At 58.7% G+C, this 103,827-nt stretch carries 102 protein-coding genes and 3 pseudogenes (1 of these 105 only partly in view); 42 read left to right on the plus strand and 63 right to left on the minus strand.

Annotation, left to right across the window (positions count from 1 at the left end; genetic code table 11):
- Positions 1-1,128: the 5' portion of an aldehyde dehydrogenase gene (locus AC3IX4_RS28240; protein WP_489258579.1), read on the minus strand. 366 nt of this gene lie to the left of the window's left edge; only the first 1,128 of its 1,494 coding nucleotides appear in the window; it begins with the start codon at positions 1,126-1,128; its stop codon lies off the left edge, out of view.
- Positions 1,129-1,326: 198 nt separating this feature from the next.
- Between AC3IX4_RS28240 and AC3IX4_RS28245 the strand changes: the two genes are divergently transcribed.
- Positions 1,327-1,686: a cupin domain-containing protein gene (locus AC3IX4_RS28245; RefSeq protein WP_489258580.1), complete on the plus strand. Its 360-nt coding sequence runs from the start codon at positions 1,327-1,329 to the stop codon at positions 1,684-1,686.
- Between the two features lie 83 nt (positions 1,687-1,769).
- On the plus strand, positions 1,770-1,973 hold the full coding sequence (locus AC3IX4_RS28250; RefSeq protein ID WP_489258581.1) for a hypothetical protein: 204 nt from the start codon (positions 1,770-1,772) through the stop codon (positions 1,971-1,973).
- 71 nt (positions 1,974-2,044) lie between these two features.
- On the opposite strand, the gene rpmG is transcribed toward AC3IX4_RS28250, so the two are convergent.
- Together rpmG and rpmB are read right to left on the minus strand one after the other, a co-directional pair.
- On the minus strand, positions 2,045-2,200 hold the full coding sequence (gene rpmG / locus AC3IX4_RS28255) for a 50S ribosomal protein L33 (RefSeq protein ID WP_010225867.1): 156 nt from the start codon (positions 2,198-2,200) through the stop codon (positions 2,045-2,047).
- Positions 2,201-2,211: 11 nt separating this feature from the next.
- A complete protein-coding gene (rpmB, locus tag AC3IX4_RS28260) occupies positions 2,212-2,448 on the minus strand; it encodes a 50S ribosomal protein L28 (protein WP_489258582.1) in 237 nt (78 codons plus the stop codon).
- A gap of 378 nt (positions 2,449-2,826) precedes the next feature.
- Here rpmB and AC3IX4_RS28265 point away from each other — a divergent pair, with 378 nt between their 5' ends.
- Positions 2,827-4,416: an ABC transporter substrate-binding protein gene (locus AC3IX4_RS28265; RefSeq protein ID WP_489258583.1), complete on the plus strand. Its 1,590-nt coding sequence runs from the start codon at positions 2,827-2,829 to the stop codon at positions 4,414-4,416.
- Here the strand turns inward: AC3IX4_RS28265 and radC are convergent.
- Positions 4,413-5,087 (minus strand): RadC family protein, encoded by a 675-nt coding sequence (radC, locus tag AC3IX4_RS28270; protein WP_489258584.1) that lies wholly within the window; start codon positions 5,085-5,087, stop codon positions 4,413-4,415. The two genes, AC3IX4_RS28265 and radC, sit on opposite strands and share 4 nt — an antisense overlap.
- Positions 5,088-5,222: 135 nt before the next feature.
- On the opposite strand from radC, the gene coaBC reads away from it, so the two are divergent.
- From coaBC to argB, 4 genes and pseudogenes are all read left to right on the plus strand, one after another.
- Positions 5,223-6,431 (plus strand): bifunctional phosphopantothenoylcysteine decarboxylase/phosphopantothenate--cysteine ligase CoaBC, encoded by a 1,209-nt coding sequence (coaBC, locus tag AC3IX4_RS28275; protein ID WP_489258585.1) that lies wholly within the window; start codon positions 5,223-5,225, stop codon positions 6,429-6,431.
- A gap of 6 nt (positions 6,432-6,437) precedes the next feature.
- Positions 6,438-6,893, plus strand: a complete 456-nt coding sequence (gene dut / locus AC3IX4_RS28280; protein WP_489258586.1) for a dUTP diphosphatase — start codon at positions 6,438-6,440, stop codon at positions 6,891-6,893.
- A 177-nt stretch (positions 6,894-7,070) separates the two neighbouring features.
- A pseudogene (locus tag AC3IX4_RS28285) lies at positions 7,071-8,518 on the plus strand (phosphomannomutase/phosphoglucomutase); the annotation flags it as partial.
- A gap of 25 nt (positions 8,519-8,543) precedes the next feature.
- Positions 8,544-9,449 (plus strand): acetylglutamate kinase, encoded by a 906-nt coding sequence (gene argB / locus AC3IX4_RS28290; RefSeq protein WP_489258587.1) that lies wholly within the window; start codon positions 8,544-8,546, stop codon positions 9,447-9,449.
- A gap of 182 nt (positions 9,450-9,631) precedes the next feature.
- On the opposite strand, the gene pyrE is transcribed toward argB, so the two are convergent.
- On the minus strand, positions 9,632-10,273 hold the full coding sequence (pyrE, locus tag AC3IX4_RS28295; RefSeq protein WP_489258588.1) for an orotate phosphoribosyltransferase: 642 nt from the start codon (positions 10,271-10,273) through the stop codon (positions 9,632-9,634).
- Between the two features lie 81 nt (positions 10,274-10,354).
- On the opposite strand from pyrE, the gene crc reads away from it, so the two are divergent.
- Positions 10,355-11,134: a catabolite repression control protein Crc gene (gene crc / locus AC3IX4_RS28300; protein WP_489258589.1), complete on the plus strand. Its 780-nt coding sequence runs from the start codon at positions 10,355-10,357 to the stop codon at positions 11,132-11,134.
- 56 nt (positions 11,135-11,190) lie between these two features.
- On the opposite strand, the gene AC3IX4_RS28305 is transcribed toward crc, so the two are convergent.
- Together AC3IX4_RS28305 and rph are read right to left on the minus strand one after the other, a co-directional pair.
- A complete protein-coding gene (locus AC3IX4_RS28305) occupies positions 11,191-11,559 on the minus strand; it encodes a DUF4870 domain-containing protein (RefSeq protein ID WP_489258590.1) in 369 nt (122 codons plus the stop codon).
- A gap of 22 nt (positions 11,560-11,581) precedes the next feature.
- Positions 11,582-12,304 carry a ribonuclease PH gene (gene rph / locus AC3IX4_RS28310; RefSeq protein WP_489258591.1) on the minus strand — a complete coding sequence of 241 codons (723 nt, stop codon included), beginning with the start codon at positions 12,302-12,304 and terminating at the stop codon, positions 11,582-11,584.
- Positions 12,305-12,572: 268 nt separating this feature from the next.
- Between rph and AC3IX4_RS28315 the strand changes: the two genes are divergently transcribed.
- The 6 genes from AC3IX4_RS28315 (at position 12,573) to AC3IX4_RS28340 (ending at position 17,865) form a co-directional block, all read left to right on the plus strand.
- Entirely contained in the window at positions 12,573-13,436 is an 864-nt protein-coding gene (locus AC3IX4_RS28315) for a YicC/YloC family endoribonuclease (protein WP_489258592.1), read from the plus strand.
- A gap of 13 nt (positions 13,437-13,449) precedes the next feature.
- Complete coding sequence (gene gmk / locus AC3IX4_RS28320; RefSeq protein ID WP_489258593.1) at positions 13,450-14,070, plus strand: guanylate kinase; 621 nt, start codon at positions 13,450-13,452, stop codon at positions 14,068-14,070.
- Between the two features lie 162 nt (positions 14,071-14,232).
- Positions 14,233-14,496, plus strand: coding sequence for a DNA-directed RNA polymerase subunit omega (gene rpoZ / locus AC3IX4_RS28325; RefSeq protein WP_489258594.1), 264 nt, complete (start codon positions 14,233-14,235; stop codon positions 14,494-14,496).
- A gap of 60 nt (positions 14,497-14,556) precedes the next feature.
- Positions 14,557-16,665, plus strand: coding sequence for a bifunctional GTP diphosphokinase/guanosine-3',5'-bis pyrophosphate 3'-pyrophosphohydrolase (gene spoT / locus AC3IX4_RS28330; RefSeq protein ID WP_489258595.1), 2,109 nt, complete (start codon positions 14,557-14,559; stop codon positions 16,663-16,665).
- Positions 16,666-16,689: 24 nt separating this feature from the next.
- A complete protein-coding gene (locus AC3IX4_RS28335) occupies positions 16,690-17,070 on the plus strand; it encodes a RidA family protein (protein WP_043861567.1) in 381 nt (126 codons plus the stop codon).
- A 60-nt stretch (positions 17,071-17,130) separates the two neighbouring features.
- The gene (locus AC3IX4_RS28340; protein ID WP_489258596.1) at positions 17,131-17,865 is read left to right on the plus strand and encodes a hypothetical protein; all 735 of its coding nucleotides are present in this window, start codon (positions 17,131-17,133) and stop codon (positions 17,863-17,865) included.
- 106 nt (positions 17,866-17,971) lie between these two features.
- Here the strand turns inward: AC3IX4_RS28340 and AC3IX4_RS28345 are convergent, their stop codons facing one another.
- A complete protein-coding gene (locus tag AC3IX4_RS28345) occupies positions 17,972-18,823 on the minus strand; it encodes an NAD-dependent epimerase/dehydratase family protein (protein WP_489258597.1) in 852 nt (283 codons plus the stop codon).
- 192 nt (positions 18,824-19,015) lie between these two features.
- Here AC3IX4_RS28345 and exbB point away from each other — a divergent pair, with 192 nt between their 5' ends.
- The 6 genes from exbB to AC3IX4_RS28375 all read left to right on the plus strand — a co-directional run bounded on the left by exbB (position 19,016) and on the right by AC3IX4_RS28375 (position 25,693).
- Positions 19,016-19,975, plus strand: coding sequence for a tonB-system energizer ExbB (gene exbB / locus AC3IX4_RS28350; protein ID WP_489258598.1), 960 nt, complete (start codon positions 19,016-19,018; stop codon positions 19,973-19,975).
- 3 nt (positions 19,976-19,978) lie between these two features.
- Positions 19,979-20,404, plus strand: coding sequence for a TonB system transport protein ExbD (exbD, locus tag AC3IX4_RS28355; RefSeq protein ID WP_489258599.1), 426 nt, complete (start codon positions 19,979-19,981; stop codon positions 20,402-20,404).
- A complete protein-coding gene (locus tag AC3IX4_RS28360) occupies positions 20,401-21,138 on the plus strand; it encodes an energy transducer TonB (protein ID WP_489258600.1) in 738 nt (245 codons plus the stop codon). Before exbD ends, AC3IX4_RS28360 begins: the two co-directional genes overlap by 4 nt.
- 93 nt (positions 21,139-21,231) lie before the next feature.
- Positions 21,232-22,164, plus strand: coding sequence for a hydrogen peroxide-inducible genes activator (locus AC3IX4_RS28365; RefSeq protein ID WP_489258601.1), 933 nt, complete (start codon positions 21,232-21,234; stop codon positions 22,162-22,164).
- Positions 22,161-24,236, plus strand: a complete 2,076-nt coding sequence (gene recG, locus AC3IX4_RS28370) for an ATP-dependent DNA helicase RecG (protein ID WP_489258602.1) — start codon at positions 22,161-22,163, stop codon at positions 24,234-24,236. Before AC3IX4_RS28365 ends, recG begins: the two co-directional genes overlap by 4 nt.
- 62 nt (positions 24,237-24,298) lie before the next feature.
- Positions 24,299-25,693 (plus strand): aminoacyl-tRNA deacylase and HDOD domain-containing protein, encoded by a 1,395-nt coding sequence (locus AC3IX4_RS28375; protein WP_489258603.1) that lies wholly within the window; start codon positions 24,299-24,301, stop codon positions 25,691-25,693.
- Between the two features lie 380 nt (positions 25,694-26,073).
- On the opposite strand, the gene AC3IX4_RS28380 is transcribed toward AC3IX4_RS28375, so the two are convergent.
- The 5 genes from AC3IX4_RS28380 to AC3IX4_RS28400 form a co-directional block, all read right to left on the minus strand.
- Positions 26,074-27,177: an IS110 family RNA-guided transposase gene (locus tag AC3IX4_RS28380; protein WP_489261185.1), complete on the minus strand. Its 1,104-nt coding sequence runs from the start codon at positions 27,175-27,177 to the stop codon at positions 26,074-26,076.
- 119 nt (positions 27,178-27,296) lie between these two features.
- Positions 27,297-27,668 (minus strand): helicase, encoded by a 372-nt coding sequence (locus tag AC3IX4_RS28385; protein ID WP_489258604.1) that lies wholly within the window; start codon positions 27,666-27,668, stop codon positions 27,297-27,299.
- 188 nt (positions 27,669-27,856) lie between these two features.
- The gene (locus tag AC3IX4_RS28390) at positions 27,857-28,132 is read right to left on the minus strand and encodes an HU family DNA-binding protein (protein WP_166567940.1); all 276 of its coding nucleotides are present in this window, start codon (positions 28,130-28,132) and stop codon (positions 27,857-27,859) included.
- A gap of 187 nt (positions 28,133-28,319) precedes the next feature.
- Complete coding sequence (locus tag AC3IX4_RS28395; protein WP_489258605.1) at positions 28,320-29,468, minus strand: NAD(P)/FAD-dependent oxidoreductase; 1,149 nt, start codon at positions 29,466-29,468, stop codon at positions 28,320-28,322.
- Between the two features lie 25 nt (positions 29,469-29,493).
- Entirely contained in the window at positions 29,494-29,661 is a 168-nt protein-coding gene (locus AC3IX4_RS28400) for a rubredoxin (protein ID WP_027616797.1), read from the minus strand.
- Between the two features lie 162 nt (positions 29,662-29,823).
- Here AC3IX4_RS28400 and AC3IX4_RS28405 point away from each other — a divergent pair, with 162 nt between their 5' ends.
- Together AC3IX4_RS28405 and ubiA are read left to right on the plus strand one after the other, a co-directional pair.
- Positions 29,824-30,396, plus strand: a complete 573-nt coding sequence (locus tag AC3IX4_RS28405; RefSeq protein ID WP_489258606.1) for a chorismate--pyruvate lyase family protein — start codon at positions 29,824-29,826, stop codon at positions 30,394-30,396.
- Positions 30,396-31,286 (plus strand): 4-hydroxybenzoate octaprenyltransferase, encoded by an 891-nt coding sequence (gene ubiA, locus AC3IX4_RS28410; protein ID WP_489258607.1) that lies wholly within the window; start codon positions 30,396-30,398, stop codon positions 31,284-31,286. Before AC3IX4_RS28405 ends, ubiA begins: the two co-directional genes overlap by 1 nt.
- 36 nt (positions 31,287-31,322) lie before the next feature.
- Here ubiA and AC3IX4_RS28415 read toward each other — a convergent pair whose 3' ends face one another.
- On the minus strand, positions 31,323-31,703 hold the full coding sequence (locus AC3IX4_RS28415; RefSeq protein ID WP_489258608.1) for a COG4315 family predicted lipoprotein: 381 nt from the start codon (positions 31,701-31,703) through the stop codon (positions 31,323-31,325).
- Positions 31,704-31,849: 146 nt separating this feature from the next.
- On the opposite strand from AC3IX4_RS28415, the gene phoB reads away from it, so the two are divergent.
- The 3 genes from phoB (at position 31,850) to AC3IX4_RS28430 (ending at position 35,350) form a co-directional block, all read left to right on the plus strand.
- Positions 31,850-32,539, plus strand: a complete 690-nt coding sequence (phoB, locus tag AC3IX4_RS28420; RefSeq protein ID WP_028942483.1) for a phosphate regulon transcriptional regulator PhoB — start codon at positions 31,850-31,852, stop codon at positions 32,537-32,539.
- 37 nt (positions 32,540-32,576) lie between these two features.
- Positions 32,577-33,911 carry a phosphate regulon sensor histidine kinase PhoR gene (gene phoR, locus AC3IX4_RS28425; RefSeq protein WP_489258609.1) on the plus strand — a complete coding sequence of 445 codons (1,335 nt, stop codon included), beginning with the start codon at positions 32,577-32,579 and terminating at the stop codon, positions 33,909-33,911.
- Between the two features lie 98 nt (positions 33,912-34,009).
- Positions 34,010-35,350: a hemolysin family protein gene (locus AC3IX4_RS28430; RefSeq protein WP_489258610.1), complete on the plus strand. Its 1,341-nt coding sequence runs from the start codon at positions 34,010-34,012 to the stop codon at positions 35,348-35,350.
- Positions 35,351-35,359: 9 nt separating this feature from the next.
- On the opposite strand, the gene AC3IX4_RS28435 is transcribed toward AC3IX4_RS28430, so the two are convergent.
- From AC3IX4_RS28435 to AC3IX4_RS28470, 8 genes are all read right to left on the minus strand, one after another.
- Positions 35,360-36,256, minus strand: coding sequence for a peptidoglycan DD-metalloendopeptidase family protein (locus AC3IX4_RS28435; RefSeq protein WP_489258611.1), 897 nt, complete (start codon positions 36,254-36,256; stop codon positions 35,360-35,362).
- 816 nt (positions 36,257-37,072) lie between these two features.
- Positions 37,073-37,966, minus strand: coding sequence for a response regulator (locus AC3IX4_RS28440; RefSeq protein WP_489258612.1), 894 nt, complete (start codon positions 37,964-37,966; stop codon positions 37,073-37,075).
- A gap of 158 nt (positions 37,967-38,124) precedes the next feature.
- Positions 38,125-38,886, minus strand: coding sequence for a phosphate signaling complex protein PhoU (gene phoU / locus AC3IX4_RS28445; protein ID WP_489258613.1), 762 nt, complete (start codon positions 38,884-38,886; stop codon positions 38,125-38,127).
- A 69-nt stretch (positions 38,887-38,955) separates the two neighbouring features.
- Positions 38,956-39,789 (minus strand): phosphate ABC transporter ATP-binding protein PstB, encoded by an 834-nt coding sequence (gene pstB, locus AC3IX4_RS28450; protein ID WP_489258614.1) that lies wholly within the window; start codon positions 39,787-39,789, stop codon positions 38,956-38,958.
- An 83-nt stretch (positions 39,790-39,872) separates the two neighbouring features.
- Complete coding sequence (gene pstA, locus AC3IX4_RS28455) at positions 39,873-41,489, minus strand: phosphate ABC transporter permease PstA (protein WP_489261386.1); 1,617 nt, start codon at positions 41,487-41,489, stop codon at positions 39,873-39,875.
- Between the two features lie 71 nt (positions 41,490-41,560).
- Complete coding sequence (locus tag AC3IX4_RS28460) at positions 41,561-43,594, minus strand: ABC transporter permease subunit (protein WP_489261387.1); 2,034 nt, start codon at positions 43,592-43,594, stop codon at positions 41,561-41,563.
- Between the two features lie 390 nt (positions 43,595-43,984).
- Positions 43,985-44,989, minus strand: a complete 1,005-nt coding sequence (locus tag AC3IX4_RS28465) for a phosphate ABC transporter substrate-binding protein PstS (protein WP_489258615.1) — start codon at positions 44,987-44,989, stop codon at positions 43,985-43,987.
- 160 nt (positions 44,990-45,149) lie between these two features.
- Positions 45,150-46,439, minus strand: coding sequence for an MFS transporter (locus AC3IX4_RS28470; RefSeq protein ID WP_489258616.1), 1,290 nt, complete (start codon positions 46,437-46,439; stop codon positions 45,150-45,152).
- A 367-nt stretch (positions 46,440-46,806) separates the two neighbouring features.
- On the opposite strand from AC3IX4_RS28470, the gene AC3IX4_RS28475 reads away from it, so the two are divergent.
- Together AC3IX4_RS28475 and AC3IX4_RS28480 are read left to right on the plus strand one after the other, a co-directional pair.
- The gene (locus AC3IX4_RS28475; protein ID WP_150640794.1) at positions 46,807-47,208 is read left to right on the plus strand and encodes an acyl-CoA thioesterase; all 402 of its coding nucleotides are present in this window, start codon (positions 46,807-46,809) and stop codon (positions 47,206-47,208) included.
- Between the two features lie 71 nt (positions 47,209-47,279).
- Complete coding sequence (locus tag AC3IX4_RS28480; protein ID WP_489258617.1) at positions 47,280-48,176, plus strand: D-hexose-6-phosphate mutarotase; 897 nt, start codon at positions 47,280-47,282, stop codon at positions 48,174-48,176.
- Positions 48,177-48,493: 317 nt separating this feature from the next.
- Here AC3IX4_RS28480 and AC3IX4_RS28485 read toward each other — a convergent pair whose 3' ends face one another.
- From AC3IX4_RS28485 to AC3IX4_RS28505, 5 genes are all read right to left on the minus strand, one after another.
- A complete protein-coding gene (locus AC3IX4_RS28485; protein ID WP_489258618.1) occupies positions 48,494-49,030 on the minus strand; it encodes a DUF3299 domain-containing protein in 537 nt (178 codons plus the stop codon).
- A gap of 83 nt (positions 49,031-49,113) precedes the next feature.
- Positions 49,114-49,359, minus strand: a complete 246-nt coding sequence (locus AC3IX4_RS28490) for a GlsB/YeaQ/YmgE family stress response membrane protein (RefSeq protein WP_489258619.1) — start codon at positions 49,357-49,359, stop codon at positions 49,114-49,116.
- Between the two features lie 112 nt (positions 49,360-49,471).
- Positions 49,472-50,554 carry a 5-(carboxyamino)imidazole ribonucleotide synthase gene (locus AC3IX4_RS28495; RefSeq protein WP_489258620.1) on the minus strand — a complete coding sequence of 361 codons (1,083 nt, stop codon included), beginning with the start codon at positions 50,552-50,554 and terminating at the stop codon, positions 49,472-49,474.
- A gap of 10 nt (positions 50,555-50,564) precedes the next feature.
- Positions 50,565-51,056, minus strand: a complete 492-nt coding sequence (purE, locus tag AC3IX4_RS28500; protein ID WP_489258621.1) for a 5-(carboxyamino)imidazole ribonucleotide mutase — start codon at positions 51,054-51,056, stop codon at positions 50,565-50,567.
- A 201-nt stretch (positions 51,057-51,257) separates the two neighbouring features.
- Positions 51,258-52,169 (minus strand): LysR substrate-binding domain-containing protein, encoded by a 912-nt coding sequence (locus AC3IX4_RS28505; RefSeq protein ID WP_489258622.1) that lies wholly within the window; start codon positions 52,167-52,169, stop codon positions 51,258-51,260.
- A 181-nt stretch (positions 52,170-52,350) separates the two neighbouring features.
- On the opposite strand from AC3IX4_RS28505, the gene aspA reads away from it, so the two are divergent.
- Both aspA and AC3IX4_RS28515 read left to right on the plus strand, forming a co-directional pair.
- Positions 52,351-53,775 carry an aspartate ammonia-lyase gene (aspA, locus tag AC3IX4_RS28510; protein WP_489258623.1) on the plus strand — a complete coding sequence of 475 codons (1,425 nt, stop codon included), beginning with the start codon at positions 52,351-52,353 and terminating at the stop codon, positions 53,773-53,775.
- A gap of 649 nt (positions 53,776-54,424) precedes the next feature.
- Positions 54,425-55,414: an asparaginase gene (locus AC3IX4_RS28515; protein WP_489258624.1), complete on the plus strand. Its 990-nt coding sequence runs from the start codon at positions 54,425-54,427 to the stop codon at positions 55,412-55,414.
- An 11-nt stretch (positions 55,415-55,425) separates the two neighbouring features.
- On the opposite strand, the pseudogene AC3IX4_RS28520 reads toward AC3IX4_RS28515, so the two are convergent.
- Positions 55,426-56,581 (minus strand): annotated as a pseudogene (locus AC3IX4_RS28520) (aminotransferase-like domain-containing protein); the annotation flags it as partial.
- An 82-nt stretch (positions 56,582-56,663) separates the two neighbouring features.
- Here AC3IX4_RS28520 and AC3IX4_RS28525 point away from each other — a divergent pair.
- Both AC3IX4_RS28525 and AC3IX4_RS28530 read left to right on the plus strand, forming a co-directional pair.
- The gene (locus AC3IX4_RS28525) at positions 56,664-57,110 is read left to right on the plus strand and encodes a GNAT family N-acetyltransferase (RefSeq protein WP_489258625.1); all 447 of its coding nucleotides are present in this window, start codon (positions 56,664-56,666) and stop codon (positions 57,108-57,110) included.
- Positions 57,111-57,126: 16 nt separating this feature from the next.
- Positions 57,127-57,804 (plus strand): GNAT family N-acetyltransferase, encoded by a 678-nt coding sequence (locus AC3IX4_RS28530; RefSeq protein ID WP_489258626.1) that lies wholly within the window; start codon positions 57,127-57,129, stop codon positions 57,802-57,804.
- A gap of 216 nt (positions 57,805-58,020) precedes the next feature.
- Here the strand turns inward: AC3IX4_RS28530 and oadA are convergent, their stop codons facing one another.
- Positions 58,021-59,829: a sodium-extruding oxaloacetate decarboxylase subunit alpha gene (gene oadA / locus AC3IX4_RS28535; protein ID WP_489258627.1), complete on the minus strand. Its 1,809-nt coding sequence runs from the start codon at positions 59,827-59,829 to the stop codon at positions 58,021-58,023.
- Between the two features lie 11 nt (positions 59,830-59,840).
- Entirely contained in the window at positions 59,841-61,256 is a 1,416-nt protein-coding gene (locus tag AC3IX4_RS28540) for an acetyl-CoA carboxylase biotin carboxylase subunit (RefSeq protein ID WP_489258628.1), read from the minus strand.
- Between the two features lie 187 nt (positions 61,257-61,443).
- On the opposite strand from AC3IX4_RS28540, the gene AC3IX4_RS28545 reads away from it, so the two are divergent.
- Positions 61,444-62,406, plus strand: coding sequence for a LysR family transcriptional regulator (locus tag AC3IX4_RS28545; RefSeq protein WP_489258629.1), 963 nt, complete (start codon positions 61,444-61,446; stop codon positions 62,404-62,406).
- On the opposite strand, the gene AC3IX4_RS28550 is transcribed toward AC3IX4_RS28545, so the two are convergent.
- Together AC3IX4_RS28550 and hexR are read right to left on the minus strand one after the other, a co-directional pair.
- Positions 62,348-62,563 carry a PA3496 family putative envelope integrity protein gene (locus AC3IX4_RS28550; RefSeq protein WP_489258630.1) on the minus strand — a complete coding sequence of 72 codons (216 nt, stop codon included), beginning with the start codon at positions 62,561-62,563 and terminating at the stop codon, positions 62,348-62,350. The genes AC3IX4_RS28545 and AC3IX4_RS28550 overlap by 59 nt on opposite strands.
- Positions 62,564-62,688: 125 nt before the next feature.
- Entirely contained in the window at positions 62,689-63,555 is an 867-nt protein-coding gene (gene hexR / locus AC3IX4_RS28555; RefSeq protein ID WP_489258631.1) for a transcriptional regulator HexR, read from the minus strand.
- Between the two features lie 114 nt (positions 63,556-63,669).
- On the opposite strand from hexR, the gene zwf reads away from it, so the two are divergent.
- The 4 genes from zwf to AC3IX4_RS28575 all read left to right on the plus strand — a co-directional run bounded on the left by zwf (position 63,670) and on the right by AC3IX4_RS28575 (position 69,039).
- Positions 63,670-65,118 carry a glucose-6-phosphate dehydrogenase gene (gene zwf / locus AC3IX4_RS28560; protein ID WP_489258632.1) on the plus strand — a complete coding sequence of 483 codons (1,449 nt, stop codon included), beginning with the start codon at positions 63,670-63,672 and terminating at the stop codon, positions 65,116-65,118.
- Between the two features lie 69 nt (positions 65,119-65,187).
- Positions 65,188-67,371 (plus strand): DNA helicase II, encoded by a 2,184-nt coding sequence (uvrD, locus tag AC3IX4_RS28565; RefSeq protein WP_489258633.1) that lies wholly within the window; start codon positions 65,188-65,190, stop codon positions 67,369-67,371.
- A 278-nt stretch (positions 67,372-67,649) separates the two neighbouring features.
- Positions 67,650-68,513 carry a Tim44 domain-containing protein gene (locus tag AC3IX4_RS28570; protein WP_489258634.1) on the plus strand — a complete coding sequence of 288 codons (864 nt, stop codon included), beginning with the start codon at positions 67,650-67,652 and terminating at the stop codon, positions 68,511-68,513.
- A gap of 118 nt (positions 68,514-68,631) precedes the next feature.
- A complete protein-coding gene (locus AC3IX4_RS28575; RefSeq protein ID WP_489258635.1) occupies positions 68,632-69,039 on the plus strand; it encodes an SMI1/KNR4 family protein in 408 nt (135 codons plus the stop codon).
- Between the two features lie 7 nt (positions 69,040-69,046).
- Here AC3IX4_RS28575 and AC3IX4_RS28580 read toward each other — a convergent pair whose 3' ends face one another.
- Positions 69,047-70,810, minus strand: a complete 1,764-nt coding sequence (locus AC3IX4_RS28580; protein ID WP_489258636.1) for a cation:proton antiporter — start codon at positions 70,808-70,810, stop codon at positions 69,047-69,049.
- 263 nt (positions 70,811-71,073) lie between these two features.
- Between AC3IX4_RS28580 and AC3IX4_RS28585 the strand changes: the two genes are divergently transcribed.
- Complete coding sequence (locus AC3IX4_RS28585) at positions 71,074-71,559, plus strand: acyl-CoA thioesterase (protein ID WP_489258637.1); 486 nt, start codon at positions 71,074-71,076, stop codon at positions 71,557-71,559.
- Here the strand turns inward: AC3IX4_RS28585 and pdxY are convergent.
- Entirely contained in the window at positions 71,532-72,428 is an 897-nt protein-coding gene (gene pdxY / locus AC3IX4_RS28590) for a pyridoxal kinase PdxY (protein WP_489258638.1), read from the minus strand. The genes AC3IX4_RS28585 and pdxY overlap by 28 nt on opposite strands.
- A 117-nt stretch (positions 72,429-72,545) precedes the next feature.
- Between pdxY and AC3IX4_RS28595 the strand changes: the two genes are divergently transcribed.
- Positions 72,546-72,938: a DUF3301 domain-containing protein gene (locus tag AC3IX4_RS28595; protein WP_489258639.1), complete on the plus strand. Its 393-nt coding sequence runs from the start codon at positions 72,546-72,548 to the stop codon at positions 72,936-72,938.
- Positions 72,939-72,950: 12 nt separating this feature from the next.
- Here the strand turns inward: AC3IX4_RS28595 and AC3IX4_RS28600 are convergent, their stop codons facing one another.
- Entirely contained in the window at positions 72,951-73,922 is a 972-nt protein-coding gene (locus AC3IX4_RS28600; protein WP_489258640.1) for a CobW family GTP-binding protein, read from the minus strand.
- Between the two features lie 12 nt (positions 73,923-73,934).
- Here AC3IX4_RS28600 and AC3IX4_RS28605 point away from each other — a divergent pair, with 12 nt between their 5' ends.
- Positions 73,935-74,300 (plus strand): NADH:ubiquinone oxidoreductase, encoded by a 366-nt coding sequence (locus AC3IX4_RS28605; RefSeq protein ID WP_489258641.1) that lies wholly within the window; start codon positions 73,935-73,937, stop codon positions 74,298-74,300.
- Between the two features lies 1 nt (position 74,301).
- On the opposite strand, the gene AC3IX4_RS28610 is transcribed toward AC3IX4_RS28605, so the two are convergent.
- The gene (locus AC3IX4_RS28610) at positions 74,302-74,871 is read right to left on the minus strand and encodes a DUF1826 domain-containing protein (protein WP_489258642.1); all 570 of its coding nucleotides are present in this window, start codon (positions 74,869-74,871) and stop codon (positions 74,302-74,304) included.
- A complete protein-coding gene (gene zigA, locus AC3IX4_RS28615) occupies positions 74,871-76,079 on the minus strand; it encodes a zinc metallochaperone GTPase ZigA (protein WP_489258643.1) in 1,209 nt (402 codons plus the stop codon). Before zigA ends, AC3IX4_RS28610 begins: the two co-directional genes overlap by 1 nt.
- A gap of 126 nt (positions 76,080-76,205) precedes the next feature.
- Between zigA and folE2 the strand changes: the two genes are divergently transcribed.
- Both folE2 and AC3IX4_RS28625 read left to right on the plus strand, forming a co-directional pair.
- Positions 76,206-77,102, plus strand: a complete 897-nt coding sequence (gene folE2 / locus AC3IX4_RS28620) for a GTP cyclohydrolase FolE2 (RefSeq protein WP_489258644.1) — start codon at positions 76,206-76,208, stop codon at positions 77,100-77,102.
- 19 nt (positions 77,103-77,121) lie between these two features.
- Positions 77,122-77,207: pseudogene (locus AC3IX4_RS28625) on the plus strand (carbonate dehydratase); the annotation flags it as partial.
- Positions 77,208-77,213: 6 nt separating this feature from the next.
- Here the strand turns inward: AC3IX4_RS28625 and AC3IX4_RS28630 are convergent.
- Positions 77,214-77,735: a DUF3617 domain-containing protein gene (locus tag AC3IX4_RS28630; protein WP_489258645.1), complete on the minus strand. Its 522-nt coding sequence runs from the start codon at positions 77,733-77,735 to the stop codon at positions 77,214-77,216.
- A gap of 145 nt (positions 77,736-77,880) precedes the next feature.
- Between AC3IX4_RS28630 and cls the strand changes: the two genes are divergently transcribed.
- Positions 77,881-79,320 carry a cardiolipin synthase gene (cls, locus tag AC3IX4_RS28635; protein ID WP_489261388.1) on the plus strand — a complete coding sequence of 480 codons (1,440 nt, stop codon included), beginning with the start codon at positions 77,881-77,883 and terminating at the stop codon, positions 79,318-79,320.
- A gap of 40 nt (positions 79,321-79,360) precedes the next feature.
- On the opposite strand, the gene cfaB is transcribed toward cls, so the two are convergent.
- The 25 genes from cfaB to rpmH all read right to left on the minus strand — a co-directional run bounded on the left by cfaB (position 79,361) and on the right by rpmH (position 103,266).
- The gene (gene cfaB, locus AC3IX4_RS28640; RefSeq protein ID WP_489258646.1) at positions 79,361-80,545 is read right to left on the minus strand and encodes a C17 cyclopropane fatty acid synthase CfaB; all 1,185 of its coding nucleotides are present in this window, start codon (positions 80,543-80,545) and stop codon (positions 79,361-79,363) included.
- An 89-nt stretch (positions 80,546-80,634) separates the two neighbouring features.
- Positions 80,635-81,420, minus strand: coding sequence for an HvfC/BufC N-terminal domain-containing protein (locus AC3IX4_RS28645; protein ID WP_489258647.1), 786 nt, complete (start codon positions 81,418-81,420; stop codon positions 80,635-80,637).
- Positions 81,411-82,259 (minus strand): MNIO family bufferin maturase, encoded by an 849-nt coding sequence (gene bufB, locus AC3IX4_RS28650; protein ID WP_489258648.1) that lies wholly within the window; start codon positions 82,257-82,259, stop codon positions 81,411-81,413. Before bufB ends, AC3IX4_RS28645 begins: the two co-directional genes overlap by 10 nt.
- 68 nt (positions 82,260-82,327) lie before the next feature.
- Positions 82,328-82,588, minus strand: coding sequence for a BufA2 family periplasmic bufferin-type metallophore (bufA2, locus tag AC3IX4_RS28655; RefSeq protein WP_489258649.1), 261 nt, complete (start codon positions 82,586-82,588; stop codon positions 82,328-82,330).
- A gap of 193 nt (positions 82,589-82,781) precedes the next feature.
- On the minus strand, positions 82,782-84,617 hold the full coding sequence (glmS, locus tag AC3IX4_RS28660; RefSeq protein ID WP_489258650.1) for a glutamine--fructose-6-phosphate transaminase (isomerizing): 1,836 nt from the start codon (positions 84,615-84,617) through the stop codon (positions 82,782-82,784).
- A 9-nt stretch (positions 84,618-84,626) separates the two neighbouring features.
- Positions 84,627-85,394 carry a DeoR/GlpR family DNA-binding transcription regulator gene (locus AC3IX4_RS28665; protein WP_489258651.1) on the minus strand — a complete coding sequence of 256 codons (768 nt, stop codon included), beginning with the start codon at positions 85,392-85,394 and terminating at the stop codon, positions 84,627-84,629.
- A 200-nt stretch (positions 85,395-85,594) separates the two neighbouring features.
- Positions 85,595-86,962, minus strand: coding sequence for a bifunctional UDP-N-acetylglucosamine diphosphorylase/glucosamine-1-phosphate N-acetyltransferase GlmU (glmU, locus tag AC3IX4_RS28670; RefSeq protein ID WP_489258652.1), 1,368 nt, complete (start codon positions 86,960-86,962; stop codon positions 85,595-85,597).
- A gap of 124 nt (positions 86,963-87,086) precedes the next feature.
- Positions 87,087-87,506, minus strand: coding sequence for a F0F1 ATP synthase subunit epsilon (locus AC3IX4_RS28675; RefSeq protein ID WP_489258653.1), 420 nt, complete (start codon positions 87,504-87,506; stop codon positions 87,087-87,089).
- A 44-nt stretch (positions 87,507-87,550) separates the two neighbouring features.
- The gene (gene atpD / locus AC3IX4_RS28680; protein WP_489258654.1) at positions 87,551-88,927 is read right to left on the minus strand and encodes a F0F1 ATP synthase subunit beta; all 1,377 of its coding nucleotides are present in this window, start codon (positions 88,925-88,927) and stop codon (positions 87,551-87,553) included.
- 27 nt (positions 88,928-88,954) lie between these two features.
- Positions 88,955-89,815, minus strand: coding sequence for a F0F1 ATP synthase subunit gamma (gene atpG / locus AC3IX4_RS28685; RefSeq protein WP_489258655.1), 861 nt, complete (start codon positions 89,813-89,815; stop codon positions 88,955-88,957).
- 50 nt (positions 89,816-89,865) lie between these two features.
- The gene (atpA, locus tag AC3IX4_RS28690) at positions 89,866-91,410 is read right to left on the minus strand and encodes a F0F1 ATP synthase subunit alpha (protein WP_489258656.1); all 1,545 of its coding nucleotides are present in this window, start codon (positions 91,408-91,410) and stop codon (positions 89,866-89,868) included.
- Positions 91,411-91,431: 21 nt separating this feature from the next.
- Positions 91,432-91,968, minus strand: coding sequence for a F0F1 ATP synthase subunit delta (locus AC3IX4_RS28695; RefSeq protein ID WP_489258657.1), 537 nt, complete (start codon positions 91,966-91,968; stop codon positions 91,432-91,434).
- Between the two features lie 12 nt (positions 91,969-91,980).
- Positions 91,981-92,451 (minus strand): F0F1 ATP synthase subunit B, encoded by a 471-nt coding sequence (locus tag AC3IX4_RS28700; protein ID WP_489258658.1) that lies wholly within the window; start codon positions 92,449-92,451, stop codon positions 91,981-91,983.
- Positions 92,452-92,508: 57 nt separating this feature from the next.
- The gene (atpE, locus tag AC3IX4_RS28705) at positions 92,509-92,766 is read right to left on the minus strand and encodes a F0F1 ATP synthase subunit C (protein ID WP_003097235.1); all 258 of its coding nucleotides are present in this window, start codon (positions 92,764-92,766) and stop codon (positions 92,509-92,511) included.
- Between the two features lie 145 nt (positions 92,767-92,911).
- Positions 92,912-93,781, minus strand: coding sequence for a F0F1 ATP synthase subunit A (atpB, locus tag AC3IX4_RS28710; RefSeq protein ID WP_489258659.1), 870 nt, complete (start codon positions 93,779-93,781; stop codon positions 92,912-92,914).
- Between the two features lie 16 nt (positions 93,782-93,797).
- Positions 93,798-94,205: a F0F1 ATP synthase subunit I gene (locus AC3IX4_RS28715; RefSeq protein WP_489258660.1), complete on the minus strand. Its 408-nt coding sequence runs from the start codon at positions 94,203-94,205 to the stop codon at positions 93,798-93,800.
- Between the two features lie 147 nt (positions 94,206-94,352).
- Complete coding sequence (locus AC3IX4_RS28720; RefSeq protein WP_489258661.1) at positions 94,353-95,225, minus strand: ParB/RepB/Spo0J family partition protein; 873 nt, start codon at positions 95,223-95,225, stop codon at positions 94,353-94,355.
- 9 nt (positions 95,226-95,234) lie between these two features.
- Positions 95,235-96,026, minus strand: coding sequence for a ParA family protein (locus AC3IX4_RS28725; protein ID WP_489258662.1), 792 nt, complete (start codon positions 96,024-96,026; stop codon positions 95,235-95,237).
- Between the two features lie 18 nt (positions 96,027-96,044).
- On the minus strand, positions 96,045-96,683 hold the full coding sequence (gene rsmG / locus AC3IX4_RS28730; RefSeq protein ID WP_489261389.1) for a 16S rRNA (guanine(527)-N(7))-methyltransferase RsmG: 639 nt from the start codon (positions 96,681-96,683) through the stop codon (positions 96,045-96,047).
- A 5-nt stretch (positions 96,684-96,688) separates the two neighbouring features.
- A complete protein-coding gene (gene mnmG, locus AC3IX4_RS28735) occupies positions 96,689-98,581 on the minus strand; it encodes a tRNA uridine-5-carboxymethylaminomethyl(34) synthesis enzyme MnmG (RefSeq protein ID WP_489258663.1) in 1,893 nt (630 codons plus the stop codon).
- Positions 98,582-99,339: 758 nt separating this feature from the next.
- On the minus strand, positions 99,340-100,710 hold the full coding sequence (mnmE, locus tag AC3IX4_RS28740; RefSeq protein WP_489258664.1) for a tRNA uridine-5-carboxymethylaminomethyl(34) synthesis GTPase MnmE: 1,371 nt from the start codon (positions 100,708-100,710) through the stop codon (positions 99,340-99,342).
- Positions 100,711-100,793: 83 nt separating this feature from the next.
- Complete coding sequence (yidC, locus tag AC3IX4_RS28745; RefSeq protein ID WP_489258665.1) at positions 100,794-102,473, minus strand: membrane protein insertase YidC; 1,680 nt, start codon at positions 102,471-102,473, stop codon at positions 100,794-100,796.
- A 2-nt stretch (positions 102,474-102,475) separates the two neighbouring features.
- On the minus strand, positions 102,476-102,721 hold the full coding sequence (gene yidD / locus AC3IX4_RS28750) for a membrane protein insertion efficiency factor YidD (RefSeq protein ID WP_489258666.1): 246 nt from the start codon (positions 102,719-102,721) through the stop codon (positions 102,476-102,478).
- Positions 102,714-103,118 carry a ribonuclease P protein component gene (gene rnpA, locus AC3IX4_RS28755; protein WP_489261390.1) on the minus strand — a complete coding sequence of 135 codons (405 nt, stop codon included), beginning with the start codon at positions 103,116-103,118 and terminating at the stop codon, positions 102,714-102,716. Before rnpA ends, yidD begins: the two co-directional genes overlap by 8 nt.
- A gap of 13 nt (positions 103,119-103,131) precedes the next feature.
- The gene (gene rpmH, locus AC3IX4_RS28760) at positions 103,132-103,266 is read right to left on the minus strand and encodes a 50S ribosomal protein L34 (RefSeq protein WP_003213577.1); all 135 of its coding nucleotides are present in this window, start codon (positions 103,264-103,266) and stop codon (positions 103,132-103,134) included.
- Between the last annotated feature and the right edge of the window lie 561 nt (positions 103,267-103,827).

The following is a 103,827-nucleotide window of genomic DNA, read 5'->3' on the forward strand; positions in this document are numbered from 1 at the left end:
CTGCAAGGTGCGCTTGCCACCCACCAACAACGTGGCGCCATCGTTGTGACCGGCCTCGATGTAAGACAGCACGTTGTTCATCTGCTGGGTGTCCACCAGGGCACCCACAGTGGTCGCCGGATCCAGCGGGTTACCCGGCGTCCAGGCCTTGAGTGCCTCGACCACCATGGGCAGGAATTTATCCTTGATCGAGCGCTCCACCAGCAGGCGCGAGCCTGCGGTGCAGACTTCACCCTGGTTGAACGCGATGGCGCTGGCCGCCGCCTCGGCAGCGGCCTGAAGATCCGGCGCATCAGCGAAGACGATGTTCGGGCTCTTGCCGCCCGCTTCCAGCCAGACGCGTTTCATGTTCGACTCACCGGCGTAGATCATCAGTTGCTTGGCGATCTTGGTGGAGCCTGTGAACACCAGGGTATCGACGTCCATGTGCAGGGCCAACGCCTTGCCAACGGTGTGACCATAGCCCGGCAGCACGTTCAGCACGCCCACCGGAATACCGGCTTCTACCGCCAACTGGGCGATACGAATGGCGGTCAGCGGGGATTTTTCCGAAGGCTTGAGGATCACCGAGTTACCGGTGGACAGTGCGGGCCCCAGCTTCCAGCAGGCCATCAGCAGTGGGAAGTTCCACGGCACGATGGCCGCGACAACGCCCACCGCTTCACGAGTCACCAGGCCCAGCTGATTGTGCGGGGTGGCCGCCACTTCATCGTAGATCTTGTCGATCGCTTCGCCACACCAGCTCAGGGCCTGGGCAGCGCCAGGCACATCGATGTTCAGCGAATCGTTGATCGGCTTGCCCATGTCCAGGGTTTCAAGCAGCGCCAATTCCTGTGCGTGCTGACGCAAGAGACCGGCAAAACGGATCATGGTGGCTTTGCGCTTGGTTGGCGCCAGGCGCGACCAGACGCCGGAATTGAAGGTAGCGCGAGCGTTCTCGACGGCGCGCTGGGCATCGGCCCCATCGCAACTGGCGATGTGTGCCAGAAAGCGGCCGTCGACCGGGCTGATGCACTCGAATGTCTGGTTCGACACTGCGGCGGTGTATTCACCGTTGATGAAAGCACGGCCTTCGATCTTCATCTCCCGGGCACGTTGTTCCCAGTCCGCGCGAGTCAGGGTGGTCATACGAATCTCCTCCTCTTATTGATGGCAACGCCGTGAGAAGCGCTCGACGGCGATGAACGAAAACTCTGCCCACCAAGCATCCGCCCAGGGCAACCGTCACCCTAAACCACCGACCGTGGGATTATCAATATATTTGACATAGACTGAGCAAACGCCTACTGATGTGCGTTTTATTGAACAAACCCGGGGGACCAGCGTATGAATATCAATCAAATCATCGATTTCAGCCAAGCCGCCACTGCGGCTGAACGCTATCGGCCGGCGGCAGAGAAAGTGCTCGCCGGCGACCCGCAGCAGACGGTCTTCCATCACTACAGTAGCCCCTGCGGCCAATTCGGTGCAGGTGTCTGGGAAGGCGAAGTGGGCCACTGGACGGTCAACTACACCGAGCACGAGTACTGCGAAATCGTCCATGGTGTCTCGGTGCTGCGTGATCACGAAGGCAACGCCAAGACCCTGCGCGCTGGCGACCGTTTTGTGATTCCAGCGGGCTTTCGGGGCACTTGGGAGGTGCTGGAAACGTGCCGCAAAATCTATGTGATGTTCGAACCCAAATAGATAGATACCGCTTCAGCACAGCTTGCAGCCATGAACATTGAATGGCCCAAACGGGCATTCAATGACTCAAAGGAAGCAATGCAATGACTAACGAAGAAGCCCTTCAGCAGATCGACCACCTCGTCGGCACCCGTTACGTACCCAGCGTCAAGACTTACATCAGCGAACTGACCGGGCGTACCCGCGTCATCGGCGTAAATGAAGGCTCGACCCGTGAGTACGACCCGGAACGTATTCACATCAACGCAGAGAGCGACGGCATCATCACCTCGTTCCGTTTCTGCTGATTGAATAAACGGCGGTAAAAAAAAGGGCCCGTATCCTGAGATACGGGCCCTTTTTCAGTCAGCCGGATCAATTACTTGATCTTGGCTTCCTTGTAGATCACGTGCTTGCGAACAACCGGATCGAATTTTTTGATTTCGATTTTGTCCGGAGTGGTGCGCTTGTTCTTGTCGGTGGTGTAGAAGTGGCCAGTATTGGCAGTCGACACCAGACGGATCAATTCACGCATGATTCTCTCCCTTAAACCTTGGCGCCGTTAAGGCGAATTTCGGCCAGCACGACATCAATGCCGCGCTTGTCGATGATACGCATACCTTTGGCAGATACGCGCAGACGCACAAAACGCTTCTCGGATTCGACCCAGAAGCGGTGATGCTGCAGGTTCGGCAGGAAACGACGACGGGTTTTGTTATTTGCGTGGGAAATGTTATTCCCGGTTACCGGACCCTTACCGGTAACTTGACAGACTCTCGACATGCCTCAGCCCTCTAAAACCACATGCCCAACCCGGCATGGGTTGGCCGCTTAATCTCTCAGTCAATTTGGCGCCAGGCGCCGCGTTTCTTCAGGGTCTTACCGGATGCACCTTTTGGTACACGAACCGGGCCCCTAGAAAAGAGCGCTGCTTTATACCAGAAAGACCTGCGCGCAACAACACTCGCCGCATTTTGTGTTTTCCCAATAGCGCTGATTCACGGCGCAGGTCCCGCTGCAATGGGGCTGCAAGGGGCCGTGACCGCTCGTCGTTGCGTAGGGCAAAATGGGGATGGTCATTTCTGTAACAGAACACTAGGGTAGGGACTTTACCAGACTGCACCGGCAGATGGGCCTTCGACCCGCAAAGGAATTTCAACCATGCGTCTTGCGATGTTGCCATTGTTACTCGCCCCTCTGCTCGCCCCGGCGCTCGCCAGCGCTGCCGCCCTGAGCGTCTGTACCGAAGCCAGCCCCGAAGGCTTCGATGTGGTCCAGTACAATTCGCTGACCACCACCAACGCGTCGGCCGACGTCTTGATGAACCGCCTGGTGGACTTCGACGCCAAGCAGGGCACGCTCAAGCCGAGCCTGGCCGACAGCTGGGAAGTGTCCACCGACGGCCTGGTTTACCTGTTCAAGCTGCATCCGGACGTCAAATTCCACAGCACCGCTTACTTCAAGCCCAAGCGCACCCTGGACGCCCGCGATGTGGTGTTCAGCTTCCAGCGCATGCTCGATCCGGCCAACCCGTGGCATAAAGTCGCCCAAAGCGGCTTTCCACATGCCCAGTCGATGCAACTGGGCACCCTGATAAAACAAGTGGACGCCACCGACCCACTGACCGTGCGTTTTACCCTCAACCGTCCAGACTCGACCTTCCTGGCGACCCTCAGCATGGGCTTTGCCTCTATCTACTCGGCCGAATATGCCGAGCAGCTGCTCGATGCCGGAAAACCGGAAAAGCTCAACAACCAGCCGATCGGCACCGGCCCGTTCATTTTCAATCGCTTCCAGAAAGATGCCGTGGTGCGCTACAAGGCCAACCCTGACTACTTTGCCGGCAAGCCTGCAGTCGACCCGCTGATCTTCGCCATCACCCCGGACGCGAACGTGCGCCTGCAGAAATTGCGCAGCAACGAATGCCAGATCGCCCTGTCTCCCAAGCCGCTGGATATTGCAGCGGCAGGCCAGGACTCGGCCTTGAAGGTCGAAAGAACCGAGGCCTTCATGACCGCCTTCCTGGGGATCAACTCCCAGCATGCGCCACTGGATAAACCGGAGGTTCGCCAGGCGATCAACCTCGCCTTCGACAAGCCCAGCTACCTGAAGGCAGTATTCGAAGGCACCGCGCAAGCGGCCAACGGCCCCTACCCGCCGAACACCTGGAGCTATGCCAGCGAGCTACCCGGCTACAGCTACGACCCTGACAAGGCCCACGCCCTGCTCGCCAAGGCCGGGTTGAAGGAAGGCTTCAGCACCACGATCTGGACACGCCCGTCGAGTAGCCTGCTCAACCCCAACCCGAGCCTGGGCGCCCAACTGTTGCAAGCAGACCTGGCCAAGGTCGGCATCAAGGCTGAGATCAAAGTGATCGAATGGGGTGAACTGATCCGCCGCGCCAAGGCCGGTGAGCATGACCTGCTGTTCATGGGTTGGGCCGGTGACAACGGCGACCCGGACAACTTCCTGACCCCGCAGTTTTCCTGCGCGGCCGTGGAATCGGGGACCAACTTCGCCCGCTACTGCGAGCAAGGCCTGGACAAGCTGATCAGTGCCGCCAAGACCACCAACGAGCAAGGTGTGCGCACCAAGCTCTATCAGCAGGCGCAGACTCAGATCCAGCAACAGGCCCTGTGGCTGCCGCTTGCGCACCCCACCGCAGCGGTGCTGATGCGCAAGAACGTGCAAGGCTATGAAGTCAGCCCGTTTGGCCGCCAGGACTTCTCAAAGGTCACGGTCACGCCCTAAAGCCAACCGAATTCGGCCATCGACAGCGGCTCACCCTCGCCGACAATGAAATGGTCGAGCACCCGGACGTCGATAAGCTCCAGCGATTTCTGCAGCTGCCGGGTCAACACCCGGTCAGCCTGGCTGGGCTGACTGACCCCGGAAGGATGGTTATGGCAGAGAATGAGCGCTGCGGCATTGTGCGCCAAGGCGCGCTTGACCACTTGGCGTGGGTGCACGCTGGCGCCGGCGATGGTGCCGCGAAAAAGAATCTCGAAAGCCAGGACGCGATGCTTGGAGTCCAGGTACAGACAGCCGAACACCTCATGGGGCTCGTGCCGCAGCTGAGCCTTGAGATAGTCCCGAACGGCCTGGGGGCTTTCCAGCGCCGATTCGCGCCGCAAGCGCTCGGCCAGATGACGCCTGGCCATTTCCAGCACGGCCTGCAGTTGGGCAAACTTGGCCGGCCCCAGCCCCAGGTGCGCGCTGAACGCGGGAAGATCCGCCTCCAACAATGCTCGCAAGCTGCCGAATTGCTCCAGCAGATACCGCGCCAGGTCCACGGCACTACGGCCGCTGACGCCTGTGCGCAAAAAAATGGCCAGTAGTTCGGCATCCGACAGGCTCGCCGCACCGTTTTCCAACAGCCTCTCGCGCGGCCGCTCCGCCGCAGGCCACTCACGAATACTCATGACACCTCCATGTACAGGTTGAGCGCCGCTGTTCCGTAGCAAGCGCTGTGCTATCTTAGCCCATCTTTTTTTCGCGATATCGGGCCTGGGAAGGCATCGCTGTCGTCGTGTCAACACTGATCAAAAGGCAGGCCTATGCAGCGGCTGTATCGTAAGCGCATCGTTCTCGGCGTCGGCGGCGGCATTGCCGCCTACAAGAGCGCAGAACTGGTTCGCCGACTCCTTGAGCACGGCGCTGAAGTGCGTGTGGTAATGACCCGTGGCGGCAGTGAGTTCATCACCCCGCTGACCATGCAGGCCCTATCCGGCCACCCGGTCCACATGGACCTGCTTGACCCCGCCGCGGAAGCTGCGATGGGTCATATCGAGCTGGCCAAATGGGCAGACCTGGTCCTGATCGCCCCCGCCACTGCCGACGTGATCGCGCGGTTGGCCCAAGGCATGGCCAATGACCTGCTGACCACCCTGGTGCTGGCCACCGACGCCACCGTCGCGTTGGCGCCTGCCATGAACCAGGCCATGTGGCGTGACCAGGCCACCCAAGCCAACCTGGAGCTGCTGCAAAGCCGCAACCTCAAGGTATTCGGCCCGGCCTCCGGCAGCCAGGCCTGCGGAGACATCGGCCTTGGGCGCATGCTTGAAGCCACGGACCTGGCCGAATGCGCCGCCAGTTGCTTCCAGCGCCAACTGCTGACCGGCAAACATGTGCTGATTACCGCAGGCCCCACCCAGGAAAACATCGACCCGGTGCGCTACATCACCAACCACAGCTCCGGCAAAATGGGCTTTGCCCTGGCAGAAGCTGCAGTCGAAGCCGGTGCGCGCGTCACGTTGATCACAGGGCCCGTGCACCTGCCGACGCCAGACCGGGTCACGCGCATCGACGTAGTCAGTGCGCGCGACATGCTGGCCGCCTGCGAAGCAGCGATCCCCTGTGACCTGTTCATCGCCTCTGCAGCCGTGGCGGATTACCGTCCAGAAGTCGTTGCCCCGCAAAAACTCAAGAAAGACCCTACAACCGGCGACGGCCTGTTGCTGCAGATGGTGCGCAATCCCGATATTCTCGCCACCATCGCAACCCGTCCGGATCGCCCGTTCAGCGTCGGCTTCGCCGCCGAAACCGAACACTTGCTCGATTACGCCGCACGCAAGCTCAAAGACAAAAACCTCGACCTGATTGTCGCCAACGATGTGGCCAACCCCAGCATCGGCTTCAACAGTGAGGAAAACGCCTGCAGCGTGATCGATCGAAAGCTTCAAGAAACACTCTTCGCCCAGACCAGCAAAGGCAAGATTGCCCGCCAGCTGATCGCGTTTATTGCCGACCGTCTCAATCAGGTTTAACCACACATGCACGCCTTACAAGCCAAGATCCTCGACCCACGCATCGGCAGTGAATTCCCGCTGCCACAGTACGCAACCCCCGGCTCCGCCGGCCTGGACCTGCGTGCCATGCTCAAAGAGGAAACGGTGCTCGAACCCGGCCAGACGCTGCTGATTCCGACCGGCTTGTCGATCTATGTCGGCGACCCAGGCCTTGCAGCCCTGATCCTGCCGCGCTCGGGCCTGGGCCATAAGCACGGCATCGTGCTGGGCAACCTGGTCGGCCTGATCGACTCCGACTACCAGGGCGAGCTGATGGTGTCGTGCTGGAACCGTGGCCAGACCCCCTTCACCATCGCTGTTGGCGAACGCATCGCTCAACTGGTGCTGGTACCTGTGGTTCAGGCGCATTTCGACATCGTCGAGCAGTTCGATGAAAGCCAGCGTGGCGCCGGTGGTTTCGGCCATTCTGGCAGCCATTGATGATGTAACTCGCGAGCACTGAAGTACCGGACCACCGGACTTGCCTGCGAAGCTTTTTGTGGCTCTACCGACCATCGGGACAGCGCTCAAACGAACTCCAGGGCATAAATTCCGTCCAAGGGATCAGTTTGAGCCTACCCTCATCCGATGTAATCGCCTGCCAGACAGGCGATCGGTGACATTCAAGATGAAGATCAGCCCACTACGAATTCGGAGAATTCCCGCCTATGAATAGCATCGCCACAGCCGTTCCAACCATCCTGCAAAGCATTTTTCGTGCTTATGACATCCGTGGCATCGTCGGCGAAACGCTGCACGCTGACGACGCTTACTGGATCGGCCGCGCCATCGGCGCGCAAAGCCTGGCACAAGGTGAGCCGAACGTTTCGGTGGGCCGTGACGGTCGCCTGAGCGGCCCAGAGCTCGTCCAGCGCCTGATCGAAGGCATTCGCGATGCCGGTTGCCAGGTCAGCAACGTCGGCCTGGTGCCGACCCCGGCGCTGTACTACGCCGCCAATGTGCTGGCCGGCAAATCTGGCGTGATGCTGACCGGCAGCCACAACCCGTCCAATTACAACGGGTTCAAGATCGTCATTGCCGGCGACACCCTGGCCAACGAGCAGATCCAGGCACTGTACGAGCGCATCGCGCAGAACAACCTGCCCGCGGCGCAAGGCAGTGTCGAGAATGTCGAAATCCTGGAGCGCTATGCCCAGCACATTCGCGACGACATCAAGCTTGCGCGCAAACTCAAGGTGGTGGTCGATTGCGGCAACGGCGCGGCTGGCGTCATCGCACCGCAGTTGATCGAGGCGCTGGGCTGTGAGGTGATTCCGCTGTTCTGCGACGTCGACGGTAACTTCCCCAACCATCACCCGGACCCGGGCAAGCCAGAAAACCTTGAAGACCTGATCGCCAAGGTCAAGGAAACCAACGCCGACCTGGGCCTGGCCTTCGATGGCGATGGCGACCGCGTAGGCGTGGTCACCAACACCGGCAGCATCGTCTACCCTGATCGCCTGCTGATGCTGTTCGCCAAGGATGTAGTCGCCCGCAATCCGGGTGCCGAGATCATCTATGACGTGAAATGCACCCGTCGCCTCAAGGCACTGATCGAGGGTTACGGCGGTCGCTCGCTGATGTGGAAAACCGGTCACTCGTTGATCAAAAAGAAGATGAAGCAAAGCGGTGCCTTGCTGGCTGGCGAAATGAGCGGGCACATTTTCTTCAAGGAACGCTGGTTCGGTTTCGACGATGGCATCTACAGCGCGGCACGCCTGCTGGAGATCCTCGCCAAAGGCAATGACAACGCTGAAGACCTGTTCGCGGCCTTCCCGAACGATATTTCTACGCCGGAAATCAATATTGATGTGACCGACGTGACTAAATTCAGCATCATTGATGCCTTGCAACGCGACGCTCAATGGGGCGACGCCAGCCTGACCACCATCGACGGTGTGCGGGTCGACTATCCCCATGGCTGGGGCCTGGTTCGCGCCTCCAATACCACGCCGGTACTGGTGCTGCGCTTCGAGGCCGACAATGATGCCGAGCTTGCGCGTATCCAGCAGGTGTTCCACGCCCAGCTGAAACGCGTTGCACCTGACCTCCAACTACCGTTCTGATCGACTTGTTCCTCTGGAGCCCCGCATGACCCTCGAACACGATGCAGCCGCTAACGTCGCCAAGGTTTTGTCCGAAGCGCTGCCCTACATCCGCCGCTTCGTCGGCAAGACGCTGGTGATCAAATACGGCGGCAACGCTATGGAGAGCGAGGAGCTCAAGAACGGCTTCGCTCGCGATGTGGTGCTGATGAAAGCAGTCGGCATCAACCCTGTGGTAGTGCACGGTGGCGGCCCGCAAATCGGTGACCTGCTCAAGCGCCTGTCGATCGAGAGCCATTTCATCGACGGCATGCGCGTGACCGATGCGCAAACCATGGACGTGGTCGAAATGGTCCTGGGGGGCCAGGTGAACAAGTCCATCGTCAACCTGATCAACAGCCATGGCGGCAGCGCCATCGGCCTGACCGGTAAGGATGCCCAGCTGATTCGTGCGAAAAAGCTGACTGTTACCCGCCAGACACCGGAAATGACCACCCCTGAAATCATCGACATCGGCCACGTGGGCGAAGTAGTCGGCGTCAATACCGACCTGCTGAACATGCTGGTCAAGGGTGACTTCATTCCCGTGATCGCGCCGATTGGCGTGGGCGCCGATGGCGAGTCGTACAACATCAACGCTGACCTGGTGGCTGGCAAGGTTGCCGAGGCCCTGAAGGCCGAGAAGCTGATGCTGCTGACCAACATCGCCGGGCTGATGGACAAGCAAGGTCAGGTCTTGACCGGCCTGACGACCGAGCAAGTCGACGGCCTGATCGCCGATGGCACCATCTACGGCGGCATGCTGCCCAAGATCCGCTGCGCGCTGGAAGCCGTCCAGGGTGGCGTCAACAGCTCGCACATCATTGATGGTCGCGTACCTAACGCAGTACTGCTGGAAATCTTCACCGACAGCGGTGTAGGTACCCTGATCAGCAACCGCAAGCGTCACTGATACACGCCCCAACAAAAAAAGGCCCTGCAATCGCAGGGCCTTTTTTTGTTGCAACTGATGGATTGCGTAACGGCCATCGCAGTGGTCCGGCATTCCGGCAAGCCTGGCTCCTACCTTCAATGTAGGAGCCAGGCTTGCCGGAATGCCGGACCACTGCGATGAACGATGACACGCAAGTCCTGCTAGATACCGTATTGGGCTCGATAGGCTTCAACCGCCGGCAAGTGCTGCTTGAGCGCCGGGTCGTCGGCCAGGAACTCCAACACTTGGTTCAGCGAAACAATGCTGACCACCGGCATGCCGAAGTCGCGTTCCACTTCCTGGATCGCTGACAGCTCGCCATTGCCACGCTCCTGACGATTGAGTGCGATCAGCACCCCGGCCGCCTTGGCGTTCTGGCCCTGGATGATCTGCATGACTTCGCGGATCGCGGTGCCTGCGGTGATCACATCGTCGATGATCAGTACGTCGCCGGCCAATGGCGCGCCGACCAGGCTTCCGCCTTCGCCGTGGGCCTTGGCTTCCTTGCGGTTGAAGCACCAGGGCAAATCGCGGTCATGATGCTCGGCCAGCGCCACCGCTGTGGCGGCTGCCAACGGGATGCCTTTGTAGGCCGGCCCGAACAGAACATCAAAGCTAATGCCGCTTTCAACAATGGCCGCCGCGTAGAAACGCCCCAGCTGCGCCAGGGCCGAGCCACTGTTGAACAGGCCGGCATTGAAGAAATACGGGCTGGTACGCCCTGATTTCAGGGTAAATTCACCGAAGCGCAGAACCCCACGATCGATGGCAAAGCGGATGAAGTCGCGCTGATACGGCTGCATGAAAGAGTCTCGAATACCACGGATTTAGCTAATTAGGTAGAGCTCGGGTATCATACACGCACGAGATTTTTGGGGCCATTTATGCGGATCATCAGTGTCAACGTTAATGGTATTCAGGCTGCAGTCGAGCGTGGTTTGCTCAGTTGGCTGCAAGCTCAGAATGCCGACGTCATCTGCTTGCAGGACACCCGTGCCTCCGCCTTCGAACTGGACGATGCAGCCTTCCAACTGGACGGTTACTTCTTATACGCCTGCGATGCCGAAGTTCCCGCCCAGGGTGGCGTGGCACTTTACTCGCGGTTGCAGCCGAAGGCAGTCATCAGCGGTCTGGGTTTTGAGACGGCTGATCGCTACGGGCGCTACCTGCAGGCAGATTTCGATAAAGTCAGTATTGCCACCCTGTTGCTGCCATCGGGCATGAACGGCGATGAAGACTTGAACCAGAAGTTCAAGTTCATGGACGACTTCGCCCGCTACCTGGACAAGCAACGGCGCAAACGTCGCGAGTACATCTACTGCGGTTCGCTCTATGTGGCGCAGCAGAAGCTCGACATCAAAAACTGGCGCGACAGCCAGCAGTCGCCGGGCTTCCTTGCCCCCGAGCGCGCCTGGATGGACGAGATCGTCGGCAACATGGGCTATGTCGACGCCTTGCGCGAAGTCAGCCGTGAAGGCGACCAGTACAGCTGGTGGCCAGACAACGAACAGGCCGAGATGCTCAACCTGGGCTGGCGCTTCGACTACCAGCTGCTGACCCCTGGCCTGCGCCGGTTTGTCCGCAGTGCACGCCTGCCGCGTCAGCCGCGCTTCTCCCAGCATGCGCCGCTGATCGTGGACTACGACTGGACGCTGACGATCTAGTCAGCCACCAGATACAAAAAAGCCGACTTCGAAGTCGGCTTTTTTGCATCTGGTGGTTATTTGATCACTCGCCAGGTGAACGGGTAACGATAAGGCTGGCCTTCATTGGCCTTGACCGCTGCGATGATCGCCAGGATGGCCGCAGCAATCACGACAAAACCCAACAGTGCAAACCCGATCACCACGATCATCAGCAAGAAACAGATCAGCGAAGCAATGGTGACCGTGACCTGGAAGTTCAGCGCTTCCTTGCCCTGGGCATCAACAAAAGGATCCAGATCCTTTTTCAATTGCCAAATGAGCAAGGGGCCGAGCAAGTTACCGAACGGGAAAAACAGCCCACAGAACGACGCCAAATGGCAGAACATCGCCCACTGGCGCACATTGGCACTGGGGGTGGGTAGAGGGATTGGTTCATCACTCATGCTGTTCTCCCGCAAATCATACTCAGTCGGCCAGCGAGGCCTGCTGCAGTTCGAAAAGTTCGGTCATGCCCTTTTGCGCCAATGCGAGCATCGCATTCAGCTCGTGCGGCTGGAATGGCGCGCCTTCGGCGGTGCCTTGGACTTCGATGAAGCCGCCGGTGCTGGTCATGACGACGTTCAAGTCAGTTTCGGCCGCGGAGTCTTCCAGGTAATCCAGATCCAGGACCGGCTCACCTTGATACATGCCCACCGAAACAGCAGCGATCATCTGCTTGAGCGGGTCGCCACCTTTCAGGCCGCCACGCTTCTTGACCACGCGCAGAGCATCCACCAACGCAACCATGGCGCCGGTGATCGATGCGGTACGGGTACCGCCATCAGCCTGGATAACGTCGCAATCGACGTACAGGGTGATGTCGCCCAGCTTGCTCATGTCCAGCGCGGCGCGCAGGGAACGGCCGATCAGGCGCTGGATCTCCAGGGTACGGCCACCTTGCTTGCCGCGGCTGGCTTCACGCTGGTTGCGCTCGCCAGTGGCGCGCGGCAGCATGCCGTATTCGGCGGTCAACCAGCCTTGGCCCTGGCCTTTTAGAAAACGCGGCACACCGTTTTCGACGCTGACCGTGCAAATGACCTTGGTGTCTCCGAACTCGACCAGTACGGATCCCTCGGCGTGTTTGGTGTAGTTGCGGGTGATGCGGATCGAGCGGAGCTGATCGGCAGCGCGACCACTTGGACGTTTCATCTGGGATACCTGTACTGAGGGGACACAAATCTGCCCAGCATTATAGAGCCCCCGATTGACAGCGGTCACACTTTAAAAAAAACCGCACCCCGACCGATCGTCGGATAGCCCCGCAGGCTTTGGCTTGGCGGCGTCCGTCGGGATTTTGTGACGCCATCAAGAGTCTTTGTACCATCAGCTGATTGGGCGCGCCTGTCGCACTGCGCTACAATTCAGGCCTTTTACCGGCCTGTCGGCTCTTCTACCACTCTTGCGCGAGGTATTTCCCATGGTGCACAGCATGACCGCCTTTGCCCGTGTCGAACGGGCTGGCATCCAGGGCACCCTCAGTTGGGAACTGCGATCGGTCAATCATCGCTACCTGGAGCCGCATCTGCGCCTGCCCGACGCTCTTCGCGACCTGGAAGGCGCGGTTCGCGAAGCACTGCGCCAGGGCCTCTCGCGTGGCAAGGTCGAATGCACCTTGCGCCTGGTCGAGGAAACCGCCGGCAGCCCCCTGCAGGTCGACCGTGAACGCGCTGCCCAACTGGTGGCGGCCGCTGAAACCGTCGCCAGCCTGATCAAGCACCCTGCGCCGCTCAACCCGCTCGAAGTGCTGGCCTGGCCTGGGGTACTGGTGGCTGATGCCAATGATCCGCAGGCCCTGAACAACGCGGCACTGGAGCTGTTCGGCGAAGCGCTGGCCGAGCTCAAGAGCGGCCGTGACCGTGAAGGCGCGGAGCTGGCCCGGCTGATCAACGAGCGCCTGGACAACATGACCCGTGAAGTCGCGACCCTGCGCACCCAAGTGCCGCAGATGCTAGCCACCCAGCGGCAAAAGATCCTCGACCGTTTTACCGACATGCAGGCAGAGCTGGACCCCCAGCGCCTGGAACAGGAAATGGTCCTGCTGGCGCAAAAAAGCGACGTTGCCGAAGAGCTCGACCGGCTCAGCACCCACATCAACGAAGTACGCCGCGTCCTCAAGGCCGGCGGGGCTGCCGGTCGGCGCCTGGACTTCCTGATGCAGGAGCTCAATCGCGAAGCCAATACCCTGGGCTCCAAAGCTTTCGACCCACGCAGCACCCAGGCGGCGGTAAGCCTGAAGGTATTGATCGAGCAAATGCGTGAACAAGTGCAGAACATTGAGTAAGGCCACCTTTGAAATGAACCACAGCAGCGGCACCCTTTATATCGTTTCGGCCCCCTCGGGCGCAGGCAAGACCAGCCTGGTGAAAGCACTCATCGACGCTGAGCCGAACATCCGCGTCTCGGTCTCGCACACCACTCGCGCCATGCGCCCCGGCGAAATCGACGGGGTGAACTACCACTTCGTCGATCGCGCCGAATTCATGCGCATGATCGAGCACGGGGATTTCCTGGAGCAGGCCGAAGTCTTCGGCAACCACTACGGCACCTCGCAAAGCACGCTGCAGCGGACCCTGGACGAAGGCCATGACCTGATCCTGGAAATCGACTGGCAGGGTGCCGAGCAGGTTCGCAAGCTGATCCCCGACGCCCGCTCGATCTTCATCCTGCCGCCGAGTCAACAGGCCCTGCGCCAGCGCCTGACCAACCGCGGCACCGACAGCGATGAGATCATCGAGGGCCGCATGCGTGAAGCCGTCAGCGAAATGAGCCATTACGTCGAGTATGACTTCCTGGTGATCAATGACGATTTCGCCCATGCGCTGGAAGACCTGAAGGCGATTTTCCGCGCCAATCGCCTCAAGCAAAAGCCACAACAACAGCGTTTCGGCGAATTGCTGAGCCAGTTGCTGGCCTGAAGCCAACTCGATTAAGCTGTCGCAAAGGCCCTGGCATGGGCCCGCGACGCTTTCGAATCGGCTCGCTTGAAATCAGCGCTTCCCTAATCGCTGGTGATTTTTTAAACTATCGAGTCCGCTCGCCCATTCGGGCTGCACACCGCATTTGCTACGAGGAAGACCATGGCCCGCGTAACCGTTGAAGATTGCCTAGAACACGTGGATAACCGTTTTGAACTGGTCATGCTCTCTACCAAGCGTGCTCGTCAACTGGCTACCGGCGGCAAAGAGCCAAAAGTGGCATGGGAAAACGACAAGCCTACCGTTGTGGCCCTGCGTGAAATCGCCGAAGGCCTGGTAAGCTACGAAATGATCGCCAACGAAGAAATCGTCGAAGACGAGCCACTCTTCGCCGCGTTCGAAGACGAGGCCAACGAGGCCGTCTAAGCCTATGCCTGGTCGACGTTGTACGGCGCAGGGTCCAGTCTATCGGCGGGAGGTATTATCTTGCCGAGCATAGACGCCCTCGCTGATCGTCTCTCGACCTATCTTGGCCACGACCAGGTAAACCTGGTCCGCCGAGCGTACTTCTACGCCGAACAAGCCCACGACGGCCAACGCCGTCGCAGCGGCGAAGCCTATGTCACGCATCCGCTGGCAGTGGCCAATATCCTTGCCGACATGCACATGGACCATCAGAGCCTGATGGCAGCCATGCTGCATGACGTCATCGAAGACACCGGCATCGCCAAGGAAGCGCTCTGCGCGCAATTTGGCGAAACCGTCGCCGAACTGGTGGACGGGGTCAGTAAGCTGACCCAGATGAACTTCGAGACCAAGGCCGAGGCCCAGGCCGAAAACTTCCAGAAGATGGCCATGGCCATGGCTCGCGACATTCGCGTGATCCTGGTCAAGCTCGCCGACCGCCTGCACAACATGCGCACGCTGGAAGTCCTGTCCGGTGAAAAGCGCCGCCGCATTGCCAAGGAAACCCTTGAAATTTACGCCCCCATCGCCAACCGGCTGGGCATGCACAATGTGCGCGTAGAGTTCGAAGACCTGGGCTTCAAGGCGATGTACCCAATGCGCTCGGCGCTGATCTATCGCGCCGTACGCCGCGCCCGCGGCAACCGCAAGGAAATCGTCAACAAGATCGAGGAATCGCTCAGCCATTGCCTGGCTGTCGACGGTATCGAAGGCGATGTCTGTGGCCGCCAGAAGCACCTCTACGGCATCTACAAGAAGATGCGCGGCAAGCGCCGCGCCTTCAACGAGATCATGGACGTCTACGCGTTTCGCATCGTGGTCGACAAGGTCGACACCTGCTACCGCGTACTCGGCGCCGTACACAATTTGTACAAGCCGTTGCCAGGGCGCTTCAAGGATTACATCGCGATCCCCAAGGCCAACGGTTACCAGTCGCTGCACACCACCCTGTTCGGCATGCACGGGGTGCCCATCGAGATCCAGATTCGCACCCGCGAAATGGAAGAGATGGCCAATAACGGCATCGCCGCCCACTGGCTCTACAAGTCCAGTGACGACGAGCAGCCCAAAGGCACCCATGCCCGCGCTCGCCAATGGGTCAAGGGCGTGCTCGAAATGCAGCAACGTGCCGGCAACTCGCTGGAATTCATCGAGAGCGTGAAGATCGACCTGTTCCCGGACGAGGTCTATGTGTTCACGCCCAAGGGCCGGATCATGGAGCTGCCCAAAGGCTCCACGGCCGTCGACTTCGCTTATGCGGTACACACCGATGTGGGCAACAGCTGCATTGCCTGCCGAATCAACCGTCGCCTGGCGCCTTTGTCCGAACCCCTGCAAAGCGGCTCGACGGTCGAGATCGTCAGCGCACCGGGTGCCCGTCCGAACCCGGCCTGGCTCAATTTCGTGGTCACCGGCAAAGCCCGCACGCATATCCGTCATGCCCTCAAGCTGCAGCGCCGCTCCGAGTCGATCAACCTGGGCGAACGCCTGCTGAACAAAGTCCTCAATGGGTTTGACAGTGCCCTGGACAAGATACCGGCAGAGCGCATCCAGGCGATGCTCCACGAATACCGCCTGGAGTTGATCGAAGACTTGCTCGAAGACATCGGCCTGGGCAATCGCATGGCCTATGTGGTGGCGCGACGATTGCTGTCCACCGATGGCACACAGCTGCCAAGCCCCGAAGGGCCGCTGGCCATTCGCGGTACCGAAGGCCTGGTGCTCAGCTACGCCAAATGCTGCACGCCAATCCCGGGCGACCCGATCGTTGGGCACCTGTCGGCCGGTAAAGGCATGGTGGTTCACCTGGAAAACTGCCGCAACATCAGCGAAATCCGCCACAACCCGGAAAAATGCATCCAGCTCTCCTGGGCCAAGGATGTCACCGGCGAATTCAATGTCGAGCTGCGTGTGGAGCTCGAGCACCAGCGCGGCCTGATTGCCCTGCTGGCCAGCAGCGTCAACGCCGCCGACGGCAACATCGAAAAAATCAGCATGGACGAACGCGATGGCCGCATCAGCGTGGTCCAGCTGGTGGTCAGTGTTCACGACCGTGTTCATCTGGCCCGTGTGATCAAGAAATTGCGCGCCCTGACCGGGGTCATCCGTATCACGCGGATGCGTGCGTAGCCCATCAATTCCAAGGAGTCACTCATGACCAAGACTGTCATCACCAGCGACAAGGCACCCGCAGCCATCGGCACTTATTCTCAGGCGATCAAGGCTGGCAACACCGTCTACATGTCCGGTCAGATCCCGCTCGATCCTAAAACCATGGAACTGGTCGAAGGCTTCGAAGCACAAACCGTCCAGGTCTTCGAAAACCTGAAAGCCGTGGCCGAAGCCGCTGGCGGTTCGTTCAAGGACATCGTCAAGCTGAACATCTTCCTGACCGACCTGAGCCACTTTGCCAAGGTCAACGAAGTCATGGGTCGTTATTTCGAACAGCCATACCCCGCTCGCGCCGCTATCGGCGTGGCAGCACTGCCACGCGGCTCGCAAGTTGAAATGGACGCCATTCTCGTCCTCGAGTAATACCTGAGCGGTGAACGGCGCCCGCCTTTCACCGCATCAAAGCCCTGGAAGGACCCCCTCATGCGCCACGCGCTTGCCCTAACGCTGCTGGCCGCCGTGCTGAGCGGCTGCGCCAGTCACGCCGACCGTGAAAACAGCGGCACCTGGATCAATCAGAACGCCATCGATGCTGCCGCCAAGGGTGTAAACCTGCGCCAGGCCCTGCTCGCCAATGGTCCCAACCTTGAATGGCGCATCAACGTCAAAGCCGCCCAGGCTACCTTCAGCAACGGCTTTGAAGTCGGCACAGGCACGCTGCAAGCCAATGGCGATGATCAGTGGCAAGTGGATTTCTACGGCAACGCAGAGACATTGACCGAAGATGACGATGAACTGATTCAGGCGGGCAGCGAATCCGGCCCGGAGCAGACTTTCGAGCGAGCCACGGCACCCGCCCCTCTGGAAGCCCCCGTCGGTACCACCTTTGAACAGGCGCTTTACACCGCGTATCTGGGCGGCGAGTGGAAAATCGTCGAGGGTCCGGGGCAAGGTAGCACCGTGCGATTTGGCGCCAATGGCCAAATCAACGGGATGCCCGGCGCCGACCGTTATGCCCTGTGCCTGGCAGGCGATTGCGCCGCCATGAGCGGTGAGTTCGACAGCCTCTGGCTGGAACAGAACCAAAAGGGCAACCCGTGGATCTTCGTCCGTGATGGCAAGCAGCTGGAGATTCTCCAGGCCGTCAACCAAGCGGCGAATGACGAAATGCCGGATCTACACCCCGGTGCTCGTCGCTGGGTGCTGCAGCGCCAGTGATACCACCTGTAGGAGCACGGCTTGCCGGCGATGGTCTCACCGCGGTGTATCAGGCAAATTGCGGTGAGGCCATCGCGGGTGAACCCTGCTCCTACAGGCGCGTGCATCAGCCTTCAAGGATCGCGGCATACCCTTCCCTGAAGCTGGCATACCTGGGCACCCACCCCAAGGCGCGAGCCCTTGCATTGCTGCAGCGCTTGCTCCCGGTGCGCCGCACCTTGGCCTCATCCGACCACTCGGTAACGCCCATATACTCACGCAGCCAGGCAACCACATCCGCCAGTGCAGCCGGGTCGTCATCCACGCCGATATAACAATCCTCGAGCGCCCGCCCCTGCGCATCAGCCTGTAGCAGGAAGGCCAATAGACCCGCAGCGTCCTCGGCATGAATACGATTGCCATACAGCGGCGGCTCTTCAACCACCCGATAGCCCTGACGGACCTGGCTCAGCAACCATTCACGCCCCGGGCCGTAAATGCCAGTCAGACGCACGATGCTGGTGGGCAAGCCGCTGCCAAGCGCTAACTGCTCCGCATCTAGCATGATTTGACCGGAATAACCCACCGGCTGCGTCTCGGACGCTTCGTCAATCCACTCCCCGTGCTGCTGCCCATAGACGCTGCTGCTGGAGGCGAACAGGACACGCCTGGGGCTCTGACCGCATTGTTCAAGCCAGCTCAGGACATGGCTCAGCCCCTCAATGTAAGCGGCTCGATACCCCGCCTCATCATGGTCGGTTGCCGCGGCGCAATACACCAAATAATCAATCGACGTAGAAGGCCAGCTCTCAGGGATCGTGGCCTCGAACAGATCGCCAGCCACCCCGATAACACCTTCCGGCAGCCGCTCAACCTGGCGACGCAAGCCATACACCGGCCATTGAAGAGCCACCAACTGGCGAGCCAGACGGCTGCCGACATCACCGCAACCGGCGATCAAAATACTGGGGTTGGACATCGCAAAACCTCATGAATCAGGGCGCAAACCGCCTTCGGCAATCGATAAATGGCGCATTAATAGTAAAAATTGTTAATGCACTTACTTCTGTTAACAAGAATTAATTGCAATAATGCAGGCCCATTTGTTCTCGGCCCCGCTACGAGGCCTTGAAGGACACCCACCTTATTCTTCTGCTCAGGTCCGGCCAGCATGACACGTAATCCATCTTCCGCTTCGCCTACCACGCTTGCATCCAAAGGCCGCGCCTGGCGCGCTATCGCCGCACTGATGCTGGGTTTGGTACTGACCCCTGCCGCCTTTGCAGAAGAGCCTGCCCATACCGCAGCCACGCCAGCCGCAGCCGTCGCTCCGGCAACTGCGCCTGCCGATGCCATGCAAGCGGTTGCCGCCGAACAAGCTGATATCGCGGGCGATGATGCCATTGTCGAAGATAACAGCCTGGGCATGGCACACGACCTGTCGCCTTGGGGCATGTACCAGAATGCTGACGTGGTAGTGAAGACCGTCATGATTGGCCTGGCCATCGCCTCGATCATTACCTGGACCATCTGGATCGCCAAAGGCTTCGAGCTGCTGGGTGCCAAGCGTCGCCTGCGTCGCGAGATCGCCTTGCTGAAAAAAGCCGGCAGCCTCAAGCAAGCCAGCGAAACCGCCAACCAATCGGGAACCCTGGCTCACTTATTGGTCCATGACGCCCTGGAAGAAATGCACTTGTCGGCCAGCGCCCGCGAGAAAGAAGGCATCAAGGAGCGTGTGAGCTTTCGCCTGGAACGCCTGGTTGCCGCATGCGGCCGCAATATGAGCAACGGTACCGGCGTACTGGCCACCATCGGTTCGACCGCGCCATTCGTAGGCTTGTTCGGTACCGTGTGGGGCATCATGAACAGCTTTATCGGCATCGCCAAGACCCAGACCACCAACCTTGCCGTCGTTGCCCCTGGCATCGCCGAAGCGCTGTTGGCTACCGCCCTGGGCCTGGTTGCAGCCATTCCTGCCGTAGTTATCTACAACGTCTTCGCCCGCTCCATTGCCGGCTACAAAGCCCAGGTTTCTGATGCTTCGGCACACGTCCTGCTGCTGGTCAGCCGCGACCTCGACCACCAGCCAGGCGAGCGTAGCGTCCAGGCACACATGGTGAAAGTGGGGTAATTCATGGGCCTGCATCTGAATGAAGGCGGCGATGATCTCGCCGAGAACCACGAAATCAACGTCACGCCGTTCATCGACGTGATGCTGGTGCTGCTGATCATTTTCATGGTCGCAGCGCCACTGGCTACCGTCGATATCAAGGTCGACCTGCCCGCCTCTACCGCAAAACCTGCGCCAAGGCCGGAGAAGCCGATCTTCCTGAGCGTGAAGTCCGATCAAAACCTGTACCTGGGCGAAGACCAGGTCGCTCGCGAGCAACTGGGCGCGCTGCTTGATGCCAAGACCAAGGGCAACAAGGACACCACCATTTTCTTCCAGGCAGACAAGGGCGTGGATTACGGCGACCTGATGGAAGTCATGAACACCTTGCGCGCATCCGGCTACTTGAAGGTCGGCCTGGTTGGACTTGAGACGGCAGCCAAGAAATGATCAATACGCGCCAAAATCTGACGCGTTATAGCGGTAGCCTGGCCATTGTGCTGGGCGTCCATGCCGTCGCTATCCTGTTGGCTCTCAATTTGTCCGCCCCCCAGGCGATCGAATTGCCGCCGGCTGCGATGATGGTCGAAATGGCGCCATTGCCTGAGCCTGCGCCGCCGCCACCACCGAAAGTGGTGACGCCGCCACAACCACCCGCACCGATCGAAGAGCCGCCGCTGCCCAAGCTGGTCGAAGCGCCCAAGCCGAAAATCGCCATTGCGAAGCCGGTCACGCCTAAAGCCAAGCCACAGCCGCCCAAGCCCGAGAAAAAGCCTGAGCCGCCACAGGAAAAGGCCCCAGCCGAGGAAACGGTGGATACCCCACCGAGCAATGCACCGGTACAGAAGTCGGCCGCGCCGGCGCCGAGCGTCGCCTCCAACAGCAACGCCTTGCCGAACTGGCAGAGTGATCTGCTGCGTCACCTGAGCAAGTTCAAGAAGTATCCCGAAGACGCCCGCCGTCGCGGTATGCAGGGCGTCAACCGCCTGCGTTTCGTGGTCGATGGCGAAGGTAGGGTCTTGTCCTACTCGCTGGCCGGTGGATCGGGCAGCGCATCGCTTGATCGGGCGACCATGGAAATGATCCGCAAGGCTCAGCCCTTGCCGCCACCCCCCAAGGAATTGCTGAACAACGGCAGCCTGGAAGTGGTTGCACCGTTTGTGTACTCGCTCGACAAACGTTGAGCAGTTGTTTCTGACACACGTCAGCAAGGCTGATAACGTGCGTCTATCGATTGCAGCCGCTATGCTGGGGCCGCAACTTCATGGACGCACGTTATGACCCTCACAGAATTGCGCTACATCGTCACCCTCGCCCAGGAACAACACTTCGGCCATGCCGCCGAGCGTTGTCATGTCAGCCAGCCAACGTTGTCGGTCGGCGTGAAAAAGCTCGAAGACGAGCTCGGCGTGCTGATTTTCGAACGCAGCAAGAGTGCCGTTCGCCTGACACCGGTCGGTGAAGGGATCGTCGCGCAGGCGCAAAAGGTCCTGGAGCAGGCACAGGGCATCCGCGAACTGGCCCAGGCCGGCAAGAACCAGCTGACGGCCCCGCTCAAGGTCGGTGCCATCTATACCGTTGGCCCGTACCTGTTTCCCCACCTGATTCCACAGCTGCACCGGGTTGCTCCGCAGATGCCGCTGTACATCGAAGAGAACTTCACCCACGTATTGCGCGACAAACTGCGCAATGGCGAGCTGGATGCCGTGATCATCGCCCTGCCGTTCAATGAAGCGGACGTGCTGACTCTGCCCCTCTACGATGAACCTTTTTATGTGCTGATGCCCAGCGAACATCCCTGGACCAAAAAGCAAACCATCGACTCCAGCCTGCTCAACGACAAGAGCCTGCTGTTGCTGGGTGAAGGCCACTGCTTCCGCGACCAGGTGCTCGAAGCCTGCCCGACCCTCAACAAGGGTGGTGACGGTTCCCGGCATACCACCGTGGAATCCAGCTCACTGGAAACCATCCGCCACATGGTCGCTTCGGGCCTTGGTATCTCGATCCTGCCGCTGTCGGCGGTCGACAGCCATCACTACGCCCCCGGTGTGATCGAAGTACGGCCATTGAGCCCTCCCACACCGTTTCGCACGGTGGCGATTGCCTGGCGTGCAAGCTTTCCGCGGCCCAAGGCGATCGAGATCCTGGCGGACTCCATCCGCCTGTGCTCGGTGGCCAAGCCGCCGGTTATCAAACAAGCCGCATCATGACTGAGCTGTCCAAAGTATCGGTGACGGCACTCAAGGGTGTCGGTGAGGCGATGGCAGAGAAGCTCGCCAAGGTCGGCCTGGAAAACCTGCAGGATGTGCTGTTTCACCTGCCGATGCGCTATCAGGACCGCACCCGCGTCGTGCCCATCGGGCAGTTGCGCCCCGGCCAGGATGCGGTGATCGAAGGCGTGGTCAGTGGCACCGACGTGATGATGGGCAAGCGCCGCAGCCTGGTCGTGCGCCTCGGCGACGGCAGCGGCGTACTGACGCTGCGTTTCTATCACTTCAGCAACGCACAGAAGGAAGGCCTCAAGCGCGGCACTCATTTACGCTGCTATGGCGAAGCCCGTCCCGGTGCTTCGGGGCTGGAGATCTACCATCCCGAATATCGCGCCTTGACTGGCGATGAGCCGGCGCCCGTCGAGCAAACCCTGACGCCGATCTACCCCAGCACCGAAGGCCTGACTCAACAACGCCTGCGCCAGTTGAGCCAGCAGAGCCTGTCGATGCTCGGCCCGCGTAGCCTGCCGGACTGGCTACCGGAAGAGTTGGCCAGGGATTATCAATTGGCACCGCTCGATGATGCGATCCGCTACCTGCACCACCCACCGGCCGACGCCGACGTGGAGGAGCTCGCCCTGGGTCACCATTGGGCGCAACACCGCCTGGCCTTTGAAGAATTGCTGACGCATCAGCTGTCGCAACAACGCCTGCGCGAGAGCCTGCGTGCCCAGCGTGCGCCCGTGTTGGCAAAAGCCAGCCGCCTCCCGGCGCAGTACCTCGCCAACCTGGGCTTTAACCCCACCGGCGCACAGCAGCGGGTGGGCAATGAAATCGCCTATGACCTGAGCCAACCGGAGCCGATGTTGCGGCTGGTGCAAGGCGATGTGGGCGCTGGCAAGACGGTGGTCGCGGCACTCGCAGCCCTGCAGGCACTGGAAGCGGGCTATCAGGTTGCGCTGATGGCACCGACCGAGATTCTGGCCGAGCAACACTTTGTGACCTTCAAGCGTTGGCTTGAGCCGCTGGGCCTTGAGGTCGCTTGGCTCGCGGGCAAGCTCAAGGGCAAGGCCAGGGTCAGCGCACTGGAGCAGATCGCCGCAGGCGCCCCGATGGTGGTCGGCACTCACGCGCTGTTCCAGGATGAAGTGAAGTTTCACAACCTGGCGCTGGTGATCATCGACGAGCAGCACCGCTTTGGGGTCCAGCAACGCCTGGCGTTGCGCCAGAAAGGCGTGGGCGGCAGGTTGTGCCCGCACCAGTTGATCATGACCGCGACGCCAATACCTCGAACCTTGGCCATGAGTGCCTATGCCGACCTGGATACGTCGGTTCTCGACGAACTGCCACCGGGACGCACGCCCGTCAACACCGTGCTGGTAGCCGACAGCCGTCGTGTCGAAGTGATCGAGCGGGTCCGTGCCGCCTGTGCCGAAGGCCGGCAGGCATATTGGGTCTGCACCTTGATTGAAGAATCCGAAGAGCTCACCTGCCAGGCCGCTGAAACGTCTTTTGAAGAGCTGACCAGCGCCTTGGGCGAGCTCAGCGTCGGGTTGATCCATGGGCGCATGAAGCCTGCGGAAAAAGCAGCCGTGATGGCCGAGTTCAAGCAGGGGAACCTGCAACTGCTGGTGGCGACCACGGTGATTGAGGTCGGTGTCGACGTGCCCAATGCCAGCCTGATGATCATCGAGAACCCCGAGCGCCTGGGCCTGGCGCAGTTGCACCAGCTTCGTGGCCGTGTTGGGCGTGGCAGCGCGGCCAGCCACTGTGTATTGCTCTATCACCCACCGCTGTCGCAGATCGGTCGACAGCGCCTGGGCATCATGCGCGAGACCAACGACGGTTTTGTCATCGCTGAAAAGGATCTGGAGCTGCGCGGCCCGGGCGAGATGCTTGGCACACGCCAGACCGGCTTGTTGCAGTTCAAGGTGGCCGACCTGATGCGCGACGCAGACCTGCTGCCTGCAGTACGCGATGCCGCTCAGGCACTGCTGGCACGTTGGCCCGAACATGTCAGCCCATTGCTTGAACGTTGGCTGCGTCACGGCCAGCAATACGGCCAGGTGTAAGCACGCCCAAACGATACCCGAAGCTGGCTATACTGTTCGACTGTAGGAAAAGGAAACAGACCATGACTGAAGTTGCCAAGGACGCCGCAACCCCTGCCCCGTCTGCCTCTCACCTGCTGCTCGAAAAGCTCGGCGTCCCGTTCAGGGAGGTGGCCGACTCCAATCTGTTGCCCGCTAGCAGCAAGGTCCAGGCCGTGCTTCTGGAAGATTCGGTGGGCGCATTGATGGTGTTGTTCCCACAGAGCCAATTGCTGGACCTCAACCGCCTCGAAGAACTGACCGGGCGCAAGCTGGTAGCGACTTCGCTTGAACAACTCAAGAAGCTGCTTGGCAAACACCAACTCTCGGTGCTGCCTGGCTTGCCGGCCCTGTTGGGTTCACCCTGCCTGTACGAATCAAGACTGCTCAGCGAGCCGTCGCTGCTGATCAGCGCCGGTCACCCCGGCGAGCTGCTGGAAATCGCCGGCGCCGATTACAAGCAGATGCTCAGCAAAGCCAGTGCCGCCAACTTCGGTGTGCCACTGTCCAGCATTCGTCCCAACCTGGACCGGCCTGGCGACGACAGCCAGGAAATCACCCAGGCGGTCAGCGTGTTCACGGCGCGACGCATACAAAAGCGTCTTGAAGAAACCATCGAAATCCCACCGCTGGCCCAGACTGCACAAAAAATCATCAAGCTGCGCGTCGACCCGAATGCGTCCGTCGATGACGTCACCAATGTGGTCGAAACCGACCCGGCCTTGGCGGCGCAGGTGGTCAGTTGGGCGGCATCACCCTATTACGCAGCACCCGGCAAGATTCGTTCGGTTGAAGACGCCATCGTTCGTGTGCTGGGTTTCGATTTGGTCATCAACCTGGCCCTGGGCCTGGCCATGGGCAAGAGCATGAGCTTGCCCAAGGACCACCCGCAGCAGAGCACACCCTACTGGCATCAGTCGATCTATACGGCCGCTGCCATCGAAGGCCTGACGCGCGCCATGCCCCGGGCCCAGCGCCCGGAAATGGGCCTGACCTACTTGGCAGGGCTGCTGCATAACTTCGGTTATCTGCTGCTGGCGCACGTCTTTCCGCCACACTTCTCGCTGATTTGCCGGCATATGGAGGTCAACCCGCACCTGTGCCACAGCTATGTGGAACAACACCTGCTGGGGATCAGTCGTGAACAGATCGGTGCCTGGCTGATGCGCTTCTGGGATATGCCCGAAGAGCTGGCCACCGCCCTTCGCTTCCAGCACGACACCCGTTATGCTGGTGAGCACGCTGTCTATGCGAACCTTACGTGCCTGGCCGTGCGCTTGTTGCGTAAACATGGCGTGGGCGAAGGGCCTGACGAAAGCATCCCTGACGAGCTGTTGGAGCGCTTGGGCCTGACGACGGAACAGGCCGAGCAGGCGGTTCGCAAGGTGCTGGAGGCCGAGGCATTGCTGCGCGACCTGGCGTCGCAGTTTAACCACTGACCTGTAGGAGCACGGCTTGCCGGCGATGAACGCACCGCGGTTTATCTGCTCTAGACCGCGGTGATTTTATCGCAGGCAAGCCTTGCTCCTACAGCGCGGTGATTTTATCGCAGGCAAGCCTTGCTCCTATGTATGGACTCGCCCCCACTATCAACCCGCTTTTGAACACTGCTACCCGGCTGCATCTATGTATAAGGCCTACTCGAGGAAGCCTGATCGGCTTCTGGCCAACATTCAATAAGCTCGCGGTATGCCAATTACGTTAAGGCCTCAAGGGCCAGTAGGAGCACAGGCATCAATCCGCGACGGTCTGACCTGGGGTCAATGTTCTTTAGCAAGGGTTGGAGCGCTTTAACGCCCCGGTGGCAGAACTCTGTGGATCAGTGACTCATCGTCGCCTCCTGGACATTGCCCATGTGGCGACGATAGGTCTGCTCGGTTTTCAGTAATACCCAGACGATGCGTAGGGTACGGTTGGCCAATCGGACGGCCGTTTCCTTGCGACCCAAGCGACACAGCCAGCGCAGCAAGCGCCGGTCATCGGGTTGTTCCGAATCAGGCCGCACCTGTCTCAAGACCGCATGCGCGCCCTGGATCGCCAGGCTGCGTAGGTAGGCGTCGCCCTGCTTGCTCATCTTGCCCAGCCGGATTTTCTGTCCGCTGCTGTGCTGAGTGGGCACCAAACCAAAGTAGGCGGCAAACTGGCGTGCGTTGGCGAAGCGCTCAGGCTCGACCTGCTTGGCCAGCAGCGCGGTGGCGATGATCGGACCGATGCCACGCACCGTCATCAACCTTTTTGCCGTCTCATCCTGCTGTGCAGCCGTTTCCAGCCGGCCGGTCAATACGCTGACGCGCTCGCCCAACTGGCTCCATTCGCCGAGCAGCTCAGCAATCAGCTCGCGCAGCAGATCCGGCAGCGGCTGGGTGGCATCCTCGAGTATCCGCGGCACCACCCGGCTGATCGCCGCCTCACCTTGCGCCAAGGCCACGCCATGCTCGAGCAGCAAGCCACGCATCTGATTACCCATGGCCGTGCGCCGCCGCACATAGCCCTGGCGGGCGCGATGCAGTGCCTGCATGGCCAGCGCCGCGGCACTTTTGACCGGCACTGAGACAATCCGACTATCTCGACCCGCCCGCAAGATCGCATGTGCATCGTTGCGATCATTCTTCGGCCCGCTGCGATGATCGGCCACATGCTGCGCAGGCAGGATCCGCACCGGGTTGCCTTGGGCCTGCAGCAACCGCGCCCATGCCTGAGCGCCTGGGCCTGTTTCCATCAGCACCATGACGCTCATGGGCAGTTGGCGAAGAAACGCCTGGAAGGCTTCGCGCGATTTGATTCGGTCCTCGTACACCACTTGGCCCAGGGCGTTTTCCCCGGCCACCTGGAAGACCCTCTTGGCAAGATCTACCGAGACGGTCGAACAGGTTGCTAGGTCGGCTGAAGACAAAGAGTGATTGTTGGTCGTATGCTTTTTCATGGGCTCGCCCTCGCTGTCGTTGGCTTCTTTATAGATGCCACCGTGGCGCATAGACGCCTCGGTTGGGGCGAGTCCATGTAATTACAGCGCGGTGAATTCATCGCAGGCAAGCCTTGCTCCTACAGCGCCTTGGGTTTCAGGTATTTCGTCATCCCCTGGAACCAGATCACCAGCGCCGGGTTGCCCTTGATCTGGATGGTCTTGTCTTGAATCCCCTGCATGAAGGCAAGCTGCTTGTTCTTGGCCTGTAAGGTCTGGAAACCGAAGGCTGCATCCTTGAAGGCAATGGCGAACGCCGGTTCCGCCACCGTGCCGCCTTTGCTGGTGATACGCATGTCCTTGACGATGAAATGGCGCGCGACCTTGCCATCGAGCGTTTGCAGTTGGAACACCAGGTTCTTGTCGGTGAGCTGCTGTTGGAAAGCCGGGTTGCTGCGACTGGCCTTGGCCATCAACAGCCCCATGGCCCAGAGGAGAAAGCGAAACTTCATGTAGGCGCCTCGGAGAGAATAATTCTGCGGCGCAGTGTAACGGGTTAAAGCTAGATTTTTCCAACCTGTTGTCGGACGTTCACACCGTTTTCGCGTACACAATCAGACTATCCAGTCATAAAAAATGGGCAGTGCTTTGAAAGCAATGCCCATTTTTTCATGCGATATAAAGAAGGTCGCGACGGTACTTACGGATTGACGCTGTCTTTGAGGAACTTGCCCGGTTTGAACGCAACCGTATTGCTGGCCTTGATCTTGACTGGCTCGCCCGTCTGCGGGTTCTTGCCAGTGCGGGCACCGCGATGACGTGGCAGGAAGGTACCAAACCCGACGAGTGTGACGCTGTCCTTCTTGTGAAGGGCATTGGTGATTTCTTCGAGTACTGCGTTGAGGACGCGATTGGCCTGCTCTTTCGTCAGATCCGCTTTTTCTGCGATAGCGGCTGCGAGTTCTGGTTTACGCATAGTGAAGCCTCTTTGACGGGTTTTTTGTTGTTATGTCCGTGCTGTTCGCTGAACAGCGCCCAAGGCGCCGCAGGCTCTAAGCTGCGGCAGACGGGAATGAGAATGGCACGCCCCCAAGGGGTGCGCCAGTCTTAACACGACCTTTGTGGGGACAAAACCTGGCTGAATCCGACAGAAAGGCCTTTATTCACGCCAGCAGCGGCGGCAACTGCTTGTTCAATGCCAGCTTCTCGCTCACCGCCGCGCCTGTCAGGGCATAGCCGAGCAAGGAACCCTCTGCGTCCCGGCATAGCACCTTGATGTCGGCACCCTGGCCTTCCACGCTCCAAATGCCTTCGGTGCCTCGTGGCGGTGGTGACACAACCAAGGGGCACACCGGAGTCTTCACCGTGATCGGCATCGGTCCGTATTTGACTTCAGTCGGCGTGCCGGCCAGGGTTTGTGCCAGGGCGCGGGCGCAACTCATGAGCGGCATCACATACAACAGGTTGAGCCCCTCGACTTCGGCGCAGTCGCCCAAGGCAAAGATGTTGGCGTGGGATGTCTTCAATTGACGATCGACGACAACACCCCGGTTGACTTCCAGGCCTGCCGCAGCCGCCAGGTCGACCCGCGGGCGCAGGCCAATGGCTGACACCACCAGATCACAGGCAATCGTGGTGCCGTCAGACAAGTGAGCCTCCAGGCCTTCTGCCGAGCGTTGCAGGCGAGCCAGCACGGGGCCCAGGTGGAAACGCGCACCCAGTCCCTCAAGGCCCGCTTGAACAGCAGCCGCCGCCGCAGGGTGGAGCAACGTCGGCATGACCTGCTCGCAAGGGGCGACAAGCTCGACTTCATAGCCACCCAGCATCAGGTCATTGGCAAATTCGCAGCCTATCAGGCCGGCGCCAAGCAGCAGGACTTTGCGCTTGCCTTGTGCGGCTGCACGAAAGCGCGCGTAGTCTTCCAGGTCATTGATCGGGTAGATCGCATCACAGGCATCGCCCTCAACAGGCACCTGCACGGTCTGGGCCCCCCAGGCCAATACCAGGTCGCGATACAGCACTTCTTCTTCGCCGACCCAGAGTCGCTTGTGGCCAGGATCGATTCCGCTGATGCGTGTATGGGTGCGGATTTCAGCCTTGAGCTGGTCAGCCATGGCGCCAGGCTCGGCCATGCTCAGGCCGTCGGCATCCTTGTTCTTGCCGAAGCCTGTGGACAGCATCGGTTTGGAATAGGAACGACCGTCGTCGGCGCTGATGAGCAGCAACGGCGTTTCGCCATCGAGCTTGCGAAACTCCCGAGCCAAGTTGTAGCCAGCCAGGCCCGTGCCCACGATCACGACAGGTGCAGTCATTCACACATTTCCTTGTTTAATTGATTCAGGCGATTTCGATCATTTCGAAATCCATTTTGCCGACACCGCAATCAGGGCACAGCCAGTCTTCTGGCACATCCTGCCACAGCGTGCCCGGCGCGATGCCGTCGTCCGGCCAGCCGTCGGCCTCGTTGTAAATCAGGCCACATACCACACACTGCCACTTCTTCATTACCGGGTTCCTCAAGGCTCAAACGTTGTCGCAGTCGATCGTTGATCAGCATGCCGACCTGCGCAGCGGGTTTTGTACTGATGTGCGGGCGGGGATGCAAGCCGCGTGCTCAATCGACGGCGCTCAAACATGCTAAGCTCGCCGCCTCTCTGGCTAGCATCCATGACTACCGTGCCGCACGACATCTCTCTGATTACCGCGCCGCTATGGCTGACGCAGTCTCGGCTGGTGACGCCGTTGGCGCCGGTCACCCTCGACTGGCTGTTCGACCAAGGCTCGCTCACTCGACGCCTGACCCAATTATCCGCCGATCACTTCAGTGTGACACCTGTGCTTGAGGGCTGGCAGCCGCTGCGCGACGACGAATGCGTGGCGCTGAATCTGGCCCCCGGCTGCTTAGGCTGGGTGCGCGAAGTCTTTTTGCGTGGCCATGGCGAGCCCTGGGTATTCGCCCGCAGCGTGGCCGCACGAGCAGCATTGGAGCAGGGAGGGTTGCACATGGATCAACTGGGCAGCCGTTCGCTCGGCGAATTGCTGTTTTGCGATCAGGCCTTCACACGCCAGCCTATTGAAGTCTGCCTTTATCCCGCCGCCTGGCTGCCGGGGGAGATAACAAACGAGGGCCTTTGGGGGCGCCGCTCGCGCTTTGACCGCGATGGCTTGAGCCTGCTGGTAGCCGAAGTGTTCCTGCCCACGCTATGGCAAGCCGCCCAACTACCCAGGGAGAATCATTGATGTACCAGAGCCTGCTCAAATCCTTGAATCACCTGAACCCGCGGGCCTGGGATTTCGTCCAGCTGACGCGGATGGACAAGCCCATTGGCATTTATCTGTTGCTCTGGCCAACGCTTTGGGCGCTGTGGATTGCCGGCGAAGGTGCGCCTTCACTGGCCAACGTCTTCATTTTTATAACCGGCGTGGTGTTGATGCGCGCTGCCGGTTGCGTGATCAACGATTTTGCCGACCGCAAGGTCGATGGCCACGTCAAGCGTACTGAGCAAAGACCGATGCCCGCGGGCAGGATCAGTTCGCGAGAGGCGCTGGTATTCTTCGCGGTACTCGTCTGTGCCAGCTTCCTGCTGGTGCTGTGCACCAACGCCACCACTGTCTGGCTATCGTTCGGCGGCCTGGCACTGGCGGCCACCTATCCGTTCATGAAGCGCTACACCTATTACCCACAGGTGGTGTTGGGCGCAGCGTTTTCCTGGGGAATGCCGATGGCCTTCACGGCCGAAACCGGCAACCTGCCGGCGGCGGCATGGCTGCTGTACATCGCCAACCTGCTTTGGACCGTGGCCTACGACACTTACTACGCCATGACCGACCGGGATGACGACCTGAAAATCGGGGTCAAATCCACTGCGATTTTGTTTGGGGATTCGGATCGGCTGATCATCGTCATTCTCCAGGCACTGGCGCTGGGCTGCCTGCTACTGGCGGGTGCGCGTTTTAACCTGGGTCTGTGGTTCCATCTGGGCTTGCTGGGCGCTGCAATGTGCTTTGCGTGGGAATACTGGTACACCCGCGAGCGCGAGCGCATGGCGTGTTTCCGGGCATTCCTGCACAACCACTGGGCGGGACTGCTGATATTCACGGGGATCGCGCTGGATTACGCCTTGCGTTGACCGCCCTCTGGGGGCGGCCAACACCGCCCGCAGGCGTTAGGGCTTGGCGACGTGCCAGACGTCTTTCATCCCTTCGCCTTTCATGTCACCGGCTTTCTCGTCCTTGACGAAGGTGTAGAGCGGCTTGCCGTCGTAGGCCCACTGCATCGTGCCGTCGTCACGCTTGATCTGTGTCCACTTGCCGTTCCCTTTTTCATCGCCCCCTTTGACCATCAGTGGAGGCCAATTCTTGGCGCATTCGTCGTTACACATCGACTTGCCAGCGGAGTCCTTGTCGAAGGTATAAAGTGTCATGCCAGCGTGATCGGCGAAAATGCCATTTTTTTCCATGGCAGGATCGGCCGCCGACGCCACACCTGGCAATGCCAGCGCAGCTACAGCAAACAGGGCCATCCAGTTCAGCGTATGACGTGTCATTGGAACCACCTCTTGTTCTTGGAGAGAGGAATATAGCCTAGCTCAGTAACCGAATGTTGCTAGAACCTCCCCCGACCTGTCACACGACTGCAATAATACCGTTATCTAATGCGGGCCAAGACACTTAAAGGCATGAGGGTAGGAGCATGGTTGGCAGAAACATTCTGATCGTCGACGACGAAGCGCCTATTCGCGAGATGATCGCCGTTGCATTGGAAATGGCCGGCTATGATTGCCTGGAGGCTGAGAACTCTCAGCAAGCCCATGCCATCATCGTTGACCGCAAGCCGGACTTGATCCTGCTCGACTGGATGCTGCCTGGCACGTCCGGCATCGAGCTGGCCCGTCGTCTGAAGCGTGATGAGCTGACCGGTGATATCCCGATCATCATGCTGACCGCCAAAGGCGAAGAGGACAACAAGATCCAGGGCCTGGAAGTCGGCGCCGATGACTACATCACCAAGCCGTTTTCCCCACGCGAGCTGGTCGCACGCCTGAAGGCCGTATTGCGTCGCGCCGGGCCAAGCGATGGCGAGGCCCCGATCGAAGTCGGCGGCTTGCTGCTGGACCCGATCAGCCACCGGGTGACCATCGACGGCAAACCCGCCGAAATGGGCCCCACCGAATACCGCTTGCTGCAGTTCTTCATGACCCACCAGGAGCGTGCCTACACTCGGGGCCAATTGCTCGATCAGGTCTGGGGCGGCAATGTGTATGTGGAAGAACGCACTGTCGATGTGCATATCCGCCGCCTGCGCAAGGCCCTCGGAGAAGCCTATGAAAACCTGGTACAGACTGTTCGCGGCACCGGCTACCGGTTCTCGACCAAAAGCTGACCCCCGATTGACCAGACACGAAAGGACGCGTCGTTAATTGAACCAGAACTGGCATGGCACCCTTATCCGCCACCTGCTGCTTCTGCTGACTGTCTGCCTGCTGGCAGGATTGGTAAGCGGTTACTACGGTGCAAGCCTGGCCTTGGGCTTTGGCTTGTACTTGGGCTGGACCCTCAAGCAACTGCTGCGCTTGCACGATTGGCTGCGGCTGCACACCCCCGACGAGGCTCCGCCGGATGGCTATGGCCTGTGGGGCGAGGTGTTCGACAGCATCTACCACCTGCAACGCCGCGACCAGCGTGTGCGCGGGCGCTTGCAAGCGGTAATTGACCGGGTGCAGGAGTCCACCGCTGCCTTGCGCGATGCCGTGATCATGCTCGACAGCGAAGGCAACCTTGAGTGGTGGAACCGCGCCGCCGAGACCCTTCTGGGTCTCAAGACTCCGCAAGACAGTGGCCAGCCCATTAGCAACCTGGTACGCCACCCGCGTTTCAAAGAATATTTCGACGTTGGCAACTACCACGAGCCGCTGGAAATTCCTTCGCCCATCAACGACCACGTGCGCGTGCAATTTCTGATTACCCGCTACGGCAATAACGAGCACCTGATGCTGGTGCGCGATGTCACGCGCATTCATCAGCTTGAACAGATGCGCAAGGATTTCGTCGCCAACGTCTCCCACGAGCTGCGCACGCCACTGACCGTGATTGCCGGCTATCTGGAAACCCTGCTCGATAACGTCGAAGACGTTAATCCACGCTGGGTCCGTGCCTTGCAGCAGATGCACCAGCAAGGCGGGCGCATGCAAACCTTGCTCAACGACTTGCTGCTGTTGGCCAAGCTCGAAGCCACCGATTACCCGGCCGACAACTTGCCGGTAAGGGTGAACGAACTGCTGCAGTCGATCCAGGGCGATGCGCGGGCGCTGTCGGGGCCTCGCAACCAGACGATCACCCTGGAAGCCGACGCCAGCCTGTGCTTGAAGGGCAGCGAAGCGGAACTGCGCAGTGCGTTTTCCAACTTGGTCTTCAATGCTGTCAAATACACCCAGGACAATGGCCAGATCCGCATTCGCTGGTGGGGCGATGAGCGTGGCGCCTACTTGAGCGTCCAGGATTCGGGCATCGGTATCGATCCCAAGCACATTCCGCGCCTGACCGAACGCTTCTACCGGGTCGACGCCAGTCGTGCTTCCAACACCGGCGGTACCGGCCTGGGCCTTGCGATCGTCAAGCACGTGCTGATGCGCCACCGCGCCCGCCTGGAAATCAGCAGCGTGCCCGGCCATGGCAGCACCTTCACCTGCCATTTCGCCCCGATACAGACCGTCTCCCGGCTGTCGGCCGATACCGCCAGCGGCGTTCGCGACTAGGCAATCGGTCGCGCAGCCGCTACATTGCCTGACTTGCGCCTGCATTTCAGGCACGCCACAGTCCCCATTTTCAAAGACGGAACCCGTAAAACTCCATCATGGACCCTTCCCCAGGCTTTAACCTCGCTTCACTGTTCGCCGACTTCGGCATGATTCTTTTTGCTCTGCTGCTGGTGCTGCTCAACGGCTTTTTCGTAGCCGCCGAGTTCGCCATGGTCAAACTGCGCTCCACGCGCGTTGAATCCATCGCCGAGCAACACGGCTGGCGCGGCCAGATCCTGCGCACCGTACACAACCAACTGGACGCCTACCTGTCCGCCTGTCAGCTGGGTATCACCCTCGCCTCCCTAGGCCTGGGTTGGGTCGGTGAGCCGGCCTTCGCCCACCTGCTGGAACCGCTGCTGGCTGCTTTCGGTGTGCAGTCGCCGGAAGTCATCAAGGGCGTTTCGTTTTTCAGCGCCTTCTTTGTGATTTCTTACTTGCACATCGTGGTCGGAGAGCTGGCGCCCAAGTCTTGGGCGATCCGCAAGCCAGAACTGTTGTCGCTCTGGACCGCTGTGCCGCTGTACCTGTTCTATTGGGTCATGTACCCGGCCATCTACCTGCTCAACGCCAGCGCCAACGCCATCCTGCGAATCGCCGGCCAGGGCGAGCCCGGCCCTCATCACGAACACCACTACAGCCGTGAAGAACTCAAGTTGATCCTGCACTCCAGCCGTGGCCAGGACCCGAGCGATCAGGGCATGCGCGTGCTGGCCTCGGCGGTCGAGATGGGCGAACTGGAAGTGGTCGACTGGGCCAACTCCAAGGAAGACCTGGTCAGCCTTGAATTCAATGCCCCGCTCAAGGAAATCCTGGCGATGTTTCGCCGCCACAAATTCAGCCGCTATCCGGTCTATGACTCGGAGCGCGGCGAGTATGTAGGCCTGTTGCACATCAAGGACCTGCTGCTGGAGCTGGCAGCGCTGGAACATGTACCGGAGTCCTTCAACCTGGCCGAACTGACCCGACCGCTGGAGCGGGTGTCCAAGCATATGCCGTTGTCGCGCCTGCTGGAGCAGTTCCGCAAGGGCGGCGCGCACTTTGCGCTGGTGGAGGAAGCCGATGGCAAGGTGATCGGCTACCTGACCATGGAAGACGTGCTGGAAGTGCTGGTGGGCGATATCCAGGACGAACATCGCAAGGCCGAGCGCGGCATCCTGGCCTACCAGCCCGGCAAACTGCTGGTGCGCGGCGATACGCCCTTGTTCAAGGTGGAGCGGCTGCTGGGTATCGACCTGGACCACATCGAGGCTGAAACCCTTGCGGGCCTGATCTACGAAACCCTCAAGCGGGTGCCTGAAGAAGAAGAAGTGCTGGAAGTCGAAGGCCTGCGCATCATCATCAAGAAGATGAAAGGCCCCAAGATCGTGCTGGCCAAGGTGCTCAAGCTCGATTGAGCAGCTTTATCATTGCCCGCCCACAGCAAAGTTGGGCAGGCGGCCGACCGGTTGATTGAACTGGTACGGAATCGACTCAAGCGCCAGCCCGACATTACGTTGAATCACAAAATGCAAATGCGGGCCGGTGCTGTTGCCGGTATTGCCCGAACGCGCCAATGCCATCCCAAGTCCCACCCGCTGGCCCTCGCGAACCACTACCGAGCCCTGCATCAGGTGCAAATACACGCCCATGGTGCCGTCGTCATGCAACACCCGCACGAAATTGCCTGACGGGTCAGTACCGCGCCCGGACTGGTTGTTCTCGATCTTCACCACCATGCCTGAGCGCGCCGCGATGATCGGCGTGCCTTCAGGCATGGCGATATCCATTGCATAACGGCCCTTGGGACCGAAATGGCTGTATTGGCCATTGGCACCCTGGGTCAGTTGGAAGGGCCCGCCCGTCCATGGCAATGGGTAGCGATAGGCCCTGGGCCGCACGGAGGGGTCACCCAGGGCGTAGCGGAAGGCATGGGTATAGCGTGGCGATTGGCCTGGCGCCTTGGCTGCCAGCGAGGCCAGGGTGATGCTGGAGCGCGCCGGCACCACCTGGCGCATCAGTTTGGGGGGTGTGGTGCGGGCATTACTCACCCCATTGAGCTTGAGCTCGACTTCTACCGGGGCGAACAACTCGTTACGCACCACAAACGAGGTCACACCGCTGCGTTTCTGGATATCGAGCTGCACCTGGGTTTCCAGATGCTCGGCCATCTGATCACGAAACACGAACACCCACGCACCTGGGGTGGGCTTGTCAGAGTAGGACACGACGCCGTTGGCATCGGTGGACTTGTAAATGGTCACGGCCGCAGTCGAGCCGGAGGCCATGACAAGACCACAGAGAAGCAAGGATCGCGCGAGCATGGGTAGCGGTTTCTGGCAAATTGGACTGCGGGGAAGCCTAGCAGTTGCTGGGTGGGCGCGCATCTGTGGGGTTTCATTACCGGAATGCCGGACCGTGGAATGCCGGATCACCGCGGTGCGGCCATCGCAGCATAGGTATCTACACAATTCTGGGGCAGCGCGGCTCTTGTAGCCGCTGCCGAGGTACGAGGCTGCGATCGGCAGCGAAGCCGTCGTAAATTCAGGCCCTTCGGTGTGCCTGATGGATTACGGTCTCAGGTTTTACGGCCGCTTCGCTGCCGATCGCAGCCTCGTACCTCGTCAGCGGCTACATTCGTAGCAGTAGACGAGTTCAGCGAGGCCAGGTCCGGGGACGTAGTCCTCGCAAAGCCTGTACTCGCGGTGTATCTGAATACTGAAGTGCCAGGTTTTACGACTGCTGCGCAGCCGGACGTGGCCTCGTTCTACTCGTCCACTGCTACGAAATGCAGTACACCAAAAGATGTGTAGATACCTATGGCCATCGCAGCCAAGCAGGCTGTGTGAAAACTCCGACAAAAGTCGACCCACTCAAAAAACGACCTCCTGTAATCGCGTACACGCGACGATCGACTAGTCGAGAGGGGGTCAAGTACCCCCTAAATCAACCAAATTTTGAGTTTTCACACAGCCTGCAAGGCTGGCTCCTACAAAAGGCCTGGTAGGAGCCGGCTTTAGCCGCGATGAACGCACCGCGGTTTGACTGATATACCGCGGTGCGGCCATCGCAGTGGTCCGGCACACCGGCAAGCCTAGCTCCTACAGTGGGGTGTGGTCACGAATGAGATCAATGTCTGTTCATGCACCCGGCACAAAATGCTTTAACACTGCTCCCCGGGCAATCAGGCGCGACAGGTAGTCGAGTTTTTGTGCGTCCTGGTCGACAAACCGGAACGTCAGCTGCAGCCAGTCGCTATCGGGTTTGGGCTCATAGGCCGCGATAGCATGCAGGTAGCCATTAAGACGCGCCACTTCCGCATTTTCGCCCTGCTCCAGATCCAGCACGGCACCTTCGAGCACTTGCGGCAACACTTCGCCGCGACGCACCACCAACAACGCTTCCTTGAGGCTCAGTGCCTTGATGATGCACTGCTGGATGCCACTGGACAGGCGCAACTGGCCCTGGCCACGTCCGGTGGGTGCCTGCTGCGTTGCTGGCCTGGCCGCAGGGTTGATCAACGGCTTGGTAGCAGGTGCTGGCGTGGGCTTGAGCGTCTCGGCCTTGCCACCGGTCAAGGCGCTCAATGAGTCATTGGCAAACGCCGGGGGCACTCGTGTCGGTGCGATGCTGGCCTGCACAGCTTCAAGCTTGCCGGTCTTGCCCAGGGCCTTCTGCACTTTGGTCAGCAGCTGCTCATTGGTGAATGGCTTGCCGATAAAGTCGGAGACGCCGGCCTGGATGGCCTGCACCACGTTCTCCTTGTCGCCGCGGCTGGTCACCATGATGAACGGCAGCGCCTTGTGCTCGTCCTGGGAGCGGCACCAGCTCAGCAGCTCCAGGCCCGACATTTCCGGCATTTCCCAGTCACACAGTACCAGGTCGAACTTCTGGCTTTGCAGCAGCACTTGGGCCTTGCGACCGTTGATTGCATCTGCAATGACCATCCCCGGGAAATAGTTGCGCAGGCACTTCTTCACCAGGTCACGGATGAACAGCGCATCATCCACAACCAGCACGCTGACTTTACTCATCCACCCCTCCTTAGAAATCCCGGCAAGCATAGCGCTGGCTGATGGCCTTGTGCCAATACCTGAGTCACGCCGGGACTTTTAACGGTTCGCGGCTACCTTGCTTGGGTGCCACAAACAAAAACGCCCGGCAAAGGCCGGGCGTTTGTACTGGGGCAATCTTACTTATCGTCCACGTCACCCAAAACATTAGCGCTTTCGGGGGCAGTGCCCTGCACTTCCTGCTGCATTCGTTTCAGGCCCAGATGGCGAACGTCAGTACCGCGCACCAGATAAATCACCAGCTCCGCGATGTTGCGCGCATGGTCGCCAATACGCTCCAGCGAGCGCAGGGCCCAGATCACGCTCAGCACGCGGGAGATCGAGCGCGGGTCTTCCATCATGTAGGTGACCAGCTCACGCAGGGCGGTCTTGTATTCGCGGTCGATGTTCTTGTCGTATTGGGCCACCGACAAGGCCAGCTCTGCGTCGAAGCGGGCAAAAGCATCCAGCGCATCGCGAACCATGCTGCGCACCTGATCGCCGATGTGTCGTACTTCGACATAACCGCGCGGCGACTCGCCCTCTTCACACAGCTGAATGGCACGACGAGCGATCTTGGTCGATTCATCACCAATACGCTCCAGGTCGATCACCGACTTGGAAATGCTGATGATCAAGCGCAAGTCCGAAGCCGCCGGCTGGCGCCGGGCCAGAATGCGGACGCACTCTTCGTCGATGTTGCGTTCCATCTGGTTGATCTGCTCGTCCACGTCCCGAACCTGCTGGGCCAGGCCCGAGTCGGCTTCGATGAGCGCGGTCACGGCGTCGTTGACCTGTTTCTCGACCAGCCCTCCCATCGCCAGGAGGTGGCTGCGCACTTCCTCGAGTTCTGCGTTGAACTGCTGGGAGATGTGGTGCGTAAGGCTGTCTTTGTCAATCATGCTTGCAATCCTTGGAGCGTCCGGTGAGGTGCGGTCGACCGCAGCGTTCAGTCATCGAGTCGGCAGGGCCTAGCCGTATCGACCGGTGATGTAGTCTTCAGTCTGCTTCTTCGCCGGGTTGGTGAACAGCGTGTCGGTGTCACCAAACTCGATCAGCTTGCCCATGTACATGAAGGCGGTGTAGTCGGAAACTCGCGCCGCCTGTTGCATGTTGTGGGTCACGATGACGATGGTGTACTTGGACTTGAGCTCATAGATCAGCTCTTCGACCTTCAGCGTCGAGATCGGGTCCAGGGCCGAGCAGGGTTCGTCGAGCAGCAACACTTCAGGCTCGACCGCAATGGTGCGAGCAATCACCAGACGCTGCTGCTGACCACCCGACAGGCCCAGCGCGGACTCGTGCAGGCGGTCCTTGACCTCGTCCCACAGCGCAGCACCCTTGAGTGCCCACTCAACGGCTTCGTCGAGCACGCGCTTCTTGTTGATGCCCTGGATACGCAGGCCATAGACCACGTTTTCGTAGATGGTCTTGGGGAACGGGTTGGGCTTCTGGAACACCATGCCGACCCGGCGACGCAGCTCAGCCACGTCTTCACCCTTGCGGTAGATGTTGTTGCCATAGAGGTTGATGGCGCCCTCGACACGGCAACCGTCCACCAGGTCGTTCATACGGTTGAAGGTGCGCAGCAGCGTGGACTTGCCGCAACCCGACGGGCCGATGAAGGCCGTTACGCGCTGCTTGGGAATGTTCAGGCTGACGTCGTACAGCGCTTGCTTGTCGCCGTAGTACAGGCTCAGGCCCGGTACTTCGATGGCCACGGTTTCTTCGGCCAGGCGCAGGCTTTGTTTGTCGCGACCCAGGGCTGACATGTTGATGCCGTGGGCGTGGGATTCATGCTGCATGGGTAAACTCCATACGCTATCAATTCGTTTCATCGTACCGCCCGGCAGGGCCAGGCGGCGCGTTCAATGGGGTCAGGCGTGGATCAGTGGTCCAGGGCCTTGTACTTCTCGCGCAGGTGGTTACGAATCCACACCGCCGACAAGTTGAGCGTGGCGATCACCAGCACCAACAGCAACGCGGTGGCGTATACCAGCGGCCGCGCCGCTTCTACGTTCGGGCTTTGGAAACCAACATCGTAGATGTGGAAGCCCAGGTGCATGATCTTCTGATCCAGGTGCAGGTACGGGTAGTTGCCATCCAGCGGCAGCGACGGCGCCAGTTTCACCACACCCACCAGCATCAGCGGCGCTACCTCACCGGCGGCGCGAGCCACCGCCAGGATCATGCCGGTCATCATGGCCGGGCTTGCCATCGGCAAGACGATCTTCCAGAGCGTCTCGGCCTTAGTAGCACCCAACGCCAGCGAGCCTTCACGGACAGTGCGAGGAATCCGCGCCAAGCCCTCTTCGGTGGCGACGATCACTACTGGTACTGCCAGCAGTGCCAGGGTCAAGGATGCCCAGAGCAAGCCTGGCGTACCCAGGGTCGGTGCCGGCAGCGCCTCAGGGAAGAACAGCCGGTCGAGTGAGCCACCCAGCACGTAGACGAAGAAGCCCAGGCCAAACACGCCGTAGACAATCGCCGGAACACCAGCCAGGTTGTTTACCGCAATACGGATCAGGCGGGTCACTGGGCCTTGGCGAGCGTATTCACGCAGGTAGACCGCCGCCAGCACACCAAACGGGGTGACGATGATCGCCATGATCAGGGTCATCATCACCGTACCGAAGATGGCCGGGAAGATACCGCCTTCAGTGTTGGCTTCTCGCGGGTCGTCGCTCAGGAACTCCCACATCTTGCTGAAGTAAACACCCAGCTTGGTAAAAAAGCCCATGCCGTTTGGCTGGTAGGCGTGAACCACCTTGCTCAGGTCGATCTCGACTTCTTTGCCGTTGGCATCGCGAGCCACCAGGCTGTCGCGGTTCAGCGACTGATGCAAGCCACTCAGGCGCTCTTCGATGGCCTTGTAGCGGTTGTTCAGCTCGGCACGCTCGGATTCGATATCCGCCTGGGCTGCCGCATCCAGCTTGCCGTCCAGTTCCAGCTTGCGACCGTGAAGGCGCAGGCGCTCCAGGCCATGGTTAATGGCCCCGATATCCTTTTTCTCAAGCTTGCTCAACTCACCGGTCAACTGGTCGGCACGCTTGAGGCGCGACTGCAGCTCGCCCCAGGCGTCCGGGCCTTGGGCGACGACCTTGCCGTCTTCCTTGACGCTGACCAGATAGCCGTAGAAGTTGCCCCACTCACGGCGCTCCAGCGCGATCAGATCGGCCGGCTTGGTGTGGTCAGTCAGCCATTCGCCCACCACCCAGGTGAAGTCACTGCCGTTAAGGTCGCGGTTACCGACCTTGATCAGCTCACGGGTCATGAACTCCGGGCCTTCATCAGGCACCGGCAGGCCGGCACCCTTCAGACGCGCACGCGGTACTTCTTCTTTCTGTACCACTTCGCCCACGACGATGTGGCTTGCCTGACCCGGCACGGTGTAGCTGGCGTGCAACAAGTCGGCTGGCCAGAAATGGCCGAGGCCGCGCACGGCGATCACCGACAACAGGCCGATGGTCATGATCACAGCGATGGCAACGGCACCACCGCTCATCCACACACCGGGAGCGCCGCTCTTGAACCAACCTTTCAGGGAATCCCTTTTCACGGATCTCTACCTTTCTATCAAAGCGACGAGTATTTCTTGCGCAGACGCTGGCGAATCAGCTCGGCCAAGGTGTTCATCACAAAGGTGAACATCAGCAGCACCAGGGCTGCCAGGAACAGTACGCGGTAATGGCTGCCACCCACTTCGGATTCCGGCATTTCCACCGCGACGTTAGCCGCCAGGGTGCGCATGCCTTCGAACAGGTTCATTTCCATGACCGGGGTGTTACCGGTGGCCATCAGCACGATCATCGTTTCACCCACCGCACGCCCCATGCCGATCATCAGCGCCGAGAAGATACCCGGGCTTGCCGTCAGGATGACCACGCGGGTCAGGGTCTGCCAAGGTGTCGCGCCCAGTGCCAGCGAACCCAGAGTCAGGCTGCGCGGCACGCTGAACACGGCGTCTTCGGCAATGGAGTAGATGTTCGGGATCACTGCAAAACCCATGGCGATACCGACGACCAGTGCGTTGCGTTGATCGTAAGTGATGCCCAGGTCAGCGGTAATCCAGTGGCGCATGTCGCCGTCGAAGAACCAGGTTTCCAGGAATGGGCTCATGTACAGCGCGAACCAGCCAGTGAATAGGATCACGGGGATCAGGATTGCAGCTTCCCAACCATCCGGCACCCGCAGGCGAATCGACTCAGGCAGGCGGCTCCAGGCAAAACCGGACACCAGAATACCAACCGGCAACATCACGAACAGGCTGAACACGCCCGGCAGGTGCCCTTCCAGGTACGGCGCCAGGAACAGGCCGGCGAAGAACCCGAGGATCACTGTCGGCATCGCTTCCATCAATTCGATGACCGGCTTGACCTTGCGGCGCATGCCCGGGGCCATGAAGTAGGCGGTGTAGATAGCCGCGGCGATGGCCAACGGGGCCGCCAGGATCATGGCGTAGAAGGCTGCCTTCAAGGTACCGAAGGTCAGCGGCGACAGGCTCAGCTTAGGTTCGAAGTCGGTGTTGGAGGCGGTCGACTGCCAGACATACTTCGGCTCGTCGTAGTTCTCGTACCAGACTTTGCTCCACAGCGCGCTCCAGGACACTTCCGGGTGCGGGTTGCGCAGGGTCATCGGCAGCAGCTTGCCGCCTTCTTCGACGATGATGCGGTTGGCCCGTGGCGACAGCGCCAGGATGCCAGCGCCTTCGGCGACCGGTTCGACCAGCAGGGTGCGGTGCGCGGTGCTGTGGAACACGCCCAGGTGGCCGCTGGCATCCAGGGCTACGAAGCCCTTGCGGCGCTCTTCGGCATCAATCTGGACAATCGGGCTGGTGCCCATGCTGAAGTCACGAATGCGCTTGAGGCGCTGCTCGCCATCCGGGTCACGGGCCATGAACCACTGGGCCAGGCCACCCTTGGAGTCACCAATGATCAACGAGATACCGCCGACCAGCTGGTTGCTCGCCGTCACTTCAGCCTCGCCGTTTTCCAGCAGCTTATAGCGACCGTTCAAGCTTTTATCGCGCAGGCTGAATACGTCGGCCTGGGCGCGACCGTTGATCACGTACAGCCACTGCTGGCGCGGATCGATATAAATGGCTTTGACCGTTTCAGTCATCTGCGGCAGATCGATACGGTTCTGCTCGGTGGTGACCTCGCCGGTCATCATGTTTTCTTCACGCGCCAACGACAGCACTTGCAGGTGCGACCCGGTGGAGCCGGCCACGACCAAGTTGTCATCAGTGGCATTCAGGCTGACGTGTTCAAGTGCACGCCCCTGTTCATCCAGCGTGAACAGCTCCTGGCCATAGGGGTATTCGATGGCCGGAGTAATGGTTTTCTTGTTGTCTGGATAGGTGACCTTGTAGGTGTGACGGAACGCCAGCGCCTGACCGTTGGACAGACCGACTACGACCAAGGGGTTACCCGGTTGATCCGCGCCAATCGAAGTCACGGTGGTGCCGGCTGGCAAGGGCAGGTCGGCATGGCTGATTTCGGCACCGGTCTTGGCATCGAAAAACAGCGCCTGGCCCTTGTCCGAGACGCGCATGCCGACCAGATTCTGCTCTTCCAGAGCGATCATCAACGGCTTGCCCGCGTCCTGCATCCAGGCTGGGGTGATGGCTTTCTTGGTGGTCAACTCAGCACCCTGGAACAGGGGCACGACCACATACGCCAGATAGAAGAAAATCAAGGTGATCGCGGCCAGCACGGCCAGCCCGCCTACCAGTACATACCAGCGGGTCAGGCGATCCTTGAGTGCACGCAGACGACGCTTGCGCTGCAGTTCGGGCGTATTGAAGTCAATCCGCACGGGGGGGGATTTTTGAGTCATTGTGGAGTTGGCCAGATCATTCATGCGCACACCCTAGCGATCTCATATGACAGAAACATGACAGTGCAGTGACGCAAAAAAGCCCGCCGCCTCGAACCTCCTGGCAGCGGACTCCAATTTGCGACGCAATCTGGTGATTGCCAGACTGCGCCAAGTTCACACTCAGTGCGACACGGTGGCCTTCACGGCGCCTTCTTGCAGACCCAGGTCAGCCAGTGCCTTGGCGGCAACTTTGGCTGGCAGTGGGATGTAGCCGTCTTTCACTACAACTTGCTGACCGGCCTGAGACAGGACCAGCTTCACGAACTCGGCTTCCAGCGGGGCCAGAGGCTTGTTCGGTGCCTTGTTGACGTAGACGTAGAGGAAGCGCGACAGCGGGTATTTGCCGTTCAGTGCGTTTTCTTCGGTGTCTTCGACGAACTCGCTGCTGCCTTTCTTGGCCAGAGGAACGGTTTTCACGCTGGCGGTCTTGTAGCCGATGCCCGAATAACCGATGCCGTTCAGCGAGCTGCTGATCGACTGCACGACCGAAGCCGAGCCAGGTTGTTCGTTGACGTTTGGCTTGAAGTCACCTTTACACAGGGCTGCTTCCTTGAAGTAACCGTAGGTGCCGGATACCGAGTTACGACCGAACAGTTGAACCGGCTTGTTGGCCAGGTCGCCTGTCACGCCCAGGTCACCCCAGGTCTTGGCTTCGGCTTTGGCGCCACACAGACGGGTCGAGGAGAAGATCGCATCGACCTGCTCCATGGTCAGGTGCTTGATCGGGTTGTCCTTGTGGACAAATACAGCCAGGGCGTCAACGGCAACTGGGATAGCCGTAGGCTTGTAGCCGTACTTCTGTTCGAAAGCCTGCAGCTCGACGTCCTTCATCTTGCGGCTCATCGGGCCCAGGTTGGCGGTGCCTTCAGTCAGGGCAGGTGGCGCGGTCGAAGAACCGGCAGCCTGAATCTGAATGTTCACGTTCGGGTATTCTTTTTTGTAGGCCTCAGCCCACAGGGTCATCAAGTTGGCCAGGGTATCGGAACCGACGCTGGAGAGATTGCCCGACACGCCAGTGGTTTTGACGTAGGTCGGAATAGCAGGGTCAACAGCGGCTACCGCATTAGCGGTGGCAACGCCAGCGGCGACGAAAGTCAGGGCCGCCATCAAACGCTTCAGTTTCATGCCTTACTCCAAGCAGGATTGGGGTTAGATGGATCGGGCCCAAGTATCTGCAGGCCGCATGACCACTCTATGAATGGAATGTGACAATTAGATGAAAGGCCATCACCCAAATCGGGAGCTGGCCTTTACAAAATGTAAGGAAGGTTGAGGCAGAGCGGTCTTAGCGCTTGGTCGCCAGCAAATAAAGGCCAACGAGCAGACCAATGGTGCAGATGCCGGCCACGTAGTAAGCCGGGCCCATGGGGTTGGCCTTGAGCAGCAAGGTCACCACCACCGGGGTCAGGCCACCGAAAATAGCGTAGGCCAGGTTGTAGGAAAATGACAGGCCACTGAAACGCACCACGGGCGGGAACGCCCGCACCATCACAAAAGGCACCGCACCGATGGTGCCGACCAGAAAGCCAGTCAGCGAATACAGCGGGAACAGCCAGTCTGGATGGGCCTGCAAGCTGTGATAGAAGGTCCAGGAACTGATCAATAGTGCGAGGCTGCCGAAAACGAAGACTTTACCGGCGCCAAAGCGATCAGCCAGGCTGCCGGCAATCACACAACCGATACTCAGGAATACGATCGCCAGGCTGTTGGCCTGCAAGGCAACGGTGGCGCTGAAGCCGTAGACGGTCTGCAGCACGGTGGGGGTCATCAGGATCACAACGATGATCCCGGCCGACAGCAGCCAGGTCAGCAGCATCGACAACACGATGGCGCCACGATGGTCACGCAACACGGCCCGCAGCGGGATCTCTTCGGCCAGCGCCTTGCGCTGCTGCAGTTCGGCAAATACTGGCGTTTCGTGGAGCCAGCGGCGCAGGTACACCGACATCAGGCCAAATACCCCGCCCAACAGGAACGGGATACGCCAAGCGTAATCAGCAACCTGCTCGGGGCTGTACAGGCTGTTGATCATGGTCGCGACCAGAGAGCCCAGCAGAATGCCTGCGGTAAGGCCTGCCGTCAGGGTGCCGCAGGCGTAGCCGGTATTGCGCGCCGGTACATGCTCGGAAACAAACACCCACGCGCCGGGGACTTCCCCCCCGATCGCAGCGCCTTGAATCACCCGCATCAGCAGCAACAAGATCGGCGCCCACATGCCAATCTGTGCGTAAGTGGGCAATAGCCCCATGATCAGTGTGGGCACGGCCATCATGAAAATGCTCAGGGTGAACATTTTCTTGCGGCCGAGCAGATCGCCAAAATGCGCCATGACGATACCGCCCAAGGGGCGTGCCAGATACCCGGCGGCAAAGATCCCGAAGGTCTGCATCAAGCGCAGCCACTCCGGCATTTCGGCCGGGAAGAACAATTTGCCAACGACGGTGGCGAAGAACACGAAAATGATGAAATCGTAAAACTCGAGCGCACCGCCCAGTGCAGATAAGGACAAGGTTTTGTAATCGTTTCGGGTCAGCGGTCGCGAAGATTGTGCGACGCTCGAGGGAACGGAAGTCATGTGAGATGTCTCTTATTAGTGCAAATCAAGCCGAACCAGCGCAGGAAAGGGTTTGTAGGAAGAATCGCACGATAGCAAATTGCAGAAAAAAGCACAGATCCCGTCATTTCTGCGGTCATAAACAAAACTCAACGGTCGTCGCAGAAGATTCGGCTCTATATACTGCGTGATGTAACAAAAAGGTTGGGTCCACGTGGGGGTGCTGTGCGAAAACGTTGCTGAGCGCCAGTTTCAGTCGATTTCGCAGAGTTTCCCCTGGAACGCCCCCGCAAGCGAAAGCAGCGTAGTATGTTTGATGCTGAATCGTTTTCGAGGCGTGTATGCAGTACGCCAACCAACGAAGCGTCATGGGTCAGAGGCCCCCGGCATGATTGAACTCGAACAAGAAGATCCTATTCCGCAAGGCGACCTGGCCTTGCAGATTACGGCGTTACCCCGTGAAACCAATGGTTTCGGCGATATTTTTGGCGGCTGGCTGGTCGCTCAGATGGACTTGGCCGGTACTGCCATGGCCAGTAAGGTCGCAGGCGGACGCGTGGCGACCGTGGCGATTGATCGCATGGCCTTCCTGGTGCCGGTGGCGGTCGGCGCGCAGTTATCCTTCTATACTCAGGCTCTGGAAATCGGCCGCAGCTCGATCCAGATGATGGTGGAAGTCTGGAGCGACGATCCCCTGTCCAGCGAATGGCGCAAGGTCACTGAAGCGGTGTTTGTCTTCGTTGCCATCGACGGTAGCGGCCGCACTCGTTCGGTCCCACCTCGTCGCTAAGCGGGTCGCGCGGTAAACTCATCGACTTCGGTACGGTCCAAACCCTACAGGCAACTGAATGAGAGCACCGCATGTTCCCTCCAAAGGTCGAGTCTGAAAAGCAGGGCGAACTCAATTGCTGGCGAATCAGCGATGAGCGCGCCGAATTGCTGGTCGCCCAACAAGGCGCACAAATCCTCAGTTACCAGCGGGTCGGAGAAGAACCGCTGTTGTGGCTCAGCGATCAAGCCGTGTTCATACAGGGCAAGTCTGTGCGCGCCGGTGTACCGGTGTGCTGGCCCTGGTTTGGCCATCTGGCGCGCAACCCTCAGCCCGTGCAGGCCATGTATCGCGGTAAAGAAGCACCTGCCCATGGCTTGGTGCGCGGTCGCGACTGGGAATTACTAGGTATCGACAGCAGCGGCGAAGCCTTGCGAGTGGATTTCGGCTTGCCGGAATCGGTGGGCGACTTGCCCGGCTGGCCCCATAAGGTCGAGCTCAAGTTGAGCATCGAGATGGGTGAACAGCTGACCGTGACCCTCACCAGCACTAACCTGGGCGACACCACCGCGATGATCAGCCAAGCGCTGCACAGCTACTTTGCGGTCAGCGATGTGCGCAACGTCAAGGTTGAAGGCGTCGAAGGCCTGACCTATATCGAGACGCTGGCCGAATGGCAGCCTCACCAGCAGGAAGGCGCCTTGCAGTTCAATGGCGAAACCGACCGGATCTACCTCAAATCACCCGAGCGGATCAGCATCATCGACCCGACCTGGAAACGCCGCATCCACATCACCAGCAGCGGATCACGCTCGGCGGTGATCTGGAACCCCTGGATAGACCGCGCCCGGGAGTTGGTGGACATGGCGGATGATGGCTGGCAGCGGATGTTGTGTATCGAAACGGCGAACGTCTGGGATGACATCGTCAGCCTGGGGCCGGCGGCCAGTCATGTGTTGAGCGTCAAGATCGCCAGCGAACCGCTGTAGGAGCAGGCTTTAGCCGCGATGGCCTCACCGCGACATAGGTATCTACACAACTCTGGGGCAGCGCGGCTCTTGTAGCCGCTGCCGAGGTACGAGGCTGCGATCGGCGGCGAAGCCGTCGTAAATTCAGGCCCTTCGGTGTGCCTGATGGATTATGGTCTCAGGTTTTACGGCCGCTTCGCTGCCGATCGCAGCCTCGTACCTCGTCAGCGGCTACATTCGTAGCAGTACGCCAAAAGATGTGTAGATACCTATGCTCACCGCGGTGTACCTGGCTTGCCGCGGTGAGGCCATCGCGACCAAGGTCTGCTCCTACATCCTCAGAGATCAGCTTCTGTCACTACCCGCACACTCCCCGCATCCAGCGCATAAGCCGCGTCGGCCAGGTCATTGTTGACCTTCTCCACCTTGAGCGTTCCGGTCACCCACAGCGGCGTGTAGATGTCGTCCAGCTTCAAGCCATGAGGGTAACGCACCAGCACCAGTTGATTGGGCGGCGGTGGTGGAACGTGGATACAGGCGCCGGGGTACGGGACCAGGAAGAACAGCGTGCTATTGCCCTTGGCGTCGGTTTCCAAGGGCACCGGGTAGCCGCCCAAGCGAATTTTCTTGCCGTTCATGGCTGCCACGGTCTTGGTCGAATACATCACGGCCGGCAAGCCCTTGCTCTGCTTCAACCCACCTTTGTCAGTGAAGGTGCCGTTGGCCTCGGGGCTGTCGTGATCGATCTCTGGCATTTGCTCCAACGCCTGCTGGTCAGACGCGGGCATCAACTCCAGCCAATCGGTTTCCGGCAGTTGTGCCTGGGCCAGGCCGCTGGACAGCAACAGCGTCATCAAGAGTACACGGCGTATCATCGAGTGAACTTCCAAAGAGGTATACGCCACGCATTCTAGCGCTCTGCGTCATGGGCGCAGAGGGACTTTGGTCAGTAATGGAGTCAGTTCTTGCGGAGCATGCCGTACAACACCAACAGAATGACCGCGCCCACCAGGGCACCCAAGAAGCCTGCCGCCTGGCCTGCCTGATAGATACCCAGCGCCTGGCCGCCATAAGTGGCTGCAAGCGATCCACCGATACCCAGCAGAATGGTCATGATCCAGCCCATTTGGTCGTCGCCCGGCTTGAGAAAACGCGCAAGCAGGCCAACGATCAGGCCGATGAAGATAGTGCCGATGATTCCCATGGGATTCCCTCTGAACGGATTGACTTAGCCACAGCCTAGTCAGCACTTTGGCATCCTGCCATCAGAGAGCACCGACAACAGGAGGGTTCCCTGTTGCCGGCAGGTATTGCGATCAGCCCGCGATCAGGGCTTCGACCTTGGCGATTTGCTGCACCAGGGTGTCCATGTCGGCACAACGCAGGGTCGCATGGCCGACTTTACGGCCGACTTTGAAGGCCTTGCCATAGTGATGCAGGTGGCAGTCGTCGACCGCGATCACTTGCTCTACGGGCGGGACTTCACCGATGAAGTTCAGCATGGCGCTTTCACCGACCTTCTCGGTCGAACCCAGCGGCAAGCCGGCTACGGCACGCAGATGGTTCTCGAACTGGCTGCATTCGGCGCCTTCGATGGTCCAATGCCCGGAGTTGTGGACCCGTGGCGCGATTTCGTTGGCCTTCAGGCCACCATCGACTTCGAAGAACTCGAATGCCAGCACACCGACGTAGTCGAGTTGCTTGAGCACGCGACTGGCGTAGTCTTCAGCCAAGCCCTGGAGCATGTGGTCTTCGCTGGCGACCGACAGGCGCAGAATGCCGTCTTCATGGGTGTTGTGAACCAGCGGGTAGAAGCGAGTCTCGCCATCACGAGCACGTACCGCAATCAGCGACACTTCGCCGGTGAACGGCACGAAACCTTCAAGCAGGCACGGCACGCTGCCAAGCTCGGCAAAGGTGTCGACGACATCGGCTGCGGTGCGCAACACTTTCTGGCCCTTGCCGTCATAACCCAGGGTGCGGGTTTTCAAGACCGCAGGCAGGCCAATGCTGACCACTGCAGCATCCAGGTCGGCTTGCGACTGGATGTCGGCAAAATCCGGCGTTGGAATACCCAGGTTCTTGAACATGCTCTTCTCGAACCAGCGATCCCGCGCGATGCGCAGGGCCTCGGCGCTCGGGTAGACCGGTACGAACTGGGACAGGAAGGCGACGGTTTCAGCCGGCACGCTCTCGAATTCGAACGTTACCAGATCAACTTCGTCGGCCAACTGGCGCAGGTGGTCCTGGTCACCGTAGTCGGCGCGAAGGTGCTCACCCAACGGCGCGGCACAGGCGTCCGGCACGGGGTCGAGGAAAGCGAAGTTCATGCCCAGCGGAGTGCCCGCCAGGGCCAACATGCGGCCCAACTGGCCGCCACCGATTACACCGATTTTCATGCTTGAAACCTCAGGCCTGGCGTGGATCTGGATTTTCCAGGACGTTGTCTGTCTGTTCCGCGCGAAATTGCTTCAACACAGCGTGGAACTGCGGGTGCTTGGCGCCCAGGATACTCGCCGACAGCAGGGCTGCGTTGATGGCGCCGGCCTTGCCGATGGCCAGGGTAGCGACCGGAATGCCCGCTGGCATCTGCACGATCGACAGCAGCGAGTCGACGCCCGAGAGCATGGCCGACTGCACCGGCACACCCAGTACCGGCAGGTGAGTCTTGGCGGCGCACATGCCCGGCAGGTGGGCAGCGCCACCGGCACCGGCGATGATCACCTCGATACCGCGGCTCTCGGCCTCATCGGCGTACTGGAACAGCAAGTCGGGTGTCCGGTGTGCCGAAACGACTTTCACTTCGTAAGGAATGCCGAGTTTTTCCAGCATGTCAGCCGTATGGCTCAGGGTGGACCAATCGGACTTGGAGCCCATGATCACGCCAACCAGTGCGCTCATCGTCGTGCCTCTTCTGCTTTGGCGCCCGCAGGCGCGTCAAAAAACAACAAGCCACGCGGGGACTACCGGCGTGGCTTGTATGCGAAAAAGGGCCGGTTGGACCGGCCGAAGGCCGCGCAGTATACCGCAAAGCGCCGGCTTGAAAGACCCCCGACGACCAACTGTTGGCCTGAATGTTCAACGCCTTGGCTGACTTTTGAGTCAAGCCGTGCCCGAAGCCGCGCCACCTTCGAGTTTACGCCACAACAAGCGCACGTTGGCCTTGCGTACCAAGGCACAGCGGTACAGGCGAATTTCCAGTGGCACGTGCCACTGCGGGCCTCCACAAACGACCAATTCACCCCGGGCAAGTTCGGCGCGCACGCTCAACTGTGGCACCCAGGCGATCCCCAGCCCTTCAAGTGCCATGCTTTTCAGGCTGTCGGCCATGGCTGTTTCGTACACCGTGGTAAAGCGCAGGTTGCGTTGGCGCAGCAACAGATTCACTGACCGCCCCAGGAATGCACCCGTGGTATACGCCAACAAAGGCACGCTGCCTTCGCCCTCCAGGTCAAACAATGGCTGGCCTTGGGCATCAGCGGCGCACACCGGCAGCATTTCCGTGTGGCCCAAGTGCAGGGACGGAAAGATTTCAGAGTCCATCTGCAACGCAGCATCCGGGTCATAGAAAGCCAGCATCAGATCGCAGCCGCCTTCGCGTAGGGCATGCACTGCATCGCCTACGTTGGTTGCGACCAAGCGTGTGGCGATATTCAGACCTTCATTGCGAAGTTGCGCGATCCAACGTGGGAAAAATCCGAGCGCCAAAGAGTGAGCCGCCGCCACTTGCATGACTTCACCCTGCCCGCCTTCCAGATGGTGCAAGTGACGCAACACTTCGCCCAGCTGTTCGACCACTGTGCGGGCGGTCACCAGGAACAACTGCCCGGCAGCGGTCAACTCGATAGGCGTTCGCGAGCGGTTGACCAGGGTCAGGCCTAATGCTGCCTCAAGGCTGCGGATACGCCGGCTGAAGGCTGGCTGGGTCACAAAGCGCCGTTCTGCAGCCTGCGAGAAGCTGCGCGTAGCGGCCAGTGCGCTGAAATCTTCCAGCCATTTACTTTCCAGGTTCATGACGTCCTCCACGGACACGTCAAATAAAATTCATACGCTCGAATTGCTTTCGGCGTCACAGCCAACATTATGCCGTTTGTGCATAGGGCAGCGAGTAACAGCATTGGGCATAAATATTCCACAAGCCTAGCATTGGCAGCATTCCGGCACAGGCCGGGCCAAAACTGAGATCATCTCTATCATGTCCTCCGCTGCATCCTTCCGCATCGAAAAAGACTTGCTCGGCACTCTCGAAGTTCCTGCTGACGCGTATTTCGGCATCCAGACCCTGCGAGCTGTGAATAACTTTCACCTCTCCGGTGTTCCGTTGTCGCACTACCCGAAACTGGTCGTAGGCCTGGCGATGGTCAAGCAGGCCGCTGCTGACGCCAACCGCGAGCTGGGTCACCTGAGCGAAGCCAAGCACGCTGCCATCAGCGAAGCGTGTGCACGCCTGATCCGCGGCGACTTCCACGACCAGTTCGTGGTGGACATGATTCAAGGCGGCGCTGGCACTTCGACCAACATGAATGCCAACGAAGTCATCGCCAACATCGCGCTGGAGGCCATGGGCCACAGCAAGGGCGAATACCAATACCTGCACCCGAACAACGACGTGAACATGGCGCAGTCGACCAACGACGCCTACCCAACGGCGATCCGCCTGGGTCTGCTGCTGGGTCACGACGCATTGCTAGCCAGCCTCGACAGCCTGATCCAGGCTTTCGCGGCCAAGGGTCAAGAGTTCAACCACGTCCTGAAAATGGGCCGCACCCAGCTGCAAGACGCTGTTCCGATGACCTTGGGCCAGGAATTCCGTGCGTTCGCCACGACCCTGACCGAAGACCTGAACCGTCTGCGCTCGCTGGCTCCAGAACTGCTGACCGAAGTGAACCTGGGTGGTACCGCCATCGGTACCGGCATCAACGCCGACCCTGGCTACCAGCTCCTGGCCGTTTCGCGCCTGGCCATCATCAGCGGCCAGCCACTGGTGCCAGCTGCCGACCTGATCGAAGCCACCTCCGACATGGGCGCCTTCGTGCTGTTCTCCGGCATGCTCAAGCGTACCGCGGTCAAGCTGTCGAAGATCTGCAATGACCTGCGCCTGCTGTCTAGCGGCCCGCGTACCGGCATCAACGAGATCAACCTGCCAGCGCGTCAGCCAGGCAGCTCGATCATGCCCGGCAAGGTCAACCCGGTTATCCCGGAAGCGGTCAACCAGGTTGCCTTTGAGATCATGGGTAACGACCTGGCCCTGACCATTGCGGCCGAAGGTGGCCAGCTGCAGCTGAACGTGATGGAGCCGCTGATCGCCTACAAGATCTTCGACTCGATCCGCCTGCTGCAACGCGCCATGGACATGCTGCGCGAACACTGCATCGTCGGTATCACCGCCAACGAGCAACGCTGCCGCGAGCTGGTCGAACACTCGATCGGCCTGGTGACCGCACTGAACCCGTTCATCGGTTACGAGAACGCCACCCGTATTGCCCGTATTGCGCTGGAAACCGGCCGCGGCGTACTGGAACTGGTCCGCGAAGAAGGCTTGCTCGACGACGCCATGCTCGACGACATCCTCAAGCCGGAACACATGATTGCTCCGCGTCTGGTGCCTTTGAAGGCATAAACCAAACGCTGTAACACGCTCACCAGGTCGAGGGACTAGACACCTCTCACCTTTCAGGGCCCTGAGACGATGATCTCCGGGCCCTTTTTTTATGTTTTGGGAGTGTAGGAGCAAAGCTTGCTTGCGATTACGGCGTCGAAAAAATTCAGAGGTAGCTGCTACCGCTGGCGCAAGTCTCTGGTTTTTGCGGTGCAGCCATCGCAACATAGGTATCTACACAATTCTGGGGCAGCGCGGCTCTTGTAGCCGCTGCCGAGGTACGAGGCTGCGATCGGCGGCGAAGCCGTCGTAAATTCAGGCCCTTCGGTGTGCCTGATGGATTACGGTCTCAGGTTTTACGGCCGCTTCGCTGCCGATCGCAGCCTCGTACCTCGTCAGCGGCTACATTCGTAGCAGTAGACGAGTTCAGCGAGGCCAGGTCCGGGGACGTAGTCCTCGCAAAGCCTGTACTCGCGGTGTATCTGAATACTGAAGTGCCAGGTTTTACGACTGCTGCGCAGCCGGACGTGGCCTCGTTCTACTCGTCCACTGCTACGAAATGCAGTACACCAAAAGATGTGTAGATACCTATGGCCATCGCAAGCAAGCTTTGCTCCTACAGATCCGTCTTCGGTAATGTTGGCCACGGACTGAACTTGGAGATCGGACAATGACTTCTACCCAGCACATCAAAGTGCTCTACACCGGTGGCACCATCGGTATGCAGCAAAGCGCCAATGGCCTGGCACCTGCTTCTGGCTTCGAAGAGCGTATGCGCGAGCAATTGGCCGAGCAACCCGAGCTTGGCGTACCGCATTGGAGCTTTCGCGAACTGCTGCCCTTGATAGACAGCGCCAACATGACGCCAGCCTATTGGCAGCGCCTGCGCGAAGCGATCATCAAGGCAGTGGATGAAGACGGCTGCGATGCCGTCTTGATCCTGCATGGCACCGATACCCTGGCTTACAGTGCTGCGGCGATGAGCTTTCAATTGCTGGGCCTGAACGTGCCGGTGCTGTTTACCGGCTCGATGCTGCCGGCTGGCGCGCCGGACAGCGATGCCTGGGAAAACCTCAATGGCGCGCTCTTGGCCCTGACAGCCGGCCAGCCATCAGGGGTGCAGGTGTATTTCCACGGCGAACTGTTGGCGCCGACCCGTTGCGCCAAAGTCCGCAGTTTTGGTCGCCATCCGTTTATCAGGCTCAACCGCCAGGGCGGCGCGGCACGTATCAGCGAGCTGCCGCCAGCACTGGATTATCGCCAGCCCAAGCACGTTGCCTCGGTCGCGGTGTTGCCATTGGTGCCGGGGTTTTCAGCCCGACCGTTATTGGCCGTGATCGACAGCGGCGTACAAGCCCTGGTGCTGGAGTGCTTTGGTAGCGGCACAGGGCCCTGCGATGACGCCCAATTCATGGCAGCCTTGAGCCATGCCCAGGCCCAGGGCGTGGTGGTCGTGGCGATCACCCAGTGTCATGAAGGCGGCGTGGAGCTGGACGTCTATGAGGCCGGGAGCCGCTTGCGCAGTGTGGGGGTCGTGTCGGGCGGCGGCATGACCCGCGAAGCGGCGTTCGGTAAATTGCAGATGCTCCTGGGCGCGGGGCTGGCGGCCGAAGAGATACGTCGATTGCTGGAATTGGACTTATGCGGCGAGTTGCAATAGAGGTATTGGGGGGCATTTAACACCAGGCTTCGCTCGGTGGCCAGATTATCCACGGGAACCCGCACATGCAGGCCGGCAGCGATGGGCGGCATGCCCGCACAACCGGGAATATCCACAGGCCAACCTGCAATCAGCGCATCGCGCCGGCTCAAGGCGGCCTTGCGCATGCGCCGAATGTGTCGCTGAAAGTGCCCCGCGGCCATGAATTCGGCCATGACTGCCTGTGTGCCGATCTCGCTGTGGCGGGATGGCGGTGGCCTTGCGATGGGCAAAAACCTGCGCCAAAGCCTGCGGCACTACCAGGTAGCCCAAGCGCAATGCCGGGAAGGCGATCTTGCTGAACGTGCCGACATACAAGACCCTGCTCTGGCGATCCAGCGCCGCCAAAGGCGCTAGCGGCGCACCGCTATAGCGCTATTCGCCGTCGTAATCATCCTCGATGATCCAGCCCCCGGTCCGTTCGGCCCAGGCCAGCAGTGCCAGCCGCCGAGCGAGGCTCAAAGTGACGCCTTTGGGGTACTGGTGAGACGGCGTGACATAGGCCATTCGGCATTCAGGCAGTCTATCGAGGGCAACGACATCGAAACCGTGCTCATCAACGGCCACCCCCTGCAATCGCGCCCCAGCCATGGCAATGGCATGACCGGCTGCCCGGTAGCCAGGGTTTTCCACAGCCACGACGTCACCCGGCTCCACCAGCATCTGTGCACAAAGACTAATGGCTTGCTGCGCGCCACTGGTGATCACAATTTGTTCAGCCGTGCAGGAGAAGCCTCGTGAGCGACGCAGGTAAACGGCGATCAGTTCACGTAATCTCGGGTCCCCAGCAGGCTCTGTATAACCCAACAATTGCAAGGGCGGTTTTCGCCAAAAAGCCGACTGCAGCTTGGCCCAGACGTCAAAGGGAAACAGGTCGAAGGCAGGTACACCCACCCGAAAAGCCTTCGCAGGACCCCTTTTGGGCATCGCGATGGTGTGATTTTCCAGTCGATTCAGGGCCGCTGTGTGGATAACTTTACTGTACAAATCAACAGTTAAATTTTGACATTTTGTGGATAAGGCTGTTGATAACCCTGTTCGCAACCCTGTGGATAGTTGTGTGGATAGATTTGCGGCCTTTACCAATCGCTGAGGTAAATCAGCGACATAGGTGCCGTCGCCGACCCTGTAGACGGTAAATGGCCCTTACAACGGTCCAATGGCCTGCCTAGCATACGACCATTCGCGTCATACACAGGGAGCCCTATCCATGTCAGCCATAGAAACTCGTCCAGTCACCGCTCAAGATCACGCTGCCTGGCTGACCTTGTGGCAGGCCTATCAGGCGTTCTATGAAACAAGGATCGACGACAACGTCAATGCCGTGACCTGGCAGCGCATGCTCGATTCGGGCGAGCCGATCAATGCCGCGCTGGCTTGGCAGGACGGCGAAGCCGTGGGCCTGGTGCACTATATTTATCATCGGTCGTGCTGGACCCTCGAGAACTCGTGCTACCTGCAAGACTTGCTGGTCAGTGAACATCAGCGCGGCAGCGGCGTGGGTCGCCAACTGATCGAATACGTCTATGCTGCGGCTCGCCAAGCCGGTTGTGCCAAGGTCCACTGGCTAACCCATGAAACCAACGCCACCGCCATCCAGTTGTATGAGCGGATCGCCGAACGCCCAGGCTTCATCCAATTTCGCAAGCCGCTGTGAGGCTCAAGAGATGAACATGCCCATCGATACCTTGAACTGGGACCCCGCCCGACGCCCGGACCCCACCCCGCTGACCGGGCGCTTCATTCGCCTGGAGAAGCTCAACCCACGCCAGCACGACGAAGACTTGTGGCAAGCGCTGCAAGGCCCCGATAGCGACCCCGTGCTGTGGGACTACCTTGCCTACGGGCCGTTCACAGAGCGCGAGGCCTTCGATGAATGGCTGGATAGCAATGCCGCCAGCACCGACCCGCTGTATTACAGCGTTATCGACTTGCCCACTGGCAAGGCCCAGGGCGTGCTGACCCTGATGTCGATCGTGCCTGAGCATGGCCGCATCGAAATCGGCCATATCGCCTTCGGCGCCGCCATGCAGCGCACACCCAAGGGTACCGAAGCGATCTACCTTCTGGCCAAACTGGCCTTCGAACTGGGCAACCGCCGCCTTGAGTGGAAATGCAACAACGACAACGCCCGCTCCAAGCGCGCGGCCGAACGATTTGGCTTCGAATTCGAAGGGATCTTCCGCAAGCACATGGTGACCAAGGGCAGTAACCGCGACACCGCTTGGTACTCGATCACCGACGATCAATGGCCAACGGTGCGTGCCGGGTTTGAGCGCTGGCTGTCGGCGGAAAACCAATCAGTGAGTGGGCAAATTCGCACGCTGGAAGAATGCCGGGCCTTGTCCTGAGGACGACACAAATCCAGGGTAGGAGCCAGCCTTGCCGGAATGCCGGACCACTGCGATGAACACACCGCGGTGCATCAGACAAACCGCGGTGCGTTCATCGCAGTGGTACGGCATTCCGGCAAGGCTGGCTCCTACCCAAAAGCAGGCGTTTAGGCGCGACAACAAAAAAAGGGGAGCCGAAGCTCCCCAGAGGTTAACCGTTACAACCGAGGGCTATCAGCCCTCGATTTCAATCAGGATCTCGCCCGGGTTGACCCGGTCGCCCTTGGCCACGTGAATCGCGGTGACCTTGCCTGCGATGGCCGACTGCACTTCAGTCTCCATCTTCATCGCTTCGGTGATCAGCACGGCCTGGCCGGCCTTGACCACGTCGCCTTCCTTGACCAATACATCAACGATGTTGCCTGGCATGGTGGTGCTGACATGGCCCGGAGCGCTGGCTTGCTTGCGCTTGCTGCTACCGCCGCCGACGAATTCGTTGAGCGGTTCGAACACCACTTCTTCCGGCATGCCGTCGATGGACAGGTAGAAGTGGCGCTTGCCTTCGGCCTTGACGCCTACACCGGTGATGTCGACGCGGTAGGTTTCACCGTGCACGTCGATGACGAATTCGGTCGGTACGCCTTCGCCACCGGCCGAGCGCACAGCACCTGCTTCAGGGATCGGCAGCAGTGCTTCAGGCGTCAGGGTGCCGGCTTCACGCTCTTCAAGGAACTTGCGACCGATGTCCGGGAACATGGCGAAGGTCAACACGTCTTCTTCCGAACGAGCCAGGCTGCCGATGTCAGCACGCAGCTTGGTCATCTCAGGCTTGAGCAAATCAGCTGGACGCACATCGATCACTTCTTCGCTGCCAATGGCCTGGCGACGCAGCTGCTCGTTGATCACACCCGGCGCCTTGCCGTAGCCGCCTTGCAGGTACAGCTTCACCTCGTTGGTGATGGTCTTGTAGCGCTCGCCAGCCAGCACGTTGAAGAACGCCTGGGTGCCGACGATTTGCGACGTCGGGGTCACCAGCGGTGGGAAGCCCAGGTCTTCACGAACGCGTGGGATTTCGGCCAGCACTTCGTTCATGCGGTTCAGGGCGCCCTGCTCTTTGAGCTGGTTGGCGAGGTTGGAGATCATCCCACCTGGCACCTGGTTGACCTGTACGCGAGTGTCGACGGCGGTGAACTCGCTTTCGAACTGGTGGTACTTCTTGCGGACTGCGTAGAAGTACAGACCGATTTCCTGCAGCAGCTCCAAGTCGATACCGGTGTCGAATTCGGTGCCTTTAAGGGCGGCAACCATCGACTCGGTACCTGGGTGGCTGGTGCCCCAGGCGAAGCTGGAGATCGCGGTGTCGATATGGTCGGCGCCGTTCTCGATCGCCTTGAGCTGGCACATGGCAGCCAGGCCGGCGGTGTCGTGAGAATGGATGAACACCGGCAGCGACTGCTCGGCCTTCAGGGCCTTGACCAGTTCGCCAGTGGCGTATGGGGTCAACAGGCCAGCCATGTCCTTGATCGCGATCGAATCGCAACCCATGGCTTCCAGCTGCTTGGCCTGGGCGACGAAGGCGTCGATGGTGTGTACAGGGCTGGTGGTGTAGGCGATGGTGCCCTGGGCATGCTTGCCCGCTGCCTTGACCGCTTCGATGGCCACGCGCAGGTTACGCACGTCGTTCATGGCGTCGAAGATACGGAATACGTCGATGCCATTGACGGCAGCCTTGGCGACGAACGCCCTGACCACGTCATCACTGTAATGACGGTAGCCAAGCAGGTTCTGACCGCGCAGCAGCATTTGCAGGCGAGTGTTAGGCAGTGCCGCGCGCAGTTTGCGCAGACGCTCCCACGGGTCTTCCTTGAGGAAGCGCACGCAGGCGTCGAACGTTGCGCCACCCCAGACTTCCAGGGACCAGTAGCCCACTTTGTCGAGTTTGTCGCAGATCGGCAGCATGTCTTCGGTGCGCATGCGGGTCGCGAGCAGCGATTGGTGGGCGTCGCGCAGGATGGTGTCGGTTACATGAATCTTCTTGGACATTGTTCTATTCCTCACAGGCCTGCGTGGGCGGCGATGGCGGCAGCGATAGCCAGTGCCAGCTCTTCGGGTTTGCGCTTGATCGAGTAGTTGGTCAGTTCAGGGTGGCTTTCAACGAAGCTGGTGTTGAACTGGCCACTGCGAAATTCCGGGTTGCGCAGAATTTCCTGGTAGTAGGCAGCCGTGGTCTTCACGCCTTGCAGGCGCATGTCATCCAGCGCGCGCAGGCCGCGGTCCATGGCCTCTTCCCAGGTCAGCGCCCAGACCACCAGTTTCAGACACATCGAGTCGTAGTACGGTGGAATGGTGTAGCCGGTATAGATCGCCGTGTCGGTGCGCACACCAGGGCCGCCCGGCGCGTAATAACGAGTGATCTTGCCGAAGCTGGGCAGGAAGTTGTTTTTCGGGTCTTCCGCGTTAATCCGAAACTGCAGCGCAAAGCCACGGTGATGAATGTCTTCCTGCTTGACCGAAAGCGGCAGGCCCGAAGCGATGCGGATCTGTTCGCGAACAACGTCGATGCCGGTGATTTCCTCGGTGATGGTGTGTTCCACCTGCACGCGAGTGTTCATCTCCATGAAGTACACCTCGCCATCGGCGAGCAGGAACTCCACGGTACCGGCGTTTTCGTAGCCTACAGCCTTGGCCGCGCGCACCGACAGGTCGCCGATATAGGCGCGCTGTTCAGGGGTCAGTTGAGGGCTTGGGGCAATTTCGATCAGCTTCTGGTTGCGGCGCTGGATCGAGCAATCGCGCTCGAACAAGTGCACCACGTTGCCAAAGCTGTCACCCAGGATCTGGGCTTCGATGTGTTTGGGGTTAACGATGCATTTTTCCAGGAACACTTCGGCAGAGCCGAAAGCCTTGGTCGCTTCGGAAATGACCCGAGGGAACGCCTGTTCCAGTTCTTCGCGGTTGTTGCAGCGACGGATACCACGGCCACCACCACCGGAGGTTGCCTTGAGCATGACCGGGTAACCGATACGCTCACCCTCGCTCAATGCCTCTTCGATGCCGGACACGTTGCCTTCGGTACCGGGGGTAACCGGCACGCCAGCCTTGATCATGCTGCGGCGGGCTTCAGTCTTGTCGCCCATGCGGCGAATGACTTCAGCTGAAGGGCCAATGAACTTGATACCGCGCTCGGCGCAGATTTCAGCAAGCTCGGCGTTTTCCGAAAGGAAGCCATAACCTGGGTGCAGTGCGTCGCAACCGGTTTCCACAGCCAGGTTCACCAGCTTGCGTGGGTTCAGGTAACCGGCCAACGGCTCGGCACCGACGCTGTGAGCCTCATCCGCCCGCTTGACATGCAAGGCATGGCGATCGGCGTCGGAATAGATCGCTACCGAGCGAATGCCCATCTCGGCGCAAGCACGCACGATCCGTACAGCGATTTCACCACGGTTGGCGATCAGGATCTTTTTTATCACTTGGAGGTTCCTCGACCGATGAAACAGACGTACCGGAAAAACCGGTCGGCGCGTGACTCAGCGTCGCTGGCCAGTCGCACAATCACCCTAACGTCACTGCAAGATAAACAAAAATCAATATTTGTTAGGTTCACCATTAGTGAAAGCTTATAGTCAGCTCAATAGCTAAGAACAATAGAGATACAAAATGCGTAAGTCATTGATGCGTATGACATTGCGTCAATTGCAGATTTTCAATGAAGTCTGTGATTTGCGTTCCTACAGCCGTGCTGCCGAGGAAATGGCGCTGACACAACCCGCTGTCAGCCTGCAGATTCGTCAGCTTGAGGAGCTCGTTGGGCAGCCACTTTTCGAATATATCGGTAAGAAACTGTACCTAACCGAGGCGGCTGAGGCTTTGCAGCGGGCCAGCCGGGACATTTTCGGGCGCCTGGAAAGCTTCGATATGCAGCTGTCCGATATGCAGGGCTCGCTACAGGGGCAACTGAAGCTGGCGATCGAGTCCAGCGCCAAGTATTTCGTGCCTCACTTGTTCGCCGCTTTCAAGCGCCAGCACCCGGAAGTCAACCTGACACTGACGGTGGTCAACCGCGCACAGGCGATTCGCCGGCTTTCGGATAACCGCGACGATTTGATCATCATGTCGATGGTGCCCCCAGACATGGGCCTGGAGTTCATGCCGTTCTTGAATAACCCGATTGTGGCCGTAGCCCCACCCGATCATCCGTTGTGCCAACTCGAAACCCTTCGCTTGCAGGACCTGGAGCCGCACACACTGCTGATTCGCGAACAAGGCTCAGGCACCCGAAAGGCCTGCGAGGAGTATTTCAAGGAAAAGCGCGTGCACTTCACGCAGACGCTTGAAGTGGCCTCGGCCGATGCCCAGCGCGAATGTGTTATCGCAGGCCTGGGCGTGGCCCTATTGACGCGTCACGCCCTGAACCTGGAACTGGCCACGGGCATCCTGCGCGAACTGCCCGTCGAGGAACTGCCGTTGTACCGCAGCTGGTGCATCGTCCAGGCCAAGGCCAAGCGGCTGTCGCCGGTGGCCTTGGCCTTCCTGGGCTTTATCCGCACCGAGCGCACGCAGATCAGTGCGCTGGTTGAGCGGTTCTCTGGGCGCTTGCCCCTGCCACCTGCCACACCGTAACGGCCTGGATTTCCGGGTAGTCAGTGATTTCCTGGAGCAAGCGACGCTGGTCGGACCAGGTCTCTATGGCGCGGCGATATTCCATGCGCCGGCGGTCTTCCTGTTGCCGACGAGCCTTGCTGTCGGACTGCTGAGTGCCATCGTTGTAACGGGCCATCGCGTGTCTCCCAGTTCGAATTCGGGAGCTACAGGATCGGCGCCAGCGATGACGCTATGGCGGCAGGTGGATGACAAAGCGGTGAACCCTTTGCGGCAGAGGCGTGACGCCTGCGCAGTGCGGGCTCAATCGTCCAGCGACTTCAACGACTTGGGCGACAAGCGCAGGCTGCGCAAGCTGCGTTTGACGCTCTTGAGGTGGTTGACCAGGCTCGGACCGCGGGCCATGGCAACGCCCATGGCCAGCACGTCGATCACTACAAGGTGAGCGATACGCGAGGTCAGTGGCGTGTAGATTTCGGTGTCTTCGTGCACATCGATCGCCAGGTTGACCGAGGACAACTCCGCCAATGGGGTCTGGCTCGGGCACAGGGTGATCAACGTCGCACCGCTTTCACGGACCAGGTTGGCGGAAATCAGCAAGTCCTTGGAACGACCCGACTGGGAGATGCACACCGCGACGTCGCCGGCCTTGAGAGTAACTGCCGACATAGCCTGCATATGCGGGTCGGAATAGGCCGCAGCGTTGAGCAACAGACGGAAGAATTTGTGCTGGGCGTCGGCAGCCACCGCACCCGATGCACCAAAACCATAGAACTCGACCCGCTGGGCCAGCGCCATGGCCGAAACGGCACGTTGCAGGGCGTGCGGGTCGAGGTGTTCGCGCACTTCCATCAAGGTGTGCAGCGTGGTGTCGAAGATTTTCAGGCTGTAGTCGGCGACCGAGTCGTCTTCATGGATCGCAAACTGGCCGAAACTGGCACCGGCGGCCAGGCTCTGGGCGAGCTTGAGCTTGAGATCCTGAAAGCCCGAGCAGCCAATCGCACGGCAAAAACGCACGATGGTCGGCTCGCTGATACCGACGCTGTGAGCAAGGTCGGCCATGGAGCTATGCATGACGGCAGCGGGATCCAGCAGTACGTGATCGGCGACCTTAAGTTCCGATTTGCGTAACAGGTGGCGCGACTGGGCGATGTGTTGCAACAGATTCAAAGGGCAGGACTCGGTTATGATCGGCTGACCGGAGTTGTAGCTTTCTTGTAGTTATACTACATGACGCGCATCTACGCCCAGTTAAACGATTTTTCACAAGAGTTTGCCGCCCAGATGACACGCCCTATTCCTTGCGACATTTTGGTCTTCGGCGGCACGGGTGACCTGGCCTTGCACAAACTGCTGCCAGCGCTTTATCACCTTTATCACGAAGGCCGCTTGCACCCTGCCGTGCGCATCATTGCACTGGCTCGCAGCCCCATGGCGCGCATGACCTATCTAACGCTGGCCGAGCGTCATTGCCGCGCACAGCTGGCACAAAGTGATTTCGATGCCGATATATGGGGGCGCTTCAGCGCGCGCCTGGACTATTTCCCCATGGATGCAGGCCAAAGTGCCGACTTCGGTCGTCTGGCGCGCTACTTGGGCGAGCCGGGCGGGCTGACTCGAATCTACTACCTGGCCACGGCCCCGACACTGTTTGCATCGATTGCCGCGCACATGAAGGTGGCCGGGCTTGCCGACAGTGAAGCGCGCATCGTGCTGGAAAAGCCCATCGGCCACTCGCTGGAATCGGCCAAGGCGATCAATGAAGCCATTGGCGCCGTCTTCGAAGAGTCCCAGGTGTTTCGTATCGACCACTATTTGGGCAAGGAAACCGTACAAAACCTGATGGCTCTGCGCTTCGCCAACGCCCTGTTCGAACCCATTTGGCGCACCGGTTACGTGGATCATGTGCAGATCAGCGTCTGCGAAACCCTGGGTGTTGAAAACCGGGGTGGTTACTACGATGGCGCTGGCGCCATGCGGGACATGGTGCAAAACCATCTGCTGCAGCTGCTGTGCTTGGTGGCGATGGAGGCCCCTGCCCATTTCGATGCCGAAGGGGTGCGCGACGAGAAAGTGAAGATCCTCAAGGCCCTCAAACCCATTAGCGGGCAAGACGTACAAGACAAGACCGTGCGCGGCCAGTATGGCCCCGGGAAAATTGGCGGCCAGGAAGTGCCTGCCTATTACTTCGAAAAGCAGGTTGATAACGACAGCGATACGGAAACCTTCGTCGCCATTCAGGCTGAGATTGCCAACTGGCGCTGGGCGGGCGTGCCTATCTATTTGCGCACCGGCAAGCGGTTGGCGAAAAAATCGTCGCAAATCGTGATCCAGTTCAAGCAGGTGCCGCACTTGCTGTTTGAGGGCGGCCAAACCAATCAACTGTTGATTCAGCTGCAGCCCGACGAACGTATCAGTCTGCGCGTGATGACCAAGACACCCGGCAAAGGGATGCATCTGGCCCCGGTGGAGCTGGACTTGAACCTGGCCCAGGCGTTCAGCCAGACGCGCCGCTGGGAGGCCTATGAGCGGTTGCTGCTGGATGTGGTCGAAGGCGACTCGACCCTGTTCATGCGCCGCGATGAAGTAGAAGCCGCCTGGGCTTGGGTCGATCCGATCCTCAACGGCTGGCAGGAACATTTCCAGGCGCCCCGCCCCTACCCGGCTGGCTCCCATGGGCCTGAACAAGCTCATGCGCTGCTGGAACATCAGGGTCGGCATTGGCACTTGTGATTGGATGCCAGGGGCACCGTTCATGAATTGCGTTTGCCCCTGGCGCCTGCGCGCCCCTAAAATGGCAGGATGCGCGATGACCTCTCCCTTCTGCTGAACTCCCTTAACGACGCTCAACGGCAAGCCGTTGCAGCGTCTGTCGGCCGCCAACTGGTTCTAGCCGGTGCCGGCTCGGGCAAGACCCGAGTCCTGGTCCACCGTATTGCCTGGTTAATCCAGGTCGAACAGGCCTCCCCACACTCGATCCTGTCGGTGACTTTCACCAACAAGGCCGCGGCTGAAATGCGCCAGCGGATCGAACAACTGATGGGCCTGAACCCGGCTGGCATGTGGGTCGGTACCTTCCACGGCCTGGCGCACCGCTTGCTGCGGGCGCACTGGCAAGAGGCAGGGCTTAACCAGAACTTCCAGATCCTCGATAGCGATGACCAACAACGCCTGGTCAAGCGGGTTATCCGCGAACTGGGCCTGGATGAGCAACGCTGGCCAGCGCGCCAGGCCCAGTGGTTCATTAACGGCCAGAAAGACGAAGGCCTGCGCCCCCAGCATATTCAGCCGAGCGGCGACCTGTTCCTGGCCACCATGCGCTCGATCTATGAAGCCTACGAGGCAGCCTGCCAGCGTGCCGGGGTCATCGATTTCTCCGAACTGCTGCTGCGTGCGCTGGACTTGTGGCGCGATCATCCGGGCCTGCTCGAGCATTACCAGCGCCGTTTCCGCCATGTGCTGGTGGACGAGTTCCAAGACACCAACGCCGTACAGTACGCCTGGCTACGCTTGCTGGCCAAGGGTGGCGAGAGCCTGATGGTCGTGGGTGACGACGATCAGTCAATCTACGGCTGGCGCGGTGCCAAAATCGAAAACATCCATCAGTACACCGCCGACTTCCCCGACGCCGAGATGATCCGCCTGGAGCAGAACTATCGCTCCACCGCCGGTATCCTCAAGGCTGCCAATGCCCTGATCGTCAACAACAGCGGCCGCCTGGGCAAAGAGCTATGGACCGAAGGTGGCGACGGCGAGCCGTTGAGCTTGTATGCCGCCTTCAACGAACACGACGAAGCCCGCTACGTGGTCGAAACCATCGAAAGCGCGCTGAAAACCGGTCTGGCTCGCAGCGACATTGCCATTCTGTACCGCTCCAACGCCCAATCCCGGGTGCTTGAAGAAGCCTTGCTGCGCGAGCGCATCCCCTATCGTATCTATGGTGGCCAACGCTTCTTCGAACGAGCGGAAATCAAGAACGCCATGGCTTACCTGCGCCTGCTTGAAGGCCGTGGTAATGATGCCGCGCTGGAGCGCGTGATCAATGTGCCGCCACGCGGCATCGGCGAGAAAACCGTCGAGGCTATCCGAGAGCATGCACGCCACGCCGAAGTCTCGATGTGGGAATCCATGCGTCTGTTGATCGCCAACAAGGGCCTGACCGGGCGCGCGGGCAATGCCCTGGGCGCCTTTATCGAACTGATGGAAAACCTGGCAGCCAAGGTGCTCCAGATGCCTTTGCACCTGATGGCCCAGACTGTCATCGAGCAAACCGGCCTGATTACTTATCACCAGGAAGAAAAAGGTGAAAAGGGCCAGGCACGGGTAGAAAACCTTGAGGAATTGGTCAGCGCAGCGCGCAACTTCGAAAACCCTGAAGAAGACGCCGAGCTTTCGCCTCTCTCAGCCTTCCTCGGCCACGCTTCGCTGGAAGCGGGAGACACTCAGGCCGACGAGCATGAAGACAGCGTGCAGTTAATGACCTTGCACAGTGCCAAGGGCCTCGAATTTCCTTACGTCTTTCTGGTGGGTATGGAAGAAGGCCTGTTCCCGCACAAGATGAGCCTGGAAGAGCCCGGCCGCCTTGAAGAGGAACGCCGCCTGGCCTATGTCGGCATCACTCGGGCCATGCAGCAGTTGATCATGACGTATGCCGAAACGCGTCGCCTGTATGGCAGCGAAACCTACAACAAGGTGTCGCGTTTCGTACGGGAAATCCCCGCCGGCCTGATTCAGGAAGTGCGCTTGTCCAACAGTGTCAGCCGCCCGTACGGGTCAGGCCAGAAGCAAAACTCGACCAGCATTTTCGCCAACGCGAGCATTCCACAAACCGCGTTCAGCCTGGGTGACCGGGTTCAGCACTCTGTGTTTGGCGAAGGCGTAATCCTCAACTTCGAGGGCGCGGGGGCGCAGGCGCGCGTGCAGGTCAATTTCTCCGAAGGGAGCAAATGGTTGATGCTCGGTTACGCGAAGCTGGAAGCCATCTGACAAGCGCCATCACTCAGAAACCTTCATGGGTTTTGGGGACAGACTTCAGCCTGATCACGGTGGGCGTGGTGCTACTGGCTTGGCGGCGCTGATCCCCCGGTCGGTGTTTTACTTGACAGTCGGGCAACAGGCTTACAGTGTTCAAGGACAAGGACTACACCCAGGCCAGAACAATTCCGACCCATCAAGCAAAAGCTCGAAACACTATGGCGCTGGTCATGCTCCCTAGAGCTGTGCAACATGACGCGCGTGCAATCCACAAACGGGAATTCCCTACTATGCAACGATTTCTAAGCATCGCCCTGGCGTTGTGCATCGGCTTGACGCTGAGCATCGACGCCAACGCCGCCAAGCGTTTTGGTGGCGGCAAGAGCATGGGCTCGGCGCCGACCCATCAAACCCGCCAGGCAGCTCCAACCGCTCCAGCAGCAGCACCTAACGCCGCTGCTCGTCCACCCGCTGCTGCAAGCGGTGCTTCGCGCTGGCTCGGCCCTCTGGCCGGTATCGCCGCCGGTGGCCTGTTGGCTTCCATGTTCATGGGCGACGGCTTCGACGGGATGCAAATTTTCGACATCCTGATCATGGCGGTCATCGCCTTCCTGATCTTCCGCTTCATTGCCGCCCGCCGCCGCAAGCAGCAGCAGCCACAAATGGCCGCCGCTGGCCACGCGCCGTTCCAGCGCGAAGCGTTTGAACCTCAACAGCCTGCCCAACCGTCGGTATTCGGTGGCGCTTCCACAGCACCCGCTGCGCGCCCAGTGATCAACGCCCCGGCCTGGTTCAACGAGCAGAGCTTCCTGGCTGCAGCCCGTAACCACTTCCAGTCGCTGCAACAGCACTGGGATGCCAACGAGATGGACAAGATCTCCGAGTTCGTCACTCCGCAAATGCTGCAGTTCCTCAAACAGGAGCGCGCTGATCTGGGCGACAGCTTCCAGTCCACCTACATCGACGACCTGCAAGTGCAGTTGGAAGGCGTCGACGATCGCGCCGACAAGACCATCGCAACGCTGACCTTCACCGGCGTGTCGAAGTCTTCTCGCTTTGACCAGGGCGAAGTGTTCAGCGAAAGCTGGAACATGGAACGTCCTCAAGGTGAGAACCAGCCTTGGCTGGTCGCGGGTATCCGCCAAAACGGCTGATGCTTGGCATTGCACAAAAAAACCCCGGCTTCGTGCCGGGGTTTTGCATTTTTAGCATTGCACTATTATCCAGCTAAGGTATAAACCGCACCGCGCAAACAGGTCAGAGGAAGCTGCCGTGGAAGAAATCATCGAACAACTCCGTGAAGCCAATGAACCGGTTCCGGTCCCCTTGGAGTTGCCAGACGAAGATCTGCTCGTTGAGATCGAAGAACAGTTGTTCATCGACATTCCATTCGTCTTCAGGGAATTCCTGCTGACCGTTAGCGATGTGGTGTATGGCAGCCTGGAGCCGGTCACCGTGACCGACCCGCAGTCGCACACCTATTTGCCGGAGGTGGCGGCCAATGCCTGGGATGCTGGCGTGGATCGCAGCCTGATCCCGATTTGCCAGGATGGCGACGACTACTACTGCGTCGAAGAAGACGGCACTGTGGTGTTGTGGTCGGCCGAAGAAGAGCTAGTGCAGGAAGAGACTTGGGAATCGGTCTGGCACTGGGCTCGGGATGTCTGGCTGGAAAGCTGATCTTGCTTTAATGCCCGCTGGAGTCCTGATGGTTGTCGAGGGTTTCCAGCAAAGCGACCTGCATGCGTGTGTGCACTCGGATAAACCAGCGCCACAACACGGCAGCTGTCGCAGCGGCCACCAGGAACACCAGCAGCAATAGCTCGTTGGTCGGCAGGATGCTGGCCGACAACGCAGTCAGCAGTACAAAGATCACCACCAGCGACAATAGGGGGATCACCTCAGCGATCACTCGGCGAACTCGCTGTGTGTGACGACCCGCCATTTCTGGTTTCACTCCCATCTCAGCCAGCATCATCGACAGAGCCTTGAGCTTGCGGTAAGCGGCGATCAGGAATGGCAGCGACAACAATAAGGCGGCGCCCCAGATAATTGCTTTCTGCCAGCTCGGGTCGCTGAGCCAGTCAGCCAGATACAGACCAATGGGCTCGGAAAAATAACCGCCGCTAAAGAAGATGCCGACAACTAAGGCCAGGTTCACGCCCACCTGCAGCAAAATTCGCCGGATGATCCTTGCCAGCATGGCCCCCTGCCCCTGTGGCTGAATGCTGCGCAACCATTCGCCATACATTCCAAAAACTCGCGCCATGCGCGTCGGCACCACCCTCGCCAGTTTTCCAGACAGTGGATCAGCGCCGCGAATCAGGTAAGGCGTGAGCAAGGTCGTGATCGCCGAAACGGCAACAGCAACCGGGTAGAGAAAGTCGCTGGTGACCTGCAGTGTCATACCCAGCGCTGCGATAATGAAAGAAAACTCTCCTATCTGGGAAAGCCCCATCCCCACCCGCAATGAAGTACGCCCATCGTTACCGGCTATGAATGCCCCCATCCCGCACGAGAACATCTTGCCCAGCACCACGGCGACAGTGATCACCACGATCGGCCAGGCATAAGCCAGCAAAATCGAAGGGTCGATCATCAAGCCGATGGCGACGAAGAAAATGGCGCTAAACATGTCGCGAATAGGCTCGACCAAGCGCTCAATTTTCAATAGCTGGCGGGACTCAGCCATGATCGCACCGATCAGGAAAGCGCCCAGCACCATGCTGTATTCAAGCTTGACCACCAACAGGCAGAAACCGAAGCAAAGCCCCAAGACCGTTACCAGCAGCATCTCGTTGCTTTCAAACTTTGCCACATAGGCCAACAATCTCGGCACCAGCAAAATACCGATCACCAGCGCCACAATCATGAACAGCGATAGCTTGCCGACGGTGGAGAACACTTCCCCGGAGCTGACCGTTCCGCTGACGGCGATACCGGACAGCAAGGCGATAATGCCGATACCGAGAATGTCTTCAACGATGAGCACGCCGAAAATCAGCTGAGCAAAACGCTCGTTTTTCATCTTCAGATCGTTGAGCGCCTTGACGATGATGGTGGTCGAGGAAATAGCCAGGATCGCACCCAGAAACAGTGAGTCCATGGTGCTCCATTCGAACCAGCGGCCAATCTCATAGCCAATCCAGATCATCAGGACGATTTCCAGGAAGGCGGCGATGAACGCCGTGGCGCCGACCTTGAAAAGCTTGCGCAGGCTGAACTCAAGGCCCAGGCAGAACATCAGGAAAATCACCCCCAGCTCAGCAAGGGTCTTGATGGTTTCTTCATCGTGAATCAGGCCAAAGGGCGGTGTGTGCGGGCCGATAATAAAGCCGGCGACGATATAGCCGAGCACTACCGGCTGCTTCAGTCGATGAAAAAGGATCGTCACGACGCCGGCTATCAGCATGATTACGGCCAAATCCTGAATAAAGCTGATGGCATGCATGCTGTGACACTCCTTTTTCAGACCAACGAACCGCCTGTGGAAATGTTTGTGTTACGAGTTTTTTCAGGTTAACACTGGCATTTGTGACAAATCGGTCGTGCAATATGTAGAAACAGATAGGCCGACCAGCCGTAGGAAATGGCGCGATCCTCGTGACGGCAACAGGACAGCCAACGTCCCGAATAGATGGGAATCGTTAAGGGGCAAGAAGCATGCGTAGATCTGCCGCCCCATCATCACCGTAACCTAACCGTGAGCACACTATGGAACCCGGAAACGCCCAGCTGTCGATGACCGTCCTGATGACCCCGGACATGGCAAACTTTTCAGGCAATGTGCACGGCGGGACCTTGCTCAAATACCTCGACGAAGTGGCCTATGCGTGTGCCGCCCGCTATGCAGGCAGCTACGTAGTGACCCTGTCGGTGGATCAGGTGATTTTTCGCGAGCCGGTACATGTGGGCGAGTTGGTGACTTTTCTGGCATCGGTCAACTACACCGGCAACACGTCCATGGAAGTCGGCATCAAGGTGGTCACGGAAAACATCCGTGAACGCTCTGTTCGCCACAGCAACAGCTGCTTCTTCACCATGGTCGCCGTGGACGATGATCGCAAACCGGTCAGCGTCCCGGCACTTCAACCGGTCACCAGTGAAGAAAAGCGCCGCTTCCTACAGGGGAAACAGCGCCGACAGATTCGCCAGGAGCTGGAAAAACGCTATCAGGAACTCAAGACCGACGCGGTGTAAGCCGGTAGACGCATCGCTGCAAAGCGTACGCGCGGATGAGCGATACGATCCTGGGCTCGCACCAGCTGCAATTCATAGCTGGCGCAGGCCTGGGTTTCGAGCAGCACTTCATGTACGGCCGCTGCAGCAAATTCGAAAGCGGCCACCAGGTCATCACCCAACAGCAGGCGAGCCAGGAACAAACCTGAAGTCAGGTCACCTACCCCCACCGGTTGGCGTGGAAACGCCAACAATGGGCGCTGCAAATGCCAGCTGCCGTCAGCGGTCACCAAGAGCATCTCGAAATGCTCGGGCGATTTGCCGGGGTACATCAAATGCTTGACCAGCACCGCTCGAGGGCCGCGCTTGAGCAGCTCACGGGCCATTTTCACGCAATCTTCCAGCGAGTTCGCGCTGTGGTGCAAAAAGGTATTGAGCTCCAATTGATTGGGGCACAGCAGGTCAGCCGCCCCTACCGCTTCATGAAGCAAGAACTCGCTGACCTCCGGGGTCACGATGCAGCCTTTCTCGGGGTGCCCCATGACCGGGTCGCACAGGTACAGTGCATTGGGGTTTACCGCCTTGATTCGCGCCACCCCCTCCAAAATGGCTCGGCCCTGGGCTGCGCTGCCCAGATACCCTGACAACACCGCATCACAATTGCCTAACTCGCCAATCGCCTCAATGCCTTCGACAAGCGCAGGAATTTGCAACGGCGCCAGCGCTTCTCCAGCCCACTGGCCATACTGAGTGTGATTGGAGAACTGCACGGTGTTGAGTGGCCAGACTTCCACCCCGACACGCTGCATGGGAAACACCGCCGCGCTGTTGCCAGCGTGACCGAAGACCACGTGAGACTGAATAGCTAACAGGTGCGGTGTACGTTTCATGCAAGGATCCCGGTACGACGGATGAAAATTCGAAGCGCGCAGTATGGCTCCAATTGTGGTCTGTACGACAGACCGCAGACGCAGTTAAGCTGAACACACTTAGTCGGAGTGATCGTAATGTTTACCCTCGGAAATCTTTTCGTGTTGATGCTTTTAGGCACCGCGTGCGCCTGGCTCTGGCATAACCACGGGTTGCGGGAAAGAGCTCTTGAGAGGGTAAAGCAGCACTGCGCCAAGCTCGACATAGAACTGCTCGACGGCAATGTAGCATTCAAGCGCTTCGCTTTTGCTCGAGATGCTCAGGGCCGCCGCCGCTTTGCACGAGTGTACACCTTTGAATTTACAGTCACCGGCGAGCAACGCCACCCCGGCATGATCACCCAGTTTGGCGCCCACACTGCCCAAATAGAACTGGCGCCCTACCCCTTCGAAATCAAACCGGCACCTCCCAGTGCTGAAGTCATAGAGATGAAACAATGGCGCCAGGAGCACAATCGCTGGCGGCGTTGAACATCGAGGCGTCTAGGGCAAGGGTTGCAGGCAAGCCCTGAAGCCAGCTTCCAATGCCACAGCGTCCTGTGGATAAGTAAAAATCAGCTCCAGACGAGAGTCTTTTCGCCATTCGCTAGGCAGCCATTGCAACGATTGACGATCCAGCGAATTGGCCGAAATCCATCCCCGAGAGCTGTGGATAACCATTTTCGCCCGACACCAGGTCAGCGACTGGAGCCAGTGTTGAATTTTCTCCGGGTCGAACTGCTGACTGGGGTGCCAACGCCAGCCAATGCTCCAATTATCGCCCTGTTGGTAACTCTGAATCACAGGTGTTCCTGGGGACATCCACACTGCATTCAGCGGCAAGGGCCCTGTGGGTAAATTAATTTCCTCAGAGGATAAGTCTTTATCCACAGTAGATTTTGGTAGTGTGGAAAACTCGATTTGACCCTGATCGACCCAAACACTTTTGATGTTCGGTAGTTGCGAAGTTATCCACAATCGCTTTTCCTCGCCAACTTCTCCCGACTTATTCAAGACCAGCATGCCCATCTCACCTATCGCTTGCTGCTGTGCCTCGGGTAAAAGTTGTCCACAGCCCAGTGCTTGGGCATCAAGCACCATTACCGCCGGCTGTATGGCCAAAACCCCTTTCCAGGGTGCCTGGCGCAATTGTGCGAGCAATTGCTGTGGATGCCCCAACCCTGAAGGTTCGATAAATAAGCGCTGCGGTCGGGCCTTGCGCAACAAGCGGCCCAGGCCAACCTGAAAGGGCGCTCCATTGACACAACACAGACATCCTCCCGCCACCTCGCCGAGTGCGATACCCTCTTGATCGGTGGTGAGCAAGGCTTCATCCAGGCCGATCTGACCGAATTCATTAATCAGCACAGCCCACCTTTCGCCCGCTGGTCGTTGAGCCATCAGCTGGCGGATGACAGTGGTTTTACCGGCTCCCAAGGGCCCGGTGATGACATGAGTGGGAATATCTTGAAGCATGCTGGACGGCTTATGAGAGTGAAATTGCGATTATTAGAGCCTTGGCTGCTGATGCTTGCCAGCACCCAACTCCATGCTCAAGCCTGCGTGGTGCACAGCTCGGGCGAGCGTCTGGAAGTCAAAGTCTGCCAACAGAATCGCACCATACCGCAAAAACTCTTCCACGACGGTTTCTGCCAACCTGAGCTGGCAGGGCAGAAGGTCAGCGTAACCTATACCGATCAATGCCCTGCCGGTGCCTTCGGTATATGCAGCGATGCCCATGTGGACAATATGCCCTACCGCCAGGATATCCACTATTACGGCGTCGCCACCGATGCGCGGTACCTGAAGCCGTTCTGTGAAAAGAACAGCAAGGGATTGTGGATAACCCGGTGACTCAGGCTAGCCAGTCCAGGGTGAGCATCAAGCGCCGCTCACCCTGTGCAAGCGCCGGAGAACGGTGCACCAGCCCTGCGCCTTCGTTGCCCGGCCACTTTTCTCCCTTGAGCAAGGCCACATCCCCTGCGTTCATCTGCCGCACTTGGGTGCCCTCCTGCCATTCGCTGGCCCGGCCACTGTAGGTGGTGATCAACCGCAACGGCACATGGTCTACATGAAAGCGCGGACACATTGCACTGTCCAAGACCCTGAGCCGCAAGCCTATACGCCGTGCGTCGAGCAAACACGCGTAAGCGCTGACAAGCCACCTGATGTCCGCCATGAAGCCCTCGTAGCCCTGCAAGTCGGCATAGCCCTTTGCAAGTCCGCTTAGGTTGGGCTCGTCTTCGTCTGTGGATAATTCTATGACCAGGGATTCTGCGAGTGGCTCGTTCAGCGACAACAGAGCGGCGCAGAAAGTATCCACAGGGTAAGGAAGGCGTCGATGCCAGACAGCCAGATTCACGTCATCTTCCAGCACCTGAGTGAAGACCAATGGCGCTTCGCCAAACACTTGCCGGACGTTCATCAGGCGACCTCATCTTCGTGCCAGCTACCAAATGGATCGCTCATTAACGCCCAGGTGTCAGGGCCTTGAGACATTTCATTGTCGTTCAGCAGACAAGCATCAAGCTCACGCTCAAGACGGCTGAAATCAATATGCTGGCCGATAAAAACCAGTTCCTGACGGCAATCTCCGCACTCTGGCGTCCAGTTTTTCATGATCGCCGCCCGGCTTTCAGCGTCTTGTGGCCAATGCTGTTGTGGTACAAAACGCCACCAGCGTCCGGCAAAACCATTTCGCATCATGCCGCCAGCCTGTGACCAGCTTCCTGCTTCCTGATACTTGCTGGCCAACCAGAAGAAACCCTTGGAGCGCAGCAGCTTACCGTTGCTCCTGGGGGAGCTGAGAAATTTGAAAAACCGTTGTGGGTGAAACGGCCTGCGCGCCAGCCAAGCGAATGAGGCGATGCCATATTCCTGCGACTCTGAACTGTGTTCACCTCGCAGTACCTGCAACCAGCCCGGCGCTTGAGCGGCACGTTCGAAATCAAACAGGTTGGTATTGAGGATTCGTGCCAGAGGCACCTGGCCCATCACCATGGGGATAATCTGGGCATGAGTATTAAGGCGCTGCAGAATGGCGACCAACTCCGCCCGCTCATGGCTGCTGATCAGGTCAATTTTGCTCACGAGAATAACGTCGGCAAACTCCACTTGCTCGATCAGCAGGTCAGTAATGGAGCGCTCGTCCTCCTCTCCCAATGTTTCCCCACGATGGGCGAGCTCTTCGGCTGCATGGAAATCGTGCAGGAAATTCAGGCCATCCACCACGGTCACCATGGTGTCCAGCCTTGCCCTGTCGGCGAGGCTTCGACCTTGTTCATCACGGAAGGTGAACGTCTCAGCCACCGGCAGCGGCTCGGAGATTCCAGTGGACTCGATCAACAGATAGTCGAAGCGTCCTTCGTCGGCCAACCGGCCGACCTCCTCAAGCAAGTCTTCGCGCAGGGTGCAGCAAATGCAGCCGTTGCTCATCTCGACCAGTTTTTCTTCGGCATGGTTAAGGCTGACAGTACGCTGCACTTCGCTGGCATCGATATTGATTTCGCTCATGTCATTCACGATAACGGCCACCCGCAGGTTTTCGCGGTTGCGTAAGACATGATTCAGTAATGTGCTTTTTCCGGCACCCAGGAATCCAGAAAGAACAGTAACGGGCAGGCGGTTGGACATAGTCGTTTTCTCATCGGCTCAGGTTGGCGACCGGCATGGCGTGGCACGGCTTCGTTCAAGACAAGCAATGTTATAGTATAACTATAACGTTTAGCCAATAGCCTTTTTGCCTGGAGATGCTCATCGATGAATGCCATGAACTTGCCTGATATTGCAGCGCAAATTTCTAATCAACCGCTAGCTCTGGAATGGGTCGGCATGCAGGACATCGCTGTACCGCTAATATTTCATGGTCAGCTTGCTCAAGGGCGAGCCAAGGCTGGCGTCAGCTTGGATGATGGATCAGCTCGAGGCATTCATATGTCTCGCCTGTATTTGGGGCTTGGAGTGCTTGAACAACAAGCACTGACGCCTGATTTACTGCACGGACTTCTGCTTGGATTTCTTGAAAGCCATCACGGCCTCTCGGACTGCGCCTACGTGCAGCTCAGCTTCGAAGTCATGGTTAAAAGGCCTGCATTGGTCAGCCAAATGTCGGGCTGGAAGACCTACCCAGTTGTAGTGACAGCGGAGATGAAAAACGGAATGTTCCACGTGGAACTAAACGTTGAAGTAACCTATTCCTCAACTTGCCCATGCTCTGCAGCGTTGTCACGCCAACTCATTCAGCAACAGTTTCGCCAGGACTTCAGCCAACGCCCGCTAAAGATGGATTCCATCCTGGACTGGCTAGGTTCACCCAGTGGCATCGTTGCAACACCCCATAGCCAACGCAGTTACGCCAATCTTTGCATAAGCTTGAAGGAAGAGATCTCTGAATTTCCTCTTTTGCTGCTGATAGCCAGCGCTGAGCAGGCTCTGGCAACTCCCGTACAAACCGCGGTCAAGCGCGCAGACGAACAAGCATTCGCCTTAGCTAATGGGCAAAACCTAATGTTCTGCGAGGATGCTGCCCGGCGCTTACACCAAGCGATGCGAAGGATGTCGCAGGTGAGTGGCTTTAAGCTCGAAGTAGTACACGCCGAAAGTTTGCATGCACACGACGCCGTCGCCCGAAGTCAGTGGAACTGGCGGAATAAATAGCGGGAGAGTGATCTTGCTGGTCAGCGCTTCCGAATTTTTCGAGGAGGTTCGCGCACCAACGTCGATCTGGTGCGCGGTTACAAAATTCTGCGAAACGCGTTTTGATACCGGTCAGCTGCGTGGCTTAACCGTCCCGCAGTTCTGCCCCAACCATACGGCCCGAGTTTGCATACTGCCTTGCTGCTGAACACCGGTGGCATTGAAGGTGCCATTGACCTTGGTGTGAAACTCGCGATCACTGAGGAACGTCGCTTCGCCGACGCCCTGAGCTTTAGGGCAGCTAAAGCGGAACTTCCAGACATTGCCCGTGCGCTCGGTAATCTGCTGCGTACATCCCGATTGCGGGTCCTGCAGGGGAATATTGTCGCTTTTCACTTGCTCGGGCGTGAGACAGCTACGCACCCCCTTGCCCGCCAAGGTGACCCCTTGTTTGGCCAACACCTGTTCCATCATTGCGCGCTGCTCAGGCATCAAGACCTGCATCTGGCCTAGAATCACATTCATGTCCGGTAAGGCCTTGCCGTCAACTTGCATGTTGCTTGTCGTCAGCTCCCACAACCCTGGTTGCAGCATCTGCGCCTGCGCAAGGGGGGCAGCCAGGACGAACACCAGCAGCGGTAGACGAAATTTCATTCGATGACTCCCAAGTACACCAGCACAGTGCTGGATGATGAGATTAGACGCTAAATTCCCAATTCTGTTGCACGCAAAGAAAATCGAGACAAGCCCTCTCGAACGTGGTCTGTTAGAGGCTAAGGAATCAGGAGCAGAAGCGCTTATGGACTTCAATAGCCTGTACTTTCTGGGTTACCTCATCGGATTCATTCAGCTGCTGGGAATCATCGCAGCCATCCATGCCGTGTTTACCGTTCGTACCGCTCAAGGCGCCATCGCTTGGGCTCTGTCCTTGTTCTTCATCCCATTTCTCACACTCATCCCTTACCTGATATTTGGCCGCAGCAGCTTTGATGCGTATATCAAGGCACGACGTGAAGCGAACCAGGAGATGCATGTGGCTATCGCCGATTTGAACTGGCGGCCCTGGGTGCAGGAAGCGTTGATAGCGAAAAAATCCGATTCGTACGCCTCATTGAGGGCAATGCCAAAGTTGGGGCGAATGCCCTGTCTTGCCAATAACCAAGTGCGTTTGCTGGTGAATGGACAGGCAACCTTCGATGCGATTTTTGCAGCGATCAAACAGGCCCGTCGGATCATCCTGGTGCAGTTCTTTATCATCCACGATGACAAAATCGGACGAGCCCTACAGGCGCTACTGCTGGAGAAGGCGGCTCAAGGTGTCGACATCTATGTGCTGTACGACAAGGTGGGAAGCCATGCCTTGCCCAACCATTACGGCGAAACACTGCGCGCGGCAGGTATCCAGGTACGCGCTTTTGCGACGCATCGGGGTGGTTTCAATCGCTTTCAGGTCAATTTCCGTAACCATCGAAAGATCGTGGTGGTCGATGGCATGAAGGGTTTTATCGGCGGGCATAACGTGGGGGATGAGTACTTGGGAGCGAACCCACGCCTCTCGCCTTGGCGTGATACTCATGTGGAAATCGACGGCCCGGTCATAGCCTGCCTGCAGGAATCGTTTGCAGAGGATTGGTTCTGGGCTTCTCGGCAGCTGCCACCTCTGGTCCTGCCCGACCGTTATGCCGAGGAAGGTATGCTCTGCCAAGTGCTTGCCAGTGGCCCGGCAGACCCTCAAGAAACCTGTTCTCTTTTTTTTGTGGAAGCCATTCACGCTGCGGCCACTCGAGTCTGGATTACCAGCCCGTACTTTATTCCCGATGAAGCCGTATTTGCCGCCCTGCGACTGGCCGTATTGCGCGGTGTGGACGTGCGCATCCTGATCCCCTCCCGCCCTGACCACAGAATCGTCTATGCCGCTTCCAGTTTGTTTGCTTTTGAGGCCGTTCGCGCAGGGGTGCGCATGTTCCGCTACCTGCCCGGTTTCCTGCATCAAAAGGTGGTGCTGATCGATAATGAAATTTCAGCCATTGGCAGCGCCAACATGGACAACCGCTCTTTTCGGCTGAACTTCGAAATCATGCTACTGACAGTCGACACAGGCTTCACCCTGGAGGTTGAAGCCATGCTCAGCGAAGATTTTTCCCATGCTCGAGAGATTACGGCCGAAGATTCTCGGGACACCCATCGTCTGCAGAAATTAGGGATGCGAGTGGCACGGTTGATTTCACCCATCCTTTAACAGTGCTTCGCGGGCATTGCACCCGCGAAGCGCTACAGGATCAGCGATACAAATCCTCACGCGTCCATGGCAAGTCGTGACGACCATCAGCCTTGGGCTTCACTGCCAGAATCTGATGCAAGTTGATCCAGCCTTTGCTGAACGCATAGGCGCAACCAGCCAGATACAATCGCCAGATCCGCAAAGCCTGATCGGGCACCAACTGCCCCGCTTCATCCAGACGGCTTTCCAGTCGATTGCTCCAGAGCTCAAGCGTACGGGCATAGTGCAGGCGCAGGCTTTCCACATCAACAACTTCCAATCCGGCCTCGCTGATCGACGCAGCGATCATCGACAAGTGTGGCAATTCACCGTGAGGAAATACGTAGCGCCCGATAAACTCGCCCGCCCCCCTTCCGACCGGGCGGCCGTCCACGTGTTTGGCGGTGATCCCGTGGTTCATGACCAGCCCGCCCTCACGCACGGCAGCGAATAGATAGCGGCAGTAGGCATCCAGATTCGCATGGCCCACGTGCTCGAACATGCCAACACTCACCACCTTGTCGAAGCGTCCGTCCTGAGGCAGGTCCCGGTAGTCCAACAACTGAAGCTCGACCCGATCATCAAGCCCCTCGGCGGTGACACGTTCTTGCGCCAACAGCAATTGCTCGCGGCTCAACGTAATGCCAAAAACCTTAACGCCGTATTCCCGGGCAGCGTAGCGAGACAAGCCTCCCCAGCCACATCCGACATCCAGTAGATACTCCCCTGCCTTGAGCCGGAGTTTGCGGCACAAGTGCTCGAACTTGGCATGCTGAGCCTGCTCCAGCGTTTCATTACCGGTTTTGAAGTAGGCACAGGAATACGCCATGTCCTGATCCAGCCAGAGCTGGTAGAACTCATTCGAGAGGTCATAGTGGTAGGAAATCGCTGCGGCATCGGTGTCCTTGTCGTGAGCTGTGCGCTCAGGAAGGTAATCCTCATCCCCGCTCACCAACGCCTGGCTCAGCTCATCACAGACCTTGATGACTTCGCTGATCTCGCCTTCAAGCTCGAGCTTACCCTCAACGAATGCGGTGCCCAGGAGGGCCAGGTTGGGGCGGGTGATTTGAGAGACCAATTGCGGATCTTTCACCACGATCGTGACACTGGGCGCAGGCCCGAGGTCCAACTCATGGCCATCCCATAACCGCAGGCGTAACGGTATCCGAAGGTTTTGAAAGACTGTGGGTATCTGAGCAAGCATGAACAAAACCCCTTTTTCCAGACGTCTAAGAAAAAGAGTAGTCCACCACTAAAAAGTTTCAGTTATTTGCAAGCTTAGACCTAAACCGATCAAGGTTTCCTCTCGAGCAATCCGTCCTGGACCCATAACTTGAGAAAAGTAGCCGCCTGAAGCGCTGCACCCTCCCCCAAGCTTTCGCTGAGTTGGGCGCAGAGGTCCGTAAAGTTCGCACCCTCCTTCAAAAGACAAGTCAGGGCGCCGGCTTCCATTGAAGACAGAGAGCGATAGCGGGAGCGCAGATCGTTGCGCCATACCAGACAGACCTCATCGATGACCAGCGCCTTACTGATCGGCAATGCCTGGGTCGGGTCACGAGCCGCTTGCCAGGCGTGGACAGTGTTATATCGACAGGTGAGCCATTGCACGCTTGGCACCACACCGAACTGCATTGTTGGCCATTGCTCGGCGGGCAACTGCGCCAAAGTAGGCAGGGTCAGTGGCTCCCCGTCTGGTGAATCAAAGGCTAGGGTAAATGCCCATTCCAACCGTATAAGCTCAGTCAATGCCTCACTGCCCTCCCCCAACCACGCTTGGGCAAATCCCTCGAATCGCTCCCCCAGCCAGCGCAAGCTGAAATGTCGAGAGGGACAGGCAACGAGGTAAGCCTGTGCCAGTTCTTCAAAACGCTCTGGCCCCAACATCCGGCAGCAAGCGGGGTAATCGGTTCGTAGGACCTCCAGCAACCGAGCACGGTAAGCGTTGTGATAAATCATTAGTCCCGTATCAGCCGCCAATGTCGGCCCCCCTACTAGTGTCGACAACAAGGGGTTGGCCAGCGACGGATCATCGCTCAACAAGTAGTGCTCGAACGCCTGTTGCCAGTCAGTCAGGCGCATGAGCGTGCTCTCCAGATTTGAGCTCGCGCCGCAATGGCCCTCGCCTGAGTCAACTCATCGAGCAAATCACTCAGCGGTGGGTAATGGTCGTCTCGCTCAAGCAGCGTGGAGATAGGCCCCAGGTGTTTGAGTGTGCGTAAATAAAGCGACCAGACGGGATCGCTCACCGGCTGATCGTGGGTGTCGATTAGGTAGTCGCCATAGTCGCTGTGACCGGCCAGGTGCAACTGCCGAATGCTGTCAGCAGGCAACGCTGTAATAAACGTCCAGGGGTCGAAACCATGATTACGACTGCTGACGTAGACATTGTTTATATCCAGCAAAAGCTCACAACCACTGCGTTTCGCCAGAGCAGCAAGAAATTCCCACTCAGTGAAATCGCCGCCGGCACATCGAACGTAACTCGAAACGTTTTCCAGTACTAAAGGACGCTGCAACGCATCCTGGACCTGGATGATCCGAGAAGCGACATGATCAAGGCTTTCTTCAGTAAACGGCAGGGGTAAAAGATCGTGCAGTTGATGAGCGCTACCTCGGCTCCAGCACAAATGGTCTGCCACCCATTGGGGACGAATGCGATCTGATAACCCCTTTAGCCTGGCCAGGTAGTCTCGATCCAAAGGCTGTGGTCCACCAATCGAGAGCGATACGCCATGCATCACCAGCGGGTAGCGTTCAGCGAAAGCATCCAGGTAATACAGTGCTTTTCCACCCTCGACCATATAGTTCTCGGAGAGCACCTCAAACCAGTCGACTGCTGGGGGGTTGTCGAGCATTTCCTCGTAGTAGCAACTGCGCAGGCCCAAGCCGAAACCAAGGTTCGCTGAGTTCGGTTGCATGGCTCTCTCCAGAGAACACTGGCCGGCGCCACCCATCGGGCAGTGCCGGCATGATGGGCAGGCTGTAATTACTTGCCGACTTTACCGCCCGCCTTGGTGCACAGGTCCGCGGTGGCCATGGCCTTGAAGCCCTGCCCTTTGCAGGAGCCTTGGCCTTTGCAAGCATTATGAGCAGTCTTGCAGTCGTTCTGGCCTTTGCAGCCGTTGATACCGTAGCAGTGCACTTGCGAGGCCCCATCTTCGGCCTGGGCCTGGGTGACAACTCCCGCGAACATGCCGGCTGCGGCCAGGGCAAGGGCGGTACCGGCGGCGATGGTTTTGATGCTCATTGTTGTAATCCTCAATTATTCAGGGGAGTTGCAGGATGGAGGGCTCCAGTCCTGACACTTCACTAGAGTTAAGGGTCGATGAGGCGTTACAACCTTTGGGATTATTTTTCAGCTAGAAAAAAACCGGCCAGAGTTAAAAACCTGGCCGGTTCTTGGTTACAGCATTTTCAATGCCCCCTAAAGGGGCTGCGGTTTACTCAACCGTCACCGACTTGGCGAGGTTGCGCGGCTGATCCACGTCCGTGCCCTTGAGCACCGCCACGTAATAGGACAGCAGCTGAAGCGGGAGGGTATAGAGGATTGGCGCCAGTGCATCGATGATGTGCGGCATCGAAACCACATGAGTGCCTTCGCCATTGCTCAAGCCTGCTTTTTCATCGGCAAACACAACCAGCTGGCCACCACGTGCGCGAACTTCCTGCAGGTTGGATTTGAGTTTCTCCAACAGCTCGTTGTTCGGCGCCACGGTGACAACCGGCATATCGTTATCCACAAGTGCCAGAGGGCCGTGTTTCAACTCACCGGCCGGGTAGGCTTCGGCGTGGATATAGGAAATTTCCTTGAGCTTGAGGGCGCCTTCCATGGCCACCGGGAACTGCGCGCCCCGGCCCAGGAACAAGGTGTGGTGCTTGTCGGCGAACAGCTCGGCGATTTTCTCGACCGTTGTGTCCATGGCCAAGGCTTCGCCCAAGCGAGTTGGCAGGCGACGCAGTTCTTCAACCAGTTCCGCTTCAAGGCCAGGTGCCAGGGTTTGGCGTACCTGGCCAAGGCTCAGGGTCAGCAGCATCAGGGCGACCAATTGGGTGGTAAACGCCTTGGTCGAGGCCACGCCGATTTCCGGGCCGGCCTGGGTCAGTAGCGTCAAGTCGGACTCACGTACCAGCGAGCTGATGCTAACGTTGCAGATAGCCAGGCTTGCCAGAAAACCCAACTCTTTGGCGTTGCGCAAGGCAGCCAGGGTGTCGGCGGTTTCACCGGACTGAGAGATGGAGACGAACAGGGTGTCCGGCTGGACCACCACTTTGCGGTAGCGGAATTCACTCGCCACTTCTACTTGGCAAGGGATACCGGCCAGGCCTTCGAGCCAGTAGCGGGCAACCATGCCGGCGTGATAACTGGTGCCGCACGCCACGATCTGGATATTACGCACCTTGGCAAACAGCTCGGCAGCCTGTGGCCCGAATGCCTGGACCAGCACTTGCTGTTGGCCCAAGCGCCCTTCCAGGGTCCGTTGGACAACGGTGGGTTGCTCATGGATTTCCTTGAGCATGAAGTGGCGGTAAGCCCCTTTGTCTGCCGCTTCTGCACCTTCGTGATACTGCACGGTTTCACGCACGACCGGCTTGCCTTGGGCATCCCAAATGCTGACCTGGTCACGGCGAATCTCAGCGATATCGCCCTCCTCCAGGTACATGAAGCGGTCAGTCACTTGGCGCAGGGCCAGTTGGTCTGAAGCGAGGAAGTTTTCCCCAAGGCCCAGGCCAATTACCAGCGGGCTGCCGCTGCGAGCTGCCAGCAGACGATCGGGCTGACGCTGGCTGATCACGGCCAGGCCATAAGCACCGTGCAACTGCTTGACCGCTGCCTTCAAAGCGTCAGCCAGGTCTGGGATCGTTTTCAGTGTGTGGTGCAGCAGGTGAACGATCACCTCGGTGTCCGTCTCGGACGAAAAGACATAACCCAAGCCCATCAGCATTTCGCGCAGGGCTTCGTGGTTCTCGATGATGCCGTTGTGGACAACTGCCAGCTCGTGGCCAGAGAAGTGCGGGTGAGCATTGTGTTCGCTCGGCGCGCCATGAGTTGCCCACCGGGTGTGAGCGATGCCCAGTTGACCGGAGATGGGCTCAGCCGCAACGGCTGCTTCCAGCTCACTGACCTTGCCTATACGGCGGCGGCGCTCAAGGCTGCCAGCCTGTGTATAAACCGCTAGGCCGGCGCTGTCATAGCCGCGGTATTCGAGGCGCTTGAGGCCTTCGACAAGAATGGCTGTGATATTGCGCTCAGCAACGCCACCAACGATCCCACACATACGCTTCTCCTAGCTGATTGCGGCGCAAATCAATGTAATGCCGCGTTGTTCAATTTGATGGCGGGCCTCTGGGGCCAAGCGATCATCTGTAATCAAGGTGTTGATGTTGCTCCAGGGCAGCTCAACATTGGGAATCTTGCGACCGACCTTATCCGACTCAACCATCACGATGACTTCACGGGCGACATCGGCCATGACTCGACTGAGCCCCAGCAATTCGTTGAAGGTGGTGGTACCGCGTACCAGATCGATGCCATCGGCGCCGATAAACAACTGGTCGAAATCGTAGGAACGAAGCACCTGCTCCGCGACTTGCCCCTGGAAGGACTCGGAATGAGGGTCCCAGGTGCCACCGGTCATCAGCAGCACGGGTTCATGCTCCAGTTCACTCAGGGCGCGGGCGACATGAAGGGAGTTGGTCATCACCACGAGGCCTGGCTGTTGACCCAATTGGGGGATCATCGCTGCTGTGGTACTGCCACTGTCGATGATGATCCGAGCATGCTCGCGGATTCGCGATACGGCCGCACGAGCGATGGCCTGCTTGTAGGGCGAGATGGGTTGCGCCCCTTCGCTGATCAGCTCTTGGGGCATCGTCACCGCGCCACCGTAGCGGCGCAACAGCAGCCCATTGGTTTCGAGGGCGGCCAGGTCCTTACGGATTGTCACTTCCGAAGTTTCGAAACGCTTGGCTAATTCATCCACACTGACTTCGCCACGCTCATTGAGCATGGCGAGAATATTGTGGCGTCGTTGAGGCGTGTTACGTTTCGACATTTTGGCTTTAAGTTTCGTTTCGAAAGTTGTCGAAGGCAATCAAAACCTAAAGGCGACGCATCGTCAAGATGCACTTCAAAAAAAACGACCTGTGGATAACTCCGTCCTGTAGGAGCCAGGCTTGCCTGCGATGAAGGCGCTGCGGTCTTCCTGGACAACCGCAGCGTCTTCATCGCAGGCAAGCCTGGCTCCTACAACATTCAGCTTTTCTTGATTTTCTCTGGTCGCTTCCAGCCATCGATGTTGCGTTGACGTGCGCGCCCGATACCCAGTTGTCCGGCCGGGACTTCTTGGGTAATGGTCGAACCTGCGGCAGTGGTGGCCCCACTCAAGATATCCACAGGCGCGACCAAGGAGTTGTTCGAGCCGATGAACACATCTTCGCCCAGCACCGTCTTGAACTTGTTGGCGCCATCGTAGTTGCAGGTGATGGTGCCGGCACCGATGTTGGTACGTGCTCCGATTTCGGCATCACCCAGGTAGGTCAGGTGACCGGCCTTGGCGCCTTCGCCCAAGTGGGCATTTTTCAGCTCTACGAAGTTACCCACATGTGCACGGGCTTCAAGCACAGTACCTGGACGCAGACGAGCGAACGGGCCTGCATCGCTGCCTTCTCCCAAAACTGCGCCTTCAATATGGCTGTTGGCCTTGATCACCACCCCTTTGCGCAGGGTGCTGTCCTTGATAACGCAGTTAGGCCCAATGACCACATTGTCTTCGATGTCGACGCGGCCTTCCAAAATGACGTTGATGTCGATCAAGACATCGCGGCCTACCGTGACTTCGCCACGAACATCAAAGCGCGCCGGATCACGCAAAGTGACACCCAGCGCCATCAAGCGACGCGCTTCGCGTTGCTGATAGTGGCGTTCGAGTTCGGACAGTTGCTTGCGGTCGTTGGCGCCCTGCACTTCCATAGGGTCCAATGCCGTTTCGGTGGCTACCACCAAGCCATCGGCCACGGCCATGGCAATCACGTCGGTCAGGTAGTACTCACCCTGTGCATTCTTGTTGGACAACCGACCCAACCACTCGGCCAGGCGCTTGCCAGGTACGGCCAGGATTCCAGTGTTGCCCTCATTGATAGCCTTTTGTACGTCAGTGGCATCTTTATGCTCCACGATCTCGCACACCTTGCCCGTCGCATCACGAACGATGCGGCCATAGCCAGTCGGGTCTGGAAGGTTCACCGTCAACAAGCCCAACTGCTCAGCGTTCACATGAGTCAGTAATCGCTTGAGGGTCTGCACTTCAATCAGCGGCACATCACCATACAGAATCAGCACGGTTTCGGCGGTCAGTGCCGGCAACGCCTGGGCAACGGCATGACCGGTACCCAGTTGCTCGGTTTGCATGACGAAATTGAGATCGTCAGCAGCCAGGCGTTCACGTACCGCATCGGCACCGTGGCCGATCACCACATGAATTCCTTGTGGCTGTAGCTGGCGAGCAGTGTGGATAACATGCCCGAGCATGGAGTTGCCAGCGACAGGGTGCAGCACCTTAGGGAGAGCCGAGCGCATGCGAGTGCCCTGGCCTGCGGCAAGAATAACGATATCAAGTGACATTGACTGGCTACCAATCCTGGGTGGTCAGCGGATGTGACCAAAAAGAAGAAATGCAGAAAAAGAAAAAGGGTAGCCGAGGCTACCCTTTAACTCAATTGCGGAAGTAATCGGCAAGAACGCCCAATTACTTACCTTTGCGCAACTGCTGGACGGTGCGCAGCTGGGCTGCGGCTTCGGCCAGACGTGCTGCAGCGGCGCCGTAGTCGAACTCTGCGCCTCTATCGTGCAGAGCAGTCTCAGCAGCCTTGAGGGCTTCCTGAGCCTGGGCTTCGTCGAGGTCGGCAGCACGTTGCACGGTATCGGCAAGCACCTTGACCATGTTCGGCTGAACCTCGAGGAAACCACCGGAGATGTAGAACACCTCCTCTTGCCCGCCCTGCTTGACCAGACGGATCGGACCTGGCTTGAGACTGGTGATCAATGGCGCGTGCCCCAAGGAGATACCCAGATCTCCCAGCTCACCGTGCGCAACTACCATCTCGACCAGGCCGGAGAAAATCTCTCCTTCCGCGCTGACGATATCGCAATGGACTGTCATAGCCATCTGCTTGCCTCAACCTGATTAGCGCCCCTTTCGGGGCGCTGGGATTACAGTTTCTTGGCTTTCTCGACCGCTTCTTCGATGCCGCCGACCATGTAGAACGCTTGTTCTGGCAGGTGGTCGTAGTCACCGTTGAGGATGCCTTTGAAGCCAGCAATGGTGTCCTTCAGGGAAACGTATTTACCTGGGGAACCAGTGAAGACTTCAGCCACGAAGAACGGCTGGGACAGGAAGCGCTGGATCTTACGAGCGCGGGATACCAGTTGCTTATCGGTTTCGGACAACTCGTCCATACCCAGAATAGCGATGATGTCCTTCAGCTCTTTGTAGCGCTGCAGCACGTACTGAACGCCGCGAGCGGTGTCGTAGTGCTCATTGCCGATGACGTTCGGGTCCAGCTGGCGCGAAGTCGAGTCCAGTGGATCGACCGCTGGGTAGATACCCAGGGAGGCGATGTCACGGGACAGTACGACGGTGGCGTCCAAGTGGGCGAAGGTGGTCGCTGGCGATGGGTCGGTCAAGTCGTCCGCAGGTACGTATACCGCTTGGATCGAGGTGATCGAACCTTCCTTGGTCGAAGTGATACGCTCTTGCAGAACGCCCATCTCTTCAGCCAAGGTCGGCTGGTAACCTACTGCCGAAGGCATACGGCCCAGCAGTGCGGATACTTCGGTACCAGCCAGGGTGTAACGATAGATGTTGTCGACGAACAGCAGAACGTCGTTACCTTCGTCACGGAACTTCTCAGCCATGGTCAGGCCGGTCAGCGCAACGCGCAGACGGTTTCCTGGTGGCTCGTTCATTTGGCCGTATACCAGGGCAACCTTGTCCAGTACGTTGGAATCCTTCATCTCGTGGTAGAAGTCGTTACCCTCACGAGTACGCTCACCCACACCGGCGAACACGGAATAACCGCTGTGCTCGATGGCGATGTTACGGATCAGTTCCATCATGTTTACGGTCTTGCCTACACCGGCACCACCGAACAGACCAACCTTACCACCCTTGGCAAACGGGCAAACCAGGTCGATAACCTTGATGCCGGTTTCCAACAGGTCGTTGCCGCCTGCCTGGTCAGCGAACGAAGGCGCTTCACGGTGGATACCGCGGCGCTCTTCTTCACCGATCGGGCCAGCTTCGTCGATTGGGTTGCCCAGCACGTCCATGATCCGGCCCAGAGTCGCTTTACCGACGGGTACGGAGATGGCTGCGCCGCTGTCCACGACGTCCAGACCGCGCTTCAAGCCTTCGGTCGAGCCCATCGCAATGGTACGGACTACGCCGTCGCCCAGCTGCTGCTGAACTTCCAGGGTAGTTTCCGCGCCCTGAACTTTCAGTGCGTTATACACACTCGGAACGCTGTCACGTGGAAATTCCACGTCGATGACGGCGCCGATGATTTGAACGATACGTCCGCTACTCATAGCTGGATCCTCTGAATATTTGAACCGTTAAACCGCGGCAGCGCCGCCGACGATTTCCGAGATCTCTTGGGTGATCGCTGCCTGACGCGCCTTGTTGTAGATCAGTTGCAATTCTCTGATCAGATCACCGGCGTTGTCGGTGGCGTTCTTCATTGCGATCATCCGGGCAGCTTGTTCAGCTGCGTTGTTCTCGACCACCGCCTGGTAGACCTGCGACTCCACGTAACGCACCATCAGGCCGTCCAGCAGCTCCTTGGCGTCAGGTTCGTAGAGGTAGTCCCAGTGGTGCTTGAGTTCTTGATCCGGGGTTGCAACCAACGGAATCAACTGCTCGACCGTTGGGGTTTGCGTCATGGTATTGATGAACTTGTTCGATACCACGGACAGACGATCGATACGACCATCCAGGTAAGCATCCAGCATGACCTTGACGCTGCCGATCAGATCATTGATCGACGGCTCTTCGCCCAGGTGGCTGATTGCTGCGACCACGTTACCGCCGAAGCTGCGGAAAAACGCTGCGCCCTTGCTGCCGACCACGCAAAGATCGATCTCGATACCTTGCTCGCGGTTGGCTGCCATGTCCTTGACCAGGGCCTTGAACAGGTTGGTGTTCAAGCCACCGCACAGACCACGGTCACTACTCACGACCACATAACCGACACGCTTGATTTCGCGTTCGATCATGAAGGGGTGGCGGTATTCCGGGTTGGCGTTGGCCAGATGACCAATCACCTGGCGGATACGCTCCGCATAAGGACGGCTAGCACTCATGCGCATTTGAGCCTTGCGCATCTTGCTGACCGCCACTTTTTCCATGGCGCTGGTAATTTTTTGCGTGCTTTTGATGCTCGCAATCTTACTGCGAATCTCTTTTGCGCCTGCCATGTAACACCTATCAGGTTAGCAAGCGGGGGCTGCAAAGCCCCCGCTGCGGCTTACCAGGTTTGGGTGGCCTTGAACTTCTCGATACCGGCTTTGATGCCAGCGTCGATTTCGTCGTTGAAGTCACCCTTCACGTTGATCTTCGCCATCAGTTCGGCGTGATCACGATTGAAGTAAGCAATCAGCGCTTGTTCGAAGCTACCGATCTTGGCGATTTCAACGTCGGTCAGGAACCCACGCTCAGCGGCATACAGCGACAGCGCCATGTCCGCGATGGACATTGGAGCGTATTGCTTCTGCTTCATCAGCTCGGTAACACGTTGACCGTGTTCCAGTTGCTTACGGGTGGCTTCGTCCAGGTCAGAAGCGAACTGGGCAAATGCCGCCAGTTCACGGTACTGAGCCAGAGCGGTACGGATACCACCGGAAAGCTTCTTGATGATCTTGGTCTGAGCGGCACCACCCACACGGGATACCGAAACACCGGCGTTAACTGCAGGGCGGATGCCCGAGTTGAACATGGCTGATTCCAGGAAGATCTGACCGTCGGTGATGGAAATCACGTTGGTCGGAACGAACGCGGAAACGTCGCCAGCCTGGGTTTCGATGATCGGCAGTGCGGTCAGGGAACCGGTCTTGCCAGTCACAGCACCTTTGGTGAACTTCTCGACGTACTCTTCCGAAACGCGCGATGCACGCTCCAGCAGACGGGAGTGGAGATAGAACACGTCACCTGGGTAAGCTTCACGTCCTGGTGGACGGCGCAGCAGCAGGGAGATCTGACGGTAAGCAACAGCCTGCTTGGACAGGTCATCGTAAACGATCAGTGCGTCTTCACCGCGGTCACGGAAGAACTCGCCCATGGTGCAACCGGCGTATGGCGCCAGGAATTGCAGTGCGGCGGATTCCGAAGCACTGGCAACCACCACGATGGTGTTGGCCAGGGCGCCGTTTTCTTCCAGCTTGCGAACGATGTTGGCAACGGTGGAACGCTTTTGGCCGACAGCAACATAAACACAGAAAATACCGCTGTCTTTCTGGTTGATGATGGCGTCGATCGCCATGGCGGTCTTACCGATCTGACGGTCACCGATGATCAGCTCACGCTGGCCACGGCCGACTGGAATCATGGCGTCGACGGATTTGTAGCCAGTCTGTACAGGCTGGTCTACCGACTTACGCCAGATCACGCCCGGAGCAACTTTCTCGACCGCGTCGGTCTCGGTGTTGTTCAGCGGGCCTTTGCCGTCGATTGGGTTACCCAGGGCGTCGACTACGCGACCCAGAAGTTCCTTACCAACCGGAACTTCGAGGATGCGGCCGGTGCACTTGGCGCTCATGCCTTCAGCGAGGGTGTCGTATGCGCCCAGTACTACCGCACCAACGGAGTCTTGCTCCAGGTTGAGGGCCATACCGAACACGCCACCTGGAAACTCGATCATTTCGCCGTACATAACGTCGGCCAGACCGTGAATCCGCACGATACCGTCAGAAACGCTGACGACGGTACCCTCGTTGCGGGCTTGGGAGGTCACGTCGAGTTTCTCGATGCGACCCTTGATGATTTCACTAATTTCGGAAGGATTGAGTTGCTGCATTGCTCTGCTGCCCCTTCAAACTCAAGATTTCAATGCTTCGGCCAGTTTCGCGAGTTTGCCGCGAACCGAGCCATCGATTACCAGGTCGCCGGCACGGATAACCACGCCCCCAATGAGGGAGGAGTCTTCCGTAGCCTGCAGTCGCACTTCCCGGTTGAGTCGTGCACTGAGAACCTTGGCGAGTTTGTCTTGCTGTTCTTGGTTCAATGCAAAAGCACTGGTTACGTTCACGTCTACGGATTTCTCCTGCTCGGCCTTGTACAGATCGAACAGTGCCGAAATCTCCGGCAACAGCTGGAGTCGGTCGTTTTCCGCAGCAACATGAATGAAATTCTGTGCCTGGGCATTCAACTTGTCGCCACACACGTCAATAAACGTGGTGGCCTTTTGTGCGCTCGTCAGTCGCGGGGCCTTGAGCAGGCGCTGCATGGTGTCGTCTTGCGACACCGCAGCAGCCAGGCCGAGCATGGCTGACCAATTGGCCAGCTGCTGATGGGCCTGGGCGTGCTCGAAGGCTGCCTTAGCGTAAGGTCGGGCCAACGTGGTCAGTTCTGCCATGATCGCCCTCGCTTAAATTTCAGCGGCCAGTTTGTCAACTAGCTCCGCATGCGCGTTTTGATCGATTGTGGCGCCAAGGATCTTCTCGGCACCGCCTACGGCCAGGCGACCCAATTGGGCGCGCAGCGCGTCTTTGACGCCGTTCAGTTCCTGTTCGATCTCGGCTTGAGCCTGAGCCTTCACACGGTCAGCTTCGACGCGGGCCTGGTCACGGGCTTCCTCGACGATCTGGGTACCGCGTTTCTTTGCTTGCTCAATGATTTCAGCTGCCTGAGCCTTCGCTTCGCGCAGTTGCTGACCCGCTTTATCTTGGGCCAACTCCAGGTCGCGAGCTGCTCGGTTGGCAGCGTCCAGTCCATCCGCGATCTTCTTCTGACGTTCGTGCAAAGCCGCGATGACCGGAGGCCACACGAACTTCATGCAAAACAGTACAAAAATGAAGAACGCAACGGACTGGCCAATCAGGGTTGCATTAATGTTCACGCCAACACCTCGCTCGTTCTTTGTCCATCACACCAATCAACTCGATGTAACGAGTGATTAGCCAGCGATTTGACCAACGAAGGGGTTCGCAAAGGTGAAGAACAGAGCGATACCAACACCGATCATGGTTACGGCGTCGAGCAGACCGGCAACGATGAACATTTTAACTTGCAGCATCGGAACCATTTCTGGCTGGCGAGCAGCGCCTTCCAGGAACTTGCCGCCCAGCAGGCCGAAACCAATGGCGGTACCCAGTGCACCCAGGCCGATCAGCAGAGCAACAGCGATAGCGGTTAGACCAACTACAGTTTCCATCTTTCCTCCCGACTTTTACGTCGTATTGGTTAGGTTTTTTAGATTTGAAGCGGTAAAGCAAAATTGTTTTTACAGCTTGCCCTTGCGGACCTTTTTCGACCCTCTCCGGTCATGGCGAGAGGGTCTTCAGACACGCCAGGCGGTCTTAATGGTTATCTTCGTGAGCCATCGACAGGTAGACGATGGAAAGCATCATGAAGATGAATGCTTGCAGTGTGATGATCAGGATGTGGAACACAGCCCACGCCCACTGCAGCACCACGCCCAGACCGCTGAGCCAGAGCAGGCCGCTGCCGAACATCACGGCAATCAGGATGAACACCAGTTCGCCGGCATACATGTTGCCGAACAGACGCAGTGCCAACGAGATTGGCTTGGCAATCAGGGTTACGAATTCAAGCAGGAAGTTCACCGGAATCAACAGCGCTTGAAGAAAAATGTTCTTGCTGCCGAACGGGTGCAGGGTCAGCTCGCCGATGAAACCGCCGAGGCCCTTGACCTTGATGCTGTAGAAAATGATCAGGGCGAACACGCTGAAGGCCATGGCCAGGGTAGCGTTCGGGTCGGTGGTCGATACGGCACGGAAAGGAATGTGCGGATCACCGGAGATCAGGATGGCCAGCTGAGGAATCCAGTCGACCGGAATCAGGTCGATGGCGTTCATCAGGAAGACCCAGACGAAGATGGTCAGCGCCAGTGGAGCGATCACCGGGTTACGGCCGTGGAAGCTGTCCTTGACACTGCTGTCGACGAACTCGACCAGCACTTCAACGAAGTTCTGCAGTGCGCCTGGCTGGCCGGAAGTCGCCTTCTTGGCCGCCATGCGGAACAGGAGTACGAAAATCAGACCCAGCGCAACGGACCAACCCAGGGTGTCCAGGTGGAACGCCCAGAAGCCCATTGCCTTGGCTTCTGCTGCGGAATGGGCTAAGCCCCAACCGCCGTCTGGTAGTTGACCGAAGGTCAAGTTCTGCAAGTGGTGCTGGATATAGCCCGAAGCGGTTTCTGCTGCCATGGTTGCCTCAAACGCCCTAAGGTCTCGAATGTCTTGTTTTCATCAGCAGGGGCGCGAACCAGCTGACCAGTTGGGTCAGCAAGAAGACACCGAAGACTGCTAACGGCGCCAATGGCTTCACACCTGCAAACGTCAATGCGAACAGCACTGCCGTCAGAATCAATTTGCCCGCCTCGCCGGCATAAAACGACCGGACGATGGCCTGAGCTGCCCGCGCTCCGGTAAACCGGAACGCCTTATAGGCGAAATACACATTGGGGAGCCAGGCGATCAGCCCTCCGCAAAGGCCTGAGTACCCGCTGACTGCCCCGCGCCACTGCCACAACGCAAAGGCTGCCAACAGAAACACGATGCATTGAGTCAACAGAACCGGAAAAACTGCCCAGCGATGGAACGGCAGGCGGTTTGGCGTGCGTGTTTCCATCACTTCTGCTCCTCGAAAGTCGGCTGCCATACTTCAGTGAATTGGCATAATTTGTGCCGACAAAATGCGCGCAGAGTATAGGGGCGGATTAACCCCTATTCAACTGCTGGTAGTTATTTATGATTGCGCGCTACAACAGGAATTGTTTCAGCGGATGTGAGCAAGCACGCCTTGTAATTCATCCAACGAATTGTAACGGATCACTAACTGGCCTTTGCCTTTGTTGCCATGCCGAATCTGCACGGAAGAGCCCAAACGCTCTGCCAGACGCTGCTCAAGGCGGCTGATGTCTGGATCGGGTTTGACCGGTTCGACAGGTTCGGGTTTGCCATTGAGCCACTGGCGTACCAGTGCTTCAGTCTGGCGCACGGTCAGCCCACGTGCGACAACATGTCGCGCCCCTTCAACCTGTTGATCGTCCGGCAAACCGAGCAATGCACGCGCATGACCCATTTCCAGATCGCCATGGGACAACATGGTTTTAATGACTTCTGGCAGTGAAATCAGGCGCAGCAAGTTGGCAATTGTTACTCGAGATTTACCCACCGCATCGGCAACTTGTTGCTGAGTCAGCTGAAACTCTTGTTGCAGGCGTTGCAGCGCCATCGCCTCTTCGACCGGGTTCAAGTCTTCGCGCTGGATGTTCTCGATAAGCGCCATGGCAATGGCTGCCTCATCGGGCACTTCGCGCACCATCGCCGGAATGGTGTCCAGCCCTGCCTGCTGGCTGGCACGCCAGCGACGCTCACCGGCAATGATCTCGAAGCGGTCATTGCCAATCGGGCGCACGACGATAGGCTGCATCACACCCTGGATACGAATGGACTGGGCCAGCTCTTCGAGGGCCTGTGGGTCCATGTCACGGCGGGGTTGGTACTTGCCACGCTGGATCACATCCAGGGGCAGATGCTGCAGTTCGCGCTGGTCGACCTTGACGGCTTGCTCTTCGAGCGCACTGACGGTCGGACCACTGAGCAGTGCGTCCAAGCCACGTCCCAGACCTCGTTTCTTGACGGCCATGTGGGTTCCTTAAGTTGGCTGAGCAGTGCGTGTTTGACGACGCTGGCGACGGACCATCTCGCCAGCCAGGGCCAGGTAGGCCAAGGCACCACGGGACTGCTTGTCGTATGCCAGCGCTGGCATGCCAAAACTTGGAGCCTCCGCCAGGCGGATATTGCGCGGGATCACCGTGTCGTAGAGCTGATCGCCAAAGTGTTCCTTGAGCTGCGCCGAGACATCGTTGATCAAGCTCAGGCGCGGGTCATACATGGTCCGCAACAGGCCTTCGATCTTCAGTTGCGGGTTGAGCAACTCGGCGATGCGCTTGATGTTATCCACAAGGTCGCTCAAACCTTCCAGTGCAAAGTACTCACATTGCATCGGAATGATCACGCCATCGGAGGCGACCAGAGCGTTGAGGGTCAGCATGGACAGCGATGGCGGGCAATCGATCAGGATGTAGTCGTAGCTTTCCCGAATCGGTGCCAGCGCCGTGCGCAACCGGCTTTCCTTCATCTGCATTTCCAGCAGAACCACTTCGGCCGCTGTCAGATCGCGGTTGGCCGGCAGCAATTGATAACCACCGTGCTCGGAGATGTGCATGGCCTGGGCCAAGTCGCACTCGCCGATCAGCAGGTCGTAGACCGAATGCTCAAGGGCATGCTTATCCACACCGCTACCCATGGTGGCGTTGCCTTGTGGGTCGAGGTCGATCAGCAGCACGCGTCGCTTGGTAGCGACCAGCGATGCCGCGAGGTTGATACAGGTGGTGGTTTTACCCACACCACCCTTCTGGTTCGCTATTGCGAATACCTTAGCCATTCTTGCTTGTGTTCCCAATCATGCCGTGCGGCGCAGTATCAGCAGATGGCGTTGGCCTTGGCAACCCGGAACGGTCAAGGCCTGCTCGCTATCGAGGTGAAAATCTGCCGGTAATGCTACCAGTTCGTCAGCAGGATGCAGACCTTTCATCGCCAACCAGCGTGTCTGGTGGTCGCCAAGGTGGCGCGTCCAATGGGCGAAATCTTCAAGACTGCTGAACGCACGGGAAACAATCCCGGAAAAAGGCTGCGATGGCTGGAAGGTTTCCACCCGACTGTGGATAACTTGCAAGTTATCGAGCTTGAGCTCCAGCTTCACCTGGGTCTGGAAACGGGTTTTCTTGCCGTTGCTGTCCAGCGTGGTGATCTGCTTCTCGGGAAACATGATCGCCAAGGGGATGCCGGGCATCCCGCCGCCACTGCCCACGTCCAGCCAGCTTGGGCTGTCGCCGATGTAGGGCAGGATGCTCAGGCTGTCGAGCAAGTGGCGCGAGACCATTTCGTCTGGATTGCGCACGGCAGTCAGGTTGTAGGCCTTGTTCCATTTGATCAACAGGGCCAAGTACGCCAACAACTGATCGTGCTGCTGTGCGGTCAGCTCAATGCCCAGTTCGCGGGCGCCTGTGGACAACTCTTCGCTGTGCTGCGGGGTAACCATGGAACTCAAGCGCTTTGCTCCAACTCGCGACCGGCGCCGCGTTTTTTCAAATGAATCAGCAGCAGGGAAATGGCGGCCGGGGTCACGCCCGGAATCCGCGATGCCTGCCCGAGGGTTTCGGGCCGTGTCTGGCCGAGCTTGCCCTGGATCTCCTTGGACAGCCCCGAAATGCCGCTGTAGTCGATATCCACAGGCAGCTTGGTGTTTTCGCTGGCGCGTAAACGGGCAATCTCGTCCTGCTGGCGATCGATATAACCGGCGTACTTGGTCTTGATTTCCACCTGCTCGGCGACCTGCGGGTCGAGGCTGCCGCCGCCGGTCACTTCGACAAGCCCAGCGTAGTCGATCTCCGGGCGGCTGAGCAGGTTGAGCAAGTTGTATTCATGGGTCAGCGGCGTGCCGAATTTTTCGGCAATGGCATCGCCATGCTGGGTATTGGGTCGAACCCAGGTACTTTTCAGGCGCTGTTCTTCCAGCTCGATACCTTCACGCTTGGTACAGAAGGCTGCCCAACGCTGGTCGTCGATCAAGCCCAGCTCGCGACCTTTTTCGGTCAGGCGCAGGTCGGCGTTGTCTTCGCGCAAAATCAGGCGGTACTCGGCACGCGAAGTAAACATGCGGTACGGCTCTTGAGTGCCGAGGGTGATCAGGTCATCGACCAGCACGCCAATGTAGGCTTCATCCCGACGCGGGCACCAGCTGTCGCGGCCCTGCGCTCGAAGCGCGGCGTTGGTCCCGGCCAGCAGACCTTGGGCACCGGCTTCTTCGTAACCGGTGGTGCCGTTGATCTGCCCGGCGAAGAACAAGCCGCCGATGACTTTGGTTTCAAGGCTGTATTTCAGGTCGCGCGGGTCGAAATAGTCGTATTCGATGGCGTAGCCCGGGCGAACGATATGAGCGTTCTCCATGCCGCGGATCGAACGCACCAGCTCCAGCTGCACATCGAAAGGCAATGAAGTGGAAATGCCGTTCGGGTACAGCTCATGGGTGGTCAGGCCTTCGGGCTCGATGAAGACCTGATGGCTTTCCTTGTCGGCAAAGCGATGGATCTTGTCTTCGATCGAGGGGCAATAGCGTGGGCCGATACCTTCGATGACACCGGAGTACATCGGCGAACGGTCGAGGTTCGAGGCAATGATCTCGTGGGTGCGGGCGTTGGTATGGGTAATCCAGCAACTGACCTGGCGCGGATGCTGTTCTTTGTTGCCCATGAACGACATGACCGGGATCGGGGTGTCGCCGGGTTGCTCGGTCATCACCGAGAAATCTACGGAGCGACCGTCGATCCGCGGTGGGGTACCGGTTTTCAGGCGGCCGACGCGCAGCGGCAGTTCGCGCAGGCGCTTGGCCAGGGCGATCGAAGGTGGATCGCCGGCACGGCCACCCGAATAGTTCTCCAACCCGATGTGGATAAGTCCACCCAGGAAGGTACCTGTGGTCAAAACGACGGAGTCCGCGAAAAAACGCAGGCCCATCTGAGTGATCACGCCGCGGACTTGATCCTGCTCGACGATCAGGTCATCGCACGACTGCTGAAATATCCACAGGTTGGGTTGGTTCTCAAGAATCTCACGCACCGCCGCCTTGTAGAGGGCGCGGTCGGCCTGTGCTCGTGTCGCGCGGACAGCAGGGCCTTTACGGTTGTTCAAAACGCGGAACTGGATGCCGCCCAGGTCGGTCGCGGTTGCCATCGCGCCGCCGAGGGCATCGATTTCCTTTACCAGATGGCTTTTGCCGATACCGCCAATGGCCGGGTTGCAACTCATATGCCCGAGGGTGTCCACGTTATGAGTTAGCAGTAGGGTTTTGGCACCCATACGTGCCGACGCAAGTGCAGCCTCGGTTCCGGCATGGCCGCCGCCGATGACGATCACTTCAAAACGGGAAGGGAAATCCACCACGCACCTCGTGCCTGTTTTCGATGGGTAATTGGGATAGCTGGCAAGTATAGGGACTTCAGCCCCCCTAAAGGAACCTTTTGCACAAAATTTAACCAGTGAGGGATGAATGGCGTGCAATAGAAATTAAAAGAGAAAAATTTATTAAAGCTTTGTTTTTATGTTTATGTTTATAGAGCACCTTTTCTGTGGATAAAGTGCTGTAGGCCTTATTTATCAAGGTGTACAGAGATTCAAAACACTGTGATCATGTCGGTAGGAGGCCTCTGGATAAGCCTTTTTAACCTGTGGATAAATGGATCACTTACGCACAGGCGGAAATATGCTCAGTTTTGAAGGTGAGTTATCAACTGAGCTAAAGAATGGTTTTCCACAGGGCTTAATCCACAGCCGTGCGCTGTGCATAAGATTCTAGAGACCAAGAAATGGCTGAGAGGGTAGGGAAAAAGTGGTGAGCAGGAGGGTGTGGAAAAAAGTCTTGGCTCACAGTGAAACCCAGTAAAACTAGGGGTTCGCGCTGTGGATAGAATATTGACGCCTGTAGATACCAGCCATCGAATGGATTTATAACTTTTTGATTTTTAATAAAAATATTTGTGGATATCCGCCTGTGGACATTTTCAGTAACGGTTAAATCAAGGCAGAAAAAGGTTATCCACTGACGGACGCCAGGATGTGATCGGAAGGGATTTTCGTTGGTAACAATGGCTTACAACTGGAAAACGGTGCAGAGACACTATCGTCCCTGCACCCTATTTTTATTTACCTATACAGAAACTCGAGAAAATCCGCCCAAGCAAATCGTCGGAGCTGAACGCACCGGTGATTTCGCCTAGCGCCTGCTGTGCCAGACGCAGGTCCTCAGCCAGCAGCTCTCCAGCCCCCGCCAGCGTCAGCTGGGCCCTTCCGTGCTCCAGGGATGCGCTGGCATGAGCCAACGCCTCGAGATGGCGCCTGCGCGCACTGAAGCTGCTTTCAGCGGTCTGTTCATAGCCCATGCACGCCTTCAGATGCTCGCGCAGCAGCTCAAGGCCCATGTCAGCGGTCTTGGCACTCAAAGAAATGGTGACGTGGCCGTCCCCGCTCTGCTGCAAGCCCACGGCTTCGCCGCTCAAGTCAGCTTTATTGCGAATCAGGGTCACTTTGGCCGGATCCGGCCGCTGTTCAAGAAACTCTGGCCACAGCGCAAAAGGATCATTCGCCTCTGGAGCGGTGGCATCCACCACCAACAGCACCCGATCGGCCTCGCCGATCGCCTTGAGCGCACGTTCAACGCCAATCTTTTCCACATGATCTTCAGTATCGCGAAGTCCGGCAGTATCGACCACGTGCAGAGGCATGCCATCAATGTGGATATGTTCGCGCAGGATATCCCGGGTGGTGCCGGCAATATCTGTAACGATGGCCGCTTCCCGCCCGGCCAGCACATTCAGCAAGCTGGATTTACCCGCATTCGGCCGGCCTGCGATGACGACTGTCATGCCATCGCGCAACAACGCGCCCTGGCCAGCTTCGCGGACCACTGTGGACAACTCGGCACGTACCTGGTCGAGCATGCCCAGTACGTGGCCATCGGCCAGGAAATCGATCTCTTCTTCAGGAAAGTCGATGGCCGCTTCCACATAAATTCGCAGCGCGATGAGCTGTTCAGTCAGTTGATGCACACGCTGTGAGAACGCCCCCTGCAGCGAGCGCAAGGCATTGCGGGCCGCCTGGGCGGAGCTGGCCTCAATCAGGTCGGCAATGGCCTCAGCCTGTGCCAGGTCAAGCTTGTCATTGAGAAATGCTCGCTCACTGAACTCTCCGGGGCGTGCCAGCCGGCATCCCAGTTCCAGGCATCGTTGCAGCAACATATCCAGAACCACAGGCCCGCCATGTCCTTGCAGTTCTAGGACATCTTCTCCGGTGAAAGAGTTGGGGCCCGGGAAATACAACGCCAGCCCCTCGTCAATCACCTGGGTTTCGCCATCGCGAAACGGGCCGTAGTGCGCATAACGGGGAGTCAACTGGCGCCCGGTGATTTGCTCGGCTGCCAGGCTCGCCAGTGGCCCGGAAATACGCACGATCCCGACCCCGCCCCGGCCCTGAGCCGTGGCAATTGCCGCGATGGTTTCTCGGGAAGTAGTCATGGTCCAGGCCTCTTGGTAAAAACAACAGATAGCAAAACGCCCCACGAGGGGGCGTTTTATCCACAGGTTAGATGATCAACCTGTCAGGCGGCAGCTTTCTTGCTAGCCATCTCGATATTACGAGTGATGTACCACTGCTGTGCAATCGACAAGCAGTTGTTCACAACCCAGTACAGCACCAGACCTGCAGGGAACCACAGGAAGAAGAAGGTGAAGATGATCGGCATCAGCTTCATCACCTTGGCCTGCATCGGATCCGGCGGCGTCGGGTTCAGCTGCTGCTGGATGAACATCGTCACACCCATGATGATCGGCAGGATGAAGAACGGATCCTTGATCGACAGGTCGGTGATGTAGAACATCCAAGGAGCCTGGCGCATCTCGACGCTTTCCAGAAGAACCCAATACAAGGACAGGAAAACCGGCATCTGCACGAGGATTGGCAAGCAACCACCCAGCGGATTGATCTTCTCTTTCTTGTACAGCTCCATCATGGCTTGCGACATTTTCTGCCTGTCATCGCCAAACTGCTCTTTGAGCGCAGCCAGTTTCGGTGCCACTGCACGCATGCGAGCCATGGACTTGTAGCTGGCAGCCGACAGCGGGAAGAACAACCCCTTGATCAGCATGGTCAGAACGATGATCGACCAGCCCCAGTTACCCAGCAGGCTGTGGATATGTTGCAGCAGCCAGAAAATAGGCTGGGCAATGAACCACAGGATGCCGTAATCGACGGTCAGCTCAAGGCCTGGGGACAACTCTTTGAGCTTGTCCTGGATTTTCGGGCCGGCATACAGAGTGGCACTGGTTTCAGCCTTGGCGCCAGCAGGTACATTCAGCGCGGGGCCGGTGTAACCAATGATGTAGTTACCCTGGTTGTCCTTGCGAGTCTGAACGATATTGTTCTCGCCCTTGGCAGGAATCCATGCGGTCACGAAGTAATGCTGCAGCCAAGCAACCCAGCCACCTTGAACGGTTTCTTTCAGGCTGCCCTTGTCGATATCGCTCATCGACACTTTTTTGTACGGCTCGGCACTTGTCCACAGGGCTGCGCCCAGGTAAGTGGCGGTGCCGGTGGCAGTACTTGAAGAAGGATCGGAACTGGCATCGCGCTTCAGCTGCGCAAACAGGTTACCGCTCCAAGCCTGAGGGCTCTGGTTATCGATGAGGTAGCTGACAACCAGGTCGTATTCACCGCGCTTGAACGAGAAACGCTTGATGTAGTTGACGCCGCCGTCACTGAATTTCAGGTCAACAACCAGTTGATCCTGGCCATCAGCCAGTTGAAAGCTCTTTTGGTCGGCCGAATACAAAGGGCGACCCGACGAACGGGCATCTGGACCATTCACACCGGTCAGGCCACTTTGGGCCAGGTAAACGCGCTCGCCACCGTTATCGAACAGTTGGAACGGAATATCCGGATGGTCCTGACGACGTGGGTATTTCGGCAGCATCAGCTGCACGATGTCGCCACCGTTTGGATCGATAGCCAGTTCCAACACATCGGTTTTGATCCGGATCAGCTCTTTGCTGACAACTGCCGGAGCAAGCGTTTGGGTGTTGGCATCAGCATTGGCACTCGGAACGTCGGCAGTGGCCGAACCGTTGTTGCCCAGCGCAGTGTCCGGCAAGGACGCAGTGGTGCTGGAAGCAGCTGTCTGAGTCGGCAGGGCTGCTTGCCCGTAGTCCTGGTTCCATTTCAGAACCAGGGCATAGGACACGATTGCCAGGGCGACGATCAGGATCGTGCGTTTAATATCCATGATTACTCGGCTATCGAAGAGGTACGGGGAGTTGGTGCAGGCGGAACCGGGTCAAAACCACCAGCGTTCCAAGGGTGACAGCGACCGAGCCTGCGAACAGCAAGCCAGCCGCCGCGTAGAACACCATGATTTTCAATGGCTTCATACGCGTAGCAGGAGCAACTGGGGTAGAAACGACAGTGACTGGCCATCAGGGGACTGATGGCATAACGGTAGAACTGGATCGGAACGAGTGCCAGTTTACGCATCTTGACTGTCTACCCCTACAGAATCGGCATTTACCACTGGAGCAGGCCGACTGCGTGCAAGGCGCTTCCAGAGTTTGCCGAAGTGCTGATGCAATTCTGGATTTTCTATATCGCCCAAACCTTTTCGCGCGACGATGACGATGTCCCACCCTGCCAACAATTGCTGGTGGCAGCGAAACGAATCGCGCATCAAGCGTTTGAGGCGATTGCGCTGAACGGAGAGCTTGACGCTCTTTTTCCCGATAACAAGCCCCAAGCGGGGATGCTCAAGACCGTTCTCACGCGCAAGGATCAGCAGGTTTTTACCTGGAACCTTGCCGGTAGGAGAGTCAAAGACCGCTTTGAAATGTCGGGGTGTCAGAAGACGTTTGTCCCGACTGAAGTCCTGACTCACCACCTGAGCCGAAAAATCAAACTGCCAGACGGGCACGGCCCTTGGCGCGACGACGCGACAGGACGGCGCGGCCGTTTTTGGTGGCCATGCGAGCACGGAAACCGTGGGTGCGTGCGCGCTTGATGGTGCTTGGTTGGAAAGTACGTTTCATGGCGTGTTACCTGGTTCGTCGACAACGGGCCGGAATGGCCCCCGTTTTAAGAGACCGGCGATTCTAGAGAAAGCAAGCTCGCAGGTCAATTTCCAACCAACGTTTACTTCACACATCTCTATCAGTGTCCGACCAAGGGCAAGCCGATCAGAGAACCGCTTAGATATAAAAATAAAGAAGGACATTATTTAAAGCTTTTCTGTAAAGCTTATAAAACTTAGGGGGCACCTCACCTGTGGATAACCACCTAAGAGCCTTTGTTTCCGTACTGTACAGAGAATGGTAACCTTGTCCACAAGCGGTGTTTGAGCTGTGCGGAGACCTCGGATAAGGTGTGCATGGAATAGCGATTTATCCACAGGCGAGTTATCCACTGACTTGCGGACAGGGTTGTGCATAGATCTCAAGGACGGTTATCCACAGACCTTATGCACACCCTTAATGACTTAAAACATAGGCTCAATGCGATTTGAACCTTCACCTGCATGTGGATAAGTGGATGGCTCACCGGTACAATGACGTTTGTTTTTGCCTCACCGGCTTTCAACTCAGGGGATATCC

Source organism: Pseudomonas sp. KH_021 (genome assembly GCF_057838865.1).

Excerpts from the sequence above, each read along its gene's own strand:
- mnmE (WP_489258664.1), bottom strand. The coding sequence starts at position 100,710 with ATGACTACTTCCCGAGAAACCATCGCGGCAATTGCCACGGCTCAGGGC.
- dut (WP_489258586.1), top strand. The coding sequence starts at position 6,438 with ATGCACGCCTTACAAGCCAAGATCCTCGACCCACGCATCGGCAGTGAA.
- AC3IX4_RS28400 (WP_027616797.1), bottom strand. The coding sequence starts at position 29,661 with ATGAAGAAGTGGCAGTGTGTGGTATGTGGCCTGATTTACAACGAGGCC.
- AC3IX4_RS28385 (WP_489258604.1), bottom strand. The coding sequence starts at position 27,668 with ATGAAGTTTCGCTTTCTCCTCTGGGCCATGGGGCTGTTGATGGCCAAG.
- pstB (WP_489258614.1), bottom strand. The coding sequence starts at position 39,789 with ATGCAGCATGAATCCCACGCCCACGGCATCAACATGTCAGCCCTGGGT.
- atpE (WP_003097235.1), bottom strand. The coding sequence starts at position 92,766 with ATGGAAACTGTAGTTGGTCTAACCGCTATCGCTGTTGCTCTGCTGATC.
- radC (WP_489258584.1), bottom strand. The coding sequence starts at position 5,087 with ATGAGTATTCGTGAGTGGCCTGCGGCGGAGCGGCCGCGCGAGAGGCTG.
- coaBC (WP_489258585.1), top strand. The coding sequence starts at position 5,223 with ATGCAGCGGCTGTATCGTAAGCGCATCGTTCTCGGCGTCGGCGGCGGC.
- atpG (WP_489258655.1), bottom strand. The coding sequence starts at position 89,815 with ATGGCAGGCGCAAAAGAGATTCGCAGTAAGATTGCGAGCATCAAAAGC.
- AC3IX4_RS28365 (WP_489258601.1), top strand. The coding sequence starts at position 21,232 with ATGACCCTCACAGAATTGCGCTACATCGTCACCCTCGCCCAGGAACAA.
- rpmB (WP_489258582.1), bottom strand. The coding sequence starts at position 2,448 with ATGTCGAGAGTCTGTCAAGTTACCGGTAAGGGTCCGGTAACCGGGAAT.
- zwf (WP_489258632.1), top strand. The coding sequence starts at position 63,670 with ATGACACGCCCTATTCCTTGCGACATTTTGGTCTTCGGCGGCACGGGT.
- pstA (WP_489261386.1), bottom strand. The coding sequence starts at position 41,489 with ATGAGCGGTGGTGCCGTTGCCATCGCTGTGATCATGACCATCGGCCTG.
- AC3IX4_RS28515 (WP_489258624.1), top strand. The coding sequence starts at position 54,425 with ATGACTTCTACCCAGCACATCAAAGTGCTCTACACCGGTGGCACCATC.
- bufB (WP_489258648.1), bottom strand. The coding sequence starts at position 82,259 with ATGCAACCGAACTCAGCGAACCTTGGTTTCGGCTTGGGCCTGCGCAGT.
- atpA (WP_489258656.1), bottom strand. The coding sequence starts at position 91,410 with ATGCAGCAACTCAATCCTTCCGAAATTAGTGAAATCATCAAGGGTCGC.
- AC3IX4_RS28715 (WP_489258660.1), bottom strand. The coding sequence starts at position 94,205 with ATGGAAACACGCACGCCAAACCGCCTGCCGTTCCATCGCTGGGCAGTT.
- ubiA (WP_489258607.1), top strand. The coding sequence starts at position 30,396 with ATGTACCAGAGCCTGCTCAAATCCTTGAATCACCTGAACCCGCGGGCC.
- AC3IX4_RS28480 (WP_489258617.1), top strand. The coding sequence starts at position 47,280 with ATGTTCCCTCCAAAGGTCGAGTCTGAAAAGCAGGGCGAACTCAATTGC.
- AC3IX4_RS28665 (WP_489258651.1), bottom strand. The coding sequence starts at position 85,394 with ATGTCGAAACGTAACACGCCTCAACGACGCCACAATATTCTCGCCATG.
- exbB (WP_489258598.1), top strand. The coding sequence starts at position 19,016 with ATGACACGTAATCCATCTTCCGCTTCGCCTACCACGCTTGCATCCAAA.
- AC3IX4_RS28725 (WP_489258662.1), bottom strand. The coding sequence starts at position 96,026 with ATGGCTAAGGTATTCGCAATAGCGAACCAGAAGGGTGGTGTGGGTAAA.
- AC3IX4_RS28250 (WP_489258581.1), top strand. The coding sequence starts at position 1,770 with ATGACTAACGAAGAAGCCCTTCAGCAGATCGACCACCTCGTCGGCACC.
- phoU (WP_489258613.1), bottom strand. The coding sequence starts at position 38,886 with ATGATTGACAAAGACAGCCTTACGCACCACATCTCCCAGCAGTTCAAC.
- AC3IX4_RS28415 (WP_489258608.1), bottom strand. The coding sequence starts at position 31,703 with ATGACACGTCATACGCTGAACTGGATGGCCCTGTTTGCTGTAGCTGCG.
- pyrE (WP_489258588.1), bottom strand. The coding sequence starts at position 10,273 with ATGCAGCCGTATCAGCGCGACTTCATCCGCTTTGCCATCGATCGTGGG.
- AC3IX4_RS28380 (WP_489261185.1), bottom strand. The coding sequence starts at position 27,177 with ATGAAAAAGCATACGACCAACAATCACTCTTTGTCTTCAGCCGACCTA.
- AC3IX4_RS28580 (WP_489258636.1), bottom strand. The coding sequence starts at position 70,810 with ATGCATGCCATCAGCTTTATTCAGGATTTGGCCGTAATCATGCTGATA.
- AC3IX4_RS28595 (WP_489258639.1), top strand. The coding sequence starts at position 72,546 with ATGTTTACCCTCGGAAATCTTTTCGTGTTGATGCTTTTAGGCACCGCG.
- rpmH (WP_003213577.1), bottom strand. The coding sequence starts at position 103,266 with ATGAAACGTACTTTCCAACCAAGCACCATCAAGCGCGCACGCACCCAC.
- cfaB (WP_489258646.1), bottom strand. The coding sequence starts at position 80,545 with ATGCTTGCTCAGATACCCACAGTCTTTCAAAACCTTCGGATACCGTTA.
- AC3IX4_RS28485 (WP_489258618.1), bottom strand. The coding sequence starts at position 49,030 with ATGATACGCCGTGTACTCTTGATGACGCTGTTGCTGTCCAGCGGCCTG.
- AC3IX4_RS28530 (WP_489258626.1), top strand. The coding sequence starts at position 57,127 with ATGCCCATCGATACCTTGAACTGGGACCCCGCCCGACGCCCGGACCCC.
- AC3IX4_RS28245 (WP_489258580.1), top strand. The coding sequence starts at position 1,327 with ATGAATATCAATCAAATCATCGATTTCAGCCAAGCCGCCACTGCGGCT.
- pdxY (WP_489258638.1), bottom strand. The coding sequence starts at position 72,428 with ATGAAACGTACACCGCACCTGTTAGCTATTCAGTCTCACGTGGTCTTC.
- folE2 (WP_489258644.1), top strand. The coding sequence starts at position 76,206 with ATGAATGCCATGAACTTGCCTGATATTGCAGCGCAAATTTCTAATCAA.
- oadA (WP_489258627.1), bottom strand. The coding sequence starts at position 59,829 with ATGTCCAAGAAGATTCATGTAACCGACACCATCCTGCGCGACGCCCAC.
- AC3IX4_RS28315 (WP_489258592.1), top strand. The coding sequence starts at position 12,573 with ATGGTGCACAGCATGACCGCCTTTGCCCGTGTCGAACGGGCTGGCATC.
- AC3IX4_RS28430 (WP_489258610.1), top strand. The coding sequence starts at position 34,010 with ATGGACCCTTCCCCAGGCTTTAACCTCGCTTCACTGTTCGCCGACTTC.
- aspA (WP_489258623.1), top strand. The coding sequence starts at position 52,351 with ATGTCCTCCGCTGCATCCTTCCGCATCGAAAAAGACTTGCTCGGCACT.
- exbD (WP_489258599.1), top strand. The coding sequence starts at position 19,979 with ATGGGCCTGCATCTGAATGAAGGCGGCGATGATCTCGCCGAGAACCAC.
- rpmG (WP_010225867.1), bottom strand. The coding sequence starts at position 2,200 with ATGCGTGAATTGATCCGTCTGGTGTCGACTGCCAATACTGGCCACTTC.
- AC3IX4_RS28675 (WP_489258653.1), bottom strand. The coding sequence starts at position 87,506 with ATGGCTATGACAGTCCATTGCGATATCGTCAGCGCGGAAGGAGAGATT.
- AC3IX4_RS28605 (WP_489258641.1), top strand. The coding sequence starts at position 73,935 with ATGAGAGTGAAATTGCGATTATTAGAGCCTTGGCTGCTGATGCTTGCC.
- AC3IX4_RS28435 (WP_489258611.1), bottom strand. The coding sequence starts at position 36,256 with ATGCTCGCGCGATCCTTGCTTCTCTGTGGTCTTGTCATGGCCTCCGGC.
- AC3IX4_RS28600 (WP_489258640.1), bottom strand. The coding sequence starts at position 73,922 with ATGCTTCAAGATATTCCCACTCATGTCATCACCGGGCCCTTGGGAGCC.
- AC3IX4_RS28720 (WP_489258661.1), bottom strand. The coding sequence starts at position 95,225 with ATGGCCGTCAAGAAACGAGGTCTGGGACGTGGCTTGGACGCACTGCTC.
- yidC (WP_489258665.1), bottom strand. The coding sequence starts at position 102,473 with ATGGATATTAAACGCACGATCCTGATCGTCGCCCTGGCAATCGTGTCC.
- AC3IX4_RS28305 (WP_489258590.1), bottom strand. The coding sequence starts at position 11,559 with ATGAGTGATGAACCAATCCCTCTACCCACCCCCAGTGCCAATGTGCGC.
- AC3IX4_RS28335 (WP_043861567.1), top strand. The coding sequence starts at position 16,690 with ATGACCAAGACTGTCATCACCAGCGACAAGGCACCCGCAGCCATCGGC.
- AC3IX4_RS28630 (WP_489258645.1), bottom strand. The coding sequence starts at position 77,735 with ATGAAATTTCGTCTACCGCTGCTGGTGTTCGTCCTGGCTGCCCCCCTT.
- purE (WP_489258621.1), bottom strand. The coding sequence starts at position 51,056 with ATGAGCGCACTGGTTGGCGTGATCATGGGCTCCAAGTCCGATTGGTCC.
- atpB (WP_489258659.1), bottom strand. The coding sequence starts at position 93,781 with ATGGCAGCAGAAACCGCTTCGGGCTATATCCAGCACCACTTGCAGAAC.
- AC3IX4_RS28440 (WP_489258612.1), bottom strand. The coding sequence starts at position 37,966 with ATGAGTAAAGTCAGCGTGCTGGTTGTGGATGATGCGCTGTTCATCCGT.
- AC3IX4_RS28475 (WP_150640794.1), top strand. The coding sequence starts at position 46,807 with ATGATTGAACTCGAACAAGAAGATCCTATTCCGCAAGGCGACCTGGCC.
- glmS (WP_489258650.1), bottom strand. The coding sequence starts at position 84,617 with ATGTGTGGGATCGTTGGTGGCGTTGCTGAGCGCAATATCACAGCCATT.
- uvrD (WP_489258633.1), top strand. The coding sequence starts at position 65,188 with ATGCGCGATGACCTCTCCCTTCTGCTGAACTCCCTTAACGACGCTCAA.
- argB (WP_489258587.1), top strand. The coding sequence starts at position 8,544 with ATGACCCTCGAACACGATGCAGCCGCTAACGTCGCCAAGGTTTTGTCC.
- AC3IX4_RS28645 (WP_489258647.1), bottom strand. The coding sequence starts at position 81,420 with ATGCGCCTGACTGACTGGCAACAGGCGTTCGAGCACTACTTGTTGAGC.
- AC3IX4_RS28460 (WP_489261387.1), bottom strand. The coding sequence starts at position 43,594 with ATGCAGGACGCGGGCAAGCCGTTGATGATCGCTCTGGAAGAGCAGAAT.
- AC3IX4_RS28695 (WP_489258657.1), bottom strand. The coding sequence starts at position 91,968 with ATGGCAGAACTGACCACGTTGGCCCGACCTTACGCTAAGGCAGCCTTC.
- AC3IX4_RS28395 (WP_489258605.1), bottom strand. The coding sequence starts at position 29,468 with ATGACTGCACCTGTCGTGATCGTGGGCACGGGCCTGGCTGGCTACAAC.
- recG (WP_489258602.1), top strand. The coding sequence starts at position 22,161 with ATGACTGAGCTGTCCAAAGTATCGGTGACGGCACTCAAGGGTGTCGGT.
- zigA (WP_489258643.1), bottom strand. The coding sequence starts at position 76,079 with ATGTCCAACCGCCTGCCCGTTACTGTTCTTTCTGGATTCCTGGGTGCC.
- AC3IX4_RS28495 (WP_489258620.1), bottom strand. The coding sequence starts at position 50,554 with ATGAAAATCGGTGTAATCGGTGGCGGCCAGTTGGGCCGCATGTTGGCC.
- AC3IX4_RS28470 (WP_489258616.1), bottom strand. The coding sequence starts at position 46,439 with ATGACTTCCGTTCCCTCGAGCGTCGCACAATCTTCGCGACCGCTGACC.
- AC3IX4_RS28465 (WP_489258615.1), bottom strand. The coding sequence starts at position 44,989 with ATGAAACTGAAGCGTTTGATGGCGGCCCTGACTTTCGTCGCCGCTGGC.
- yidD (WP_489258666.1), bottom strand. The coding sequence starts at position 102,721 with ATGCGTAAACTGGCACTCGTTCCGATCCAGTTCTACCGTTATGCCATC.
- bufA2 (WP_489258649.1), bottom strand. The coding sequence starts at position 82,588 with ATGAGCATCAAAACCATCGCCGCCGGTACCGCCCTTGCCCTGGCCGCA.
- AC3IX4_RS28545 (WP_489258629.1), top strand. The coding sequence starts at position 61,444 with ATGCGTAAGTCATTGATGCGTATGACATTGCGTCAATTGCAGATTTTC.
- crc (WP_489258589.1), top strand. The coding sequence starts at position 10,355 with ATGCGGATCATCAGTGTCAACGTTAATGGTATTCAGGCTGCAGTCGAG.
- AC3IX4_RS28360 (WP_489258600.1), top strand. The coding sequence starts at position 20,401 with ATGATCAATACGCGCCAAAATCTGACGCGTTATAGCGGTAGCCTGGCC.
- AC3IX4_RS28345 (WP_489258597.1), bottom strand. The coding sequence starts at position 18,823 with ATGTCCAACCCCAGTATTTTGATCGCCGGTTGCGGTGATGTCGGCAGC.
- gmk (WP_489258593.1), top strand. The coding sequence starts at position 13,450 with ATGAACCACAGCAGCGGCACCCTTTATATCGTTTCGGCCCCCTCGGGC.
- AC3IX4_RS28570 (WP_489258634.1), top strand. The coding sequence starts at position 67,650 with ATGCAACGATTTCTAAGCATCGCCCTGGCGTTGTGCATCGGCTTGACG.
- AC3IX4_RS28405 (WP_489258606.1), top strand. The coding sequence starts at position 29,824 with ATGACTACCGTGCCGCACGACATCTCTCTGATTACCGCGCCGCTATGG.
- glmU (WP_489258652.1), bottom strand. The coding sequence starts at position 86,962 with ATGTCACTTGATATCGTTATTCTTGCCGCAGGCCAGGGCACTCGCATG.
- rsmG (WP_489261389.1), bottom strand. The coding sequence starts at position 96,683 with ATGGTTACCCCGCAGCACAGCGAAGAGTTGTCCACAGGCGCCCGCGAA.
- AC3IX4_RS28550 (WP_489258630.1), bottom strand. The coding sequence starts at position 62,563 with ATGGCCCGTTACAACGATGGCACTCAGCAGTCCGACAGCAAGGCTCGT.
- AC3IX4_RS28340 (WP_489258596.1), top strand. The coding sequence starts at position 17,131 with ATGCGCCACGCGCTTGCCCTAACGCTGCTGGCCGCCGTGCTGAGCGGC.
- rph (WP_489258591.1), bottom strand. The coding sequence starts at position 12,304 with ATGAAACGTCCAAGTGGTCGCGCTGCCGATCAGCTCCGCTCGATCCGC.
- cls (WP_489261388.1), top strand. The coding sequence starts at position 77,881 with ATGGACTTCAATAGCCTGTACTTTCTGGGTTACCTCATCGGATTCATT.
- AC3IX4_RS28610 (WP_489258642.1), bottom strand. The coding sequence starts at position 74,871 with ATGAACGTCCGGCAAGTGTTTGGCGAAGCGCCATTGGTCTTCACTCAG.
- rpoZ (WP_489258594.1), top strand. The coding sequence starts at position 14,233 with ATGGCCCGCGTAACCGTTGAAGATTGCCTAGAACACGTGGATAACCGT.
- AC3IX4_RS28505 (WP_489258622.1), bottom strand. The coding sequence starts at position 52,169 with ATGAACCTGGAAAGTAAATGGCTGGAAGATTTCAGCGCACTGGCCGCT.
- atpD (WP_489258654.1), bottom strand. The coding sequence starts at position 88,927 with ATGAGTAGCGGACGTATCGTTCAAATCATCGGCGCCGTCATCGACGTG.
- AC3IX4_RS28525 (WP_489258625.1), top strand. The coding sequence starts at position 56,664 with ATGTCAGCCATAGAAACTCGTCCAGTCACCGCTCAAGATCACGCTGCC.
- AC3IX4_RS28265 (WP_489258583.1), top strand. The coding sequence starts at position 2,827 with ATGCGTCTTGCGATGTTGCCATTGTTACTCGCCCCTCTGCTCGCCCCG.
- AC3IX4_RS28585 (WP_489258637.1), top strand. The coding sequence starts at position 71,074 with ATGGAACCCGGAAACGCCCAGCTGTCGATGACCGTCCTGATGACCCCG.
- phoB (WP_028942483.1), top strand. The coding sequence starts at position 31,850 with ATGGTTGGCAGAAACATTCTGATCGTCGACGACGAAGCGCCTATTCGC.
- AC3IX4_RS28390 (WP_166567940.1), bottom strand. The coding sequence starts at position 28,132 with ATGCGTAAACCAGAACTCGCAGCCGCTATCGCAGAAAAAGCGGATCTG.
- AC3IX4_RS28490 (WP_489258619.1), bottom strand. The coding sequence starts at position 49,359 with ATGGGAATCATCGGCACTATCTTCATCGGCCTGATCGTTGGCCTGCTT.
- AC3IX4_RS28375 (WP_489258603.1), top strand. The coding sequence starts at position 24,299 with ATGACTGAAGTTGCCAAGGACGCCGCAACCCCTGCCCCGTCTGCCTCT.